We start from the raw sequence: 112327 nt of genomic DNA, 5'->3' as shown, positions 1-112327 counted from the left end.
TTTCTCCGTGCGTTGATCCGGTTACGCTGTGTGGCGAGTGTCCTGACGTACGACGTGCAGCCCGGGCACACGTCACGGCGTGAGAGGGAGAACGACTCCCATGGCCAAGATCAAGGCAAGGAACCCGGTCGTCGAGCTCGACGGCGACGAGATGGCGCGGATCATCTGGCGGTTCATCAGGGACGAGCTGGTCCTGCCGTACCTCGACATCGAGCTGATCCGCTTCGACCTCGGCATCGAGCACCGCGACGCCACCCATGACCGGGTGACCGCCGACGCCGCCGAGGCGGTCGGCAGACACGGCGTCGGCGTCAAGTGCGCCACCGTCACCCCCGACGAGGCGCGGGTCGCGGAGTTCGGACTCAGGGGGATGTACCGCTCCCCGAACGCCACGATCCGCGACCGCCTCGGCGGCGGGATCTTCCGCGAACCCATCGTCGTCCGGAACGTGCCGAGGGCGGTGCCCGGGGGGACCCGGCCCGTCGTGATCGCCCGGCACGCCTTCGGCGACCAGTACCGCGCCACCGAGCTGAGGATCCCCGGCGCGGGCACCCTCACCCTCGGCTTCACCCCGGCCGACGGCTCCGACCCGGTCGACCTGGAGGTGCACCACTTCCCGGGTGCCGGCGTGGCACTGGGCATGTTCAACCTGGACGACTCGATCAGGGAGTTCGCCCGCGCGGCCTTCCGCTACGGGCTGGCACGCGAGCTCCCGGTCTACCTGTCCACGAAGAACACGGTGCTCAGGAAGTACGACGGCCGCTTCAAGGACCTCTTCCAGGAGGTCTTCGACACCGAGTTCCGGCGCGAGTTCGTGGCGTCCGGACTGAGCTACGAGCACCGCCTCGTCGACGACATGGCGGCCTCCGCGCTGAAGGGCGCCGGCGGCTACGTCTGGGCGTGCAAGAACTACGACGGCGACATCCTGTCCGGTGTCCTCGCCCGCGGTGTCGGCTCGTCCGGCCTCATGACCTCGGTCCTCATGACCTCCGACGGCAGGACCGTGCTGTCCGAGGCGGGGCACGGCACCGTCACCCGCCACTACCGCAGGCACCAGGCCGGCCGGCCGACCTCGACCAACCCCATCGCCATGGTCTTCGCGTGGGCCCGCGGCCTCGCCCACCGGGCCCGGCTGGACGACACACCCGAGCTCGCCCGGTTCGCCGGGGTGCTGGAGAGCGCCTGCCTGGAGGTCGTCGAGGCCGGTCAGATGACCGAGGACCTGGCGGTGCTGGTCAGCCACGAGCAGCCGTGGCTGACGACCGAGCAGTTCCTGGCCGCCGTCGAGGAGAACCTGCGGAAGCGGATGGCCGGCTGAGGCGCACGTCCGCGGGCGTGCGGCGCGCACAACCCGGTGCCCCGTCCTCCCCCCGTCGGAGGGCGGGGCACCGTCGTGTCGGGGCGCCCCCCTCTGGCCCCCGGCGACGACGCTACGTCGGGCGGTGCCGGGAGGTCGTCCCGTCCCGGGTTGACCTTTGCGAAGGGGACGTACAACTTCCGCGGTACGGCGGGGGGCTGACGCACGCCCGTACGGCCGGGGCCTACGCTGCGCGCGTGCGGAACAAGGGGCTGGTCGACGTCCTGCTGGCGGTGGGCTTCACCGCCGCCAGCATGCTGCTGGGGCACGAGCGCCCGCCGCCGGACTGGGTGCGGCTGGATCTGTTCGGCTACGCGCTGACCGCTCTGGTCAACCTGCCGGTCGCGGTCCGGCGCTGGGCTCCGGTCGGCGTCTGCGTCTTCGTCTGCGCCGCCTGGGCGCTCTACGTCGCCGCCGGCTACTGGCCGGTGGTCAACTCCATGGCGCCGCTCCTCGCGCTCTACACCGTCGCGGCCATGCGCCCGGTGCGCACCGCGCTGGCCTGTGCGGGGCTGACCGGCGCGGTCTGGGTGTACGCCGGGCTGACCGCGGCGCAGAGCTCGATGGCCACCGTGGCCGCCCAGGCCGTGGTGTTCCCCCTGGTGATGTGCCGCTTCGGGCGCTCCGCCCGGGTGTCGGCCAAGCGCGAGGAGCGGCTGGCCCGGCTCACCGAGCGACTGCGGACCGAGCAGCAGGACCGGGCCCGGGAGGCGGTGGCCGAGGAGCAGGCCCGGATCGCCCGCGAACTGCACGACGTCGTCGCCCACCACATGTCGGTGATCTCGGTGCAGGCGGGTATGGCGGCGTACGTTTTCGGCACCGCCCCGCAGACCGCCCGCGGCGCGCTCGACACCATCTCGGACACCACCCGTGAGGCGCTCCAGGAGATGCGCCGCATGCTCAAGGTGCTCCGTGCGGGGCCCGGCGAGCCGGAGGACGGCTGGGCCTCCTACGATCCGATGCCGTCGGTGACCCGGCTGGGCGACATGATCGAGCGGGTGCGGGCCGCCGGGCTCGCGGTCGAACTGCGGATCGAGGGCGAGCCCCGTCCCGTGGCGCCAGGCGTCGGGCTGTGCGCGTTCCGCGTGGTGCAGGAGGCGCTGACCAACGTGCTCAAGCACGCACCCCTGGCGCGGGCCGTGGTCCGGGTCGCCTACGAGCCGCACCACCTGGCGGTGACCGTCACCGACGACGGCGCGGGCACCGGTCCGGCTCCGCCGCCCGGCCGATCCGATCCGGCCACAATCGGCCGGGGGACGGGTCACGGGTTGATCGGCATGCGGGAGCGCGCCAGGCTCTACGGCGGGACGGTGGACATCGGCCCGCTCGGCGAGGGATTCGAGGTACGGCTCGTGCTCCCCACGTCCGCGCGGGGGACAGAGCGGCGAGGGGACGCATCGGACGCATGACCAGGGTGCTCGTCGTCGACGACCAGTTCCTCATCCGGGCCGGTCTCGTGGCGCTGCTGCGCGCCGCGCCCGGCATCGAGGTGGTCGGGGAGGCGGGCGACGGCGAGGAGGCCGTGGAGCGGGCCGCGCGGACCGCGCCCGACGTGATCCTCATGGACATCCGGATGCCCGGCATCAGCGGGGTCGTGGCGACCGAGCGCATCCTGGCCGCCGCGGCCGATCCGCCGCCGCGGATCCTCATCCTCACCACCTTCGACCTCGACGAGTACGTCTACACCGCACTGCGCGCCGGGGCATCGGGCTTCCTCCTCAAGGACGCGGGGCCCGACCGGCTGCTGGCCGCCCTGCACGCCGTCGCCGGCGGGGACACGCTCTTCGCCCCGAGCGTCACCCGCCGGCTGATCGAGGCGTACGCGCCGCCGCGGCCGGGCACGGCACCCGCCGGTGCGGACCGCGGACCGCCCGCCGAACTGGCGGTGCTGACCGCGCGTGAGGTGGAGGTGCTGCGGTTGATCGCCCGCGGCCTGTCGAACCCGGAGATCGCCGATCTGCTCTTCATCAGCGAGGCGACCGTCAAGACCCACCTCAACCGCACGATGGCCAAGCTGAACCTCGGCAGCCGCGCCCAGGCCGTCGTCCTCGCCTACGAGACCGGACTCGTCACCCCGCGCGGAGCATGAGGATTCTGCGGATTCCATGCATCGAGCGTATGTGCGTCGCTACCGTGGGTTGACCGACGGAGCCGGGGGGTGCGTGGTGGCACGGTGGGAGCCATTGCCCGAGACACTGGACGGCGCCGCGCGCCGTCTCGCCGTCCATTTGCGCCGGATGAAGGACCGCAGCGGGCTGAGCGTGCCGGCCCTGGCCGCGCGCACGGCGCAGAGCACCGGGTCGTGGGAGCAGTACCTCAACGGCGTGAAGATCCCGCCGCGCGACGCGGTCGAGGTGCTGGGGCAGCTCAGCGGCGCCGACTACGACCGGCTCATCGCCCTGTGGGAGCTGGCCGACCGCGGGGTCGCGGACACCCTGAAGGGCTTCCCGTACGCCGATCCCCTCGACCCGCTGGCCCCGGTCGAGGGGATGCCGCGGCACGCCCTGCGGCGGCGGCGCAAGGCGCTGCTGGCGGCCGCGGGCGGCCTCGTGCTGGGCGGGGTCCTCGCGCTGCTGGTGGCGAGCGGGGTGGCCACGGACGGGACCGGGCGGGCCGAGGCCCCGCTGGCCGCCCGCCCCTCGGCCACGGCGCCCGCAGGCCCGGCGGCCTCCGCCACGCGCTCCGCGGGGCCCGCGGCCACCTCGTGGCCCGGTTCGGGGGCCTCGCCGGGCGCGACGGGCAGGGACGGCACCCGCTCCGCGGGCGCCATGTCCCCGGACGGCGGCACGCCCGCGGCGCAGGTGGCGGAGACCCGCAGCGCCTCCTCCGCCCCGGGCGGGGGTCCGCGCACGACACCGGGCACGGGCGGGACGACGGCGGCGCCGGGCGGCGGCGCCACGACCCAGGCACCGCCGCCCGCGACGACCGCGCCGGCGGCGCCCGCGCCGCCCTCCGCCTCCCCGAGCAGCAGCCCCGGCAAGGGAGGACTCTGCCTGGGCCTGATCATCCTGGGCATCTGCATCGGATGACGGACGGAACCGGACGGGCCACCCCAAGCATCCCCATCGGTAGCCTTCCGGGGCACAACGGCAACAGCAGGAGGGGGACGCGGAGATGGTCCGCTGGCGGCCACTGGCCGACGACCTGGACCCGCGGGTACGGGAGTTCACCGAACAACTGCGGCGCCAGGTCGACCGCGCCGGCCTGAGCGTCGCGGCGCTCGCCGAGACGACCGGGTACAGCAGGAGTTCATGGGAGCGGTATCTCAACGGGAGACTGCTGCCTCCCCGTTACGCCGTCGTCGCCCTCGCCGAGGCGACCGGGGCCGACCCCGCGCACTTCACCACGATGTGGGAGTTCGCGGAGCGGGTGTGGAGCCGCGCCGAGGGCCGCCACGACGTCACGATGGAGGCGGCCCGGATCGCCGAGGCCCGTGCCGCGCTGGGGGAGTTCGGCCCGGCTCCGGCCCCGGACGCGGCCCCGGACGCGGCGCCGGACGCGGGCCGGGGCGGGGGCGCCGGGTGGCGGGGGCGCCGCCGGACGGTGCTCTTCGCGGTGGGCGTCGTGGCCGTCGTGCTCGCGGTGGTCGGCACCACGGTCCTGACCGGTGGCGACGGCCGGGACGACCGCGCCCGGCCCGGCCCGTCCCGTTCGGCCCGGGCGGCCGCCCTTCCCGCCGGGGTGAAGTGCACCGGCCAGGAGTGCACCGGCAAGGACCCGGAGGGCATGGGCTGCGGCGGGGGCAACGCCCGTACGGCCGCGGCGGCCTGGGTCGGCGGCGCGTACGTCGAGATGCGCTACAGCCGCGTCTGCGCGGCGGTCTGGGCGCGCATCTCCGCCGGCGCCCCTGGTGACACGGTCAGCGTCACGGAGGCGGGCGGCGCCCGTCGTTCCCAGCGCAGCCGCATCGGCCGGGACCCCGCGGCGTACACCTCGATGCTCGCCGTCGGCGCTCCCGGCGCCGCCCGTGCCTGTGCCACCCTCACCACGGGCCCCCGCGGCTGCGCCAAGCCCACGGACGGATAGCGGCGGCCGGAGCGCACCGCTCCTGCGGCGGGGTCGCGCGGACGCCCTCCACCGGGTGGGCCGAGGCGGGGGCTTGGGGCCCGCCCGGCGCGGTTCGCCGTGCCCCGTGGGCGCGACGCGGGGCACGGAGGCGGTGACCGGGGCCACACTGATGGTGGCATCCGCCACGACGGCGCGGGTATAGCCTGGCGTGGGTCTCTTGACGCCGAGAGATCCCCGTTCCGGGGCAAGGGACGCTGCCGGGGCGGCAAGGGATCCAGCAGGAGAAGGCCAGGAGAAGGCAATGACTCGCACTCCCGTCAACGTCACCGTAACCGGAGCGGCCGGCCAGATCGGCTACGCGCTGCTGTTCCGCATCGCCTCCGGCCACCTGCTCGGCCCCGATGTCCCCGTGAAGCTGCGGCTCCTGGAGATCACCCCGGCGCTGAAGGCCGCCGAGGGCACCGCGATGGAGCTGGACGACTGCGCGTTCCCGCTGCTCCAGGGCATCGACATCAGCGACGACCCGAACGTCGCCTTCGACGGCGCCAACGTGGGCCTGCTCGTCGGCGCCCGCCCCCGCACCGCGGGCATGGAGCGCGGCGACCTGCTGGAGGCCAACGGCGGCATCTTCGGCCCGCAGGGCAAGGCCATCAACGACCACGCCGCGGACGACATCCGCGTCCTGGTCGTCGGCAACCCGGCCAACACCAACGCGCTCATCGCGCAGTCCTCGGCCCCGGACGTCCCGGCCGACCGCTTCACCGCGATGACCCGCCTGGACCACAACCGCGCCCTGTCGCAGCTGTCGAAGAAGACCGGTGTGCCGGTGAGCGAGATCCGCCGCCTCACCATCTGGGGCAACCACTCCGCCACCCAGTACCCGGACATCTTCCACGCCGAGGTCGCCGGCAAGAACGCCGCCGAGACCGTCAACGACGAGAAGTGGCTGGCCGAGGAGTTCATCCCGACCGTCGCCAAGCGCGGTGCCGCGATCATCGAGGCCCGGGGCGCGTCCTCCGCCGCGTCGGCCGCCAACGCCGCGATCGACCACGTCTTCACCTGGACCAACGGCACCGCCGAGGGCGACTGGACCTCCGCCGGTGTCGTCTCCGACGGCTCCTACGGCGTGCCGGAGGGCCTCATCTCCTCCTTCCCGGTGACCGCGAAGGACGGCAAGTTCGAGATCGTCCAGGGCCTGGACGTCAACGAGTTCTCCCGTGCGCGCATCGACGCCTCGGTCAAGGAGCTCGAGGAGGAGCGCGACGCGGTCCGCTCCCTCGGCCTCATCTGAGCCCGGACGCCGAGTCCGACGACGGCCCGCCGCCGCGCCCCGCAGGGGGCACGGCGGCGGGCCGTCGCCATGCGGTCGTGGGACTCACCGGGTCGGGGTCTGCTCGGTGAGCAGGGCGCAGAGCGCGTCCAGGGCCCCGGCGAAGGCGTGCTCGGGCGGGGTGCCGTAGCCGACCACGATCGCGTCGCCGTCCGTGCCGCCGAAGTGGGAGATGCTCTGCAGGGCCAGGCCGTACTCCCCGGCCCGCGCGACCAGGGCGTCGGCCGGGGTGCCGGGCGGTAGCCGCAGCACCGCGTGGAGGCCGGCGGCGATACCCGAGACGCGGACGGCGGGGGCGTGGGCGGCGAGCGCGGCGACGAGGCGGTCCCTGCGGCGGCGGTAGTGCTGCCGCATGCGGCGCACATGGCGGTCGTAGCCCCCGGAGGCGATCAGTTCGGCGAGGGTCAGCTGGTCGAGGACGGGGGAGTGGTGGTCGGCGAGGGTCTTCTCGGCGAGGACCGGCTCCACCAGTGCGGGCGGCAGGGCGAGCCAGGCCAGTCGCAGCCCGGGGGCGAGGCTCTTGCTCGCCGTTCCCGCGTAGACGACGTGCTCGGGCGCCAGGCCCTGCAGGGCGCCGACCGGCTGCCGGTCGTAGCGGAACTCCCCGTCGTAGTCGTCCTCGATGACCACGCCGCCGGTGTCGCAGGCCCAGGCGACGGTCGCCGTGCGCCGTTCGGGGCAGAGCGGGGTGCCGTACGGGAACTGGTGCGCGGGCGTGAGCAGCACGGCGTCGACACCGCGGTCGAGGGCGCCGACGCGGGCGCCGTCGTCGTCGATCGGCAGGGGGACGGTGGCGAGCCCCGCCTTCCGCAGGATGCGCAGGGTGTGCGAGTAGCCGAGCGCCTCGACGGCGATGCGGCGGGCCCCGCGGGCCCGCAGGGCACGGCCGAGCAGCCCGGCGGCCTGGACGAAGCCCGTGCAGACCACGAGGAGCTCCGCCGAGGTGTGGACGCCGCGTACCCGGCCCAGGTACGCCGCCAGCGCCTCGCGCAGTTCGGGACGGCCGCGCGGGTCGGTGTAGCCGAAGGCCTCGTTGGGCGCGGCCGCCAGGGCGCGGCGCGCGGCGGCGGCCCAGGCGGCGCGGGGGAACGAGCCGAGGTCGGGCGAGCCGGGCCGCAGATCGTAGGGGAGGCTGTCGCGGCGCCCGGGCGGCGCGGGCGGTCCGGCCGGGCCCCAGATGTCGGCGGTGTCCTCTGCGACGGCCGCGACCCCCGTGACCCCCGTGATTCCCATGGCCCCCGTGATTCCCGTGACCGCGGTGATCTCGGGGCGCGGACCGGCGGCGCGGGTGCGGCCGCCGTGCGCGGGGGCGGGGGGCGGCCCGGCCGGGCGCCAGCCGTGGCCGACGCGGGTGCCGGAGCCCTGGCGGGCGGTCAGCCAGCCCTCCGCGACCAGTTGCCCGTATGCGTCGGCGACGGTGTTGCGCGCGACCCCCAGGTCCTTGGCGAGCACTCGGGAGGACGGCAGCCGGGTGCCGGGGGCGAGCCTGCCGACCCGCACCGCCTCACGCAGCGCGTTCTCCAGCCCGATGCGCGCTCCGGCGCCCCCGGCGAGGTCCAGATGAAGATCGACTCCGGAAATGGCCCACTCGTTCACCCCTCAAGTGGACCACGGGCCGCGGACACCCCGTCAGTACGTTGGGTTTCATGACGACGATCACGACTTCCCACGACACCACCTCCGCCCCCGGCCCGCACGACCTGGTCCACGCGCACGCGCCGCGCATGGTGATGGGCAAGGCCGCCCCCGACTTCTACAAGGCGATGATCGCCCTGGACAAGGCCGCGAGCGAGGGTCTGGACCCGGTCATCGCGGAGCTGGTGAAGGCCCGCGCCTCGCAGCTCAACGGCTGCGCCTTCTGCGTCGACCAGCACATGGCCGACGCCCGCAAGGCCGGCGTGACCGATCAGAAGCTGCACGGGCTCACCGTCTGGTGGGAGACCCCGTTCTTCACCGTGCGCGAGCGGGCCGCCCTGGCGCTGGCCGAGGCCGTGACGCGGCTCGGCGAGCGCGGCGTCCCGGACGAGGTCTACGACGAGGCCGCCCGGGTCTTCGACGAGAACGAGCTGGCCCAGCTGATCGCCATGGCCATCACCATCAATGCCTGGAACCGCATCGGCGTGACGACGCGGATGTCCCCGACGGCGCGCCCCGACGGCATCTGACCGCCGGGACGCCCGCCCCTGGCCTCAGACCGAGAGCACGGCCCGCAGCTGGTCCAGCCCCCAGTCCAGGTCCTCCTTGGAGACGACCAGCGGAGGCGCGAGCCGGATCGTGGAGCCGTGGGTGTCCTTGACCAGGACGCCCCGCTCCAGGAGCCGTTCCGAGATCCGCCGGCCCGTGCCGTGCTCGGGGGCGATGTCCACGCCGGCCCACAGGCCGCGGCCGCGGACCTGGGTGACGGCGCCGCCGCCGGTCAGCAGCGCCAGCTCGTGGTGCAGGTGCTCGCCGAGTTCGGTGGCCCGCTGCTGGTACTCGCCGGTGCGCAGCATCGCGAGGACCTCCAGCGCCACCGCGCAGGCCAGCGGGTTGCCGCCGAAGGTCGAGCCGTGCTCCCCGGGCCGGTACACCCCGAGGACCTCGGCCGACGACACGACGGCCGATACGGGGACGACACCGCCGCCGAGTGCCTTCCCGAGCACGTACATGTCCGGGACGACGCCCTCGTGCTCGGAGGCGAAGGTCTTCCCCGTCCGGCCCAGCCCCGACTGGATCTCGTCGGCGATGAAGAGGATCCCGCGCTCCGCGGTGAGCCGGCGCACGCCCGCCCAGTAGCCGGCCGGCGGCACGAGGACCCCGGCCTCACCCTGGATGGGCTCCATGAGCACGGCCACCGTGCGGTCGTCGAGGGCCGCCTCCAGCGCGGCCAGGTCGCCGTAGGGGACGATCTCGAAGCCCGGGGTGTAGGGGCCGAAGTCCGCGCGGGCCTCGGGGTCCGTGGAGAAGCTGATGATCGTGGTCGTCCGCCCGTGGAAGTTGTCCGCGGCCACGACGATCTTGGCCTGGCCGTCGGGCACGCCCTTGACCTTGTAGCCCCACTTGCGCGCCGTCTTCACCGCCGTCTCCACGGCCTCCGCGCCGGTGTTCATCGGCAGCACCATCTCCATGCCGCACAGCTCGGCCAGTTCCGTGCAGAAGCGCGCGAAGCGGTCGTGGTGGAACGCCCGCGAGGTCAGCGTCACCCGGTCGAGCTGGGCCTTGGCGGCCTCGATGAGGCGGGCGTTGCGGTGGCCGAAGTTCAGCGCCGAGTAGCCGGCGAGCATGTCGAGATAGCGGCGGCCCTCGACGTCCGTCACCCAGGCGCCCTCGGCGGAGGCGACGACGATCGGCAGGGGGTGGTAGTTGTGGGCGCTGTGCGCCTCGGTGGCGGCGATGTGCTCGGCGGCGGTCGACACGTGAGTGCTCCGTTCGTGGTACGTCGGGAGTTGTGGCGCTGGGGCCCGGTGGGGCCCCTTTCTATCGTCGCTCGTCCGGGATGCGAAGAAACATTGCGGTGGGCGGTGCCCCGAGGGCCGTTGCTAGGCTGGCCACGGGTCGTGACTGGCGCGCTGGGATGGGATTGACCATCGGGGAGCGGCCCGTGAACTGTGTGCCGTGCGCCTGGGCCGTCCCGTATGCCGTGCCGTGCAGCAGGAGGTCTGACATGCCGAGCGGTTCCACCGAATCCACCGCCTTCCGCAGTGCCCTCGACGTCATCAGGGGCGTCGAGCCCCGTGTGGCCGATGCCATCGGCCAGGAGATCGAGGATCAGCGCGCCTCGCTCAAGCTCATCGCCAGCGAGAACTACGCCTCCCCGGCCGTGCTGCTTTCGATGGGCAACTGGTTCAGCGACAAGTACGCCGAGGGAACGGTCGGCCGCCGCTTCTACGCCGGCTGCCGCAACGTCGACACGGTCGAGGCCCTCGCGGCCGAGCACGCGCGCGAGGTCTTCGGCGCCCAGCACGCCTATGTGCAGCCGCACTCCGGCATCGACGCCAACCTCGTCGCCTTCTGGGCCGTGCTCGCCGCCCGGGTGGAGGCGCCCGCGCTGGAGCGGGCCGGGGCCCGCCAGGTCAACGACCTGACCGAGGAGGACTGGGCACGGCTGCGCCACGAGCTCGGCGACCAGCGCATGCTCGGCATGTCCCTCGACGCGGGCGGCCACCTCACCCACGGCTTCCGGCCCAACATCTCCGGCAAGATGTTCGACCAGCGCAGCTACGGCACCGACCCCGCCACGGGCCTGCTGGACTACGAGGCGCTGCGCAAGACCGCCCGCGAGTTCCGGCCGCTCATCATCGTGGCGGGCTATTCGGCCTACCCCCGGCTGGTGAACTTCCGCATCATGCGGGAGATCGCCGACGAGGTCGGCGCCACCCTCATGGTCGACATGGCGCACTTCGCGGGCCTGGTCGCCGGCAAGGTGCTCACCGGCGACTTCGATCCCGTGCCGCACGCGCAGATCGTCACCACCACCACCCACAAGTCGCTGCGCGGCCCGCGCGGCGGCATGGTGCTGTGCGACTCCTCGCTCGCCGAGCAGGTCGACCGCGGCTGCCCGATGGTGCTGGGCGGCCCGCTGCCGCACGTCATGGCCGCCAAGGCGGTGGCCCTCGCGGAGGCACGACGGCCCGACTTCCACGCCTACGCGCAGCGCATCGTCGACAACGCCAAGGCGCTGGCCGAGGGGCTGCTGCGGCGCGGCACCACGCTGGTGACCGGCGGCACGGACAACCACCTCGTACTCATCGACGTGGAGTCCTCCTACGGGCTCACCGGCCGTCAGGCCGAGTCCGCGCTGCTCGACTCGGGCATCGTCACCAACCGCAACTCCATCCCCCAGGACCCCAACGGCGCCTGGTACACCTCCGGTATCCGCATCGGCACCCCCGCGCTGACCACACGCGGCCTCGGCACGGGCGAGATGGACGAGATCGCCGGGCTGATCGACCGGGTCCTCACGGCCACGACCGCGGGCGTCACCTCGGCAGGCAAGCCGTCCAAGGCGCAGCACGTACTGGACGCGAAGGTCTCGGACGAGATCGCCCAGCGCGCCGCGGACCTGCTGGCCGGCTTCCCCCTCTACCCCGGGATCGACCTCGGTTAACGGATGGCGCGCGCGGGGTGCGTGCCGCCGCGGCACGCACCCCCGCCGGGTCAGGCGTCGATCAGCTCCTGACGGGGGCCCGGCTCGCCCGGTGTCCGGCGGGATATCAGGCGCAGGGCGAGAACCGTGCCCGCGCAGCCGACGGCCAGACCGGCGGCGAGCCCGGGCAGGGACAGCCACCAGCCGCCGGGGCCGCCGCCGTCACCCGCCGCCGCGGCCTGCGGGGCGGCCGACGCGGTCTCCCGGACGGCCGTGGCGTCGTCCAGGCCGAGGGCGTAGTCGGGGGCGCTGACACTGAGGTTGCCGTCCGGCTCCATGAGGCCCAACCGGTCGAGCAGCCCGCGGAGCGCCTTCGGATCGGCGGCCTTGCGCCACATGCCCTGCTCGGGCAGGCCCGATGCGGTCATGTCGCGGGTGTGGATCCACGGGCCGCCGGCGGCGTCCGGATAGACGTAGTCGACCCTCCAGACCGAGACGTCGTGGATCAGCCAGGTGACCGTGATCTGACGATGCTCACCGTCCATCACATCGGTCAGCGAGGGCGGAGCGGACTCGCCGGGCCCGGGCCCGATGGACTCGTGGAGCGTCTGGTAGTCGGGTGAAGTGGTGTAGATGGCGGCGGCCTTGCCGCTTCCGGGTGACACCAGCATCACGCTGGTCGGCCCGCCCGCGGTGGCGGGCGAGGCCCCGCCGAGCACGGCGGCCAGCGCCGTGACGGTGACTCCGGCCCAGGTGACGAACCTTCGGATCCGCATGCGGTCCCCCTCTCGCTCGTTCGTTCCCGCTCCTGTTACACCGCCCGAGCCCCCGAGGTTCCGTCCCGCCCGGGGGAAAACGCACGAGACCCGCGGCCGGCGGGACGAAAGCGCCGTACCGGATCGGCCGTACCGGATCGGCCGTACCGGATCCGGATCGGCCGGGCCGGGGCGGTGGCGCCTCCGCCGCGCATTCAGGTCAGGAGGACGGGGCGGCGGACTCGCGCGCGGACTCCGCGATGGCGAGCGCGCGGGCCCGGTCGGGCACCCCCTCCAGGCGCAGCGTGGTCTGACCGCGCTGCCAGACCAGGGTCGGCCCGGCGGTCCGCGGCGGCTCGCGGCGGCTACGCCCGTCGGGGCCGACCAGCTGGACGTAGTGGGGCTCGGCGAACCACATCCCGGTGTCGCCGCCCATGTCGATCCATTCGCCCGCGCTGCCGACCCTCTTGAGGAAGACCACGTCGATCGTGGCCCGGAACTGATCGAGCCGTACGGTGCGGCCCTCCACCCGCCAGCTCATCGACAGCACCCGGCCGCCGTCGGTGAACGCCACCCCGTCCGGCTCGCCCAGCTCCGCCGGCACATAGGCCCCGGCCGTCGGCTCGTCGCCCCGCACCGGCGGCGGGGCGCCCGCGCCCGGGGTGGCCGTGGGGTCGCGGTGCACGACGACACCGCCGAAGCCGAACCAGTCGGCCACCGCGGCCCGCACCGGCGGGGTCAGCACCAGCACCACGAGCAGCCCGCAGAGCACCGCCGTCAGGGCCCGCCACCGCGCCGCGGCCCACGCGCGCGCCCGGGCGGCGCGACCCGGCGCGACGGCGCCCGGCACCGCCTCGGCCAGCAGCCGGGCCAGCACCTGCTCGGCGACCGAGTCGGGCGACGGCGCCGGGATCTCCAGCCGCCGTCCCGCCTCGCGCAGCTCCTCCGGGAGCCGGTCGGTCATGGGCGCCGCCCCCCGTCGCCGCCTCGGGCGGCCAGCACGGGCTCGCCGAGCCCCGCCCGCAGCCGGGCCAGGGCCCGGTGCAGCCGGGACTTCACCGTGCCGCGCGGCCAGCCGAGCACCGTCGCCGTCTCCTCCTCGTCCAGCTCCAGCAGATAGCGGCAGGTGACCACCATCCGGTGCGGATCGCTCAGCCGCTGGACGGCGGCGAGCAGCTCCGCCCGCCGCTCCCGCGACACCGCCAGCGACTCCGGGTCGTCCTGTGCCGGGGGAAGGGCCTCCAGCACGGCGTTGCGCTCCACCGCCGACCGCAGGCGGCGTGCCGCCCGCCCGGCGTTGCGCGCCTCGTTGGCGACGATCCGCAGCAGCCAGGGCCGGAAGGCCGCGCCCTCCTGGAAGCCCGCGAGCGCGCGGTAGGCCTTGACGAAGGAGTTCTGCACCACGTCCTCCGCGTCGGCGCCCGCGCCCAGCAGCACGGCGGTCCGGTGCGCGACATCCGCGTGCAGGCGCACCAGCTCCGCGTACGCCTCCCGCTCGCCGGCGCGTACGCGCGCGATCACCGCCGCCTCCCCCTCCGTGGCGGACCCCCTTCCCCTGCCCGGCGCCGCCCCCGTGCGGCTCCCGTCACCCCTTCTACACCGCTGCCCCGCCCGGGGTTCCCGTCGCGGGCAAAGATCCCGCGCGGACCTGAGAGAATGAGTGCCATGGCTCTCGATCGACCCCGTGTGCTCTCCGGCATCCAGCCCACCGCAGGTTCGTTCCACCTGGGCAACTACCTGGGCGCGGTCCGCCAGTGGGTGGCGCTGCAGGAGTCCCACGACGCCTTCTACATGGTCGTCGACCTGCACGCGATCACCGTGCCGCAGGACCCGGCCGAGCTGCGCGCCAACACCCGGCTCGCCGCCGCCCAGCTGCTCGCCGCGGGCCTCGACCCGGAGCGCTGCACCCTGTTCGTCCAGAGCCACGTCCCCGAGCACGCGCAGCTCGGCTGGGTGTTCAACTGCCTCACCGGCTTCGGCGAGGCGTCCCGCATGACGCAGTTCAAGGACAAGTCCGCCAAGCAGGGCGCGGACCGGGCCACCGTCGGCCTGTTCACGTACCCGATCCTGCAGGTCGCGGACATCCTGCTGTACCAGGCGAACGCCGTCCCCGTCGGTGAGGACCAGCGCCAGCACATCGAACTCACCCGCGACCTCGCGGAGCGCTTCAACGGCCGCTTCGGCGACACCTTCACCATCCCCGACGCGTACATCGTCAAGGAGACGGCGAAGATCTACGACCTGCAGGAACCGCTGTCGAAGATGAGCAAGTCGGCGGCGTCCCCGAAGGGCCTGATCAACCTCCTGGACGAGCCCAAGGCCTCGGCGAAGAAGATCAAGAGCGCGGTGACCGACACCGACACCGTGATCCGCTACGACGAGCAGGAGAAGCCGGGCATCAGCAATCTGCTGACCATCTACTCCACCCTCACCGGCACCGGAATCCCGGAACTCGAGCAGAAGTACGAGGGCAAGGGCTACGGTGCGCTCAAGACCGACCTCGCGGAGGTCTTCGTGGAATGGGTCACCCCCTTCCGCGAGCGCACCCAGGAATACCTCGGTGACCCGGAGACGCTGGACTCGGTCCTCGCCAAGGGCGCCGAGAAGGCACGGGCGGTCGCCGCGGAGACCCTGGCGAAGGCCTACGAGAGGATCGGCTTCCTGCCCGCGAAGCACTGACGGCCGGTCTTTCCACACCCGGAAAGAGGGGCCCTAAGTCCCGCGCGGGTGTGACGGACGACGCTCGCGCCGAGGGCCGCGCGCGCGTCACACTGGCAGGTGACGCAGTGGTGTCGTACGGCGTGCGTACGATGCCTCGGACCGACCCGGGGAAGGGGTGAACACGTGGGAACCCGCATGATCGGCGTGTCGATCGCGGTCCCCGAGCCTTACGGCAGCCTGCTGCAGCGGCGCCGCGCCGGCTACGGAGACCCGCTGGCGCACTGCATCCCCACCCATGTCACGCTGCTCCCGCCCACCGAGGTGGACACGGCGCTGCTCCCGGCCTTCCGGGAGCATCTCACCGAGGTCGCCGCCACCGGCCGCGCCTTCCCGATGCGGCTGGAGGGGACGGCGACCTTCCGGCCGGTGACCCCGGTGGTCTACGTCGAGCTCGTCCAGGGCGGTCTCGACTGCGCCGAGCTCCAGGAACGCGTCCGCTCCGGTCCCGTCCGGCGTGAGCTGCAGTTCCCGTACCACCCGCACGTCACCATCGGCCACGGCATCCCCGACGAGGAGCTGGACCGCGCCCAGCTGGACCTGGCGGACTTCGCCGCCACCTGGACCGCCGGCTCCTTCGCCCTGTACGAGCAGGACGAGAAGGGCGTCTGGCGCAGCCTGTGGGACTACCCCCTCGGCAGCGGCGGCCCCGGGCCCCGGCTGGTGCCGCACCAGCCGAGTGCCTGCGAGCCGCTCAGTCCGGCTCCCGCAGGCGGCACACCGCACGTCTGAGCACGTCCGGGGCGGCCGTGAACGGCGGCCCCGGACGCGCGTGAGTGTCGCCCGGCCCGCGGAGATCCGCGGGCCTGGGCGCAACCACGGGTGACCGGTCCGGTTTCCCCCGAGTGGACCGCGATCCCGGTACGGCCTCCTGCCTACGCTGCGTCCATGCATCCCACACTCGCCGCGGACCGCGCGCACCTTCCCGAACTCCTGCAGTCGGTACGGGATCTGGCCGCCCGCGAACTGGCCGCCGTCGACGACCGCCCGGCCGCCCGCCCGGGGCCCGCGCCCCTGCCACTGCCGCCGCCCCTCACGGGGACCGGCGCCGAGGGCGCGCTCGCGCTCTTCGCCCAGCGGTGGGCACCCGGCTTCTCGGGCAGCGCCGGACCCCGCTACCTGGGCTTCGTCACCGGGGGAGCGACCCCCGCCGCCATCGCGGGGGACTGGCTCACCAGCACCTACGACCAGAACACCTCCGTGGGCGGCGACTCGTCCGCGTCCGCCCTGGAACGCGAGACGCTCGGCTGGCTGCGCGGGATGATCGGCCTCGGCGAGGCGCACAGCGGTGCCTTCGTCACGGGCGCGACCGTCTCCAACACCGTGGGCCTGGCCGTGGCGCGGGAGTGGCTCGGCGAACGGCTGGGGGTGTCCGTGTCCCGTGACGGGCTGGGCGCGCTCGGCCCGGTGACGGTGCTGTCGGGCACCCCGCACTCCAGCATCGACAAGTCCCTGTCCGTGCTCGGCCTCGGGCGGTCGTCCCTCACCCGCGTGCCCGTGCTGCCCGGAGGGCGCGAGGCGGTGGACGTCGACCGCCTCGCGGCGGCGCTGGAGGCGCTGGAGGGCCGTCCGGCCGTCGTGGTGGCCAACGCCGGCACCGTCAACACCGTCGACTTCGACGACCTGCGCGCGATCGCCGTCCTGAAGGAGCGTCACGACTTCTGGCTCCACGTCGACGCCGCGTTCGGCGGCTTCGCCGCGCTGTCGCCCTCGTACGCGCACCTGACCGACGGCATCGACGCCGCCGACTCCGTCTGCCTCGACCTCCACAAATGGCTGAACGTTCCCTATGACGCGGCCGTGCAGTTCACCCGCCGACAGGACCTGCAGGTGCGGGTCTTCCACAACGCCTCGCCCTACCTGGGCGTGCCCGCCCTCCCCGACCCGGACTTCCTCCACCTGACCCCGGAGAACTCCCGCCGTCTGCGCGCCCTCGCCGCCTGGTTCGCCCTCACCGCCTACGGCAGCGAGGGCCACCGCGAGGTCGTCGAACGCAACGCCGCCTGTGCGCGGCGCCTGGGCGAGCGCATCGAGGCCGACCCCCGCCTGCGACTCCTCGCGCCCGTCCGGCTCAACGTCGTCTGCTTCACCCTCGCCGGCGAGGCCTCGGCCGAGCGCGTCGACGCGTTCGTCCGCGCCGTCGCCGCCTCCGGGGAGGCGTTCCTCACCCCGACGGTCCTCCACGGTGTGCCCGCCGTGCGGGCCGCCTTCAGCAACTGGCGTACATCAGCGACCGACACGGACCGCGTCCTGGACGCGATCATCGCCGCGACGGCAACCGCCGCCTAGAGTGCACGTCGTGACGGAGGGTAGGCGCGCGGTATGGAATGGCTGACTCGGCTCCCAGTGATCGGACCGTGGATCGCGCGGGTCATGCGCACCCACGCCTGGCGTACCTACGAGCATCTGGAGAGCGTCCACTGGACACGGCTCGCCGCCGCCATCACCTTCGTCAGCTTCGTCGCGCTCTTCCCGCTGCTGACCGTCGGCGCCGCGGTCGGCGCGGCCCTGCTGTCCCCCGGCCGGCTCAAGGAGTTGGAGGACAAGCTGGCCGACCAGGTCCCCGGCATCGCCGACCAGCTCAACATCGGCGGGCTCGTCGACAACGCCGGCACGGTGGGCGCCATCGCCGCCGTCCTGCTGGTCCTCACCGGCGTCAGCTGGGTGGGTGCCCTGCGCGACTGCCTGCGCGCGGTCTGGCACAAGGACGACGAGCCCGCCAACCCGTTCGTCCGGAAGCTCAAGGACTTCGGCGTCCTGGTCGGCCTGGGGGCCGTCGCCCTGCTCTCCGTCGCCTGCTCGGCCCTCGCCGGCACCGCGGTCGGGCGCCTCGGCGACGCCATCGGCCTCGACCGGCACGGACCCGGGCGCGCCCTGCTGTCGGTGGCCGGATTCTGCATCGCCGTCCTCGTGGACCTGCTGATCCTCGCCTACCTGCTCACCCTGCTGCCCGGGGTCACCCCGAACCGGCGCGACGTCCTCGTCGCGAGCCTCATCGGTGCGATCGGCTTCGAGGTGCTGAAGCTGCTCATCAGCGGCTATCTGCAGAGCGTGGCCACCAAGAGCATGTACGGCGCCTTCGGCGTGCCCATCGCGCTGCTGCTGTGGATCAACTTCACGGCGAAGTTGCTGCTGTACTGCGCCGCGTGGACGGCGACCCCGCACAGCGCGGAGATCGCCGCCACCGCGGGGAAGGACGGGCCGGGAGAGCCGGACGGCGAGCGGCCCGGGCGGCCCGAGACGGCCTGACGCGGGAAGGCGCGGAAGGCGCGGAAGGCGCGGGAAGGCACGGGAAGGCGCCCGCCCACGGTCAGTTGACGGGCGACCCCGGCCAGGCGCCCCGGCGTACCAGGTCGACGACGAGGGCGGCCACGTTCCACGCGTCGTCCTCGCCGCGGTGGTGGCGGCCTTCGAGGGGCAGCCCGGCGAGATGGAGCGCGTCCGCCATGCCGGGGCGCTTGGCGAGTCCGTGGGCCTGGGTGAAGAGCGTCTTGACGTTGGTGTGCCGACCGCCGAACGGGTACGTCGTGCCGGTCGCGCGGCACTGGCGGTTGAACTGGTGGCGGTCGTAGTCGCCCCAACTGGCCCAGCCGCGTGCCCCCGCGCGGTGCTCGACTGCGAGCAGCTTGCAGGCGTCCGCGAAGTCCAGGCCGGAGTCCACATCGGCCTGCGTGAGGCCGGTCAGCTGCGTGCAGAAGGGACTCACGGCCGAGCGCGCCGGCCGCACGAGAACGCGGTGGCGGGCGACGCGCTCACCCGCGTGGAGGTCCACGACGGTCAGCCCGATCTCGATGATCTCGCTCACCGAGCCCTGCGGCGGCTCGCCGTCCCAGCACGTCGCCTCGACGTCGATGACGTTCAGGAGTCCCAGGTCACTGTCCATGGCGCGAACCCTACGTCGAGATCCGGCCACTGGTCACTACTGTTTACGCATTGTTTTGTCACTCTGAGTTCGAACCAGACCGCTTTGCCGATGCCATACGGCCGAGGTTGAACGTTCCACGCGTCGGCGAGCGTTTCCACGAGCGCCAGACCCCGCCCGGACTCATCGCTCGCCGACACCCGCCGCGGGACGGGAAGGCCGTCGCCCGCGTCGCACACCTCCACCCGCAGAACCCCCGAGGCCAGGGCGGCGCGCGCGGCGATCCGGCGGTCCGGCGGGACGCGCGCATGCCGGACGGCGTTGCTCATCAGCTCGCTGAGCAGCAGGACCGCGGTCTCCACCGCATCCGGGGGCAGGCCCCACACCTCGGCCTGCTCCCGCAGCCTGGCACGGGCCCGGCCGACGCTGCGCGGGTGGCGCGAAAACCACCACTCGACAGGGGGAGTTGTCTCGTTCATGGCTCAAAAGTGCAGGTCGGAGCGTACGCTCGGGAGTAGCGGCGCGAGTACGGAGGGTGGTTGTACCCGAGTGGCGAGTGACGTGTCCCCGCCCCCGATGGCGTGGCGGTACTGCGGAAACCAGGTCAAGCTCTGGCGCGAACACGCGGGCGTCACACGCGAGCGGCTGGCCGACGAGGCGGGGTACGGCTACGAGACCGTCAAGTCGATGGAGCAGGGGCGGCGCCGCCCGACGCAGCGGCTGCTTCAGGTCGCCGACGGGCTCTGCGGTGCGCAGGGCAAACTGACGGCGGCGGAGGCGTTCCTCGCCCCGGAGAGGTACCCGTCCTATGCGCGCGACTACATGCGGTACGAGGCCGAGGCGATCGCCGTCAACTGGTACGAGAGCCAGTACATCCCGGGGCTCCTGCAGAGCGAGGCGTACGTGCGCACGCTGCTCTCGTCGCATTGGCCGCCACTGGACGAGGAGACGCTCGAGGAACGGGTGGCGGCGCGGCTGGAACGCCAGTTGATGCTGGACAGCCGAACCCGATCGTTCAGCTTCGTGGTCGAGGAGTCGGCGCTGCGTTCCTTCGCGGACCGCGACGCGCACAGGGAGCAGCTGCGGACTCTGCTCGTGCGGGGGCGGGCCCGGAACATCACCATCCAGGTCATGCCTGCCGACCGAGGGCTCCATCCCGGTCTGCACGGTCCGTTCGTCTTGCTGGAAACGGCCGACCATCAGCGCTTGGTCTACGAGGAGGGGCAGACCACGGGAATCCTCTATGCGGACCCGGGAAGGGTCAGTATCGTCATGCGGCGTCACGACATGATCACCCGCCAGGCTCTCGGGCCAGAGGAGTCCGCGCGGTTCATCGAGGACCTGGCGGAGGAACCTTGAGTGTCGGGCTCGTGTGGTTCACGTCCAGCTACAGCAACTCCGAGGGCGGAGCGTGCGTCGAGGTCGCCTTCGGCCGCGGCGCGGTCCTGGTGCGGGACTCCAAGGACCGGGCCGGGGCTGGGCTGGCCTTCAGCCCGGAGGCGTGGGCCGACTTCGTGGCGTACGCGGTCACGCGCGGCGCAGCCGACGCCAGGCGATGATCCCCATGAGGGCGCCGATGACGAGGGGCGTGGCGGCGTTCTTCCCGTCGAAGTACCCGATCTGGAAGGCGAACGCGCCGACCATCAGGCCGATGAAGGCCACCGCGGCGATCCCGGCCAGGCGCGGGACGACGAGACCGATGGCGCCGGCGAGTTCGAGGGCGCCGATGAGGTACATGAACCAGCTGCCGTAGCCGATCGTGTCGAAGCTCTCGACGGCCGAGGAGTGCGCGATGAGCTTCGGCGTCGCGCTGGCGATCGCGAAGAACAGGGCGAGCAGGATCTGCAGCGCCCACACGGCGGAGTTCGCGCGGCTGCGGCTGCGGCTGCGGTCGAGGGACGGAGCGGTCGTGTCGGTGGCGGTCATCGTGGTCTCCTCCGGTATCGGGTGTACGCAGAGGTGGACCGGCGGGCCGCCCGGAACTCATCGCCTCAGCGCAGGAAATGCGCGACCGTGAACCACGCGGCGGCCAGCACCAGCACGGTGACGAGGATGTACCCCACCAGGTAGACCCCGGCGAGGACCGCCGCGGGGGCGGCGATCGTCCAGCCGGCGCGTCCGGCGGGGGTCTTGGCCCGGAAGGCCGAGCGGAGGCAGTAGGCGACCGCGACGAGGCTCAGGGCGAGCCCGATGACCGACAACATGCCCATGGCGTGCTCCTCTTCCGGTACCGGTTGCCTGATACCTGGGTACCGGCCGGTCCGCCCGCACGGCAGGGGGCGGTCGCAGCGGGGTGGGCGCACGAGCCGCACGTGCGCCGTCGAGCGCCCCCCGGCCGGGGGATCCGGTGCGCACGGCGCGAGACACGAATCAGGCCGGTGGCGGAAGCCACCGGCCTGATTCCGACCGCAGGACCGACGGGAACGATCTTTCGGTCGGCGCCGACCCTAACGCCGTGCCGCGGGCTCGCGGACCGGGACCCCACAGATCCGGCCATATCGCCTCAGCGGAATACGGCGTCCGGCACGGGAGGGTTGTGACGGGTGTGACGGGCGGTCAGGACGACCGGTCCGCCGAGGCGCCGGCCTGCTCCGCGGCCGTCTTCTCCGTCGCCTCTGCTTCCGCCGCCTTGCCCTCCTTGCCCTCCTTGCCCGTCTTCTCCGGCGCCTTCGCCGTATCGGCCGTCTCTGCCTTCTTCGCGTTCTCCGGGGCCGCCGACTTCTCCGGCTCCGCCGACTCCGCGGCCGCGGGCTTCGCCGGGGCGTCGTCGCCGGGCTTGGTGGGCGCGGGGATGGCGACCGTCGGCCGCTGCGGCAGCGGCCAGCGTCGCCGTACGAGGAAGGCCAGGGCGGCGACGACCAGGGCGGAGCCGCCGGTGATGGCGAGGGCCGTCCAGACCCCGCCGCGGCCCGACGAGGCGTCCGCGGCGGTCGCCCGGGCCGACGCCTTGGCGCTGGGCGTGGCGGAGGCCGACGGGGCGGCGGAGGGGATGGCGGACTTCGGGGGCACCAGGGTGCCCACGGGGGTGACCATGCCGTCGGCCTTGAAGCCCCAGTCGAGGAGCTTCGCGGCCTCCTTGTAGGCGACGTTGTGGCCCACTTCGGGGTGCATGACGGTCACGAGCAGCGTGCGGTCGCCGCGCTGCGCGACCCCGGTGAAGGTGTTGCCCGCATTGCTGGTGTAGCCGTTCTTCACGCCCGCGATGCCCTGGTACGACGCCAGGTCGCTGTCGCCGGTGAGCAGGCGGTTGGTGTTCTGTATCTCGAAGCTCTCGCGCTTCTTCGTGCTCTTCTTGCCGTTCTTGCCCTTCACCGTCTTCCACTTGCCGGGGAACTTGGCGCTCACGGTCGAGCAGTACTCGCGGAAGTCCGCGTTCTGCAGGCCGGAGCGGGCGAAGAGGGTGAGGTCGTACGCCGAGGAGACCTGGCCGGGCATGTCGTAGCCGTCCGGGGAGATCACGGTGGTGTCGTTCGCCTGCAGGTCCGCGGCCTTGCGCTGCATCTCCAGGACGGTCGCGTCGACGCCGCCGTTCATCGAGGCGAGCACGTGGACGGCGTCGTTGCCGGAGCGGAGGAAGACACCGAGCCACAGGTCGTGGACGGAGTAGGAGAGGTTCTCCTTTATGCCCACGAGGCTGCTGCCCGCGCCGACGCCGTCGAGGTCGGAGAGGAGCACCTTGTGCGTCTGCGACTTCTCGAACTTCGGCAGCAGCGTGTCCGCGAAGAGCATTTTCAGCGTGCTGGCGGGCGGCAGCTTCCAATGGGCGTTGTGGGAGGCCAGGACCTGCCCCGTCTCGGCGTCCGAGACGATCCACGACCGTGCCGTGAGCTTCTCGGGCAGCGCGGGAGCTCCGGTGAGCGGGCTGACCTGGGTGCCGGGGAGTCCCAGCCGCTCGCCGCCGACGCTCGACATCTGTGCGGGCGGCGTCGGTGAGGACGAGGGGGAGGGGGTCTTCGCGTGCGCGCCGGGCGCGGTGGTCAGGGCCGTGCCGCAGGCGAGTGCGAGGGCGGTCAGGGCCATGGCGGGGCGGCGCGCGGCGCGGAGGGAGGAGTTCGGCACGGTGAGAAGTTACAGGCCGTTTGTGACCGGCGGCAGGCATGGGGGGCGGATCGGGCCGTGACCGATCCCACGTCCCGGATGTGCAACCGGGCAGTGCCGGCGGGCGTCTTGGGGCGAGGTTCCGCGGCACGGCCCGCCCGGCCACCCTGGCGGAGGGGGCCGCGCGGTTGCCCGCATACTGGTCGCATGAAGCTCAGCCGCCCCGTGTCCTGGTTCCTGACCGCCTTCGGGGTGTGGAGCTGGATCGTATGGACGACATTCGTCAAGAACCTGTGGAAGGACGCCAGCGGGCTCGCCTTCGAGGGCGGTGACCACGGCTCGCCCACCGCGTACTTCTGGGTGCATCTCGCGCTGGCGATCACCTCGCTCGTGCTCGGCACCGCGATCGGCGTCATCGGTGTCCGCGGACTGAGAGCCCTGCGGGCGGGACGGTGATCCTCGTCGCGGTAGCCGTCGTCGCGCTCGTCCTGGCCCTCTTCGGCGGGGTGCACTACTACCTGTGGCGGCGGCTGGTCCGCGACGTGTCCGCGCCGGGCGGCCGGTGGCGGCGCGCCGGGACGGTCCTGGCGATCGTGCTGCCGCTGTTGAGCCTGGGCGCGCTGGTCGGCGGGCGGGCACTGCCGCTCGCGGCGGAGCGGTGGCTCGCCTGGCCGGGGTATGTGTGGCTGGCGGTGCTGCTCTACCTGACGCTCGCGGTGCTGGTGGGCGAGGCCGTACGGCCGCTGCTGCGCGGGGTGCTGGAGCGGAGGGACCGGGCCCGGAGCGTGACGGGGGCGGGGGAGGCCGCCCCGCGGGCGCAGGTACCGTCGCCGTCACCGGCGCCGCAGTCCGAGCCGCAGCCACAGTTCGAGTCGCATTCGGAGGCAGCGGTCGCGGTTGCGGTCGCCGCCCCTGCCGCCGGGCCGACACGTCGGCTCTTCGTCGCCCGTACCGTCGGAGCCGCGGCGGCCGTGGCCGCGGGGGCGACCGTCGGCCACGGCATGTACGGCGTGCTGCGCGGTCCCCGGCTGAAGTACGTCACCGTGCCGCTCGCCAAGCTCCCGGCGAGCGCGGACGGCTACCGGATCGCCGTGGTGAGCGACATCCACCTCGGCCCGATCCTCGGCAAGGCCCACACCCAGCGGATCGTGGACACGATCAACGGGGCCTGTCCGGATCTCGTCACCATCGTCGGCGACCTGGTCGACGGATCGGTGCAGGAACTGGGCGCCGCGGCGGAGCCGCTGGCCCGGCTCCGGGCACGGGACGGAAGCTATTTCGTCACCGGCAACCACGAGTACTTCTCCGGTGCCGCGCCCTGGATCGACTTCGTCCGTGACCTGGGCGTTCACCCGCTGGAGAACGCCCGCACCGAACTCGCCGGCTTCGACCTGGCCGGGGTCAACGACATCAGCGGCGCGAACCATCAGGCCGCCCCCGACTTCACCAAGGCGCTCGGCGACCGGGACACCTCGCGCGCGGTCGTGCTCCTCGCCCATCAGCCGGTGATGATCGAGGAGGCGGTCCGGCACCACGTCGACCTGCAGTTGTCCGGGCACACCCACGGCGGGCAGCTGTGGCCCGGCAACTACGTCGCGGAACTGGCCAATCCCACCGTGGCGGGACTGGAGGCGTACGGCGACACCCAGCTGTACGTGACGCGTGGCGCCGGTGCCTGGGGTCCGCCGGTCCGGGTGGGCGCGCCCTCGGACATCACGATCGTGACCCTCGCCTCCCCGAACGGCTGAATTTGGCCGGAAAGCGCTCACCGAGTGCGAACAATCTGACACGGAGCGCATTCCCCGCGTCGAAACTGGTAAGGGATGGCGCAACGGAAGGGGGGCGTTCGCTCATGGGGAGAGTGACCTGATGAGGCGCAGTGCGTTCCGGCTGCCACGGCACCCGACGTCGGTCGGGCTGGCACGGCACCGCGTACGTGATCACCTCGAGGGCTGGGAGCAGGAGGACGGGACCGTCGAGTCCGTCGTCCTGGTCGTGTCGGAACTGGCGACCAACGCGGTACGGCACAGTCCGCTCCTGGAGCGGGAGTTCGAGGTGGCGGTGACCGTGCTGGCCGACGGCTCGTGCGTCGTCGAGGTCTCCGACGGCGGCGCACAAGTCCGCCCCGTCCCCCGCGACGCGGGGGACGGCGACGAGTCGGGCCGCGGTCTGCGGCTGGTGCAGGCGCTGTCGGACACCTGGGGCGTCCGCGAGCGCGGCCGCTACGGCAAGACGGTCTGGGCGGTGCTGGCGGAGCCCGCCGTGAGCTGACCGGACGCGAGCCGGCGGCCGCGTGCGCCCCGTTCCCCGCCGCCGCGGGGGCCGCGCCGGGCCTCAGCGCTCGAAGAGGAACTCCGAGAGCAGCTCCCGGATCTCGCGCACGATCGGCCGCAGCAGCCGGTAGCGGGAGAGCCGCAGGACGCGAGCGCCGAGCGGGGCGGTGCGCGCGACCAGCCGGCGGGTGCGCTCGGTGTCGGGGGAGTGGTCGAAGACCCAGTAGACGACGATGCCCATCTGGTACATCCACATCAGTTCCGGCAGGACTTGGGCGAGTTCCGCGTCGACCTTCGTGTCCGAGCCGGAGAGCACCCGTTCGTGGATGGAGATGGCGGCGTCACGGGCCGGGTGCGACTCGGGGGAGAAGGGACTCAGCGGGCTCGACGGGTCGGCGGCGTTCTTGAAGAACTGTGCGGCGAACTGGTGGTAGGGGCGGGCCACGTCGATCCAGGCGGTCATCACGGTGAGCAGCCGTGCCGCCAGGTCCCGGTCCCCACCGCCGTCCAGGACGCCCTGGACCGCTGCCTCGTGCTCGGCGGCGAGGCGGTCGTAGAAGCCCTGGACGAGGTGTTCCTTGCCCTCGAAGTAGTAGTAGGCGTTGCCGACCGAGACCCCGGCCTCCTTGGCGATGGCGCGCATCGTGGTCTTGTCGTAGCCCCGTTCCTCGAACAGCCTCATGGCCGTCTCGAGGATCAGGGCGCGCGTCTGCTCGCTCTTGGCGGGCCGGGGTGCTCCGGGGACCGTGCCGGGGGGTGCTTCTTCCACGTCCGTGAGCCTAACCGGGCGGGGCGCAGCCGTCCGCGCAGGCGTCCGGGGCGGGGCCCGCGGAGGTGTGCGTCCAGCCCAGCGCCGGGTCGTACGACCAGCCGTCGGCGGCCGCGTAGCCCCGCCCGCCCCAGCCGGTCGCGGCGGCTCCGCGGCCCCACTGCGCCTCGCGGAAACGGGCGGCGGCGAGCACGGCGGCGCGGGCGACCGGGGCCCCGGCGCGTGTGCTGAGGCGGTGCGCCATGGGCCGGTATTCGGCCAGCGCCCACAGGCAGACCAGCCAGGCGGCGTCGTCCCGGTAGATCTGCCCCGAGTCCCCGATGACGGTGATCTCGCGCAGGGTCGTGGCGTGGTCCAGTTCAGGGAAGCGGCGCCGCGCCTCCTCTGAGCCGACCGGGACGAGGTCCAGCGGCACGATCTGCCGTTGGCGTGCCAGCCAGCCGCGGACGAAGGAGCAGAGCGAGCAGTCGGGGTCGTACAGGACGGTCAGCCGGCGGACCGGCACCGGGGCCGCGGGAGCGGCCCCGGTCGCAGGGGTGTGGTCCATCGCCGTCAGACCCCGGGCCGCACGGGGCCGGTCCAGCCCTGCGGGCGGACGGGCGGGACCTGCTCGCGGTCCATGACGCCCCGGCGGCGGATCTTGTTGAGGACGTACACATTGCCCAGGTGCAGTACGCCGAGGACGAGGAGGACGACGCCGAGCTTGACCGAGAGCGCCTCGAACAGATCGCGGGAGTTCTCGACGGGGTCGGCGTTCTTCAGGTAGAGCGCGACGAAGCCGAGGTTGACGAGGTAGAAGCCGACCACCAGGAGATGGTTGACGGCCTCGGCGAGCTTCTCGTTCCCGTGGAGGACGTCCTCGAGGAAGATCCTGCCCGCCTTGCTGAGCGTCCGGGCCACCCACACCGTCAGCGCGATGCTGATGAGCAGGTAGATGACGTACGCGACGACCGTGAGGTCCATGGGTCCCACCCTTTTCGAACGTGTTCAAAACCCGTTGGCGATGACTGTAGACCTGTTTTTGAACATGTTCAAGCGCGATTCCCCGGTGGGTTCCCGGCATGCGAAGGCCCCCGCTCCCGGTGTCAGGAGCGGGGGCTCGCGGGGGGCTTCGGGGGGGGCTTCGGGCGGACGTGCCGGCCGGGCCCGCCGCGCGGCCGGCTTCGCGCGGTTCGCGCCCGGTCGGCGACGGGCGTCGGGCGGCGGGGCGGACCCGCGCCGCCGGCGGGGAACCCGTTGCCGGCTGCTCGGCGCCCTCTGCGCCGACGAGCGCCGGCACCTGTTCGACCTGCTGCGACGCATCCCGGCGGTCGCGGAGGAGGTTCGAACACAGGATCGGGGAAGAACCGACATCCTGTGCGAAATTTGTGAGCGTTCCCCGCTGACACGCTGCCGAACCGCCAAGTAGCTTTACCTTCTCTTCGGCACGCATCCGCTCCGTCACTGCCGAAGGCTCGACCTGGGGGCAGCATGTTCAACGAGGACCGCTACCGGACCCTCCCGTACCCGCGGGGACCCTTCCCGGGCTTCCCCGTATCGGCGCGCGCCGGACTCGCCACCCCTTCCGGCGACATGCGCCGCCCCGAGACGGTCTGGCTCCTCGGGCCCGCCACCCTCGGCGTGTACTGGCTCGTCTGGTACTACCGGGCCAACAGGGAACTGCGCGAGTTCGACCCCTGCATCAAGGTGTGCCCCGCACTCGCCGTCCTCGCCGTCAGCCTGGGCGCGCTGCTGCTCGTGCCGGCCGTCGTCTCGCTCTACAACACCGGCTGCCGCATCGCCCGCGCCCAGCGCCTCGCGGGCCTCCAGGACACGGTCTCGGGGCTGAAGGGACTGATGCTGGTGCCCGCGTTCGGGCTGACGTCGTTCTACTACCAGGAGCAGCTCAACCAGGTCTGGGTCGCCCGCAACTGACGGCCCGGCCCTCGGGCCGGGAGCGGCGCCCCGGACGGGTTCGCCCGCGGCGGCCGACGGACGCGTCAGCAGTACGTACGACAGCGGTCGGAGCGCCGCATGTCCGGGTCACAGGCTTTCCATGACCATCCATGCGGCGATGCAGCAGAGGGCCGTGCCGCCCAGAACGGCGTACACGCCGCCCGGACTCTTCCAGAGCCGTCTCCGCAGGGCGAAGGCCGGCATCGCCGTGGCGGGGTCCGCCGGGTCGTAGATGATGGTCGCGGTCGACTCGCCGGTGAAGCCGGGCGGGAGTGCCGCGCTCGCAAAGGTGGCGCGAAAGGTCCTTCCCTCACGTGTCGTGCAGGTCAGGACGTAGTCGGGCTTTCCCGGTTGACTCCACGTGCGGTCCACGCATTCGCCCTCCGTGGTGACCCCGTTCCGCGACATGGCCCTCCGCTTGAGTGCCTCCATTGCCGTCAACCGGATGAGGATCAATCCGAGCATGAATATGCAGGCTGCCATGAGAGCGGTGAATACCGGCATTTCTCCTCCGGGGTGAGGCAGTCCGGCGCGACATCGTACTGGCCGGGGGCCCGCATCGTGCCGGTGCCGGTGGTCGTCGCCTAGCGGGCGCGGCCCGAGCCGTCGCGTACGCGCCTCCGGACGTCGTCCCGGGCCGCCGCCCGCTGGGGCAGCGGACGACGCCGGATCGCCAGGATGAACCCGGCGACCGCCGCAACCAGGACGGTCTCCGCGGCCGGGCCGATCCAGGAGGACGCCTTCGAGCCGCCCGCCTGCGCGGGCCGCGGTCCTGGGTCGTCGCCGGGCGGGCCCCCGGCCAGCGCGCGCTCCTGGCTCAGCGTCGGCACCAGTCGGCCGACCGGCTCCACGCGGCCCAGCGCGTCGAACCCCCAGTCCAGCAGATCCGCCGCCTCCCGGTAGACCTCGTCGTACCCCGGCTCCGGGTGCATCACGGTCACCAGCAACGTGCGCCCGTCGCGCTCCGCCGCGCCGGTGAAGGTGTTCCCGGCGTGGCTGGTGTAGCCGTTCTTCACCCCGATCATGCCGGCGTAGTCGCCGAGCAGCCGGTTGGTGTTCTGGATCTCGAAGGTCGCGCCCTCTTCCCCGGGGAAGTGTGCGACCTGCGTCCGGCAGTAGTGCCTGAAATCCGGGTTCCGCAGCCCGGCCCGCGCGATGAGCGTCAGGTCGTACGCCGAGGACAGCTGGCCGGGGGTGTCGTAGCCGTCCGGGCTCACCACGTACGTGTCGTTCGCCTGCAACTCCCGCGCCCGCTCGCGCATCTCCCGGACCGTCTTCTCCACGCCGCCGTTCATCGAGCACAGCACGTGCACCGCGTCGTTCCCCGACCGAAGGAACACCCCCAGCCACAACTCCTCGACGGTGTAGGTGATCCCCGCCTCGATGCCGACGAGGCTGCTCCCGGCTCCTATGGCGGCCAGGTCCGCGTGCGTCACCTCGTGCCGCGTCCGCCGGTCGAAGCGCGGCAGCAACGTGTCCGCGAACAGCATCTTCAGCGTGCTCGCCGGAGGCAGCGGCCAGTGCGCGTTGTACGACGCCAGCACCTCGCCGGTGTCGGCGTCCGCCACGATCCACGACCGCGAGTTGGTCTCCGGCAGCCGCGGCGCCCCGGCCGCCACCTGCACCCCGCGCCGCCCGAGCCGCTCGCCGCCGACCACGGATCTGCCGGCCGCCGCGGCCTTCCCGGCGGGCAGCAGCGCGGCGGCCACGCCGAGCCCGAGGACGGCACGTCGCGGCGGTGTGGGGGGTGTCGCGGCCATGGGGGGAAGGTACAAGCTGCGACCCCCCACGACCGAACCATGGGCACGGCTGCGGACCCCCGGTCGGCCCAGCGCATACTGGGTGCCTTGATGCGAATGGGGGAAGGGCGGGAACCCGTTGCGCCGGATGCTGGCCGTGCACTTCGCACCGAGCGCCCTGTTCGTGGCGTACGCCTGGGCGTTGGGCCGGGCGGGTGCCTTCTCGGGCCGCGCCCGGTGGCACGACGCCCTCCCCGGCAGCCTCGTCTCGGCGGTGGCCACGCTGCTCGCGATCTCCGCCTGCGCCGCCCTGCTGGGCCTGCTGCTTCACCCCTTCCAGGTGCGGGCCGTCCGGGTGCTGGAGGGTTACTGGGACCGGTGGGGGCCGACGTCGCGGCTGGCGGAAGTGCTGGCGGAGCATCAGCGGCGCAGGTGGGCGGTGCTGTTCGACGCGACCACGCGTGAGGCAAAGGACGCCGCCGATCCGTCCGGCAAGAGCCTCCGGGAGCAGATACGTGAGCAGGACGCCGTCAGCAGGCTCGAACGCGATCGCCATCTGGCCGTTCGGCGTCTGTCCGCCCTTCCCCCCGGGAACGTGTTGCTGCCCACCGCCCTGGGAAACGCCCTGCGCGCCGGTGAATTGAGGGCCGGGGAGCGCTACGGACTGGCGACGCTGGCATCCTGGCCGCGCATCCTCCCGCAGGTCTCCGGCCGCCTGGCCGCCGCGCTGAGCTCGGCCCGGGACTCGCTGGACACCGCGGTGAACCTCTGCCACGCCTTCCTGGGCTGTTTCCTGCTCGGGGTGGTGGCGCTGTACGACGAACCGGGTCGGTGGTGGCTTCTCGCGGTGTTCGCCGTGGCCGCGGCCCTGGCGTACAAGGGGGCGGTGACGGCGGCCCAGGCATATACGGGGCTCATGTACGTCGTCTACGACCTGCACCGCTTCGACCTGGCCAAGGCGCTGGGTCACAAACTCCCCGACGCCGAGGACGAGTGGGGTCTGTTCCGGCGGATATCGGACGGCCTGAGATGACGCCTACACCCGGACGAGGCTGACGGCGCCGCCCAGCCCGAGGAGATGCAGCCCCACACCACCGGAATCCCCGTCGATGGCGTCCCGTGGTCCCGAGTCGGTGACGCGCGTGAACACCATGCCCGTCGTGCGCACCGTGACCGGCCAGTTCCGGGGCACGGTCAGATGCACGTGGCCGGCTATCGCGGTGATGTGGACGGTCACGTCGCCGTCGAGTGCCGAGCCGGTGAGGTCGGCGCGGATCTCACCGGCGACGGCACGCAGTTCCAGGCGCGGATGCCGCGTGCGGTCGCCGATCGCTCCCGGCCCGTCCACGCGCCCGGTGGCCAGGAACCGGGTCCACCTCGCGTCCTCCGCGCCGCCGAAGGGGCGCAGCATGACGACGCCCACCAGGACGAGCGACACCGGCAGCACGATGTTCACCAGGACACGGCCGCTGACCGCGTGCCCCGAGGCGAGCCCCGCGAGGGCGATCGCGGCCAGGATGCCGGGCGCGATGAGGGAGTTGACGGCGACGAAGGACCGCACGAGGTTGAGCAGCGCCAGCACCAGCAGCAGCCAGGGCCACCACGTGACAGCCCATTCCGCCGCCGCGCGCACCCGGTGCATGGTGTCGCCTGCGGCGAAGCTTCCGAGTGCGAGCGCGCACAGACCCAGCCACGGGGAAGGGCGATGCCCCCGTTCCCTGTCCGTCCGAGCCACGCGCGTCATCGTAGTGGCGGGCGTGGCTCGGGTTGCCGGACGGGTGGCTAGTCCTTGCGGCGGGCCTCGTTCAGCTCGGCAAGGGCCCGTTCGAGATGGGGCTCCGGCCTGCGGCCTCCGACCCCTGCTGCGTGATGGATCGAAGGCGGAAGGTCCTCATATCGGCAGCCCTGTGTGTGGCTGACCTTGTAGTTTTCGATATACGCCGAGATTGCGGTCTTCCCCTGGCGGAGTGCTTCGGCCCATGCCGCCTCGGTGTCCCCGGCCGCCGCCCGGGTGGGGATCGGCCCGAAACATCCGTCACCGGAACATTCCTTGGTTCGGTGTCGCCGACTGGAGCCGACGAACCCTGGAAGAGTCATGGCGTGCATGTCCATTGTTCTATCCCTCGCTAGGCTCATCGGGGACGGAATTGAGTCCATTCAGGGCGGCATCGCGATTCGCGTATAGAGACCTTTTGCTGTACAGATATGCAATCCATGCCATGTCCACCACAGTGCAGATGAGCACCATGGAGAGGGCGGTCCAGCGCCAGGGCTCCTGCTTGTCGCCCGGTGTTGGGGCAAGTGCCAGAGATACGCCTACTCCCAGCAGCATGGCCCCCGTATTGAAGCACATCGCGGCTCGCCGTATGTAGCGCTCCCATATTTCGAAGTCTTGTCGCTGGCGGTGACACAATTCTTTGAATACTTCGGATCCGTGTCGGACGTCAAGCCCGTACCAGAAATCGATGTCCTGTACGGAATAGTAGAAATGGCGTGCATGGTAATGCAGTTGAATGCTGGCCACCAAGAACAGCGACGCTGCGACCAGGACGAGGAGCGTGGGCCCAGACCAGACGAAGGTTTTCGGGCCTGCTCCCGCCACTACGCCTGCCAAGGCCAGTGCGGCAGCCGTCAGCATCGGGGCGGCGATCGAATGGGCTTCCTGGGCCGCATGTCCGAGTCCGAGCGGTTGAGGCCGCCCTAGCTTTGCCATGTCCCCCCCACAGGAGCTCCCCGCATCCTGCTCGGAGCATGACAGATCATCAATAAACGCACCATAGGCTGAATCAGGCCATGCACAGGGGCAGAAGGGGCGTTGTCAGAGCGCGGTTCTACGCTCTGCGGGCATGGGGACTGTGACGGTCGTCGGGGAGACGACGGTGGGGGCGCGGTGCGAGGCGGGGGATCTCGCTGCCGCGGAAGGGACGTGTGGACGATGACGGGGCTGGCGGTGCACTACCCGAGCGCGATGGCACGGGCGCGGGAACTGATCTGGCGGGGGGATACGTGGGCCCTCGCGGCTCACGTCGGGTCGATCGGCGCGGCGAACGGCCACCGCTGGGACGACGCCGAGGCGCAGGCCGTGGTGGACCTGCTGCGCGCGATGCCGGTCGCGGAACGGAGCCGACTGGCCGCCGTCCTGACGCATGGCCGGCCGGAGGATCCGCTGCCCGGACTGATCACGAAGGAGCTAGGGAAGGCCGCCGAGATCGAGGCGCGGCGCGCGGAGCTGGCGCACTACGGCCGCCAGTACGTGGTCCACTGGCCGGAACCCCTGGTGGCGCTGGTGGAGTCCGAGCGGGCGGCCGCCCGAGAGGTGCCGGGCGCGGTCGTCGCCGCCATCCGGCGCACCGCGCTCGTCGGCTACTGGCACGGCCGGCCGATCGAGGCGCTCGGCGCCGTGCTCACCCACCCCGTGCTCAATCCCGGCGAGGCCTGGGCCGATGCCGCCTTGGCGCACGCGGCGGAGGCGGGAACCGCCTGGGAGGGCCTGCTGCGGCACGCGCTCACGGCGACCGCGGCCCGCCCGGCCGCCAAGTGGGACCGGGCGGCGCGGGCGCTGATCGACGGGATCGGGTCCGAGGAGGTGCGGAGCGCGGCCGTGGCGTGGCTCGGTCTCGTCGGGCGTCCCCGGACCCTGCCGTACGAGGACCGGGACGCCGTCCACAACGGCGGCTACGACCCGTACAACGCCACCGCGTTGCGCGGCCTGGTCTGGCTGCTGCCCCTGCTGCCGCCGCACCCCGGCACCGCACGCGTCCTGGGCGCGCTCGTCGAGACGTCGCTCCGCACGGTGCCCGGCACCGGCCCGCGCGGGCCCAAGATCGCGAACGCCGCCGTGCTCGCGCTGGCCCGGGGCGAGGACGATGCGTCGCTCGGCGAACTCGCCCGGCTCAGCACCCGCGTGACATACAGGTCGACGCTCAAGCAGATCGAGGCCGCGCTGGAGGAGCGGGCGAAGGCACGGGGGCTCGGCCGGGACGACGTCGAGGAGCTCGCCGTGCCGGCGTACGGGCTCGGGGAGCCGGGGGAGGGCGTCGCGCACCGGCTGGGCGGGGTCACCGGGGAGCTGGCGATCCGCGCCGGGCGGGCCACGCTGTCCTGGCGGAACGCGGCGGGCAAGGCCCTGAAGGGCGCCCCCGCCATCGTGCGCCGTGACCACGCGGAGGAGCTGACGCGGCTCCGCGCGACCGTCAAGGACATCGACAAGACGCTGTCCGCGCAGTCCGAGCGCCTGGACCGGCAGTTCCTGCAGCGGCGCGTCTGGTCGTACACCGCCTGGCGGGAGCGCTGCCTCGACCACCCGGTGGTGGGCACCCTCGCCCGGCGCCTGCTGTGGACGGTCGACGGGATCGCCTGCGGTCACGCCGAGGGCGCGCTGCGCACCCTCACCGGCGAGCCCGTCCCCGCGACCGGGGAGAGCACGGTCGAGCTGTGGCACCCCGTCGGGCGCGACCCCGCGGAGATCACCGCCTGGCGGGGATGGCTGGAGCGGCACGGCATCACCCAGCCCTTCAAGCAGGCCCACCGCGAGGTCTATCCGCTCACCGACGCCGAACGCGCCACGGGCACCTACTCCAACCGCTTCGCGGGTCACATCCTGAGGCAGCACCAGTTCCACTCCCTGGCGGCCGTCCGGGGCTGGCGGAACCGCCTGCGCCTGAGCGTCGACGACACCTTCCCGCCCGCCGTGCGCGAGCTGCCGCGCTGGGGGCTGCGGGCCGAGTTCCTGGTCGAGGGCGTCGAGGGCGACGAACTGAGCCACTCCGGCAGCTATCTGCACGTCGGCACCGACCGGGTGCGCTTCTATCCACTGGACGCCCCGGAGAACCGCGCCCAGGCCGGCACGGGTGACTACCGCATGGCGGGGCGGCGCGTCGACCCGCTCCCGCTCGAGGACATCCCACCGCTCGTCCTCAGCGAGGTCCTGCGCGACGTGGACCTCTTCGTGGGGGTCGCCAGCGTCGGCAACGACCCCACCTGGCAGGACGGGGGCCCCGGCGGCCGCCACCGGGAGTACTGGGCGTCCTACGGCTTCGGCGAGCTCACCCAAGGCGCCGAGACCCGCCGTGAGGTACTGGCCCGGCTCCTGCCGCGCCTGGCCATCGCCGACCGCTGCAGCATCGAGGGCCGCTTCCTCCACGTTCGCGGCGTCAAGCACACGTACAAGATCCACTTCGGGTCGGGCAACATCCTGATGACCCCCGACGACCGCTACCTCTGCATCGTCCCGGCCGCGGGCGGCGGCGCCCCGGACACGGGCCGTCTGCCCTTCGAGGGCGACCGCACGCTGACGGTGATCCTCAGCAAGGCGTTCCTCCTCGCCCACGACACGGAGATCACCGACCCGACGATCGTGAGCCAGCTGTGAGCGGGCCCCGGATCCCCGACTGCTCGCCCTGGGAGGATCAGGGCCGCATCGACCGGATAACCCGTCTCGCAGCCGACGGCGATCTCACCGAGCTCGCCGAGGCACTCCTGCATCCGACCGGTGGATGGGACGAGGGCCACGCAGCCGTGTCCCGGCTGCGGGCGATGCCTCGGGAGCGGCGTATGGCCCTGGTCGCTCTCCTCATCGAACACTGCAAGGCGCCGCACAGGGCGCCGGACAAGCCCGAAAGAGTCTGGCTCGCGCTTGCCGCGGTCTCCCGTGGCTTCGCCGAGGACTCCTGGTGCGAGCAGTGGAACCGGATGCTGGAGCACTGGGCGAAGCGCTTCTCCTGGACGCAGATCAGCGACGACGTGCCCACCGTCGCCGAGGCCCTGCTGGACGCCGGGCGGCCGCTGTCCGGTGAGGTGGTCGGTCTGCTCCGCAGATCCGCGTACATGGGTCTCGAATGGGCGGGACTGCTGCTGGACCGGCTCCCCGAGCCGCCGCTCAACCCCGGTGAACTCTGGTCCGACCGCATCCTGGCCGAGCTGCCGGAACTCGGGGACCCCTGGCGGCAGCTGATCCCGCATCTGCGTGCCGCCAAGCCGGCGCCCAGCGCGCGCTGGGACCGGGCGGCGGCCGCGATCCTCGACGGCGTCGACGCCGAGACGGTGCGCCGGACCGCCACACCCTGGCTCGCGCTGGCCACGCACGGCCCCCAGGACCCCTGGAACGTCACCGCCGTCCGGGGCCTGGCCTGGCTGTTGTCGTCCCCGTTCGTGCCTGCGCACCCGGAAACCGTCCGGACTCTGGGAGCCCTCGTGGAACGCCCGCCGGTCAAGACCGTCGTGGCCGGCGCCGGCATACGCGCCCTGGCCCGCCTGGACGGTGACGCGGGCTTGTACGAGCTGCTCAGGCTCGCGGAGTGCGTCGGCCACACGGTCACCCGCAAGCAGATCCACCGCGCACTGGCCCCGTGAACGCCCGAGGGCCCCGCAGCCGGCTGACAGGCTGCGGGGCCCTCGGGGAGCCTCGGTGGAGGGGATCAGAAGCGACGCGTGATGAGCGCGCGCTTCACCTCCTGGATGGCCTTGGTGACCTCGATGCCACGCGGGCACGCGTCGGTGCAGTTGAACGTGGTGCGGCAGCGCCACACGCCGTCCTTGTCGTTCAGCACCTCGAGCCGCTGCTCGCCCGCCTCGTCACGGGAGTCGAAGATGAAGCGGTGGGCGTTGACGATGGCCGCCGGGCCGAAGTACTGGCCGTCGTTCCAGAAGACCGGGCAGGACGACGTGCACGCGGCGCACAGGATGCACTTGGTGGTGTCGTCGAAGCGCGCGCGGTCCTCGGGGGACTGCAGGCGCTCGCGGGTCGGCTCGTTGCCCTTGGTGATCAGGAAGGGCATGACGTCCCGGTAGGCCTGGAAGAACGGGTCCATGTCGACGACCAGGTCCTTCAGCACCGTCAGGCCCTTGATGGGCTCGACGGTGATGGGCTTCTCGGGGTTGATGTCCTTGATCAGGGTCTTGCAGGCGAGGCGGTTGCGGCCGTTGATGCGCATGGCGTCGGAGCCGCAGATGCCGTGGGCGCAGGAGCGACGGAACGTCAGCGAGCCGTCCATGTCCCACTTGATCTTGTGGAGACCGTCGAGGACCCGCTCCTTGGGGTCGATCTCCAGCTGGAAGTCCTGCCAGGTGGCCTCGTCCGAGACCTCCGGGTTGAACCGCCGGATCCGGAAGGTGACCGTGATGTAAGGCGAGGTCTGGGCCTCGGCCTCGACCTTGTCGAGGGTCGCGGTGCTCATCAGTACTTACGCTCCATCGGCTGGTAGCGGGTCTGCACGACCGGCTTGTAGTCGAGACGGATCGCCTCGGTGCCGTCGGCACCCACCTCGCGGTACGCCATCGTGTGCCGCATGAAGTTGACGTCGTCGCGGTTCGGGTAGTCCTCGCGGTAGTGGCCGCCGCGGGACTCCTTGCGGGCCAGGGCGGAGACCGCCATGACCTCGGCGAGGTCGAGCAGGTTGCCGAGTTCGATGGCCTCGAGCAGGTCGGTGTTGAACCGCCGGCCCTTGTCCTGGACCGACACGTTCTTGTAGCGGGCGCGCAGCTCGCCGATCTTCTCGACGGCGGTCTTGATGGTCTGCTCGGTGCGGAACACCATGACGTTGGCGTCCATGGTCTCCTGCAGTTCCTTGCGCAGCTGCGCCACCCGCTCGTTGCCGGTGGAGGCGCGCAGCCCCTCGACCTGGTCGACCACGAGCTGCTCCGGGTTCTCGGGGAGCTCGACGTAGTCGTGGTCGGCGGAGTACTCGGCGGCGGCGATGCCGGCCCGGCGGCCGAAGACGTTGATGTCCAGCAGCGAGTTGGTGCCGAGGCGGTTGGCGCCGTGCACGGAGACGCAGGCGACCTCGCCGGCCGCGTACAGGCCCGGGACGACGGTGGTGTTGTCCGACAGGACCTCACCCTGGACGTTGGTCGGGATGCCGCCCATGGCGTAGTGCGCCGTGGGCTGGATCGGGATCGGGTCCGTGTAGGGCTCGATGCCGAGGTAGGTCCGCGCGAACTCGGTGATGTCCGGGAGCTTGGCGTCCAGCTGCTCCGGCGGCAGGTGGGTGAGGTCGAGGTAGACGTGGTCGCCCTCGGGACCGCAGCCGCGGCCCTCGCGGATCTCGGTGTAGATCGCGCGGGAGACGACGTCACGCGAGGCGAGGTCCTTCATGACCGGCGCGTACTTCTCCATGAAGCGCTCGCCGTCCTTGTTGCGGAGGATGCCGCCCTCACCGCGGGCGCCCTCCGTCAGCAGGATGCCCATGCGCCAGATGCCGGTCGGGTGGAACTGGAAGAACTCCATGTCCTCCAGCGGCAGACCGCGGCGGTAGACGGCGGCCTGGCCGTCACCGGTGAGGGTGTGCGCGTTGGAGGTGACCTTGAAGAACTTGCCGGTGCCGCCGGAGGCGTACACCACGGCCTTCGCCTGGAAGACGTGGATCTCGCCGGTGGCCAGCTCGTAGGCGACCACGCCGGCGGACTTCTTGACGCCGTCCTCCTCGACGATGATCTGGTCGAGGACGTAGAACTCGTTGAAGAACTCCACACCCTCCTTGACGCAGTTCTGGTACAGCGTCTGGAGGATCATGTGGCCCGTGCGGTCGGCCGCGTAGCAGGCACGGCGGACCGGGGCCTCGCCGTGGTTGCGGGAGTGGCCGCCGAAGCGGCGCTGGTCGATCCGGCCCTCGGGGGTGCGGTTGAAGGGCAGGCCCATCTTCTCGAGGTCGAGGACCGCGTCGATGGCCTCCTTCGCCAGGATCTCGGCGGCGTCCTGGTCGACCAGGTAGTCACCGCCCTTGATCGTGTCGAAGGTGTGCCACTCCCAGTTGTCCTCCTCGACGTTCGCGAGGGCCGCGGCCATGCCGCCCTGGGCGGCGCCGGTGTGGGAGCGGGTGGGGTAGAGCTTCGTCAGCACGGCGGTGCGGCTGCGCTTCGTCGCCTCGATGGCGGCGCGCATGCCGGCGCCGCCGGCGCCGACGATGACGGTGTCGTACTTGTGGATCTGCATGAGGGGTCGCTTCCCTGTCCAGCCCTGGCTAGCGGATGTTCGGGTCGAAGGTGAAGATCACCAGCGTGCCGAGGATGATGGTGAACGCGGTCGCGGTGTAGACCAGCATCTTCAGCCAGAACCGGGTGTTGTCCCGCTCCGCGTAGTCGTTGATCACGGTGCGCAGGCCGTTGCTGCCGTGCAGCATCGCCAGCCACAGCATGATCAGGTCCCAGGTCTGCCAGAACGGCGAGGCCCAGCGGCCGGCGACGAAGGCGAAGCCGACCTTGGTCACGCCGCCGTCGAGGACGAGCTGGATCAGCAGGTGACCGATGACCAGGACCACCAGGACGATGCCGGACAGGCGCATGAAGAGCCAGCCGTACATCTCGAAGTTGGTCCGGGTGCTGCGCGGGGTGCGCTTGGTCCGGGCGCGCGGCGGCTCGATGACCGGGGCCGGGTTGTCGGGGCCGAAGGCGGCGCTGGAGGAGCTGAACTCCACGTGGTCGGTTGCGGACATCTTCGATCAGCTCCCGAACAGCACTCGTGCGGCGTGACCGAGGACGGGGTAGATGGCCCCGATCATCAGCACGACCCAGATTCCGACGACCGTCCACAGCATCTGCTTCTGGTACTTCGGGCCCTTGGACCAGAAGTCGACGGCGATGACGCGCAGGCCGTTCAGAGCGTGGAAGAGAACAGCGGCGACCAGCCCGTACTCGAGCAGGCTGACGATGGGCTGCTTGTAGGTGTTGACGACCTTGTCATAGTCCTCGGGGGACACCCGCACCAGCGCGGTGTCGAGGACGTGGACGAACAGGAAGAAGAAGATGAGGACACCGGTGACTCGGTGAGCCACCCATGACCACATGCCTTCCCGGCCGCGGTACAACGTTCCAGCCGGCACGGAAAAAACCCTCCGGGAGCGGATGTGGGGCCTGCCGGCTTCGTTGGTCGGTCGGCCCGGCCGGGTACGGTCCACCGGCCCTGGCCATCGTAGCGACGGCTTGTCGGCTACGTCCTGCCGGGTCCTTCAGGTGTGATCGATCCCGCACGTGTGGGTGTATCGGCCGGGAACCCCGGCCCCGCCCACGACGTCCCCGGCGGCCAGTCCCGCCAAGCGGGACCGGGTCATCCGGCGCAGTTCCTCCGCGGCGGTGACGCGCTCCTCGTCCGGATCGTTGCCGAGGCGCTGACGGAGTGACGCCAGCATCCGGTCGAGGGATTCGCCGGGGTGCACCCCGGCGAGGGACAACACGAAGACATGGCCGAAGCGCGCCTCGTACGCCGCCTGCGCGGCGCGGAGCGCCGTGTGCGCGGCGAGGCTGCCGCGGGTGGGGGCGGCGTCGGGCGGGGCGCCCGCCGCCTCGGCGGCGAGGGCCTCCGCCAGGTCGGCGGGCGCGAGGTCGTAGGCGGCCTCGTCGGCAGCGGCCAACAGGGCGTCCAGATCGGGGTAGGGGCGGTGCGCGGCGACCCTGCGGGCCCAGCGCAGGCTGCCGCAGCAGGTCAGCAGGGCGGCCTCGGCCGCCCCGGGTGAGGCGTCGTTGAGCTGTCGCAGGCCGTGGGGGAGGCCTGGGCGTGCCGCGGCAGCCGGACGGGCCGCCCGGCCGCGGGACTGCGCCGGGAGGTGCGCCGGGGCCCTCGGCGGGACGGCGGGAGTGTCGCTGGACAGCGGTGGGCTCCTGGGAGGGAACGGGGAGTCGACTGTGGGGGGAACCGCGAGGCGACTGCGCGGCGTGAAGCATGGTGGGACGACCAGTGACGTCCACCGTATCGGCCTATGTTCGGCCCTGTACGACGGATGCGCGAATTTCACTCGTACGGGAACGAAAGTGCACGTCTGGTCCCGGTCCGCACGGCGAGATCCGCACAACGGGCATAACTTCGGATCATGTGGCAGATGCGGGCGAAACGTGCGTCGGCGTACGCGGCGACGGCCGTACTGACCGCTGTGCTCGGAGCCGGTCCGGCACTCGCCGCGCCCGCGACGGCCGGCCTTCCCGGCACCCCGCGACCGGATGCGGCGGGCGCGTCCGCCGAGTTCCCCGCGATCCCCGCCGTGCGCTCCTTCACCCCGGCCGCCGGCGGCGCCGCCTTCGTACCGGATCCCGGCTCGCGTGTGGTCGCCCCCGCCGGGGGCCCCCTGGAGGACGAGGCGCGGCTGCTCGCGGGGGAGCTCCGGCGGAGCTACGCCAGTGGGCCCGCCAGGGAGGGGGACATCGCACTTTCACTCGAACGGAGTAACGCGGGTCCCGAGTCGTACGAGTTGACAAGTTCGGCGGACGGGGTGACCGTACGCGCCGGCACCGACACCGGGGTCTTCTACGGCACGCGCACCCTCCTCCAGGCGGTCCGCGCCACCGGCGGCGTCCCGGCCGGCACCGTCGAGGACCGCCCCGACCGCCCGGAGCGCGGACTGATGATCGATGTCGCCCGCAAGTACTTCACCCGCGAATGGCTGGAGGCCCGGGTCCGCGAACTGGGCGACCTGAAGTACAACCAACTCCACCTCCACCTCAGCGACGACCAGGGCTTCGGCGTCCAGAGCGACACCCACCCCGAGGTCGTCTCCCCCCGGCACCTGTCCAAGTCCGACATCCGGGCCGTCGTCGAGCTGGCCGCGCAGCGGCACATCACCGTCGTCCCCGAGATCGACAGCCCGGGCCACATGGGCGCCGTGCTCGCCGCCCACCCCGACCTCCAGGTGCGCTCCGCGGACGGCACCGCCGTGCGCGGCGCGCTCGACGTGTCCCGGCCCGGCGCGGCGCGCCTCGTCGACGACCTGATCGAGGAGTACGCGCCGCTCTTCCCGGGCGCGAACTGGCATGTCGGCGGCGACGAGTACGGGCCGCTGGTGGCGGACGACCCGGAGGCGTCCTTCCCGCGGCTCGCCGCGTACGCGCGCGAGCGCCACGGCCCGGACGCCCGCGTGGCGGACGCCGTCACCGGCTGGCTCAACGACCGGGCCGCCACCCTGCGATCGCTCGGCAAACGGGTCGAGGCATGGAACGACGGCTTCTCCGACAGCGCCAGGGTCCCCGCCGACCCGGACCGGGTGGTCGCCTACTGGTCCAGCAACAAGCTGCGCGGGCGGCTGCCCGAGGACTTCCTGCGCGAGGGCAGACAGCTGCTCAACCTCAACTCCCGGTATCTCTACTACGTCCTCGGCGCGCCGGCGAACTTCCCCTATCCGAGCGGGCAACGCATCTACGAGGAGTGGACCCCGGCGGTGGTCTACCGCGACCGGGTCGTGCCCGAGGCGCTGGCGGGCCCCGACCGCATCCTCGGCGCGCGGCTGGCCGTGTGGTGCGACCAGGCAGCGGCCCAGACCGAGGCCGAGGTCGCGGCCGGCATCCGGATGCCGCTGCGCGCGCTCGCCCAGAAGCTGTGGGACCCCGGCGCGCCCGCACTCGCCTGGAAGGACTTCGCCGCCCTCGCCGACCAGGCCGGCTGAGCCGGCCGGATCCCGGCCGGAAGGGCTCAGGTGAAGCGGCCGAAGTCCGCCTCCCCCCACAGGAGCGTCTCCGGCCGCTTCTGTTAGTTAAAGCGCCAACGAGGCCGAAAATGTCACACCCATCGCCAGGCGGGGCCGACAGGTGTGACGATTCAGTGCGAATCAACGCTGTACTGGATGCGGGCGACTCGAGGGGACGGTGTGGCCGGCAACGGGGGGCGCCTCGGTCCGCGGACCGATCGCGACACGGAGCTCGGGGCCGCGGTGGCGCGCGCCCAGGACGGGGACGAAGAGGCCTTCGCGGTCGTCTACCGACTCGTCCAGCCGCTGCTGCTCGGCTACGTACGGGGTCTCGTGGGCGACGACGCGGAGGACGTCACCTCCGAGGCATGGCTCGAAATCGCCCGCGATCTGGGCCGGTTCCGCGGGGACGGGCCGGGCTTCCGCGGCTGGGCCGCGACCATCGCCCGGCACCGCGCGCTGGACCATCTGAGGCGCCAGGACACACGGCCGCGTGCCCGGCCCCTCGACGCCGAACTGCTGGAGCTCCCCGGGACGGAGGACACCGCCGACCGCGCGCTGGAGGCGCTCGCCACCGAGCGCGCGCTCACCTTGATCGCCTCGCTCCCGCCCGACCAGGCCGAGGCGGTGCTGCTGCGCGTCGTCGTCGGGCTCGACGGGGTGTCCGCGGCCAGGGTGCTGGGGAAGCGGGCGGGGGCGGTCCGCACGGCGGCGCACCGCGGCCTGAAGCGGCTCGCCCGGCTGCTGTCCTGACCCTTGGTGACCCGCGGGTAGCCGCCCCGGGGGCCCTTCGGGCGCAGAGCATGGGGCAGTATGGTGCGCGATTCCGAGGGGGAGGCTCGAACGTGGATTTGGCGACCGCGGTACGCGCGGCGCAAGAGGGGGACGAGGACGGTTTCCGGTTCGTGTACCGCGCGGTGCAGCCGCAATTGCTGCAGTACGTACGCTCGCTGGTCGGCGTGGGGGACGCCGAGGACGTGGCGTCCGAGGCGTGGCTGCAGATAGCCCGCGACCTGCCCGGCTTCCGCGGTGACGGGGACGCCGTGCGCGGATGGGCGGCGCGGGTCGCCCGCAACCGGGCGCTGGACCACCTGCGGGCGGCGGGCCGCCGTCCCCAGGCAGCGACCGGGGTCGAGGAACTGCTCGACCGGCCGGCGGGTTCGGACACCGCCGAGGAGGCGGTCGCAGCGGTCGCCACGGGGGCCGCGCTCGCGGCCATCGCGGCCCTTCCCCAGGACCAGGCCGAGGCGGTGCTGCTGCGCGTCGTGATGGGCCTGGACTCCCGGTCGGCGGCCGAGGTCGTCGGCAAACGGCCCGGCGCGATGCGCATGGCCACCAGCCGCGGCCTGCGACGTCTCGCTGAGCTGCTGGATTCCGACGGCGGGTCGTCAGGTGTGACGTTTTCGGCGTCTCGAACGCTTGAGGACATGAGATGAGCGATAACCGAGGACACGACTGGCTGGACGACGCCACCGCCGAACGGCTGCTGCGGGGTGCTCACGGTGGCGGCGCCGCGCGGGAGGTCTGGCGCGACGAGCGCGCCGCCGCCCTGGCCGGGCTGCTGGCCGCGGCCGCCACTCCCGCGCCCGTCGACCCGGCACGAGAGGAGGCGACCGTCGCCGCCTTCCGCGCCGCGCGCGACGCCGAGGCGCTGAGCGACGGTGCCGCGGGCGTCCGCGGGGCCGGGGCCGGCGAGCGGTCGTCCGGCGCGGGCCCGGGGACCCTCTTCCGTATCGGGGGGAGGCGGCCGGCCCGTCGCTCCGGATCGCTGACGGGCACGCTGATCGCGACCGCCGCGGTGGCCGGGGTGAGCGTGGCCGCCGGGGCGCTGCCGGTCCTGCTCGGCGACAGCGTCCCGAACCCCGCCCCCGTCCAGACCCAGGGCGCGGCGACGGCCGCGTCGGACACGGCTTCCGCGTCACCGGGCCCGCCCGCCCCCGTCACGTCCCGGCCAGGCCACGACCGCGACCGTCCGGTCGGTGGCGCCACCCCCCGCGGCGTCGTCGTCACCCCCGGCGGGCCGGCCGGGCCGCCGGCCTCGACGGCGGCCGTGGACCTCAAGGAGCTCTGCCGCGCCTACGCCGCGGCCGGCCGGCACCGCAAGAACATGGACGAGCACGCCTACAAGCAGCTGCGCGAGGCGGCGGGAGGCGGCCAGCGCCAGGTCCGCCGCCACTGCTCCGCCCTGCTCGACTGGAACGCCGGCCGCGGGGGCAAGGGCGGAAAGATCAAGAGGGACGAGGCAGGCGACGACGACTCCCGGGACCGCCGAGGCCGTTGGAACGATCGTTTCGGCGGACAGCACCGCCGTGGAGGGCACGGCTCCCGCGCCGACTCCGGGCCCGGGCCGGCCGCCCCGTCCGGCGGGCGCCAGCGTTCGGGACCGCACTCCGGCCACGGGGCCGGGTGACGCCTCTCCGCGAACGGGCCTCTCCGCGAACGGGCCTCCCCGCGAACGGGCCTCCCCGCGAACGGGCCTCCCCGCGAACGGGCGGCCGGCCATCGGCCGGGCATCCGGGTTCTCGCCGTGCCGACGACACCGGACCCGGGCACCGGACTCGGGCGCCGCGCCCGGGTCGTATCCCCTTCCCGCCCGTCCTCCCGGGCGCCGCGAAGCCGGGGGTGTGACACTTTCGGCCGCGCGGGCGCTTTAACCAGTAGACCGACTGGTCATCGGTCGAGGGGCTGCCCGGTCCCCCCGTATCGGGCCCCCAACGAGGGACGTGGGCGGAGCGCTTTCCCCCCGCTCCGCCCGCGTCCTCACGTGGCGCCGTAGAGTCGGCGTCGTGATCTTCCGGATCGAGCGGTTCTGTCCGCTCCCCGCCGCCGAGGCCTGGCGCCGGGTCACCGACTGGGAACGCCACGCCGCGCTGGTCCCCTTGACCACCGTCGTCGTCACGGGCGAGCGGTCCTTCACGGCGCGCACCGGCCTGGGACGGGCCGCCTTCGACGACCCCATGGAGATCGTGCGCTGGGAGCCGCCGGACACCGGCGGCGGAGCCGGGCGGTGCCGGCTGGAGAAGCGCGGCCGGGTCGTGCTCGGCTGGGCCGAGATCGAGGTGTGGCCGCGGGAGCGGGGCTCCCGCGTGGTGTGGCGCGAGGACCTGCGGGTGCGCCCGCTGCCCCGAGTGCTCGACCGGCCCACGGCGTGGGCCGGCCGGCTGCTGTTCGGACGGGCGCTGGACGGGCTCCTGGCCCGCGCTCACCAGTAGACGACGACCTTGTCGCCGACCCGGACCTGGTCGAAGAGGGCCGAGATCCTGCCGAGGTCCCGCACGTTGACGCAACCGTGCGAGGCCCCCGCGTAGCCGCGGGCCGCGAAGTCCGAGGAGTAGTGGACCGCCTGGCCGCCGCTGAAGAACATCGCGTACGGCATGGGCGTGTGATAGATCGTCGACACGTGGTGCCGGCTCTTGGCGAAGACGCTGAAGGTGCCCTCGCGGGTCGGCGTGTACTGGGAGCCGAAGCGGACGTCCATCGCCGAGAGGACCCTGCCGTCGACGACCCACGCGAGGGTGCGGCTGGTCTTGCTGATGCACAGCACACGGCCGGTCCGGCAGCGCGGGTCCAGTTTGGCCACCGGGTTGCCGGTCGGCGGGTACATGGCATCGCGCGTGGGCTCCCGGGTGAGCGAGCGCAGCTTCGCCCAGGTGGTGTCGGTGACGGTGCCCGAGGCGGGGAGCTTGTGCCGGGACTGGAAGGCGCGCACCGCGCTGGTGGTGACGCTGCCGTAGTAGCCGGTGGGGTTGCGGCCGAAGAAGCCGAGCTGCTTGAGCCGGGCCTGCAACTCGCGTACCCGGCCGCCGTTGCTGCCCTGGGCGATGACGACGATCGGGCGGGGGGCGCGGTCGGCCTTCGGCTTCTTCGTGGCGGACGGCGAGGCCGTCGGCGAGGGGGAGCCGGTGCCCGGGCTTGTGCCGGGCGTCGCGCTCGGGGCGGGGCCCGAGAGGGTCGGGCTCGGCCGTACCGAGGCCCTGGCGGTGGGCTCGGTCGCCTGGGCCGTGCAGCCGGCGAGGAGAGCCCCGGCGAGCAGCGCGGCGGCCGCGGCCGCCGCGCGTGATCTTGCGACGCGTATGAGTGCCACTTCGTCCCCCTGGAGAAAAGTCCGTACCTCATTTGACTGATTTCCCCGGCATGTAGTTGCACCGGCCCGGGCACCGATCGCCGCACACTGAGGGAAGGGGGATCGAGTCCCTGGAGGCATGACGCATGGCACGCGAGTCCGAATCCGGTCTGCCGATCGAGCCGGTCTACGGCCCCGCCGCCCTGGACGGCTGGGACCCGGGCGAGCGGCTCGGCGAGCCGGGCGGTTACCCCTACACCCGTGGCGTGTACCCGACGATGTACACCACCCGGCCGTGGACGATGCGCCAGTACGCGGGCTTCGGCACCGCCGCCGAGTCCAACGCCCGCTACCGCGGACTGATCGCCCACGGCACCACCGGCCTGTCCGTCGCCTTCGACCTGCCGACCCAGATGGGCCACGACAGCGACGCCCCGCTCGCCCACGGCGAGGTCGGCAAGGTCGGCGTGGCCGTCGACTCGGTGGAGGACATGCGGGTGCTGTTCGACGGCATCCCGCTGGACCGGGTCTCCACGTCGATGACGATCAACGCGCCCGCCGCCCTGCTGCTCCTGATGTACCAACTGGTCGGCGAGGAGCAGGGGGTGCCGGGCGACCTGCTCACCGGCACGGTCCAGAACGACGTGCTCAAGGAGTACATCGCCCGCGGGACGTACATCTTCCCGCCCAAGCCCTCGCTGCGGCTGGTCGCGGACCTCTTCCGCTACTGCCGCACCGAGGTCCCCCGGTGGAACACCATCTCCATCTCCGGCTACCACATGGCCGAGGCCGGCGCCTCGCCCGCGCAGGAGATCGCCTTCACCCTCGCCGACGGCATCGAGTACGTCCGCACCGCCGTCGCCGCCGGAATGGACGTCGACGACTTCGCGCCCCGGCTGTCCTTCTTCTTCGTCGCGCGCTCGACCCTGCTGGAGGAGGTCGCCAAGTTCCGTGCCGCGCGCCGCATCTGGGCCCGCGTCATGCGCGAGGAGTTCGGGGCGGCGAACCCCAGGTCGCACATGCTGCGCTTCCACACCCAGACCGCCGGAGTGCAGCTGACCGCGCAGCAGCCCGAGGTGAACCTGGTGCGGGTCGCGGTCCAGGGGCTGGCGGCCGTGCTGGGCGGCACGCAGTCGCTGCACACCAACTCCTTCGACGAGGCGATCGCGCTCCCCACCGAGAAGTCCGCCCGCCTCGCGCTGCGCACCCAGCAGGTCCTGGCGTACGAGACCGACGTGACGGCGACCGTGGACCCGTTCGCCGGGTCCTATGTCGTCGAGTCGATGACCGACGACCTCGAGGCGGCCGCGCTGGAGCTGATGGGCAGGGTGGAGGAGTTCGGCGGCGCGGTGGCCGCGATCGAGCACGGTTTCCAGAAGGCGGAGATCGAGCGCAACGCCTACCGCATCGCCCGGGAGACCGACTCCGGTGAGCGGGTGGTCGTCGGCGTCAACCGCTTCCGGCTGGAGGAGGAGGAGCCGTACGAGCCGCTGCGCGTCGACCCCGCGATCGAGGCCGCCCAGGCCGAGCGGCTGGCCGCGCTGCGTGCCGGACGCGACCGGCGGGCCGTGGACACGGCGCTGACCGCCCTGCGGAAGGCCGCCGAGGGCACGGAGGACGTCCTGTACCCGATGAAGGACGCGCTGCGCGCCCGGGCCACCGTGGGCGAGGTCTGCGACGCGCTCCGCGAGGTCTGGGGGACGTACGTCCCGTCGGACTCCTTCTGAGTCGCCCCGCCCGGCGAAGCTGCCGGCCCCGGCCGGTCGTCGTGCCCCGCGGGAGGGCATGCGGCGAGGAGCCCGGCGCGGGGCCCGGCGCGGGCATCCGCGCCGGGCCCCTCGCCGGCCCCGTCAGCCGCGGGCGGCGTGCCTGATCCGCCGGGCGACCCGGCGCACGGTCGGGTTGTCCGACAGGAACGCCAGCTGCGACGGCACCGCCCCCGGGAGGGCCAGCGCGGTCAGCCGGCGGCGCCTGAAGTAGCGCCAGGTGTCCGAGTCCAGACGGCTCGTCAGGTAGTGGACGGCCTCCTCGCGCAGATGCGCGTACGCCTTGTGCTGCATGCAGTAGCCGACGGCGCCGATCAGGGGCGTCAGGTCCGCCTCGACGCGCTCCGCCGTCGGCGGAACCCACGCCTCGAGCGTCTCCCGGTCCTCCAGGTCCGGCAGCAGGCGGTCGGCGATCGTGACCGGCACGCGATTGCCGTTCTGGTACGGCGCCAGCCGCTCCAGCACGAGTCCGGTGCCGGTGCGGGCGACCGGCAGGCCGAACAGGGCGGACGCGGTGAACAGCGCGGTGGAGAAGCAGCCGACGACCAGCCGCGGGCGGGCCCTGACGAAGAGCACCTCGGCGAGTTCCGCCGCGTCGGCCACGATCAGCTCCGCGCCCAGGGCGCCGGCCTCCCGCTCCAGCACCCGCGACCAGTGCGCCGGGGCCGTCGGATGCGGCTTGAACACCACCGTGCGGTGCCCGGCCGCGACGGCGCCGCGCACCATGCGGACGTGGAGCTCCTCCTCCTGGGCGGCGGTGAGGATGCCCAGCGCCGACAGGTACTGGCCCAGCAGCAGCGCGCCGCCCTCGGGCAGGGGCGCCGGGTCCGCGTCGTGTCCCGCCATCTCCGCCAGGACCCCGGTGAAGGCCGCGGCCGGGACGAGTTCGGCCGGGACGCCGTGCTCCGACAGCAGCAGCGGCCGCAGCCCCGGGACCAGGTCCAGGTGGAGCACCCGGTTCACCCGGGTGGTGACCAGCGGCTCCAGCTTGTCCCGGGTCGGGCCGTAGGCCATCAGGCCGTCGGCGTACACCTCGACCGGGGCGTTCGGGAAGACGTCCACCAGCGCCAGGGCCGGGGCCACGTGCAGCGACTCGACGACCAGCTCGATCTCGTCCCCGGCCAGGTCCCACAGCCGCCGCAGGTGCCGCTCCCACAGCGGGACGTCATCGGGACGCGGCGACCAGCCGGACGGGTGCAGCGGTGCGATCGTGTCGTTCCAGGAGATCACCCGGTCGAAGCGGCCGCGCAGCGCCCCGAAGCCCGGTGCCGTGTCCGGCGCGGGGGAGGTCTCGGGGACGGCGGCGTTGTTGCTGACCAGCAGCACCCGGCGGTCGGCCGGGGCGAACAGGCCGGCGTCCAGCGCGGCGGCCAGCGTGGCGGCGCCGAACAGCGTCGACGCCAGGAACACCTGTGTACGGGGCATCACGCGGCCACCGTTCCCGCGGTGCCGAAGCGCCGGCGCGTCCGGCGCAGGCGCAGGCCGCGTTCCATGTCCATCGAGTCCAGCACCTCGTTCAGGATGTCCTGCGGCATCTGCTTCAGCGCGGCCGCGCTCATCGCCTTGAGCTTGCGCGCGACCTGGGGTTCGTAGCGCCCCATCGAGCCCAGGTGGTGCGCGATCACCGCACAGTAGGTGCGCACGGCCTTGGGCAGCAGGCGGTCCGCGTCGGGGTCCGCGGCGGTCTCGGCGAGGACCTGGTCGAAGGAGCGGATGAAGTCCAGCTGGCGGATGTCGCCGATCTGTGTGAGCGAGGTGGCCACTCCGCGCCGGTAGAAGACGCCGAGCAGGCCGACGACCGCGAAGGACTTCGCCTCGCGGTGCAGCCGCCAGATCCACGGACGGTCCTCGGCCGTGCGCAGCCCGTCGGCGAAGTGCAGCAGCCCCGCGTCGGCGAGCCGCCGGTGGTAGACGCCGGCCCAGGCGTACGGGTAGTCCACCGAGGTCGTCCGGTCGGCCGGCAGGATCGCCCCGCGCGGGTCGAGCGCGACGCCGCGGCGGCCGTGCGGGACGCGGGCGATGGTGCGCTTGCGCCCGTGGGAGACGACGTGGTCGGTGCGCACGAAGTCGGTGCCGAGGGTCTCGATCGCCTCCAGCAGGCGGGGCAGGTAGCCCTCGGCCAGCCAGTCGTCACCGTCGAGGAAGGTCAGATACTCGCCGCGAGCGGCGTCGATGCCCGTGTTGCGGGCGGTGGCGAGTCCGCCGTTCCGTTCGTGGGAGATCAGTGTCGCCCCGGGGAGGTCGGGCAGCGCGCGCTCGAGGATTCTCGGTGTGTCATCCGTTGCGCAGTCGTTCACCAAAATGAACTCGAAATCCGCACGGGCATTGGCGCGGAGGCTCCGCAACATGTCAGGGGCGAAATCCTGCACGTTGTAGAACGGGACGATGACGGAGAGCTTAACCACGTCACGCACCCTATGGGGCGCCCCGTTCCCCGGCTCTGACGCCTCCCCTGCCGTCAGGTGAACGGGGAATGTCGGAACAATGAACCCGGCGTCCGGGGCGGCCGAATCCCCATTCGGCGGTGTGTTGTTAACCGTCCGTTGGCGTCGCGTTGGAGACCCGCTCGGAATGCATTCCTAGCGTCTCCGGCGTGCCAGCAAGTACCGCCGACCCGATCAAGGTCACCGTCCTCGCCGACTCGGACACCCGATGGAAATGGGGTGCGCTGACGGCGCGCCGCATCGCCCCGGGGGCGCGGCTCGACGCCCGCCTGCTCCGCGGCCGGGCGACCCCGACCGAGCGCCAGCTCGCCGAGGTCGGCATCCCCGCGGACTCGATGCGCGAGGTCACGGCGGCACAGTTCCTCGCCGCGACCAACCGTGAGACCGCGGACGTCGTCGTGCTCTCCTGCGTCGGCGGCACCGTCCAGGCCATGCTGCACGGGCTCGCCCGAGCCTGGGAGGGCGCCGCCCGCCGCCCGGTGGTCGTCACCGGTTACGTCGGGGTCGTCTACGAGAAGCTCGCCGACGGGCTGCTGCTGCGCGCCGGCGCCGACGCCGTGCTCGCCAACAGCGCCCACGACGCGGAGCGCTTCCGTGATGTCTACGAGGGCGTCGGAGCGGACGCGGCGACCGTGGTGGAGACCGCGCTGCCGTTCCTGGAGGGCACGCCCTACGAGCAGTCCGGCGACCGGCCGTTCACGGTGGTCTTCGCCGTGCAGCCGTCCGTCCCGGACACCCGCAGGGACCGTACGTACCTGCTGCGCCGCGCGGTGGACCACGCACGCTTCCACCCGGAGCGCGAGGTGCTGGTCAAGCTCCGCAGCAAGCCCGGTGAGCACACCACGCACATCGAGGAGCAGCCGTACCAGAAGCTGGTCGCCAGGCTGGACCCGCCGAAGAACCTCAAGCTCGTCTACGGGCACATGGGCGAGGTCCTGGACCGCACCGACCTGCTGGTCACGGCCAGTTCGACGGCGGCGCTGGAGTCGATGCACCGCGGCATCCCGACCGCCGTCCTCACCGACCTCGGGATCCGCGAGTCGCTCGGCAACCACCACTTCCTCGGTTCCGGGGTCTACGCGTCCTGGGACCAGATCGACGCCGGCGACGTGCCGCGGGTGCGCCCCGAGTGGGCCCGCGCCCAGGGCATCGACTCCGGTGGCGACCCCTTCCGCGCCGTGCGCGAGCGCGTCGCGGAGCTGGCCGCCGCGCCCGGACTCCCGCCGCTGGCGCCGTACTACACGACCACGACCGCGCCCGGGTACCTCCCCGGCGTGCTGGCCCGTCACGGCCTGGACCCGAAGGGCGAGCCCCTGCCCGGCGCCGCGGTCGAGCCCGCCGAGCCGAGCGCCATGCGCCGTGCCGTACGCGACATCGCGCGCAACTCCGCGCGGGCCGCGTACCGCCAGGGCGTCCAGCGCGTCGCACCCGTGATCCGCCGGTGGGGTCAGCTGTGAACCCGCCCCCCACGTCGCAAGGAGCCACCATGCCAACGGTGTTGGCCGTCATTCCCGCCCGCGGCGGTTCGAAGGGCGTACCCGGCAAGAACCTCGCCCCGGTCGGCGGTGTGCCGCTGGTCGCCCGTGCCGTGCGCGCCTGCCGCGAGGCCGGCCTCGTCACCGACGTCGTCGTCTCCACCGACGACCCCGCCATCGCCGGGGCGGCCCGTGCCGCCGGCGCCGAGGTCGTGCTGCGCCCGCCCGCCATCGCCGGGGACACCGCGACCAGCGAGGCCGCGGTGCTGCACGCGATGGACGCGCACGAGGCGATGACCGGGCGCGGCACGGACGTGGTGCTGCTCGTCCAGTGCACCAGCCCGTTCATCACCACCGAGGACGTCGACGGCGTGGCCGCCGCGGTCGTCGAGGACGGCGCGGACACGGCCGTGACCGTGGCCCCCTTCCACGGCTTCATCTGGCGCGACGCCGCCGACCAGATCGGCGCGGCCGCCGCCGCGGCCGGCGAGGCGGCGGAGGGCGCGGAGGGCGGACGGTCCCGTACGGCGCTGACCGCCGCGACCGGCGGCTACGGCGTCAACCACGACAAGGCCCACCGTCCGCGCCGCCAGGACCGCCCGCAGGATCTGCTGGAGACCGGCGCCGCCTACGCGATGCGCGCGGACGGCTTCCGCGAGGCGAAGCACCGCTTCTTCGGCCACACCGCGCTGGTGCGCACCGACCCCGCCAAGGTCCTGGAGATCGACGAGCCGGACGACCTGGCCCGTGCCCGCGCCCTGGCCCCGCTGCTCGACGACGCGACGGGCGGTACGGCCGGTGCCGCGACCGGCGCTCGTACCGGTACCGCCCCCGAGGCGCCGGCACACCCGACCCGCGACGACATCGACGCGGTCGTACTCGACTTCGACGGCACCCAGACCGACGACACGGTGCTGGTCGACTCCGACGGACGTGAGGCCGTCACCGTGCACCGCGGTGACGGACTCGGGATCGCGGCCCTGCGCGACAACGGCCTGCCCGTCCTGATCCTGTCCACGGAGACCAACCCGGTCGTCGCCGCACGGGCCCGCAAGCTCAAGGTCCCCGTGCTCCACGGCATCGACCGCAAGGACCTCGCACTCAAGCAGTGGTGCGAGGAGCAAGGAATCGCCCCCGAGCGGGTCCTGTACGTCGGCAACGACGTCAACGACCTCGGCTGTTTCGCGCTCGTCGGCTGGCCCACGGCCGTCGCCAACGCGCACGACATCGTCAAGGACGCCGCCCGCTCCGTCACCGCAACGCCCGGAGGACGTGGAGCGATCCGCGAGATCGCCTCGTGGATCCTCGGCCCCTCTCTTTCCCGAAGGGAACTCTCCCAGTGACCCCCACCAACGCCCGCCTTCGTCCGATCGGCGACCGCCTGGTCGGCCCCGGCCAGCCCGTCTACGTCACCGGCGAGATCGGCATCAACCACAACGGCTCCCTCGAGGACGCCTTCGCCCTGATCGACGCGGCCGTGGAGGCCGGCGCCGACGGTGTGAAGTTCCAGAAGCGCACCCCGGAGATCTGCACCCCGCGCGACCAGTGGGACGTCGAGCGTGACACCCCCTGGGGCCGCATGACCTACATCGACTACCGCCACAAGGTGGAGTTCGGCGAGGACGAGTACCGCGCGATCGACGCGTACTGCACCAAGAAGGGCATCGACTGGTTCGCCTCCCCGTGGGACGTCCCCTCGGTCGAGTTCCTGGAGAAGTTCGAGAACGTCCGCGTCCACAAGGTCGCCTCGGCCTCGCTGACCGACGACGAGCTGCTGCGCGCCCTGCGCGCCACCGGCAAGACGGTCATCCTCTCCACCGGTATGTCCACGCCGAAGCAGATCCGCCACGCGGTGGAGGTCCTCGGCAGCGAGAACATCATCCTGTGCCACGCCACCTCGACCTACCCGGCGAAGCACGAGGAGCTCAACCTGCGGATGATCAACACCCTGCAGAGCGAGTTCCCGAACGTGCCGGTCGGCTACTCCGGTCACGAGATCGGCCTGCAGACCACCCTCGCGGCCGTCGCCCTCGGCGCGGTCTTCGTGGAGCGTCACATCACCCTCGACCGCGCCAACTGGGGCTCGGACCAGGCCGCCTCCGTCGAGCCGCAGGGCCTGGACCGCCTGGTCCGCGACATCCGCATCATCGAGCAGGCGCTCGGCGACGGCGTCAAGAAGGTCTACGAGGGCGAGCTCGGCCCGATGAAGAAGCTGCGCCGCGTGCCCGGCATCATCGCCGAGCAGGAGGCGGCCCAGGCCGCCGCCGCTGCCGAGCCCGAGTCGGTGTCGGCCTGATCCATGAGCGACAGCGGCACTCTGGCACTCGTCGAGAGCCCCGTTCAGCTGCTCAACGTGCTGGAGTGGGCGCATGTTCACCCGCCCGCGGCGCCCACGCCGCGACCCGGGACGGCTTCGGCCGCCCCGGGTCCGGTGGCGCCCGGCCGGCCGCTCACCATCGTTGCCCTCGCTCCGCGCGACCCCATGACGCGCGGTCAGCTCCGACGCATGACGGAGCTGGCGATGGACGAGGGCATCAAGGTGCGCTGGAGTGAGGCCCGTTCCTCCCGGGCCTCGCTGCTGCGCACCGCCGCCGAACTGACCCCGGCCCTGCGGGCCGCGGGACGGGTCGTCCTCGGTGATCCCTTCTCCCGGCTGGTGCAGGTCCTGCTGCCGCTGAGCCGGGCGAAGGAGATCACCGTCGTGGACGACGGCACGGCGACCATGGAGTTCACCGAACTGCTCGCCAAGGGTGCCCGGCTGGTCCGCTGGCACCGCAGCGGCCGCCGGCTGTCGCCGGTGGACGCGGCCTTCGGCGGCTTCGCCTCGGCCGCCCGGCGCCGACTCACCCCGGGCGCCGGGCGACGGGTGGAACTGTTCAGCTCGATGCCCGCCACGCCTCCCCCCGGGATGGCGCTGCGGGCCAACCGCTTCGCCTGGACGCGGGCCACGTTCGGCCCGCCCACCATCAGCGCCGGCACCGACATCGTCGGCACCTCCCTGGTGGAGACCGGGGTGGTGGACCCGGAACGCTATCTGGCCGCCGTCGCCGCCCTGACCCGGGCCCACGGCGCGACCCGCTACTTCGCGCACCGGCGGGAGAGCGCCGACAAGCTGCACCGGCTCTCCGCGGAGACCGGGCTGCAGATCGTCCGTCCCGACCTGCCGCTGGAACTCATCGCCCGCCGCGGCCCGATCGGCCACACGGTGCTGAGCTTTCCTTCCACGGTCGTCCACACGCTGCCGCTCGCCCTGGAGGGCACCGGCGTCAAGATCACGGTGTGCGACGTCGATCCGGAGTGGCTGACCGACCATGCCTCGCCACGGGCCCAGAGCTTCCTCTCCGGGATCACGGGCAGCGCCCGCGACCTGCACGGCCTGGCCTCGGCCGCCTCGGGCGCGGCCCCGGTGTCCTGACCGCGCCGGCGCGCGCCGGCCCGCCGCGCCGGCCCGCGGCGGCGGGTCAGCGCGTGACGGACGCGAGGTCCATCTCCGTCGGCAGACTGCCGCTGCCCAACTGAGCGGCGAGCCGGGCGGCCGAGTCCCGGGTGTAGTTGCCCGTGATGACGGCGGTGCCGCCCGTGATCGGCGAACTCACCAGGGGCGCCGACAGCACCGTTCCGTCCAGCACCATCGCGAACTGGTTGGCCGGGCTCAGCTGTGCGGCGAGGCGCGCGGTCACCTCGGCGAACCTGCGCGCGCCGCTGCCGTCGAAGGTCAGCCGGATCTGCCACCCGCTGCCGTTCTGCGTGTCGAGCCCGGCCTCCGCGTCGCTGATATCGGTGCCGCTCAGCGCGACCGGTTCCAGCAGATACTTCGTCCACGCCCCGGCCTCGGCCCGCTCGGCGCAGGCCACGGCCCATCGTGCGCCGCCCTTCTGGTGGTCGACCCGCTGGGCGGGCTTCGAGCAGTCCAGAGCGGAGTACTCCGCTCTGGACCGCGCAAAGCCGCCGGACCCGCCGGACCCGCCGGAGCCCGAGCCGGTCCGCGGGGCGGGCGAGCCGGCCCCGGAGGGTTCCAGCAGCACGACCGGACGGAAGACCAGGACCGCCGGTTTCCCGAGTGAGGCGAGTTCCCGTGAGCTGCCGCCCCGCAGGGACACCGTGACCCGTCCGGCGTCCGCCTTCGCGGTGACGTCCTCGAAGCCGATGCCCTCGGCGCGTTGCCGCATGAGCTCGGCGACCTGCCGCAGCCTGGCCGCGTTCACCGGCTCGTGCGGGGTGAACACGGCTGTCGTACGGGGACCTTCGGGGGCCTTGTCCGCCCCCTTGCCGTCGCCGGGCAGCGAGCAGGCAACGGCCAGCGCCGTGCAGCCGAGGGCCATCGCCATCCGCAACCCGAGCCGCACGCGTTCAGCCACCGCTGATCGCCCGCACGCTCTCGTGGACCGCGGTGACGAGCCCGGTCAGCGCGGTGGCGTCGCCGACGAGCGACCGCAACCGGTTCAGCCGCTCGCCCACCCGGCCCCCGTCCACACCGTCCGCCGTGAGCTCCTCCGCCAGGGCGTCGGCCTCCTCCCGGGCCCGGGCCGCCTCGGTGCCCTCCAACGCATCCAGGCGCCGCCGCAGTTCGCCGATCGCGGCGAGCGCGGCGCGTGTCGCCCCCGCGTCCGTTCCGGGCGTGCCGTCCTTGCGGGCGGTCGCTCCGCGTCCGGCGGCGAGGGCCGAGTCGCTGACCTTGGCGTCGCCCCCGATCACGATGCCGTGGTTGATCTGCGGGGCCGGATCCGAGGCGGTCACTTCGCGCTCCCCTCGGTGCCCGTGCCGGCGGGCGGCTGCCGGCCGCCGGTGGAGATCGCCGCGGCACCGGAGCCCGCCGCGATGCTGCCGCTCATGGAACCGCCGGTCATCATGATCCCCTGGTTGAGGATGACGTTCCGGTGCTGTGTCAGATCTCCCCGGTCAAGGCCGTGTTCGGCGAGGAAGTCGGCGAGCGTGCCGAGGATCTGCAGCTCGATCTGCTTGCCGATGCGCGTGACGTCCACCTTCTGGAAGAAGTCCCGGTAGGCGTGCGAGGACGCCAGCTCCCGCAGGCTGATCCGGGCCCCGAAGTCGTAGCGCCGGTCGTCGGCGATGGCCGTCCGCTGCGCCTCCAGGGCGCGTTCGCGCCGGGCCGGCGAGCGCAGTTCCGCATACGCGTTGCCCAGCGCCGACATCAGCACCGAACGGCTGAGCAGCAGCGCGTCGGCGAGGCCCGGCGCGGCCTCCTCCGTCTCCTCGGGACGGGAGACGGAGTCGGCGACCCGGTAGTCCTCCCGGACCGGTGTCAGCACCAGGGTGTCGGTCTGCAGATACAGCGTCGCCCCGCTCACCGCGATCTGGACGAAGACCGACAGCACCAGGTCCGTCCCCCAGCTGCGCACCTGCGCGGTCAGGCAGTGCCGCACGGGGCCGTCGACGATGCCCCGGGCGGCCTCGATGCGTTCCGAGGAGAGCTGGTCGGCGGGCCTGCCCTCGGGCGGCCGGAGGCCCGCGGCACCCGGCCAGAAGACCGCCTCGCCGAACAGGGCGTTCTGCCGCAGCTCCGTGCCGTGGACGAAGACCTTCTCCGTGACCTCCAGACCGGGGATCCGGTCCATCGGCGAGGCCGCGGCCGCCCGCAGGGCGTCCAGATCGTCGGCCATCCGCCGCACCAGGGAGGCCGTGTCGAAGGGCACCGGCGGCGGCTCCCGCCCCGAACCCGGCTCGTGGCCCTCGGGGGTCAGCCGCATCGCGAAGGACCACGAGGTGACCTCGTCGCCCGCTCCGACGAAGGGGCGGTAGCCGCTGTAGACGATCAGGTTCGCGTCCCCGCCGACCGAGGACTGCGGCAACCCCGCAGCCTCCGGGTCGCGGGCCGGCTCGTCGCCCCGGGACCGGAAGGCCTCGCGGGTCAGCTGCTCGCGTATGGCCTTCCACGCCGCGTTGCGCTGCTCCCAGGTGAGCAGCCACGGACAGCCCACCAGCAGCACCAGTGTCAGCAGGAAGGTCGCGACCGGTCCGGCGCTCGGCCAGAACGGGACCATCGCGCCGAGCCAGGAGGCGGCCAGCAGGACGACGATCTGCACCGCCAGCGCCCGCAGCACCGCCATGACCGCCGGGTCGCGTTGGCCCTCCCCGGCGCGTCGGCGCCTCGGCACCACCGAGGCGGCCTGCGGGCCGCCACCGGGCAGGAAGGCGGTGGCGAACCAGTGGACGAGCGTCGTCACCGGGGCGATCAGCAGCGAGAGCAGGAAGACGGCGCCGACCGCCAGATCCCGTTTGCGCAGGTCGCGTAAGGTCTGCTCGGCGTGGACGCCGACCCGGTCGAGATCGACGCCGTAAGAGGGGGCGCAGGCCCGATACCGCTCGTGCCGCAGCTCGTGGACCACCCGGCGCGCGAAACCCTCGTCCAGCCGGGCGCCCGCGCACATGTAGCGCGTCGACGCGCTCCAGTCCTCCTCGCCCCCGTACCCCGCCGCGGACGCCCCCCGCGGCGTCCGCGGCGCCTGTGCCGGGCGGGGCGGCGGCACCGTGGCCGCACCCCCGTCCCCCGTGCCGTACGCCTCTGTGGTCCCGTCGCCCTCCGTGCTCCCGGCATCCGGGTATCGCGATGTCACACGCCCCACCCCCATTTCCCCTTGTCACACCAGTTTGGGTGCCGATGCCACGGTTCCGAAAGGTGCGGCAAGTGGGAAAACCGGGCGCGCCGGGGCGTGCGGAAGCGCGGGGGCGCGCGAGGGCGCACGGGTCGGCGGCCGGTGGCGTTCCGCTGTCCGCAAGATCCGCGTCACCGAGCGGTCACCCGAACCCGGTTGCCTTGCCCCATGGCAACGACAACGAGGTCCGCGCCGCGCGTCGTGGTCCTCGCGGACAGCGCGCTCGAGCGCGACTCCCGGGCGCACCGGGTGGCCGCCGCCGCCGCGGCGGCGGGGTACGAGGTCGTGCTGATCGGACGGGCCGCCGAGGGGCGGGGGCCCGGCCCGGGCCCTGACGCCGCGCCCGAGGGGGTGCGGCTGATCCGCGTCACCGTCGCCGAGACGCTCCACCGGCGGCGCCTGACGCGCCCCCGCCCCGGCCCGCGGCACGCCCTCGCCTACCGCAGCACGGAGTCGTACGCCTACCGCACCGCCCTGCTCGCCGCCCACGCCGCCCTGCTGGCCTCCCGCGGGGCCGAACTGGACGTGATCCACCGCCCTTTACCGGTGAAGGCCGCCGCCCGGGCCGTCCACGCGGGCGCCCGGTTCCGGCACGCCCTGCGCAGGGCGTGGACGGCGCTGCGCTCGGCGCAGTACCGCGCCGCCGTCCGCCGCCGCGCGGCCCCCGGCGGGTTCCTCGACGGCGCGACCGCCACCGCCGCCCGGCTGCTGCTCGGCAGGCGCTGCTGGCGCCGGCTCGATCCGCTCCTGCTCGACCTGGAGATCGCCTACGGTCCGGTCCTCGACGAACTGCGGCCGCACCTCGTGCACGCCCTGGGCCACCGCACGCTGGGCACCGCCGTCCGCGCCGCGCTGCGCGCCGAGGGCACCGGCCACCGGGTCGAGGTGGTCTGGGACACCACCGCCAAGGCCGAGCCGACGCGGCGTGCCACCGTCGCGCGCGACGCCCACGAGCGCACCTACGTGCCGCTCACCGACGGTGTGGTCACCGTCGCCGACACCTACGCCGACCGCCTCCGCGAGCGCCACGGACTCCCCGCCCGCCCCGCGGTGGCCCGCAACACTCCGCCGTACGAACCGCCGCACTCCCCGCCGCCGCCCGGCGTCCGTGCCCGGTGCCACCTGGCCGCGGACGTCCCGCTTCTGGTGCACAGCGGCTCCGCCGGTCCCGCCCGCGGTCTGCTGACGGTCGTCGACGCCCTCCCCAAGCTGTACGACCTGCACGCCGCCCTGGTCGTCCCCGACCCGGACGACCCCTGGATCCGCACCCTCGCCGACCGCGCCGCCTCGCTCGGCGTCGCCCGCCGGCTGCACGTACTGCCCTATGTGCCGCCCGCCGAGATCCCGCGCTTCCTGTCCTCCGCCGACATCGGCGTGCTCCCCGAGCACCGGCTCCCCGACCGGCAGGTTGCGCTCCCGACCCGCTACTTCGAGTACGCCCACGCACGGCTGCCCGTCGTCGTCAGCGACATCCGCGTGCTGGCCCGGCCCACCCTGGAGATCGGCAACGGCGAGGTCTTCCGTTCCGGCGACACCGCCGACTTCGTGCGCGCGGTCGGCGCGGTGCTGACCAATCCGCGCCGCTACCGCAAGGCCTACGAACGCGGGGACGTGCTGCGCGAGTGGTCCTGGCAGACCCAGTGCGAGCCGCTGCTGGACCTGTACGCGCGGCTGCTGGGCCCGCGCCGCCCCGCCCCCGACCCGGTCGGATCCGGAGCCATGGGGGCTCTCACCTGAGCGGACGCGGCTGCTCGCCGGGCGTTGCCTCGCGGCAGGGCGATCGTTGGGCCACTATGGAGTGGCGAGGGGTAAACCAGGTTGATACCCCTGTACGGAGCCGGATACGCGCCGAACGGGGGAGTTTTTCTTCCTCGCGCGGCATGAATTTACGGCGATGTAGCGATCAGGAGTACAGATGCGGTCTAGCCTGTCGGAGGTGAACGACTCACCCTCCGAACCCTCCGAGCCCTCCGAAAATCCCGTGCCAGTGGCGCCCACGGTTCCCGCCGCACCGGAAGGTGCGCTGCTGGGCGTACTGCCCGAGCGGCTCAGGGCCGAACTCGTGGCGTTCCGGCGGGACCTGCACATGAACCCCGAGCTGGGGCGGCAGGAGTTCCGTACCACCGCGGCGGTGAAGGCCCGCCTGGAGCAGGCCGGTCTCAAGCCCCGCGTGATGCCCGGCGGCACCGGGCTGCTCTGCGACATCGGCGCCACCGACCCGGAGCGCCCGCGGCTGGCGCTGCGCGCCGATCTGGACGCGCTGCCGATCCCGGACACCAAGCGCGTGGAGTACCGCTCGACCGTGCCCGGCCGGGCACACGCCTGCGGTCACGACGTGCACACCACGGTGGTGCTCGGCGCCGGACTGGTGCTGGCGGAGCTGGAGCGAGAGGGCAAGCTGAGGCGTCCGGTACGGCTGGTCTTCCAGCCGGCCGAGGAGGTCATGCCGGGTGGCGCGCTGGACGCCATCAAGGCGAACGCGCTGGACGGCGTGAGCCGGATCCTGGCCCTGCACTGCGACCCGAAGGTCGAGGTCGGGCGGATCGGGCTGCGGCAGGGACCGATCACCTCCGCCGTGGACCGGCTGGAGCTCGCCCTGGACGGCGCGGGCGGCCACACGGCCCGCCCCCATCTGACCACCGACCTGGTGATGGCCGCCGCCAAGATGGCCACCGAGCTGCCGGCCGTGCTGGCCCGCCGGATCGACCCCCGTGCCGGGATGAGCATCGTGTGGGGCCGTATCGAGGCCGGCCACGCGGCCAACGTCATCCCGCAGCACGCCGAGCTGGAGGGCACGGTCCGCTGCCTGGACCTGAACGCCTGGCACGAGGCCCCCGACCTGGTCCACGAGGTGATCGACCAGGTGGCCGCCATGTACCGGGCGAAGTGGGAGCTGACGTACCACCGCGGGGTGCCCCCGGTGGTCAACGAGGCGGATTCGACCGAGCTGCTGCGCGACGCCATGACAGCCCGCTACGGCGCGCACACCGTCGAGGACACCGAGCAGAGCCTGGGCGGCGAGGACTTCTCCTGGTATCTGGAGCAGGTTCCGGGCGCGCTGGCGAGGTTGGGCGTACGGCCCGTTGGGGACACGTCAAAGCGTGATCTGCATCAAGGTGACTTCGACGTCGACGAAGGCGCGATCAAGGTCGGCGTCGAACTTTTCACCTCCGCTGCGCTGCTGGCATGACGGTGGGTGACCCGGTCGACACGGCCGGGTCACCTGGCCGAAATGCGACGATCCGATAACGGGCCGCCAACCCCCCTTTACCTGACATCTACGCGCGTTAAGCTCCGGGTTAAGCCAGCGCCGGACGGGGCGCTTCTAGTTGAAGGGGTACCCTCTTGCGCCGGGTAACCAAGTTCGCCGCCGCGGGCATAGCCTCCGCGGCTCTCGCGCTCACCGCGACCGCCTGTGGCAGCAGCTCCAAGGACAGTGGCGGCGACGACAGCGGCAGCAGCAAGCTGAAGGTCGGTGTCGCCTACGACGTGGGTGGCCGTGGCGACCACTCGTTCAATGACTCCGCCGCCGCGGGCCTGGACAAGGCGAAGGAGGACTTCGGCGTCGAGATCAAGGAGCTCACCGCCAAGACCTCCGACACCGAGGCCGACCGCGAGCAGAAGCTCGAGGACCTGGCCGACGCGGGTTACAACCCGGTCATCGGCGTGGGCTTCGCGTACGCCGACTCGATCAAGGCCGCGGCCGCGAAGTACCCCAAGACCACCTTCGCCATCGTCGACTCCGTCGTCGAGGCCAAGAACGTCGACAGCATCGTCTTCACCGAGGAGCAGAGCTCCTACCTGGCCGGTGTCGCGGCCGCCCTGAAGACCAAGGACAACAAGGTCGGCTTCATCGGCGGCGTGGACATCCCGCTGATCAACAAGTTCGAGGCCGGCTTCCGCCAGGGCGTCACCGAGACCAACCCCAAGGTGAAGGTCACCACCCAGTACCTCACCAGCGGCTCCGACCTGTCCGGCTTCTCCGACCCCGCCAAGGGCAAGGCCGCCGCGCAGGGCATGCTGGACAACGGCATCGACGTGATCTACGCCGCCGCCGGCTCCTCCGGCAACGGCGCGATCGAGGCCGTCGCGGGCAAGAGCGGCACCTGGGCGATCGGCGTGGACTCCGACCAGCACGAGCAGCCGGGTCTGGCCAAGTACAAGGACTCGATCCTGACCTCCGCGCTGAAGAACGTGAACGTCGCGGTCTACGACCTGGTCGAGTCCGTCAAGAGCGGCACCCCGCTCTCCGGCACCAACGCGTACGACCTGGCCAAGGACGGCGTGGGCCTGTCCACCAGCGGCGGCTTCATCGACGACATCAAGTCGGAGCTGGACGACGCCAAGAAGAAGATCGTCAACGGCGAGATCAAGGTCAACACGACCGTCAAGTGACGCCCGGTCTCTCGTGAGCACCGGTCGCGAGGCTCGGTGGGGGACAGCTCAGGCTCTCCCCTCCCGGGCCTCGCGCCTGCGTTCCGCCCGGATCGCGACCACGTGGTTTCCTTTGTGACTCGCCCCCTTATGGATCTGGCAACGCTACGCGCGTAGAGCACTTTCCTCGCGATACGTTCGCCACACCCCGCCCGCCCCGCTCTTTTCCGCGAGGAGAGTGCGCCATCAACGCGTCCAGCCCCCCTAGCCCCCATGCCGTGGAGCTCCGCGGCATCACCAAGCGATTTCCAGGAGTCGTGGCCAACCACGACATCGACATCACGGTTCGCCGTGGCACGGTGCACGCCCTCGTCGGCGAGAACGGTGCCGGCAAGTCGACGCTGATGAAGATCCTCTACGGCATGCAGAAGCCGGACGAGGGCACCATCACCGTCGACGGCGAGCGGGTCACCTTCCACGACCCGGGCGACGCGATCGCCCGCGGCATCGGCATGGTGCACCAGCACTTCATGCTCGCCGACAACCTCACGGTCCTCGAGAACGTCGTGCTCGGCAGCGAAAAGCTCTACGGCATCGGCGGCAGGGCCCGGGCGAAGATCAAGGAGATCTCCGACGCCTACGGCCTCGGTGTGCGCCCGGACGTCCTGGTGGAGGACCTCGGGGTCGCCGACCGTCAGCGCGTCGAGATCCTCAAGGTCCTCTTCCGCGGCGCCCGTACGCTCATCCTCGACGAGCCGACCGCGGTCCTCGTGCCGCAGGAGGTCGACGCGCTCTTCGACAACCTGCGCGAGCTCAAGGCCGAGGGCCTGACCGTCATCTTCATCTCCCACAAGCTGGGCGAGGTGCTCTCCGTCGCCGACGAGATCACCGTCATCCGGCGCGGCACCACGGTCGGCTCCGCCGACCCGAGGACGACCACCCCCAAGCAGCTCGCGGAGCTGATGGTCGGCAGCGAGCTGCCGTCCCCCGAGACCCGCGAGTCCACGGTCACCGACGTCCCGATGCTGACCGTCGACGGTCTGCACCTGTCGGAGACCGACCTGGAGGGCATCGAGCGCATCGTCCTGGACCAGATCTCGTTCACCATCCACAAGGGCGAGGTCCTGGGCATCGCCGGTGTCGAGGGCAACGGCCAGGCCGAGCTGGTCGAGGCGATCATGGGCATCCTCCCGCCCGACACCGGCCGGATCACCCTCGGCTCCGCCGACATCACCAAGCTCCCGACGCGCAAGCGCCGCGAGGACGGCATCGGCTACATCCCCGAGGACCGCCACCGGCACGCGCTGCTGCTCGAGGCCCCGCTCTGGGAGAACCGCATCCTCGGCCACGTCACCGAGCGCCCCAACAGCAAGGGCGGCTTCCTCGACCCGGCCGCGGCCCGCCGCGACACGGAGCGGATCGTGCGGGAGTACGACGTCCGCACCCCCGGCATCGAGGTCACCGCCGCGTCGCTGTCCGGCGGCAACCAGCAGAAGCTGATCGTCGGCCGCGAGATGAGCCACCGGCCCAAGCTGCTGATCGCCGCCCACCCCACCCGGGGTGTGGACGTCGGCGCCCAGGCGCAGATCTGGGACCAGATCCGCGAGGCCCGCCGCGAGGGCCTGGCCGTGCTGCTGATCTCCGCCGACCTGGACGAGCTGATCGGCCTGTCCGACACCCTGCGCGTCATGTACCGCGGCCGTCTGGTCGCCGACGCCGATCCCGCCACCATCACCCCGGAGGAGCTGGGCTCCGCGATGACCGGCGCGGCCGCCGGCCACCTCGTGCACGAGGACGGCGACGCCGCTGACGGGGGAGAGGACCGATGAAGAAGATCGACAAGGAGCGGGTGCTCCTCGCCGTCGCCGCCCCGGTGCTGGCGCTCGTGGCCGCGTTCGTGATCACGGCGCTGGTCCTGCTCGCCACCGGCAAGGAGCCCTTCGGCGCCTTCGGCACGATGTTCGACTACGGCTTCAAGAGCGACAGCCAGGTCGAGATCATCAACAAGGCGACCACGTACTACATCGCGGGCATCGCGGTCGCCGTCGGCTTCCGCATGAACCTGTTCAACATCGGTGTCGAGGGCCAGTACCGACTCGGTGCCTTCTTCGCCGCGGCCGTCGGCGGCGCGGTGACGCTGCCGAGCGTCCTGCAGATCCCGCTGATCATCGTGGTCGCGATGCTCGTCGGCGGCTTCTGGGCCGGCATCGCGGGTCTGCTGAAGACCTCCCGCGGTGTCAGCGAGGTCATCGCGACGATCATGCTCAACGCGATCGCCACCTACATCGTCGGCTACCTGCTCAAGGACGGCCGGCTCGGCCACCTCGACAAGGCGCAGACCTCGGTGTCGACCACGCCGCTGCCCTCCTCGGGCCACCTGTTCAACTTCGACATGGGCGAGGAGATCGGCCAGATCTACGGCTTCGTCGTCCTCGCCGTGATCATCGGCGTCGGCTACTGGTTCGTACTCGGCCGCACCCGCTTCGGCTTCGACCTGCGCAGCGTCGGACTCTCCGAGAGCGCCGCCACCGCGAGCGGCGTCAGCGTCAAGCGCATGGTGATCACCAGCATGCTGATCTCCGGCGCCCTGGCGGGCCTCACCGGCATGCCGATCCTGCTGAACGACGCCCACGCCTACGGCTCCGACCTCTTCCCGGCCGGCATCGGCTTCACCGGTATCTCGGTGGCGCTGCTGGGCCGCAACAACCCGGTCGGCGTCGCGCTGGCCGCGCTGCTGTGGGGCTTCCTGGAGCGCGGCTCGGGCCGCCTGGAGTTCGACGGCTACGACAAGGAGATCGTCGGCGTGATGCAGGGCGTCATCGTCCTGAGCGTCGTCATCGCCTACGAGGTCGTCCGGCGCTACGGCCTCAAGCGCCAGCAGCAGAAGGTCGGCGAGGAACTTGCCGCCCAGGCCAAGACCAAGAAGGAGGTGACGGCGTGACCGCCACGATGACCCAGACCCCGCCGCCCGCGGCTCCCAAGGCCGCCGGGGCCAAGGGCCGCAAGGGCCGCCTCTCCTTCCCGGTGATCCTGCTGATCATCGCCGCCGCGCTCGCGCTGGTGTCGGTGGTGCGGATCATCACCGGCCAGGACCAGCTCACCGCCCAGGGCCAGATCACCGCGGCCCTCGGCCTCGCCGTGCCGATCGGCCTGGCCGGTCTGGCGGGTCTGTGGTCCGAGCGCTCCGGCGTGGTCAACATCGGCCTCGAGGGCATGATGATCCTCGGATCGTTCTTCGGGGCATGGGCCGGCTGGCAGACCAACCCGTGGGTGGGCGTCCTCGCAGGTGTCGTCGGCGGCGCGCTGGGCGGTCTGATCCACGCGATCGCCACCGTCACCTTCGGTGTCGACCACATCATCTCCGGTGTCGCCATCAACATCCTGGCGCTCGGTGCGACGCAGTACCTCGCCAAGCTCTGGTTCAGCGGCGGCGAGGCCCAGGTCAAGGGCGGCAATCCCAAGCAGTCCCCGCCGGTCGACTCCCTGCCGTCGTTCGACATCCCGGGGCTGTCGGACTGGCTGGGGAGCATCGAGAAGCACGGCTGGTTCTTCGTCTCGGACCTCGCCGGCATCCTCGGCGGCCTGGTCACCGACGTGTCCGCGCTGACGGTCGTCGCGGTGCTGCTCTTCGTCGGCAGCTTCTTCCTGCTGTGGCGCAGCTCGTTCGGCCTGCGTCTGCGGTCCTGCGGTGAGAACCCGATCGCGGCCGAGTCGCTGGGCGTCAACGTGTACCTGTACAAGTACATCGCCGTGATCGCCTCCGGCGGCCTCGCCGGCCTCGGCGGCGCCTTCCTGGCGATGGTGCCGACGCACATCTACCTCGAGGGACAGACCGGCGGGCGCGGCTACATCGGTCTCGCCGCGATGATCTTCGGCAACTGGCGTGTCGGCGGCCTCGCCACCGGCGCCGGCCTGTTCGGCTACTCCGACGCGCTCCAGCTGCGCAACGGCGGCCCGACGGTGCACGCGCTGCTGCTGCTCCTGGTGATCCTGCTGGTGCTGCTCGCGGCCTGGAAGCTGTGGAAGCGGAACTTCTGGCAGGGCGGCGTCAGCCTCTTCGTCGGTGCGGCGGTGCTCGTCTGGTACCTGGTCACCGACGAGGTCCCGGGCGAGTTCGTGGGCGCGACGCCGTACGTCGTCACCCTGCTGGTGCTCTCCCTGTCGGCACAACGTCTGCGGATGCCCAAGGCTGACGGCATGAGGTACCGAAAAGGCCAGGGCAAGTGAGTGACGCAGCCGACCCGGTCGGCGTCGAGGACGTCGACTGGGAAAGCCTGCGGGCGCAGGCCCGGGACGCCATGTCCCGGGCCTACGCCCCGTACTCCGGCTTCCCCGTCGGAGTGGCCGCGCTGGTGGACGACGGGCGGGTCATCTCGGCGTGCAACGTGGAGAACGCCAGCTACGGCCTCGGCCTGTGCGCCGAGTGCGGGCTGGTGTCGGCCCTGCACGCCACCGGGGGCGGCCGGCTCGTCGCCTTCACCTGCGTGGACCGCGGGGGCAACCAGCTGATGCCGTGCGGCCGCTGCCGCCAGCTGCTGTGGGAGCACGGCGGTCCCGAACTGCTGGTGGAGATGTCCGACGGCATCCGCACGATGCGCGAAGTGCTCCCCGACGCGTTCGGCCCGGACGACCTGATCAAACGCTAAGAAGGTACGTGAACCATGGACGCCATTTCCGTCATCCGCACCAAGCGCGACGGCGGCCGCCTCGGCGACGACCAGATCGACTGGGTCATCGACGCCTACACCAAGGGTGAGGTCGCCGACGAGCAGATGTCCGCGCTCGCGATGGCGATCCTGCTCAACGGCATGGACCGGGCCGAGATCGCCCGCTGGACGGCCGCGATGATCGCCAGCGGTGAGCGCATGGACTTCTCCTCGCTGCCCCGCCCGACCGCCGACAAGCACTCCACCGGCGGCGTCGGCGACAAGATCACCCTGCCGCTCGCGCCCGTGGTCGCGGCGTGCGGCGCTGCCGTGCCGCAGCTGTCCGGCCGCGGCCTCGGCCACACCGGCGGCACCCTGGACAAGCTGGAGTCGATCCCGGGCTGGCGGGCGCTGCTCTCGAACGAGGAGATGCTGCGGGTCCTGGGCGACACCGGCGCCGTCATCTGCGCCGCCGGCGACGGCCTCGCTCCGGCCGACAAGAAGCTGTACGCGCTGCGCGACGTCACCGGCACCGTCGAGGCGATCCCGCTGATCGCCTCGTCGATCATGTCCAAGAAGATCGCCGAGGGCACGGGCTCGCTCGTCCTCGACGTCAAGGTCGGCTCCGGCGCCTTCATGAAGAACCTGGAGCAGGCCCGGGAACTGGCCTCCACCATGGTGGGTCTGGGCACCGACCACGGGGTGAAGACCGTGGCCCTGCTCACCGGCATGTCCACCCCGCTGGGCCTGACCGCGGGCAACGCCCTCGAGGTCCGCGAGTCCGTCGAGGTCCTGGCGGGTGGCGGACCGGCCGACGTGGTGGAGCTGACCATCGCCCTGGCCCGCGAGATGCTGGACGCGGCGGGCCTGAGGGACGCCGACCCGGCCAAGGTGCTCGCCGACGGCTCCGCCATGGACGTGTGGCGCCGCATGATCGCGGCGCAGGGCGGCGATCCGGACGCTCCGCTGCCCGTGGCGCGCGAGCGGCACGTCGTCACGGCCGACCGGTCCGGTGTCCTCACCGGCCTCGACGCGTACGGCGTCGGTGTCGCCGCCTGGCGCCTGGGCGCCGGCCGCGCGCGCAAGGAGGACCCGGTGCAGGCCGGCGCGGGCATCGAGATCCACGCCAAGCCGGGCGCCGAGGTCACGCAGGGCCAGCCGCTGCTGACCCTGCACACCGACACCCCGGAGAAGTTCGACTACGCCCTGGCGGCCCTCGCCGGCGGCGTCGAGATCTCCCCGGCGGGCACGGCGTTCACGCCGGACCCGATCGTGTTGGACCGCATCGCCTGAGCACGGGTCGTGCCGCGGGTCGCCCCGCGGATCGGACGGCGGACGGGACCGGTGGACGCCCACCGGTCCCGTCCGCCGTTCGTCATGCCGGGCGTCCGGCGGGGACGGTGCGCCGGCGGGCCGTGGCCGCGCGCCGGGTGGCGTACACGGTGATCCCCGCGACGCCGAGGACCGCCCCCAGGCAGAGGGCGACGGTGCCGTCCCAGCCCGCGGCGTGGAAGGCGGAGGCGCCGAAGGTGCCGCCGAGGCTGTTGCCGATGTAATACGCGGTCAGGTAGAGCGCGGCGGCCTGGGCGCGCCCGGTGGTGGCGGTACGGCTCACCGCGCCGGAGGCGATGGCGTGCCCGGTGAAGAAGCCGGCGGTGATGAGGACCAGACCGGTCAGCACGGCCGCGAGGGAGTCGGCGAGGCTGAGCAGCAGCCCGCCCCCGGCCAGCACCACGGCGACGTACAGGGCTCCGCGACGCCCGAGGCGGGCGTGCAGGACGCCGGAGGCCGCGGAGGCGCCGGTGCCGACCAGGTAGACCAGGAAGATCAGGCCGATCGCGGTCTGCGAGAGACCGAACGGCTCGTCGGCGAGCCGGTAGCCCAGCACGTTGTAGACGGCGCCGAAGACCGCCATGAAGAGCAGCCCGATCAGGTAGAGCCGGCGCAGCAGCGGGGTGCCCAGGTGGCCGGTCACCGTGCGCCGGAGGGCGGCGGGATTGACCGGCCCGGGGCGGAAATTGCGGGCGGTGGGGATGAGCAGCCGGAAGGCGACCGCGCACAGCAGCGCCATGAGGCCCGCGGCGAGCAGTGCGGCGCGCCAGCCGAAGGCCTGCGCCACGGCCCCGGTCAGGACGCGGGAGCTCATGCCGCCGATGCTGTTGCCCGCCACGTACAGGCCGATCGCGGAGGCGACCGCCTTGGGGTGGATCTCCTCGCCGAGGTAGGCCATCGCCGTCGCCGGAAGCCCGGCCAGGGCCACACCCTGCACCGCGCGCAGCACGACCAGGGTCGTGAGGTCCGGAGCGAAGGGGATGACCAGGGCCAGCGCCGAGGCGCTGAAGACCGACGCCGTCATGACCGCCGTGCGGCCGTACCGTTCGCTCAGCGCGCTCACCGGCAGCAGGGCCAGCGCCAGCGCGGCGGTGGTGGCCGAGACGGTGAGGCTGGCCTGGGCCGGGCTCAGTGACAGGCCCGCCGAGAGCGCCGGCAGCAGGGCCTGCGTGGAGTAGAGGAGGGCGAAGGTGGCGAGACCGGCGGCGAACAGCGCCATGTTGGCGCGGCGGTATCCCGGTTCACCCGGGCGGAGCGTGGCGGCGGTGGAGGCGCCCGGCCGTGTCACGGTGGACGCCTCTGTATCGGCGGAAGGCATGTCCCCAACGTAGGCACGGGGCGTTTCATGCGTCCAATGCACGGACTCGCCATAATTGTTCCCATGGCGCATGAACCGAGGTCGGAGGCACCGGTGTCACCCTCCCGTGACGCAACAGACATACGCGCGGAGCTGGACAGCGCCTCCTGGGCGACGGTGCTGGCGCCCCGGCTCGCCCAATTCGCCGCCGTGGCACGGCACGAGCACGTCACGCGGGCGGCGCGCGAGCTGGGCGTTCCGCAGTCCACGCTCAGCCGGGCCATGGTGCGGCTCGAACTCGACCTGGGCGTCACGCTCTTCGCCCGGCAGGGGCGTACGGTCTCGCTCACCCCCGCGGGACGCGGCTTCCTGGCCTCGGTGGAGCGGGCGCTGGGCGAGGTCGAGCGCTCGGCCGAGTCCGTACGGGCCGACGCCGACCCGCAGTCGGGACGGGTCGCCTTCGGCTTCCTCCACACGCTCGGTCCGGAGACCGTACCGGCCCTGCTGCGGGCCTTCCGCGCCGACCATCCGCGGATCCGGTTCCAGCTCGCGCAGAACCACGGAGAGGCCATGCTCTCCGGGTTGCGCGCGGGTGAGCTGGACCTCTGCCTGACCTCACCGGTGCCGGACGCCCCCGACCTGGTGGGCCGCCGGCTCGACGAGCAGCGGCTGTGCCTGGTCGTCCCCGCCGACCACCGGCTCGCCTCCCGCCGCCGGGTGCGGCTCGCGGAGGCGTCCGGCGAGCTGTTCGTGAGCCTGGAGCCCGGCTACGGGCTGCGCCGCATCACCGACGCCCTGTGCGCCGAGGCGGGCTTCACCCCGCGGGTGGCCTTCGAGGGGGAGGAGGCGGAGACCCTGCGCGGCCTGGTCGCCGCCGGGCTCGGGGTGGCGTTGCTGCCGCCCCCGCTCGTTCCGCGCCCGGGGGTCGTGGAGCTGTCCGTGACCGCGCCGCGCGCGGTGCGCGAGATCGGCGTGGCATGGCTCGCCGGCCACCCCGACACCGCGCCCGTCGCCGCGTTCAAGAAGTTCCTGCTGGGCAGGCGCGGTCAGCTCATCCCGGACTGACGAGGTGGTCCGTCGGCCGGTGCGGTGTCACCACCCGGCCGTCGGGCAGTATCTCGCCGGTGTCCTCGAAGAGCAGGACGCCGTTGCACAGCAGGCTCCACCCCTGGTCGCCGTGGGATATCACCACGCGGGCGGCCTCACGGTCGGGAGCGTCCGCCGCCGGGCACGGCGGCTGGTGCACACACATGACTGACGCACCTCGGTTCCTCGCTGCTGGTCCGTGCCGTTCGACGGTCCGCTCCCGTCGCCCCGGCCTTCGCCCTTCTGCCCCTTCCGGTTGGCTGCCTCCATGCTGCGGCACACCACTGACACCCACCGTACGCCCGTACGGCACGGTGTCCCCGGGCCACGGCCCCGCGCTCAGCGCGGGTGGGCGCCGCGCCCGAAGCCCGAGGCCAGCGGCATGCGCAGGCCGAGCGGGGGAGGAGCGGCCAGCGCGTCGGCGACGGGGCGGGCGAAGGACCGTCCCAGGAGCGTCCCGAGGACGAAGTCCACGGTCAGGGCGGAGACTTCGGAGCGGTGGTCGTGGAGCAGGTGCCCGTCGGAGTGCACCTCGAAGCGGCACACGTCCCGGTTGACCTTCTTCACGCGCTCGGCCAGCCGGTAGGAGAGGTCGGGGTCGGTGGAGTCGTCGTTCGTCCCGTGCACGATCAGGACCTGGCGGCCTATCAGCTGCTTCACCGGATCGGGCTCCGGGGCGTCCGGTAGCCACGGGGCTATGGCGACCGCCGAGTTGACCGCCTGGTGGCCCGCGGCGTGCAGCGCGGCGCGGCCGCCCATGTCCATGCCGACGAGCGACACCGGCACGTCGCCGTAACGGCTGACGACCTCGTCGACCGCCCACTGCGCGTCCTCGGCCGGATGGGCGTGGCCGCCGTTCCAGCCCCGGAAGCGGTAGTGCACGACGTGCACGGCCAGGCCCTCGCCGCGTCCCGCCGCCCGCACCAGCCTGCGGGCGAGCGGCATCATCGCGGCGGCGGCCACGGGTGAGCGCCGCCGGGTGCTCAGCGCACTGCCCCCGGGCAGCAGCAGCACGGCGGCACGGACCGCCTCGTCGTCCGACTCCCGCCGTGCCGCCGGGTTCAGACCCGGTGTCACTCTCTTCCCCAACCGCGCACCACGCACCGGTAAAGCTTGCGAAGCCATGGCGTAACCATGGCAGACGAGGAGGTGTGCACGACCTGGCCGGGAGGTCAATATTCGGCATCGTCCAAGAGTTCTACGCGCGTAGGGGGTATGTTTCGGAAATGACGAGCTCAAGCACGCTCCCCTTCCCCGCGGGCGCGGCGGGGGCGACCCCCACGCCCGAGCAGATCCGCCGAGCGCCGAAGGTGCTGCTCCATGATCACCTCGACGGCGGCGTGCGCCCCGGAACCGTCGTCGACCTGGCCCGCGCGTCGGGGTACGACGGCCTGCCGGAGACCGACCCGGACAAGCTCGGCACCTGGTTCCGCGAGGCCGCCGACTCCGGTTCGCTGGAGCGCTATCTGGAGACGTTCTCGCACACGGTCGGCGTCATGCAGAGCCGCGACGCGCTCACCCGGGTCGCCGCCGAGTGCGCCGAGGACCTCGCGGCGGACGGCGTCGTCTACGCCGAGGTGCGCTACGCCCCCGAACTCCACGTCGAGGAGGGGCTCTCCCTGGACGAGGTCGTCGAGGCCGTCAACGAGGGCTTCCGCGAAGGCGAACGGCGGGCCCGCGAGGCGGGCGGCCGGATCCGGGTGGGCGCCCTGCTCACCGCGATGCGGCACGCCGCCCGCTCGCAGGAGATCGCCGAGCTGGCCAACCGCTACCGCGACCGCGGGGTCGTGGGCTTCGACATCGCGGGCGCCGAGGCGGGCTTCCCGCCCACCCGCCACCTGGACGCCTTCGAGTACCTGAAGCGGGAGAACTTCCACTTCACCATCCACGCCGGCGAGGCCTTCGGTCTGCCCTCCATCTGGCAGGCCCTGCAGTGGTGCGGCGCCGACCGGCTCGGCCACGGCGTGCGCATCATCGACGACATCGAGGTCGCGGACGACGGCACGGTCTCCCTCGGGCGGCTCGCCAACTATGTGCGCGACAAGCGCATCCCGCTGGAGATGTGCCCCACCTCCAACCTGCAGACCGGCGCGGCCGCCTCGTACGGCGAGCACCCCATCGGGCTGCTGCGCCGGCTGCACTTCCGGGTCACGGTCAACACCGACAACCGCCTGATGAGCGGCACGAGCATGAGCCGCGAGTTCGCCGAACTGGTGGCCGCCTTCGGCTACACGCTCGACGACATGCAGTGGTTCACGGTCAACGCGATGAAGTCCGCCTTCATCCCTTTCGGTGAACGTCTCGCGATGATCAATGACGTGATCAAGCCCGGATACTCGGAGCTGAAGGCCGAGTGGCTGTTCCGCCAGACGGCCGCCGGCACCACCGTGGCCAGCGATTCCTTGCCGGAAGAGGGCTGAGGCAGGGCCCGGCCCGCCGCCCCGGTGCGGGCCGGACCGGGTGCGGGGCGGCGGCGCGCGGCCGCTTGCACCGCCCCGCGTCCCGTCGATACGTTCCGAAATCCCGCGAACACGTTCCGTGTGTGCCGCGGCGGACGCACCATCCCCCATCACGAGGATCGCAACCATGAAGACCGGAACCGTCAAGACTCTCGGTGCCGCCGCGCTGGGCGTGGCCTTCGTCGGGGCCGCCGCCGGCGTCGCCTCCGCCGCTCCGACGGACACCAACCTGGGCCTGCCGAACGCCTCGACCCTGCCGGCGTCCGTCCCGGTCGCCAACGTGGCGAAGTCGGTCCCCGTCGACGCCGTCACCAGCGGCCTGCCGAAGTCCACCAACCTGGTCCCCGGGGTGCAGAACGCCCCCCAGGGCCTGAGCACCCTGCTCGGCGGCCTGCCGGTCGGCGGCCAGCTGCCGCTCGGTCAGCTCCCGCTGCAGGGCCTGCCGATCGGCGGCTGAGCGCCCCGCGCGCGAACGGCGGACGGGCCGCACCCTTTCGGGGTGCGGCCCGTCGGCATGGCGGCCCGTCGGCGTCGCCGGCTCGTGGCCTCCCGGGATCGCGGGGTCGCGCGACCCCGCGATCCCGGCCTCATATGGCGGAGGACTTGCGCCCCTCGTCCGGCAGCAGCAGCCACAGCGCGAGGTAGAGCAGGAACTGCGGTCCGGGCAGCAGGCAGGACAGCAGGAAGATCACGCGCATCGTGGTGGCGGAGGTGCCGTACCGGTCTGCGAGGCCGGCGCAGACTCCGGCGATCATCCGGCCGTGACGGGGGCGGACCAGTGCGGACATGGCGGTTGCTCCTTCGGGAGGTCCCGGCCGGTCTCTCCGGCCGATGACTTCACCGTACGGGCGCATACCGCCGCGAATCGTCGCTCTACGGAGCGATCCCGACCCTGGGAATCCTCGGGGTCCGCCCCTGAGGGCCGGTCGGCGCGCGGTTCTCCCGGCGGACGCTGCGCCGGCGTGCCCACGCGCGGGCGGCGGGCACCACCGCGAGGTGGGCCAGGGCGACGCCCGCCGTGTTGAGCAGCAGGGCGTCGACATCGAAGATCTGGCCCGGGACGCCGGTCTGCACGAACTCCAGGGCCAGCGAGATCATCAGCCCCGCGAAGACCGTGCGGGCGAAGGAGCCCGGGGCCGAGACCCGTACCCGGCCGCCGGCCATCGGCAGCAGCACGCCCAGCGGTGCCAGCAGCGCCAGCCCCGCGCCGATCCGGCGGGCCGCCACGGCGGGTCCGAGGGCGAGGTCGGCGCGAATGGAGGCGAGCGGGCGCAGGTTCGGGGCGTCCACCCACGGCACGTACTGCGGGCGCAGCATCAGCCACCCCACCAGAGCCAAATGGACCGCGGCGAGTATCAGGCCCACCGCGCGCAGTTTCGGGAGAGAGCCGTCGCGCCGCACGCCTGGAAGGACGCCTGTCATTTCACGGCGGTTCCAGCGGTTTCCGCGGCCTCGGGATCGGTGCGCAGGTCGCCGGTGCAGGTGAAGCGGCGTACCGGGGTGTCGTCCGAGCCGCCCAGGAGCACGCCGCCGCCCTCGGACACCGCGGCCGAACCCGCGTAGGTGCACACCAGTTGGGCGAGCGCGAACGGCGGCAGGTCGCCCAGCGGGGCGCTGAGCCGGAGCGACCCGCGGGGGTCGCCGCGGCGCGGCCCTTCCACGGCCAGATCGCCCTGCACGGCCGTGGTGAAACCGGCCGCGGACTCTCCGCCGCGCGGCTTGCGCTGCAGTTCGCGCAGGAGCAGCACGGCCATCGCCGACTGGTCCAGCCCCACGGCCCGCACCGTGCGGTTCACGCCGGCCACCTGGGCGCTGCACACCAGGTACACCCGGGCGGTCGAGCCCTGCGGCGATGCCGAGGCCGTGGCCGGGGCGGTCGCCTCCTCGTCCGGCACCGCGCAGGACACCCTGGAGGGCGCCGGTCCGGCGTCCACCGGCACCGAGGTGGTACGGATGCCGCAACCGGCCAGCAGGACGGTACCGAGCACGGTCAGGAGGGCGGCGCGCCGGCGACGGGCGGTACCCGCGGACGGGAGGCGCGGGGCGTCCGGGGCGGCGCCCCGGGACGGCTGCGTCACTTGCTCTCGTTCCCTTCCTCGGTGTCGGGTGCCTGGCCCGCCCCGGTGCGCATCGGCAGTCGCAGCGTGAACACCGCGCCACCGCCCGGGTTGTTGGCCGCGGTGATCTCGCCGCCGTGGATGTGCGCGTTCTCCAGGGCGATGGACAGGCCGAGACCGCTGCCCTCGGAACGCGCCCGGGAGGCGTCGGCCTTGAAGAACCGGTCGAACACGTGCGGCAGCACGTCCTCGGGGATGCCGGGGCCGTTGTCGGCGACCTCGACCACGAGCTCGTCGCCGTCCTGCCGCACCTTGACCCGCACCGGTGAGCCGCCGTGCTTGAGGGCGTTGCCGATCAGGTTGGCGAGGATCACGTCCATGCGCCGAGGGTCGAGCAGCGCGATGATGCCGCGGGGCGCGTCCAGCTCCACCGCGTCCAGCCACGCGCGGGTGTCGATGCAGGCGGTGACCAGGTCGGAGACGTCGACGTCGTCCAGGACCAGGCGCGCGGTGCCCGCGTCGAAGCGGGTGACCTCCATCAGGTTCTCCACCAGCTCGCCCAGCCGCCTGGTCTCGCTCACCACCAGCCGTACCGCCGGGGCGATCATCGGGTCGAGGGAGTCCGCCTCGTCCTCGAGCACCTCGGCCACCGCGGTGATGGCGGTCAGCGGGGTCCGCAGCTCGTGCGACATGTCGGCGACGAAGCGGCGGCTGGAGGCCTCGCGCTGGCTGAGCTCGTCGACGCGCCGTTCCAGCCGCTCCGCGGTGCGGTTGAACGTCCGTGACAGCTCGGCGAGTTCGTCGGTGCCGGTGACCCGGAGACGGGTGTCGAGCTTGCCGTCGCCGAGCCTCCTGGCGGCCTCGCCGAGCCGGGCCACGGGCCGCAGCACGGTGGAGGCCGCGGCCTGCGCCAGCAGTGCCGCCCCGATCAGGGCGAGGGCGGTGGCGATGCCGAGCGACCAGGCGAGCGAGTTGAGGTCCTTCCGCTCGGCCTCCAGCGACTTGAACATGTAGCCGGTCGGGCCGCCGCCGATGACCTTGGCCCCGCCCACCAGGTACGGCTGCCCGTTGAGGGTGACCCGCTGCCAGTACAGGTGGTACTGGGCCGGGTCGCCCGCCTTGGGGTTGCGCTTGCTGACGGCCTTGCGCAGGGCCGGGGGGACCGCGTCCAGCGAGAACCCGTCGCTCTGCGACTTGGTCGCGCAGCGCTCGCCGTCCGGCCCGGTGCCGATCAGCAGCACCTGGTAGCTCTGGGTGCTGGTGCCGATGCTGCGTGCGGCGTCGGCCAGTTTGTCGCAGGACGGATACCGCGGCAGCGAGCCCGCGTTGCGGGTCATCGAGGCCCGGAAGTCGTTGAGCGCGGCGTTCTGGGCACGGGTCAGCACGGCGTCGCGGTTGAGCCAGTACGCGATGCCGGAGGCGGAGACGGCGGCCGCCAGGGCGACCGCGGCGAACACGGCGACCAGCCGCAGGCGCAGGCTGGTCAGCCGCAGCAGCCGTGACCTCCAGCCGCCCAGCCGCTGATCCGTCTCGGTGTCACCGGCCGTGTCGTCGTGGTGCGGTGGGTTCACGCCGGCGCGTCCAGGCGGTACCCGACGCCTCGCACGGTACGGATCAGGGTCGGCGACGACGGCACGTCCTCGATCTTCGCGCGCAGCCGCTGCACACAGGCGTCCACCAGGCGCGAGTCGCCCAGGTAGTCGTGCTCCCACACCAGGCGCAGCAACTGCTGGCGCGACAGGGCCTGCCCGGGACGGCGGCTCAGCTCCAGCAGCAGCCGCAGCTCGGTCGGGGTGAGCTGCAGATCCTCGCCGTTCTTCGTGACGGTCATCGCCGAGCGGTCGATGACGATGCTGCCGAAGGCGGCCGAGTCGGAGCTGTCCCGCTCGCCCCGGCGCAGCACCGCGCGGATGCGGGCGTCCAGCACGCGCGGCTGGATGGGCTTGACCACGTAGTCGTCCGCCCCGGACTCCAGTCCCACCACGACGTCGATGTCGTCGCTGCGCGCGGTGAGCAGGATGATCGGCAGCTGGTCGGTGCGCCGGATGCGGCGGCACACCTCGAAGCCGTCGATGCCCGGGAGCATCACGTCCAGCACGATCAGGTCCGGCCGCTGCTCACGCAGCAGTTTCAGCCCGTCCTCGCCCGTCGCCGCGGCCACCACACGGTGGCCCTGGCGCGACAGGGCGAGTTCGAGGCTCGCTCGGATGGCGTCGTCGTCCTCGATCAGCAACAGGAAAGGCACGTCGGCATTCTCTCCCAAGAGGGGGTGCGGAAGGTACCGCCGTCGTCTGTGACGGGCCTGTGACACTTGGCGGACAGCGCCATGAAACTGGCACGGCAGGCTATTGGTCATCGACGGGGACGCCCACCGGGGCGGCCCCCGCCGGACGGGTACGAAGACCAGGCCGGCTCCACCCACGGGGGGCGCGAAATGAACGCACTGCACAGCACGACGACCACCGCAGTCCTTCAGCCGCGCCTGCACACCGCGGGCCGGGGTGTCGAGAAGTCCGGTGCCACGGGCGGGCGGGGGTGCGCTCGTGGCACCGGGCGTCAGGTGGTCCGCAACCGTCCGCCGTACATCACGGCGATCGAGGGCGGTCACGGGGGAGACGGGGGGCACGGGGGTGTCGCCTACGGAGAGGCCACGGGGGCCCGGGAGATCCCGGGGGAGCGGTGCTTCACGGCGGAGGCGGACTTCACCGCCTACGTCCAGGAGCGCCGGGCCTCTCTGTACGCGACCGCCTACCACCTGACCGGCGATCGCTACGAGGCCGAGGACCTGCTGCAGAGCGCGCTGTTCTCGACCTACCGGGCGTGGGACCGGATCAGTGACAAGGCCGCGGTCGGCGGCTACCTGCGCCGGACGATGACCAACCTGCACATCAGCGCCTGGCGGCGCCGCAAGCTCAACGAGTACCCGACCGAGGAGCTGCCGGAGACGGCGGGCGAGACGGACGCGATGCGCGGCACCGAACTGCGGGCCGTGCTGTGGCAGGCGCTCGCCAAGCTCCCGGAGCCGCAGCGCACGATGCTGGTGCTCCGTTACTACGAGGGCCGCACCGACCCGGAGATCGCCGAGATCCTCGGCATCAGCGTCGGCACGGTGAAGAGCAGCATCTGGCGCTCCCTGCGCCGGCTGCGCGAGGACGAGACGCTCAGCGCGGGCGTCGACGAGGAGGCGGCGTTCGGCGAGCTGGTGGCCTGACGCCGGGGGGGAACGGGGGAACCGGGGGATCGGGGAAACGGGGGGATCCGGGGGATCCGGGGGGATCCGGGGGATGCAAGAGGGAGCGGTCGCGCGCAGCGGGGGGTCCGCGCGCACCGCTCCCTCACGCATGTCCTTACGGACGCGCGCGCCGTTTCGTTCAGACCTGAACGGCGGAAGGCGCGAAATGGGCGCGACCGATCCGTTCCAGCGCCTCGTCGCGGTCGCACACATGCGCCCCGAGCGCCGCGTGCCGGGCGACGATGTCCCGCTCGGCCCGCATCAGGTGCCAGCCCCGGCGCAGCAGGAAGGACAGCGACTTCCGGCCCTCGCGCAGGTCCCGGACGAAGCGGCGGCGGGCGGTGGTGACCGCGCCGCGGCTCAGGCACAGCGCGTCGGCGAGCACGCCGAGTTCGGCGCAGCGCGCGACGATGTCGGCGGCGAAGATGCCCTCCGCGATGAAGAGCGGGGCTCCGCCCAGGCCGACCTCCGTGTGGCCGGTGACAGAGCTGGAGGAGATCTCGTACACCGGGACGGCGGTGCTGCCCTTGGCGCAGAGCTCGGCCACGGCGGCGACGGCCGCGTCGGCGTTCCAGGAGAGCGGTGAGTCCCAGTCGGCGCCGATGCCGCTCGGCAGCATCGGGAGGGTCGGGTCGTCGCCCTCCTTGTAGAAGTCGTCCAGACGCAGGACCGGCAGCCCGGCACGGGCGGCGAGCGAGGACTTGCCGGACCCGGAGGGGCCGGTCAGCAGGATCACGCGGGTGGCGGGAGGGTGGGAGCTCACGGGACACCAGTGTGCGGCATTACACCTTTGGAGTGACCCACCGGGACATGCTTTGGAAGCGTGATGTTCAACCGAATACGGTACGTGACGTCATTGTCGCGTACGGGAACGACTGCCGGGCAGCCCGGACGGGCCCCGTGCGCGGACCGGCGACCAGGCAGGTGGATCTTGATGCCGCAGTTCTCCCGCACGCTTCTCCGCGCCGCCGTCCTCACGGTGTCGTCCCTCGCGGCCGTCGCCTCGGCGGGGGCGGCGCACGCGGACGCCCAGAGCGAAGGATCGGCGACGGCCGCCAAGGCCGGTCGGGAGGCGACGTCGGCCCTGATCGGCACGGTGAACCATCTCCCGGTCAACCCGTTCGCGCAGACCAGCGTCAACCCCCTGGACAACGCGGTGGGTTCGCAGGTGGCCGACTTCAAGCCGGTCTCCACCGCCGACGTCACCAAGCCCGTCGCCGACAGCCGCACGGTCGCCGACCTGCCGCTGCTCGGGGACGCGGTCAGGACGCTCCAGGGTCGCTGACGGCTCCGGAACGCGTACGGCGGCGGGCCCCCGCGGGGACACATCTGTCGCGGGGGCCCGCCGCCGGGTCGTGCGGGCGATGCCGGTCCCCCGGCGGCGGGACGGGCCGCCGGGGAACCGGGTCAGTACGCGGAGCCCGAGGACGCGCCGGCACCCGCGGGGTGCCAGACCGTCTTGGTCTCCAGGAAGGCCGTCATGCGGTCCGTTCCGGGCTCGGCCACCCAGTCCACAGCCTGTGGACGCAGCACCCGCTTGAGGTTGTCCGCGGCGGCGATCTCCAGCTCCCTGGCCAGACCGGCGTCGTCCACCGTCCCCGCCAGGTCCAGGGCGTTGACGTCCATGTGCGCGGCCAGCGTCGGAGCGACCTCGGAGGTGCGGCCGGACAGGATGTTGACGACACCGCCCGGCAGGTCCGAGGTGGCCAGCACCTCGCCCAGCGACAGCGCGGGCAGCGGGGCCTTCTCACTGGTCACCACGACCGCGGTGTTGCCGGTGGCGATCACCGGGGCGACCACCGAGACCAGGCCCAGGAAGGACGACTCCTGCGGCGCGACGACCGCGACCACACCGGTCGGCTCCGGGCTCGACAGGTTGAAGTACGGCCCCGCGACCGGGTTGGCGCCGCCCACGATCTGGGCGATCTTGTCGGTCCAGCCCGCGTACCAGACCCAGCGGTCGATCGCGGCGTCCACCACGGCGGCCGCCTTGGACTTCGACAGCCCCTCGGCCTCGCCGACCTCGCGGACGAACTGCTCCCGGCGGCCCTCCAGCATCTCCGCGATGCGGTAGAGGATCTGCCCCCGGTTGTACGCGGTCGCGCCCGACCAGCCGGCGAAGGCCTTGCGGGCGGCGGACACCGCGTCACGGGCGTCCTTGCGGGAGGACTGCGGGGCGTTGGCGAGCCACCTGCCCTTGGAGTCGGTCACCTCGTACACCCGCCCGCTCTCGCTGCGGGGGAACTTGCCCCCGACGAACAGCTTGTAGGTCTTGAAGACGGAGAGCCTTGCGTCAGACATCGAGGTACGCCTCCAGACCGTGGCGGCCGCCCTCGCGACCGAAGCCCGACTCCTTGTAGCCGCCGAAGGGCGAGGTCGGGTCGAACTTGTTGAACGTGTTGGCCCACACCACGCCGGCGCGGAGCTGGTTCGCGACCGACAGGATGCGCGAACCCTTCTCCGTCCAGATACCGGCCGACAGGCCGTAGGGGGTGTTGTTGGCCTTCTCCACGGCCTCGGCCGGGGTGCGGAAGGTCAGCACCGACAACACCGGGCCGAAGATCTCCTCGCGGGCGATGCGGTGTGCCTGGGTGACCCCGGTGAAGAGCGTCGGCGCGAACCAGTAGCCCGCGGACGGCAGCTCGCAGGCGGGTGACCAGCGCTCGGCGCCCTCGGCCTCGCCGGCCTCGGCGAGCGCGGTGATCCGGGCCAGCTGCTCCGCGGAGTTGATGGCGCCGATGTCGGTGTTCTTGTCCAGCGGGTCACCGACGCGCAGCGTGGACAGCCGGCGCTTGAGCGCGTCCAGCACCTCGTCCGCGACCGACTCCTGGATCAGCAGGCGCGAACCGGCGCAGCAGACCTGGCCCTGGTTGAAGAAGATGCCGTTGACGATGCCCTCGACGGCCTGGTCGATCGGCGCGTCGTCGAAGACGATGTTCGCGCCCTTGCCGCCCAGCTCCAGGGTGACCTTCTTCTTCGTACCGGCGACGGTACGGGCGATCTGCTTGCCCACGGCGGTGGAGCCGGTGAAGGCGACCTTGGAGACGCCCTCGTGCGCGACCAGCGCGGCGCCGGCGTCCCCGTAGCCGGGCAGGATGTTGACGACGCCCTTGGGCAGGCCCGCCTGACGGCAGATGTCGGCGAAGAAGAGCGCGGACAGCGGGGTGGTCTCGGCCGGCTTGAGCACGACCGTGTTGCCGGTGGCCAGGGCCGGGGCGATCTTCCACGCCAGCATCAGCAGCGGGAAGTTCCAGGGGATGACCTGGCCGGCCACGCCCAGCGGGCGGGGGTTCGGACCGTAGCCGGCGTGCGACAGCTTGTCGGCCCAGCCGGCGTAGTAGAAGAAGTGCGCGGCGACCAGCGGGAGGTCCGCGTCGCGGGTCTCCTTGATCGGCTTGCCGTTGTCCAGCGTCTCCAGGACGGCCAGTTCGCGCGAGCGCTCCTGGATGATCCGGGCGATGCGGAACAGGTACTTGGCGCGCTCGGAGCCGGGCAGCGCCGACCAGGACTCGAACGCCTTGCGGGCGGCCCTGACGGCCCGGTCCACATCCGCCTCGCCGGCCTGGGCGACCTCGGCGAGGACTTCCTCGGTGGAGGGGCTGACGGTCTTGAAGACCCTGCCGTCGGCGGCGTCGGCGAACTCGCCGTCGATGAACAGGCCGTAGGAGGGGGCGATGTCGACGACGGAACGGGACTCCGGCGCCGGCGCGTACGCGAAGGCGGAGCCCGGCCTCTGCTGCTCGGCGGGCTGGGTCTGCTGGGTCTGCTTGGTCTTTGTCATCGGAGTTCTCAGTCCACCGTCACGTAGTCGGGACCGGAGTAGCGGCCGGTGCTCAGCTTCTGACGCTGCATGAGCAGATCGTTCAGCAGGCTGGACGCACCGAAACGGAACCACTCGTTGCTCAGCCACTCTTCGCCCACGGTCTCGTTGACGATGACCAGGAACTTGATGGCGTCCTTGGAGGTGCGGATGCCGCCGGCGGGCTTGACGCCGACCTGGACGCCCGTGGCGGTGCGGAAGTCGCGCACCGCCTCCAGCATCAGGAGGGTGTTGGCCGGGGTGGCGTTGACCGCGACCTTGCCCGTGGAGGTCTTGATGAAGTCGGCGCCGGCGAGCATGCCGAGCCAGGAGGCGCGGCGGATGTTGTCGTACGTCGCGAGCTCGCCGGTCTCGAAGATCACCTTGAGGCGGGCGGAGGTGCCGTCGGGGCGGCGGCAGGCCTCCTTGACGGCCTTGATCTCCTCGAAGACCTTCAGGTACCGGCCGGAGAGGAAGGCGCCGCGGTCGATGACCATGTCGACCTCGTCGGCTCCCGCGGCGACCGCGTCGGCGGTGTCGGCGAGCTTGACCGGCAGCGCGGCCCGGCCGGCCGGGAAGGCGGTGGCGACGGAGGCGACGCGCACGCCCGAGACGCCGAGCGCCTCCTTGGCGACGGCGGCCATGTCCGGGTAGACGCAGATCGCGGCGACCTGGGGGGTCGTGCGGTCGGTCGGGTCCGGATTGACGCCCTTGGCGCACAGCGCCCGGACCTTGCCCGGGGTGTCCGCGCCTTCGAGCGTGGTCAGGTCGATCATCGAGATCGCCAGGTCGATGGCGTACGCCTTCGCCGTGGTCTTGATCGAACGGGTGCCGAGGCTTGCGGCGCGGCCTTCGAGACCGACCGCGTCGACGCCGGGCAGCCCGTGCAGGAAGCGGCGCAGCGCGGCGTCGGAGGCCGTGACGTCGGACATGGACGCCAGCCGGGCCGCGGCGTCGGGGCCGTGAGCGGGAACAGTGGTGGGCATGGTCACCAGACCAGCATATCTACGCGCGTAGCGAATGTCACCGGTGGGGAGGGATCCGTCCGATCCCGTGCGCGGGGCCCGGCAACCGAATCCGCGAAAGCGGTGGTCTGGTGGGTTGAAGGGGGTCATCGATGAATCCAGACGACGAGGCGCAGTTCCAAGGCTACGTCCGCGCCAGATGGGCCCATCTGGTCCGGACCGCCTACTTGCTCACAGGTGACGGGCATCACGCGGAGGACCTGGCGCAGACCGCGCTGGCCAAGGCATACCGGTCATGGCGCCGGGTGCAGCGCAGCGACAATCCGGACGCCTATGTGCGGCGCATTCTGATCACGTGCAACAAGGACCGGTTCCGCAAGAAACGCGTGGCCGAACGGCTCACGGACGCGCCGCCGGACGGCCCCGGAGCCGATCCCACGGCGCGGGTGGCGCTGCGGGAGGAGCTGCTGGCGGCGCTCGGCGAGCTGCCCGCCCGGCAGCGTGCCGTGGTGGTGCTGCGGTACTGGGACGACCTGTCGGAGACCGAGGTGGCCCATGTCCTGGGCTGCTCGGCCGGGACGGTCAAGAGCCAGGCGGCCCGGGGCCTGGCGAAGCTGCGGGCGCGGCTGGGCACGACCGTTGCGGCCGCGCGGAAAGCGGGCGCCGGTACGGGGACGACATGGATCACGGCGGACAGCGGAAAGGTAGGAGGGGGAGTCCGATGAGGGACAAGGCAGACGCCCTGGGGCACGGCCCCGCGGAGCAGGACACGGAGTTCGAGGCGCAGCTGCGCGAACTCCTCGAACACGAGACGGACGGGTTCCGCGCGGGCGAGGCGCCCTACACCTCGATCGTGCGGCGGGGCAGAACGGGCCGCAGGCGCCGTCTGCTCGCCGTCGGGGCGGGGCTGGCGGCCCTGGTCGCGGTGCCCGGCACGGCGCTCGCGGTGCACTACCAGCCGGACGGCCAGAGCACGACCGCGCTGCCGGCACAGGACGCCCGGCCGTCCGCGGCGGCGAGCGGCGCGCAGTCGCGCCCCTCCGCGCCGGCCCGGGCGAGCGGGCCCGAGGGGCCGCTCACGCCGGGGCAGCTCGTGGACGGCATCACGCTGGAGCGGGCGGGCGAGGCGCTGGAGCGGTGCCTGGCCTTCGACAGGGCGCACCAGCGGACGGCAGTCGGACTGCGGGGCAGTGACCTCGGCAAGGTCGAGGACTACCGCGTGATCCTCGCCCTGAACGCCACAGGCGACAAGAACTCCCCCGGCGACGGCATCCGGGTCGTGGCCGTCGGCACCTCGGCCGACAAGCCGGTCCGCTTGATCTGCACCGACAAGGACGGTGAGACGCAGGGCCTCAACACCAGCATGGGCGCCGACACGTATGCGGGCGGCGGACCGGTCTTCCCGGACATCAACTCCTACAGCCTCTACAAGATGGGCACCGCCACCGGCCCGGGCCTGCCGTACCGCTTCCCCTTCCGCTGGGGCAGCGTCGGCACGGTCGAGCCGGGAGTCGCCAAGGTCACCGTCTCCTACGGCGGGGTCACCCAGCAGGCCGCGCTCGACCACGGCTACTTCGTCGCCACCGGTGTCCTCAGCCGGGCGGTGACCTCTCTGCCGCGCATCAAGGGCTACGACGGGGCGGGCAAGCTCGTCTACGACTCCACTCAGGACAAGGGGTACGAGTAGGCAGCCGCTGACGCCGATGCACTAACGCAACCTCCGCCCCGCGGGGCGCGAGGCCGGGGTCAGGCACAATCTGATCTCATGACGAGTTCCGAGAACCCCGCCCCCGAACCGCAGCCCGGGCCCGGGCAGCCGAAGTACGCCGAGCGCTCGTACCGCTCGGCGGCAGGCATCACCGGCGGCGTGCTCATGCTCGCCATCACGTTGTGGCTCGGGATCGACGCCATCGTCCGCGGCACCGGCCGCACGCCCTGGCTGGCCCTCGCGCTGATGCTGCTGATCGTGCCGCTGGTCGTCGCGTTCACCCTCCGCCCGGCCGTCTACGCCGGTGACGACCGCATCCGGGTGCGCAACCCGTTCCGTACCGTCGTCGCGCCGTGGAGCGCGGTGGAGGGGCTGCGGTCGGGGTACTCGACCGAGCTGTTCGCCGGGGGCGAGAAGTACCAGCTGTGGTCCATCCCCGTGTCGATGCGCGCCCGGAAGCGGGCCGCCCGGGCCAAGACGCGTGCCGCGGCCGCGGGCGACCCGAGCGCGACCGTGCACCCCCGTCCCGGCACCTCGGACCGTACGCGCGCGTGGTCGGACCAGGCGGTGGACGATCTGCGGGAGCTGGCGGAGAAGAACGCGGCCCGCGACACCGCGCAGGGCGAGGTCACGGTCCGCTGGGCGTACGAGGTGATCGCCCCCGCGGTGGCGGGAGCGATCGTGCTGATCGTCCTGCTGGCGATGGGCTGAGCCGGCCGCCGGCACGGCGCCGGAACAATGCCGCCGCCCCGGTCGTGCCCGTGCGGGCAGGACCGGGGCGGCGGCGTTGTTCCGGCGTCAGGCGTTCGCGGCCGCTTCGTCCCGGGGGAGCCCGGCGGCGGTCGCGAGGTCGGCCTTGACGGCCGCGAGGACCTCCGTCGCCTGGGCGCGCACGGCGGCCAGCCGGTCGGCGCCCGGCACGGGAAGGACGACCTCCAGGTAGCACTTCAGCTTGGGCTCGGTGCCGCTCGGCCGCACGATCACCCGGGCCGATTCCACACCGGCGCCCGGGGAACCGGCCAGCCGGTAGCGCAGGCCGTCGGTCGGCGGCAGCTCCTCGCTGCCCTTGCCGAGGTCCTCGGCGGTGACGACGGCGAGGCCGGCCAACGAGCTCGGCGGCCGCTCCCGCAGCCGGTTCATCGCGTCGTCGATGACCGAGAGGTCGGAGACCCGCACCGAGAGCTGGTCGGTGGCGTGCAGCCCGTACTCCAGGGCGATGTCGTCCAGCAGGTCGGAGAGCGTACGGCCCTTCGCCTTGAGTTCGGCGGTCAGTTCCGCGACGGCCAGCGCCGCGCTGATGCCGTCCTTGTCGCGCACGCCCTCCGGGTCCACGCAGTACCCCAGCGCCTCCTCGTAGCCGTAGCGCAGGCCGTCCACCCGGGAGATCCACTTGAAGCCGGTCAGGGTGTCGGCGTAGTCCAGGCCCGCGCGGGCCGCGATGCGGGAGAGCAGGGAGGAGGAGACGATGCTCGCCGCGAAGGTGCCGGTGGCCCGGCGGTGCACCAGGTGGGTGGCGAGCAGCGCGCCGACCTCGTCGCCGCGCAGCATCCGCCAGCCGCCCTCTGCGGCACGGTCCGGTACGGCGACGGCGCAGCGGTCGGCGTCGGGGTCGTTGGCGATGACGACGTCGGGGCCGAGGGCCCGGGCCGCGGCGAAGGACAGGTCCATCGCCCCCGGCTCCTCCGGGTTGGGGAAGGCGACGGTCGGGAAGTCCGGGTCGGGCTGGCCCTGTTCGGCGACCACGTGGGGGGTCGCGAACCCGGCCCGCTCGAAGGCCGCGGTCAGCACGTCGCGGCCGACACCGTGCAAGGGGGTGTAGACGACCGACAGATCGCGCGGGGAGTGCCGGTCCACGACGGAGGCGGCGCGGTCCAGATAGGCCTCGACGACCTCCTCGCCGAGGATCTGCCAGCCCTCGTCGGCCAGCGGTACGTCGGTCAGCGGGCCGACGGCGGCGATCTCGGCGGCGATCCCGGCGTCGGCGGGCGGCACGATCTGCGAGCCGTCGCCGAGGTAGACCTTGTAGCCGTTGTCACGCGGCGGGTTGTGGCTCGCCGTCACCGCGACGCCCGCGACGGCGCCCAGGTGGCGGATGGCGAAGGCCAGCACCGGTGTCGGCAGGGGCCGAGGCAGGATGGCGGCCCGCAGGCCCGCGCCGACCATGACGGCGGCGGTGTCCCGGGCGAAGTCCACCGACTTGTGGCGGGCGTCATGGCCGACGACGACCAGTCCGTCGCCCGCGCCCTGCGCCTTCAGGTACGCGGCGAGGCCCGCGGCCGCCCGGATGACCACGGAGCGGTTCATGCGCATCGGGCCGGCGCCGATCTCCCCGCGCAGCCCCGCCGTGCCGAACTGCAGGGTGCCGGCGAACCGGGCCGCGAGGTCGGCGGCCGCCGCCTCGTCACCGGCCTCGACGGCCGTGAGCAGGGTCTCCAGCTCAGCGCGGGTGTCCGGGTCCGGATCCTCGGCCAGCCAGGTGCGCGCCTGACGGATCGGCTCCGCGTTCTCGCTTGCGCTTGCCACGTGATGCTCCTGCGATGTCTCGGTCTTCGGTGCCGCCCGCGCCGCGCGGGTCGGCCTGGGGCCTCCCGGACCGGTGTCCGGCGACCGGCGCCGGAGTGGGAGGCCGCACGTCGGGCCCCGCCGGCGGGGCGGCGGCAGAGCGGGCTGCCGCGACGGGCGCCGCCCGGTCGCCTCCCCGTGGGGCGTCTTCCCCAACCAGCGTGCGGTCACCCCACGGATCGCGCGCGGCGTGCCGAGGGACGGAGGCCGTGCCGCCCACCGGGGCGACGGGGTCAGATCCGCTCGAGCACCCGGGCGAGGAGGCTGCCCATCCGGGAGGCGGAGTCGCGGCCGGCCTCCAGGACCTCCTCGTGGTTCAGGGGCTCGCCCGTCATGCCGGCGGCGAGGTTGGTCACCAGGGAGATGCCGAGCACCTCGGCGCCCGCCTCGCGGGCCGCGATGGCCTCCAGCGTGGTGGACATGCCGACCAGGTCGCCGCCGATGACCCGGACCATGTTGATCTCGGCGGGGGTCTCGTAGTGCGGGCCGGGGAGCTGGACGTAGACGCCCTCCTCCAGGGAGGGGTCGACCTCCTTGCACAGGGCGCGCAGCCGCGGCGAGTAGAGGTCGGTGAGGTCGACGAAGTTGGCGCCGACGATCGGCGAGGTGGCCGTCATGTTGATGTGGTCGCTGATCAGCACGGCCTGGCCGGGGCGGTAGGTGGGGCGCAGCCCGCCGCAGCCGTTGGTCAGGACGACGGTCTTGCAGCCGGCGGCGACGGCGGTGCGCACGCCGTGCACGACGGTGGCGACGCCGTGGCCCTCGTAGAAGTGGTTGCGACCGAGGAAGACCAGTGCCCGCTTGTCGCCGATGCGCACGGAGCGCACCTTGCCGGAGTGCCCGGCCACGGCGGGCGGCGGGAAGCCCGGGAGCTCGGTCACCGCGAACTCGTGCTCGGCCTCACCGAGGGCGTCGGCGGCCGGAACCCAGCCCGAGCCCATCACCAGGGCGACGTCGTGGGTCTCGTCGCCGGTGAGCTCGCGCAGACGAGCGGCGGCGGCCGTGGCGGCGGCGTACGGGTCGCCCAGCGGGGTGCGGGCGGCGTGGGGAGTTGCGGAAGAGTTCACGCGGATGAGAGTAGCCGGTTTACTCCTACGCGCGTAGACGTCCCAGGTCACGGTCTGCGAAATTTCGGAGGATCCGCCGATTGACGCGCTCCGCGGGGCTTTCGGGAGCCTCGGCGGCGCGGGTTCAGCAGGGACGCTTGCGCAGTTCCATGACGTAGTCGTACGGGGCGCCCGCGGACTCCGCCGCGTCGGCGATCTCCCCGAGGTAGCGCGCGGACGGCAGACCGCCCTCGTAGTCGTTGAGGACGTAGATCCACGCGGGGACGTCGCCGTCGAGCGTGTGCGCCCGCACCAGGTGGCGCCGGTAGATGCCCAGCGGGACGCCCTCCCACCGGTCCATCGACTCCTCGTCGACCGGCGCGATGTCGTACAGCCCGACGAAGACCTGGTGCAGCGGGTCCTCGACGAGGGTGGCGAGCGCGCCCTCCCAGCCCATCTGCTCGCCGCCGAAGGTGAGGCGCCAGCCGCTGAGCCATCCGGTGCCGCGCAGCGGTGAGTGCGGGGCGCGGCGGGTCATCAGCCGCGCGTCGAGGTTGCCGGCGTACGCGGCGTAGAGCGACATGGCATGAGAGTACGACAGCGGGGCACCGCCCCCGTAAGTGATCACTTGGCGCGTGCGGGACAATGGGGTACGTGACTCGGATCGTGATCATTGGTGGCGGACCCGGCGGATACGAAGCGGCCCTGGTGGCCAGCCAGCTGGGCGCGGAGGTGACCGTCGTCGACTGCGACGGTCTGGGCGGGGCTTCGGTACTCACCGACTGCGTGCCCTCGAAGACGCTGATCGCGACAGCCGAGGTGATGACCACCTTCGACTCCTCGTACGAGGAACTGGGCATCATCGTGGCGGACGACACACCGCACCTGGAGCAGGCCGCCCGCGTGGTCGGCGTCGACCTCGGCAAGGTCAACCGACGGGTGAAGCGCCTCGCGCTCGCCCAGTCCCACGACATCACCGCCTCCGTCACCCGCGCGGGCGCCCGGGTGATGCGCGGCCGCGGCCGGCTGGAGGGCATGCAGGCGATCGACGGCTCCCGCACCGTGATCGTCGAGGCCGCCGACGGCACTTCGGAGACCCTCACGGCCGACGCCGTGCTGATCGCCACCGGCGGCCGCCCCCGCGAACTGCCCGACGCCAGGCCGGACGGCGAGCGGATCCTCAACTGGACGCAGGTGTACGACCTGGACGAGCTCCCCGAGGAGCTCATCGTGGTCGGCTCCGGCGTGACCGGTGCCGAGTTCGCCGGCGCGTACCAGGCGCTCGGCTCCAGGGTGACGCTCGTCTCCTCCCGCGACCGCGTGCTGCCCGGCGAGGACCCGGACGCCGCCGCCGTCCTGGAGGACGTGTTCCGGCGGCGCGGCATGAACGTCATGGCCCGCTCCCGCGCCGAGTCCGTCAAGCGGGTCGGCGACCGCGTCGAGGTCACCCTCTCCGACGGCCGGGTCATCACCGGCAGCCACTGCCTCATGGCGGTCGGCGCGATACCGAACACCTCGGACATGGGCCTGGAGGGCGCGGGCGTCAAGGTCAAGGAGTCCGGCCACATCTGGACCGACAAGGTCTCCCGCACCTCCGCCCCCGGCGTGTACGCGGCCGGTGACGTCACGGGGGTGTTCGCCCTCGCCTCGGTCGCGGCGATGCAGGGCCGGATCGCGATGTACCACTTCCTGGGCGAGACGGTCGGCCCGCTCAACCTCAAGACGGTCTCCTCGAACGTCTTCACCGACCCCGAGATCGCGACCGTCGGCTACACCCAGGCCGACGTCGACGCGGGCATCATGGACGCACGGGTCGTCAAACTCCCGCTGCTGCGCAACCCGCGCGCCAAGATGCAGGGCATCCGGGACGGCTTCGTGAAGCTCTTCTGCCGCCCCGGCACCGGCATCGTGGTCGGCGGTGTGGTCGTGTCGCCGCGCGCGAGCGAACTCATCCACCCCATCTCGATCGCGGTCGACAACAATCTGACCGTCGAACAGATGGCGAACACCTACACGGTCTATCCGTCGCTGTCGGGTTCGATCGCCGAGGCCGCACGGCAGTTGGCGACCCGCAAGGCGGCCGGCGAGCTGTAGGGCGACCGGTCGACCGGGCGACGGCGTGACCGGGCGGCCCGGCGACCGGCCGGAATCCGCGCGGAGCCGGGGGCTCCGGGCGGTCACCCGTCCGGACGCCGTCGCTTCTATAGCACGCGGCGTCCGGCATCGCGAACAACTTCTGTTAATCGGTGCAAACTGCTGATAGCAGACGGTCATTGGCGTTACTGTCAGTTTCGTGTTCGCAGCAGAACGTCGCCAACTGATCCTCGAAATGGTGCGCGCCAACGGAGCGGTCTCGCTCCGTGAGCTCGCCCGTGTCGTCCAGACCTCGGAAGTGACCGTACGGCGTGACGTGCGGGCGCTGGAGGCAGAAGGACTGCTCGACCGCCGGCACGGCGGTGCGGTGCTGCCGGGGGGCTTCACCAGGGAGTCCGGCTTCCCGCAGAAATCCCATCTATCGACCGCGGAGAAGACGGCGATCGCCGATCTCGCGGCCGGTCTCGTCGAGGAGGGCGAGGCCATCGTCGTCGGCGCCGGCACGACCACCCAGGAGCTGGCACGCCGGCTCGCCCGGGTGCCGGGGCTGACCGTCGTCACCAACTCCCTGCTGGTGGCGCAGGCCCTGGCGCATGCGAACCGGGTCGAGGTCGTCATGACCGGTGGCACGCTCCGCGGCTCCAACTACGCGCTGGTCGGCAGCGGCGCCGAGCAGTCCCTGCAGGGGCTGCGGGTGTCACGGGCCTTCCTGTCCGGGGCGGGGCTGAGCGCGGAGCGCGGCCTGTCCACGTCCAACATGCTCTCCGCGAGCGTGGACCGCGCCCTGGTCCAGGCGGCGGCGGAGGTCGTGGTGCTGGCCGACCACACCAAGCTGGGCACGGACACCATGTTCCAGACCGTGCCCACCGATCTGATCACCCATCTGGTCACGGACGAGCCGCCCGCGGGCGACGACCGCGCCGCGACCGAGCTCCAGGCGCTCGCCGACCGGGGCGTCCAGGTCGCCGTCGCGTCGACGGACGGGGCGGACAACGGGGTGTCCCACGGGCGGCAGCGACGGGAGATGCCGCCCGTACCCGGACCCCGGCGCCATCAGCACCCGTCCGGCAACTACCCGGGTGGTACGGCTCCCGGCGAGCCGCGCGCCCGGGCCGCCGGCCAGTCGGTCGGCGGCGTGTCGGGCATGTCCCCGCTGCGCACCGCCCAACTGGCCGGGGAGCAGCAGGCCGCCCGGATCGCCGACCTGGCCCCGCGTCGCCGTTAGCCGGTCGCGGTCGTCCCGGGCGTCTCCGACTCCCGGGCGTCCCCGACGCGGACAAACGCCGCGGGCCCCGCCGAAGCATCGGCGGGGCCCGCGGCGTCGTGCTGCCGTCCTGAGCGGAGGTCAGTCCTTGATCTCGCAGATGAGGGCGCCGGAGGAGATGGAGGAGCCGACGTCGGCGGTGAGGCCCTTGATCGTGCCCGTGCGGTGGGCGTTGATGGGCTGCTCCATCTTCATGGCCTCCAGGACGACGACGAGGTCGCCTTCCTGGACCTGCTGGCCCTCCTCGACGGCGATCTTGACGATGGTGCCCTGCATCGGGGAGGCCAGGGTGTCGCCGGAGGCCGCGGTGCCGGCCTTCTTGGTGGCACGGCGCTTGGGACGGGCGCCGCCGGCGGCCGCGGTGCGGGCCAGGGTCATGCCCAGCGAGGCGGGCAGGGAGACCTCCAGGCGCTTGCCGCCGACCTCGACCACCACGGTCTCGCGGCCGGGCTCGGTGTCCTCCTCGGCGTCGGCCGGGGCGGCGAAGGGCTTGATGTCGTTGACGAACTCGGTCTCGATCCAGCGGGTGTGGACGGAGAACGGGCCGGGCTCGCCGTGGACCTCGGGGGCGAACGCCGGGTCGGCGACCACCGCGCGGTGGAACGGGATGGCGGTGGCCATGCCCTCGACCTGGAACTCGGCCAGGGCGCGCGCGGCACGCTGCAGGGCCTGCTGCCGGGTGGCGCCGGTGACGACCAGCTTGGCCAGCAGGGAGTCCCAGGCGGGGCCGATGACGCTGCCGGCCTCGACACCCGCGTCCAGACGGACACCGGGGCCGGTGGGCGCGTCGAAACGGGTGACGGTGCCGGGGGCGGGAAGGAAGTTCCGGCCCGGGTCCTCGCCGTTGATGCGGAACTCGAAGGAGTGGCCGCGCAGCGGCGGGTCGTCGTAGCCGAGGGCCTCTCCGTCGGCCACGCGGAACATCTCGCGGACCAGGTCGATGCCGGTGACCTCCTCGGTGACCGGGTGTTCGACCTGCAGACGGGTGTTCACCTCGAGGAAGGAGATGGTGCCGTCGGTGCCGACGAGGAACTCGCAGGTGCCGGCGCCGACGTAGCCGGCTTCCTTGAGGATGGCCTTGGACGCGGCGTAGAGCTGGGCGTTCTGCTCGGGCGTCAGGAACGGCGCCGGGGCCTCTTCGACCAGCTTCTGGTGGCGGCGCTGCAGCGAGCAGTCACGGGTGGAGACGACCACGACGTTGCCGTGCGTGTCGGCCAGGCACTGGGTCTCGACGTGCCGCGGCTTGTCGAGGTAGCGCTCGACGAAGCACTCGCCGCGGCCGAAGGCGGCGACCGCCTCGCGGACGGCCGACTCGTACAGCTCGGGGACCTCGTCGAGGGTGCGGGCGACCTTCAGGCCGCGGCCGCCGCCGCCGAAGGCGGCCTTGATCGCGATCGGCAGGCCGTGCTCGCGGGCGAAGGCCACGACCTCGTCGGCGCCCGAGACGGGGTCGGGGGTGCCGGCGACCAGGGGGGCGCCGGCGCGCTGGGCGATGTGCCGCGCGGCGACCTTGTCGCCGAGGTCGCGGATGGCCTGCGGCGGGGGGCCGATCCAGGTGAGCCCGGCGTCCAGGACGGCTTGGGCGAAGTCGGCGTTCTCCGACAGGAAGCCGTAGCCGGGATGGACGGCGTCGGCCCCGGACTCGGCCGCGGCCGCCAGCACCTTGGAGATGTCCAGGTAACTGGTGGCCGGGGTGTCACCGCCCAGCGCGTACGCCTCGTCGGCCACGCGCACATGCAGCGCGTCCCGGTCGGGCTCCGCGTAGACGGCCACGCTGGCGATCCCGGCATCCCGGCAGGCACGGGCGACGCGGACTGCGATTTCACCGCGGTTGGCGATGAGCACCTTGCGCACGATGGCTCCCTCCTTGAAACAAGCAGAGTTTAGGTACTGGCGACACTTCGTGCCGAGGCACCCCTGGGGGTGAGCTTGCCCACACGGAGGGTGATACGGGCCCACAAACGGGACCCTGATGCCTTGGCTTCCTACGGTAAAGGCCCATTTATCCCGGTGCTTGAGGCCCTGGGGTGTGGGCCGGGTCACCGCTTCCCACCGTGACCGACGGGGCGTCCTTTTTGTGGGAACTCCACGAAGGCCCGGGGAAATCTTTGCCGGATCGGCGCCCCATACGGGTGGCGCCGCCCAGACTCTTGCCGCAACTCCTACCCGTTAGTAGCGTGCGGCCCACGAAATACCGCCGGTAATGGGGTACTGGGACAGGGGGCGCACTGTGCGCAGAAGTGTCGCCGTGGCGGCGGCTGTTTTGCTGGTCCTGGAGGCGTTCGTCTTCGCCTTCGTCAACTGGATCATGGGCATCGCCGTGCGCCACCAGCAGATGTCCCTGGCCGGGCTCGATCCGGGCGCGATGGCGGTGGGCGCGTGGGCGGCCGGTGTCGTGATGGCGCTCTTCCTCATCGGGTGCGCGATCGTCCTCGTCCGCATGGCCCGGCGCGACCGGCCCGCGGGACGCTTCGGCCGGATCCTGCTGATCGGGTGCGCGGTGACGCACGGCGTCCTGGGCGCGGGTCTGGCGGCCCCGGTGGGCTGGGCCGCGTTCGTGGGGATGATGGTGGTCCTGGCGTTCGTGGTGCTCGCCCTGGTGCTCTACACGGGGGAGACGCGGGCCGCCGGCCCGGGCGACGAGCCCGGCGAGAGCACGCCCCCGCCGCCCGTGGCCCCCGCGGCGGTCTGACGGGTCCGGCCGGACCCGTCGGACCGGCCGGTCCGCCGGGCGGCCGGATCAGACCCAGAAGTCGGTGATCCGCAGGTCCAGCTCGGCGAGGAGGCCGCGCAGCAGCGGCAGCGAGATGCCGATGACATTGCCGTGGTCGCCCTCGATGCCCTCGACGAACGGCGCCGAGCGGCCGTCCAGGGTGAAGGCGCCCGCGACGTACAGCGGCTCGCCCGTGGCGACGTAGGCGGCGATCTCGGCGTCGTCCGGGGTGCCGAAGCGCACGGTGGTGGAGGCGGTCGCCGAGACGCGGCGGCCGGTGGCGAGGTCGATGACGCAGTGGCCGGTCCGCAGCACGCCGGAACGGCCGCGCATGGACTTCCAGCGGGCCGTGGCGTCCTCGGCGTCGTCCGGCTTGCCCAGCGCGACTCCGTCCAGGTCCAGGACGGAGTCGCAGCCGACGACCACCTCGCCGTCGGAGAGCCGCTCCGCGACCACCGACGCCTTGGCCTCGGCCAGCACCCGGGCCAGCTCGGCGGGGCTGTCCGCGCTGATCGCGTCCTCGTCGACCCCGCTGACGACGACCCGCGGGTCGAGCCCGGCCTGCTTCAGCAGTCCCAGGCGCGCGGGGGAGGCGGAGGCGAGGACGAGCGGGCGGGGGCTGCGGCTGCTGTCGGTCATGCCCGTCATCGTAGTCAGCAGCGCCAGGCCACCAGGGCCGTGATCAGGGGGACGGCGACGGCGATCACGAGCATCGCCCGGCGCAGCATCGCCTGGGCCTCGCGCATCTCCTCGGGGGGTTCCTCGGACGGGTCTGACCACAGCATGCCGTCCAGGTTGCGCCGCGGAGAACGCCCGCGCCTGAGTACGGATACTCAGGCGCGGGCGGGCATGCGGACCATTTCCGTCCGCTCCGTGCTCAGTGCGGCCAGTACGTGGCGCGCCAGGCCACCGGTGCCGGGCGGAGTATCCGGTCGGGGACGTTGCGCGCGGGGGAGGCCCACTCGTCGGCCGGTCGCGGGCCGTCGGCGGGCCCCGCCGCCGCCGCGGCCCGGGCCTGGACGAGGGCGACGACGGCCGCCAGCTCCTCGGGGGTCGGGTTGCCCCGTTCGACCTTGATCACCATGGCTGGGCACACTCCTTACAGGGGGATGTTGCCGTGCTTCTTGGGGGGCAGCGTCTCGCGCTTGTTGCGCAGCGTCCGCAGCGCCTTCACCAGGTGCGTGCGGGTCTCCGAGGGCAGGACGACCCCGTCGACGTAGCCGCGCTCCGCGGCGACGTACGGGTTGAGCAGCGTGTCCTCGTACTCCTGCATCAGCTGGGCGCGCAGTGCCTCCGCCTCCTCCGGGGAGCCGGCCTCGGCGATGGTGCGGCGGTGCAGGATGTTGACCGCCCCCTGGGCGCCCATGACGGCGATCTGGGCGGTGGGCCAGGCGAGGTTGAGGTCGGCGCCGAGGTGCTTGGAGCCCATGACGTCGTACGCGCCGCCGAACGCCTTGCGGGTGATGACGGTGATCAGCGGGACGGTGGCCTCGGCGTACGCGTAGATCAGCTTGGCGCCGCGCCGGATGATGCCGTTCCACTCCTGGTCGGTGCCGGGCAGGAAGCCGGGCACGTCGACGAAGGTGACGACGGGGACGTTGAAGCTGTCGCAGGTGCGGACGAAGCGCGCCGCCTTCTCGCTGGCGTTGATGTCCAGGCAGCCGGCGAACTGCATCGGCTGGTTGGCGACGACGCCGACCGGGTGGCCCTCGATCCGGCCGAAGCCGGTGACGATGTTGGGCGCGAACAGCGCCTGGGTCTCCAGGAACTCCCCGTCGTCCAGCACGTGCTCGATGACCTGGTGCATGTCGTAGGGCTGGTTCGCCGAGTCCGGGATGAGGGTGTCGAGCTCGAGGTCCTCGGCCGTGATCTCCGGCTCGGCCTCCTGCGGGTAGGCCGGGGCCTCCTGGAGGTTGTTGGACGGCAGGTAGGACAGCAGCGCCTTGACGTACTCGATGGCGTCCTTCTCGTCGCCGGCCATGTGGTGCGCGTTGCCGGAGACGGTGTTGTGCGAACGGGCGCCGCCCAGTTCCTCGAAGCCGACGTCCTCGCCGGTGACGGTCTTGATGACGTCCGGGCCGGTGATGAACATGTGCGAGGTCTGGTCGACCATCACCACGAAGTCGGTGATGGCGGGGGAGTAGACCGCGCCGCCCGCGCAGGGGCCCATGATGAGCGAGATCTGCGGGATGACGCCGGAGGCGTGGGTGTTGCGGCGGAAGATCTCGCCGTACAGGCCGAGCGAGGTCACGCCCTCCTGGATGCGCGCGCCGCCGGAGTCGTTGATGCCGATGACCGGGCAGCCGGTCTTCAGCGCCCAGTCCATGACCTTGACGATCTTCTCGCCGTAGACCTCGCCGAGCGCGCCGCCGAACACGGTGAAGTCCTGCGAGAACACCGCCACCGGGCGGCCGTCCACGGTGCCGTAGCCGGTGACGACGCCGTCGCCGTAGGGGCGGTTCTTCTCCAGGCCGAAGTTGGTCGAGCGGTGCCGGGCCAGCTCGTCCAGTTCGACGAAGGAGCCCTCGTCCAGCAGCAGTTCGACGCGCTCGCGCGCCGTCAGCTTGCCCTTGGCGTGCTGCTTCTCCACCGCGCGCGCCGAGCCGGCGTGGGTCGCCTCGTCGATACGGCGGCGCAGGTCCGCCAGCTTTCCCGCGGTGGTGTGGATGTCGATCTCCGGCTCGGCCATGGGAGGCGGCTCTCCTGCTCTCGTCGGGTCGTTCTGAGGGTGTGACGTGACTGGCGAGTAATGCTGTTTTCGTAGCGTAACCGCGTGGCTGCTGCCTGGTCAGTGCGGCGTTGGCCACACTCCGCTTCCAGGGTCCGCCTTCCCCGCCGCGACGGGGAAGCGGCGGTCCTCCGGGGGGCCGGGCGGCCCGACGCCGAGGCGATCGGCAGGGCAGACCCTAGGCTGGGACGTATGACATCGAACCGCTGGTCCGACCTCGACCGGCCGCCGCTCAACGCGGCCGCCCTGCGCCGCGCGATCGTCACTCCCGACAGCCTGTGGAACGACCTGGACGTGATCGATTCCACCGGGTCGACCAACAGCGACCTGGGCGCCCGGGCCCGGGAGGGTGCCCCCGAGGGCGCGGTCCTTGTCGCCGAGGAGCAGTCCGCGGGTCGCGGCCGCCTCGACCGGCAGTGGCGGGCCCCCGCCCGTTCCGGGCTCTTCTTCTCCGTACTGCTGCGGCCGACCGCCGTTCCGCCGCGCCGCTGGGGCTGGCTGCCGCTGCTGGCGGGGGTCGCGACGGCCACCGCCGTCGCGCGGACGGCGGGTGTGGACACCGGGCTGAAGTGGCCCAACGACGTGCTCGTCACCGTGGACGGCGAGGAGCGCAAGACGGGCGGCATCCTCGCGGAGCGCGTCGGCGACGACGCCGTGATCCTCGGCATCGGCCTCAACGTGACGCTTCGTGAGGAAGAGCTGCCGGTCCCCGCCGCGGGCTCGCTCGCGCTCGCGGGGGCCAAGGTCACCGACCGCGATCCGCTGCTGCGCGCGGTGCTGCGTTCCCTCGCCGAGTGGTACGGCGAGTGGCTGCGCGCCGACGGCGATCCGGCCGGCTCCCGCCTGCAGCAGGCGTACGCCGCCGGGTGCGTGACGCTCGGTCGCGCCGTGCGGGCCGAACTCCCCGGCGGGGGCGAGGTCAGCGGGCGGGCCGTCGCCGTCGACGACGACGGGCGGCTGGTCGTCGCGACCGACGAGGGCGAGCGGGCGGTCGCCGCGGGCGACGTCGTCCATCTGCGGCCGGCAGGAGAGTGAGCCAGGCCACACCTGCCGTATTGTTGAGCCGGCAGCCTCCGACGCCTTGATCGGAAGGGCCGGTGCGCAGGTACCCAGGAGGGGGCGGGCGGTGACCGTGGACGACGCGAGCGACCTCCCGCCGCACGAGGAGCCGGGCGGGCCTCGACGCGAGCAGGCGGAACACGAGGAGCCCGAAGAGCCCGAGGAGCACGAGGAACGCGGTGACCCCGCACGGTCGCACGGCATCGAAGAGGACCCCATCGCCCTGCGCCTGGAGCAGTTGATCCTCGGCGCCGGACGGCACTACACCGCCTTCCAGGCCGCCCGCAGCGCGGGCGTCTCCATGGACCTCGCCGCGCGGTTCTGGCGCGCGATGGGCTTCGCCGACATCGGCCAGGCACGTGCCCTGACCGAGGCCGACGTCCTGGCGCTGCGGCGCCTGGCCGGCCTGGTCGAGGCCGGGCTGATCTCCGAGAGCACGGCGATCCAGGTCGCCCGGTCCACGGGGCAGACCACGGCCCGGCTGGCGGAGTGGCAGACCGACTCCTTCCTGGAGGAGCTCACCGAGCCGCCCGAACCGGGCATGACCCGGGCCGAGGTGGCCTATCCGCTGGTCGAGTTGCTCCTGCCGGAGCTGGAGGAGTTCCTGACCTATGTGTGGCGGCGGCAGCTCGCGGCCTCCACCAGCCGGGTCGTCCGCTCCGACGACGAAGAGGCCGTCGACCGCAGGCTGGCGGTCGGCTTCGCGGACCTCGTCGGCTTCACCCGGCTCACCCGCCGGCTGGAGGAGGAGGAACTCGGCGAGCTGGTCGAGGCCTTCGAGACCACGGCCGCCGACCAGGTGGCCGCGCACGGCGGACGGCTCATCAAGACCCTCGGCGACGAAGTGCTGTTCGTCGCCGACGACGCCGGGACGGCCGCGGAGATCGGCATGCGGCTCATCGAGACGATGAACGGCGACGAGACGATGCCGGCGCTGCGCGTCGGCATGGCCTTCGGGACCGTCACGACCCGCATGGGCGACGTCTTCGGCACGACGGTGAACCTGGCGAGCAGGCTGACGTCGATAGCGCCCCGGGACGCGGTGCTCGTCGACGGCGAACTGGCGCAGGCCCTCGTCGCCGCGGGCGAGGCTCCGGAGTCGGAGGCGGAGATCGAGCCGGGGTCGGAGGAGAAGTACCGCTTCGGGCTGCAGCCCATGTGGCGGCGGCCGGTGCGCGGACTCGGCGTGGTCGAGCCCTGGCTGCTGAGCCGCCGGGGCGGCTGAGCGGGAGCGCCCACTACGCTGACGGTCGGTGGTTCACGATCGTTAACGGCGACCCGGAGGTGGCGGCGCGATGACCGAGCGGCGGTTTGGCGAGTGGGTGGCGGTACGCAGGCACGGTGACGCCGGCCGGGTGGCGGAACTGGTGCTCGACCGGCCCAAGGCGATGAACGCGATCTCGACGGAGATGGCCCGGGCGGTGACCGAGGCGTGCGCGGCGCTGGCCGGCGACGTGTCGGTGAGCTGCGTGGTGCTCACCTCGACCCATGAGCGGGCGTTCTGCGTGGGCGCCGACCTGAAGGAGCGCAACTCCTTCACCGACGCCGACCTGGCCCGGCAGCGCCCGTACACGCGGGCCGCCTACACGGCCGTGCTGGAGCTGCCGGTGCCGTCGCTGGCGTCGGTGCACGGCTTCGCCCTGGGCGGCGGCTACGAGCTGGCGCTGGCCTGCGACGTGATCGTCGCGGACCCGACGGCCGTCGTGGGGCTGCCGGAGGTCACGGTGGGGGTGATCCCGGGGGGCGGCGGCACGCAGTTGCTGCCGCGCCGGGTGGGCGCGGCGCGTGCGGCGCAACTGATCTTCACCGGGCGCCGGGTGCCCGCGGCCGAGGCACTGGCGCTGGGCCTGGTGGACGTGCTCGCCGAGGAGGGCCAGGACCGCGTCGAGGCGCTCGCGCTGGCCACGCGGATCGCCGCGAACTCGCCGGTGGGCCTGCGCGCGGCCAAGCGGGCGCTGCGGCTGGGCCAGGGCACGGACCTGCGGACCGGCCTCGATGTCGAGGACGCCGCCTGGCGCACGGTCGCGTTCTCCGGGGACCGCGCCGAGGGCGTCGCGGCCTTCAACGAGAAGCGCGACCCGGTGTGGCCGGGTGAGTGATTGAGGCGGAAAACGACCGCGCCGCCGGGCGCGTAACGTGCGGGGCCGTGCGAACGTCGCAAACTGGTAAAAAGTTCTGCGGGCGACAGGAGACGGGCGCATGAACGGCACCGGCGGGGACGCACGACTGCGCGCCGTCGCCGAACTCGCGCGGGCGGTGGCGGCCGCGAAGTCGCCGATGGAGGCGGCGGTCGCCGCCGCGTCCTCCGCGCGGATCGCCCTCGGCGGGACGATGGCGGCGCTCTCCCGCTGGGAGCGCGACCGGGGGCGGCTGCGGGTCCTGGTCAACGACGGGGACCTCGCGCCCGGCGAGGAGCCGCAGCCGGCCGAGGAGGTGTACTCGGTCGCGGACTTCCCGGAGATCGTGGAGTTCCTGCACGGCAAGTGGACCGAGGGCGGCGAGCCGCACGCCTGGATCGAGACCGCCGACGGTCCGGCGGAGGGCCGTACCGGTGCCTACTGCCACCAGCGGGTGGCCACCCTGCGGAGGCGCGGACGCACCTCCTGCGTGATCGCGCCGATCATGCTGCACGGGCTCGCCTGGGGCGAGCTGTACGTGGCCAGGGGCGCCGGGCGGCCGGTCTTCGACCGGGACGACGCCGAGTTCGCGACCGTCCTCGCGGCGCTGACCGCGGCCGGGATCGCCCAGACCGAGCGGCTGGCGGAGGTGCGCCGGCTGGCCTTCACCGATCCGCTGACCGGGCTGGCCAACCGGCGGGCCGTCGACCAGCGGCTGGAGGAGGCGGTGGAACGGCACCGGGCCGACGGGACCCCGGTGAGCCTGGTGGTCTGCGACCTCAACGGGCTCAAGCGGGTCAACGACCAGCTCGGGCACGCGGTCGGCGACCGGCTGCTGGTCGGCTTCGGGTCCGTTCTGTCGCTGTGCGGCGCCGCGCTGAAGGGCAGCCTGGTGGCGCGGCTGGGCGGCGACGAGTTCTGCCTGCTGTCGGTGGGGCACGGCGCGGAGGAGGTCGTACGGGTCGCCGAGGAGTTGTGCGTCCGCACCAAGTGGCTGGGACTGGGCGACGGGGTGGCGGTCGGCGTGGCCTCGACGGACGCCGAGATCGGGGTGGTGACCTCGGGGCGCCGGCTGTTCCGGCTGGCGGACGCGGCCCAGTACCGGGCGAAGGCGCTGCATTCGGTGGAGCCGGTGGTGGCCGGGCGCGGGGCGCCGGAGGATCCGGTGGTCCGGCTGGCGGACCAGCCCTCGGGCCACGACGTGGAGCGGCGCCGGTTCCGGGGGCGGGACTGAGGGACGTCCGGGGCCCGGGAAGCGGCACCACGGGACGGCCCGGCGGGTGCGGCGAGGGCCACGCGGAAGAGGCCCGTCCGACACGTGACAGGTAGCGATTCAGTCCGTAGGGTTCGTGAATATGAGTATGCATAACGTGGTGATCGGGGCCCACGGGGCCGCGGCGGAGGACGTGCTGGCGGTGGCCCGCGGCAATGCGCGGGTCGAGCTGTCTGCGGAGGCGCTGGCCGGGATCGCCGCGTCGCGCGAGGTCGTGGAGGCGCTGGCGGCGAAGCCGGAGCCGGTGTACGGCGTGTCGACGGGCTTCGGCGCGCTCGCGGTGCGGCACATCAGCCCCGAGCTGCGCGCGCAGCTCCAGCGCAGCCTGGTCCGCTCGCACGCCGCCGGCATGGGCCCGCGCGTGGAGCGCGAGGTGGTGCGCGCGCTGATGTTCCTGCGGCTGAAGACGCTGGCGTCCGGCCGTACCGGTGTCCGTCCCGTCGTCCCGGAGACGATGGCCGCGCTGCTCAACGCGGGCATCACCCCCGTCGTCCACGAGTACGGCTCCCTCGGTTGCTCCGGCGACCTGGCGCCGCTGTCGCACTGCGCGCTGGTCCTGATGGGCGAGGGCGAGGCGGAGGGTCCCGACGGCGTCGTGCGCCCCGCCGCGGAACTGCTGGCCGAGCACGGCATCGAGCCCGTCGAGCTGCGCGAGAAGGAGGGCCTGGCCCTCATCAACGGCACCGACGGAATGCTCGGCATGCTCGTCATGGCCATCGACGACCTGCGCCGGCTGTTCACCGCCGCCGACGTCACCGCCGCGCTGTCGATGGAGGCGCTGCTCGGCACCGACAAGGTGCTGGCCCCCGAGCTGCACGCGATCCGCCCGCACCCGGGCCAGGCGGCCAGCGCCGAGAACATGCGCCGGGTGCTCGCCGGCTCCGGGCTCACCGGCCACCACCAGGACGACGCCCCGCGCGTGCAGGACGCGTACTCGATCCGCTGCGCCCCGCAGGTGGCCGGCGCCGGCCGGGACACCGTGACGCACGCCATGACGGTGGCCGACCGCGAACTGGTCTCCGCCGTCGACAACCCGGTCGTCCTCCCCGACGGCCGGGTGGAGTCCAACGGCAACTTCCACGGCGCCCCCGTCGCCTACGTGCTGGACTTCCTGGCCATCGCCGCGGCCGACCTGGGCTCGATAGCGGAACGCCGGACCGACCGGCTGCTGGACAAGAGCCGTTCGCACGGCCTGCCCGCCTTCCTGGCCGACGACCCGGGCGTGGACTCCGGCCTGATGATCGCCCAGTACACGCAGGCCGCGCTGGTCAGCGAGAACAAACGGCTCGCGGTCCCGGCCTCGGTGGACTCCATCCCGTCCTCGGCGATGCAGGAGGACCACGTCTCGATGGGCTGGTCGGCCGCGCGCAAACTGCGGCAGGCGGTGGACAACCTGGCCCGGATCGTGGCGATCGAGCTGATGGCCGCGTCCCGCGCCGTGGAGCTGCGCGTGCAGGGCAGCGAGGTGCTGGTGGCGGCCCCGGCGACGCAGGCGGTGCTGAGGGCGGCACGCGAGGCGGGAGTGGGCGGCCCCGGGCCGGACCGCTTCCTCTCTCCGGACCTGGCGGCGGCGTACGAGTTCGTGCGCGACGGCGGTCTGGTGGCGGCGGCCGAGTCGGTGACCGGCCCGCTGGCCTGAGCCCTGTCGCCCTGTTGCCCTGTCGTCCTGTCGTCCTGTTGCCCGGCCGCACGGCCGGGCAACAGGGCTTGGTACGGCCGGACCTAGTACACGTCGCGGGTGCGGCGGCTCGCGTTGATCACGAGCGCGGCGCCCAGGCCGAGGAACGCGGTCCCGCCGACCAGATAGGGCGTGGTGTCGACGCTTCCGGTGTCCGCCAGGTGCTGCCCCTGGTCGGACCCGGTGACGGCCGCGGTGGACGTGGAGGACTGCGCGCTCGCGTTCGCCGGTTGCTCGGCACTGGCGGACGCGTTGGGCACGAAGTACAGGGCGCCGAGGACGGCGGCCGCCGTGATGGCGACGAAGGCGGGCGGACGGTGCGAGGTCAACGGATCCCCCAGCGGTTGCGGCGACTTGACCGTGGAGCCCGATGGTAGTGAGGCAACCGCCGCGGAGGGAAGTTGGGTCCCGGAACCGGAGCTTCCGCGGGTTCCCGGACGTCCGCCGCGGGTATCCTTCCGCCCCGGACGCGGACTGCCTGCGCAACCCCGGCGGTTCCCCCGCATACGCTCCGTCACATGAGCACTACTGACATCCCCACCGGGGAGAGCGGGCCGCGCTATGTGCGGCTCCAGGTGGAGCTGGTCCTGGAGATCACCGGGTCCGGCGAGCTGACGGACGCCGCGCTCGACCAGATCGGCGGCGACGAGTACATGCCGGACGACGAGCGGCAGCACGCCGAGGCGTCGGTGCGGCAGGACGAATCGGAGGCGCTGGCGTATCTGGTCGATCCCTTCGACCTGGTCACCAGCGTGCCGGGCATCGAGTTGGTGCAGGCGTCCTGGTCCTGCGCTCACACCGAGTACGACCCCGACTCCGACGAGTGGGACCTCTACGACGACGAGGCCGACGACGAGGTGGACGACGAGGTGGACGACGAAGCCGACATCGACGAGGAGGAACCGCAGGGACGCTGAACGCGTCTTCGGCAGTGCGTGACCCACAGACCCCGGGCCCCTCACAGGTCCGGGGTTTTCGCACGGGACGCGGGACCGCGCCCATGTCACCTGCGTCACGCACGTGTTCTTCCCCACACTCTCCGGCGTGGGGGAACGGACCAAAGACCCTGGCAGTTCCTGGACGTACGAGTGAGGCTCGATCGAGGGCCGTGGCCCGCGACGCAAGCGGGCCGGGGGAAACGCGTACCGGAAGACATTGGAGATCTGTGTGAAGCGCGCCGAAACCGGCACAGCCACCGACCCGCGACCTTCTCGCAAGCGGCGAGCAGGGCTGGCAGCGATCGCGCTGCTCGCCGTCGGGGCGATCACTCTGACCGCCTGCGGGGGAGACAAGGCGGGCGATGCCGGTTCCGACAACAGCGTCAAGTCGCAGGCCTCGGTCGACGAGCAGGCCGCCAAGGACGCGTCGGACGCCCGAATATCGATCACCCCGAAGACCGGTGCCGACAATGTGAGCATCAACACCGGCGCCAAGGTCGCGGTGACCGACGGTGAGCTCACCAGCGTGGTCATGACCTCCGTGGCGGACGACAAGCAGGTCGAGGGCGCGATCTCCGCCGACGGCAAGAGCTGGGCGCCCAGCGGGCCGCTCGAGCGCGCCACCCAGTACAAGATCGCCGCGAAGGCGGAGGACGGCAAGGGCCGCAAGGCCGCCGAGAACTCCACCTTCACCACGGTCAGCCCCGAGCACAGCTTCATCGGCTACTACTCGCCCGAGAACGGCCAGACGGTCGGCGTGGGCATGCCGGTGTCGATCAACTTCACCAAGGCGATCGAGAACAAGAAGGCCGTCCAGTCGGCGATCACGGTGAGCTCCAGCAGCGGCCAGGAGGTCGTCGGCCACTGGTTCAACTCCACCCGCCTGGACTTCCGCCCCGAGGCCTACTGGCAGGCCGGCTCCACGGTCACCCTGAAGCTGGACCTGGACGGCGTCGAAGGCGCCGGCGGCGTCTACGGCGTCCAGGAGAAGACCGTCACCTTCAAGATCGGCCGCAGCCAGGTCTCGACGGTCGACGCCGCCACCCACCGCATGAAGGTCGTCCGCGACGGCAAGGTCGTCCGCAACATCCCGATCTCGGCCGGCTCCGACGAGAACACCACCTACAACGGTCAGATGGTGATCTCCGAGAAGTTCACCGAGACCCGGATGAACGGCGCCACCGTCGGCTTCACCGACGACGACGGCAAGGGCGAGTACGACATCAAGGACGTGCCGCACGCCATGCGCCTGACCACGTCCGGCACCTTCATCCACGGCAACTACTGGGGTGCCGACTCGGTGTTCGGCAATGTCAACACCAGCCACGGCTGCGTGGGCCTGAACGACACCAAGGGCGGCAAGGACACCGCCTCCGACGGCTACTGGTTCTACACGAACTCGATCATCGGCGACGTCGTGACCGTGAAGAACTCCAAGGACAAGACCGTCGACCCGGCGAACGGCCTCAACGGCTGGAACATGAGCTGGAGCGCCTGGAAGGCGGGCAGCGCGGTCTGAGACCGCTGCCCCCCGGACGGCGACAGGGGCCCGGAACCGAGAGGTTCCGGGCCCCTGTGGCGTTCCCGGCGCCCTTCGCGGGCGTATCCGGGGCCTCAGTCCTTCGTGCCGTCCACGATGACCGGGGAGCCGTTCGAGCCGGTCCCGCAGGGCACCGCGTACACGGGGTGGGACTTCGCGGCCTCCCGGTAGGCGTCCAGGCACTGGTTGTAGAGCACCTTGTCGCTCAGCGACCGGGCGATGATCCGGTTGGCGCTCGCGATGCCCTCCGCCTCGATCCGCTTGCGCTCCGCCTCCGCCTTGGCCGTACGGGCGGCCTCGACGGCCCGCTCGGTGGCCTGCTGCTGCTGGATCTTCTTGTCGATCTGGTCCTGCAGCTGCTCGGAGGGCCGGACGTTGCGCAGGTTCACGGCGGCGACGTCGATGCCGCGCGGGGCGAGGCGCTGCTTGATCAGGGCGTCGATCTCCGAGCCGATCCGCTCGCGCGCGGAGGCGTACCCCTCTTCGCTGGTGTGCTCGGCGAAGACGTTGCGGATGATCTCGCGGCTGTCCGGCATCACCAGCCGCGACTGGATGGCCTCCTCGTTGCCCGCCAGCCGGTAGAGCTCGACGGCCTTGGCGGGCACCACGGCCCACTTGATGGTGACGTCGGCGTAGAGCACCCCGCCCTGCGAGGAGCGGACCTCGACCACGTCCTTGTCGTGCAGGTCGAGGTCGACCGGGCGCGTCGAGAACGACGTGACGTCGGTGAACGGCGACCGGAAGTGGATGCCGGAGGTCAGCGGCGAGCCGACCTTGCCGAAGGTCACCGGGACGCCGACCTCGTAGGCGCTCACGACGTGGACGCAGGCGAAGACGCCGGCCAGCACACCTGCCAGGGCGCTGAGCGCGGCTCCCAGCTTCCAGCCGCCGGAGCCCTGGCCGCGGGCGACGAAGAACAGTACGACCGCCGCCACGAGCAGCAGAACGGACAGCACGAACACGCGAATCCCCCCTCGGGAACGCCGGCCGGCGCCCCCCTTGGGCCCGCCGCGCAGCGCATCGTAACGACGTCCGGCGACTGCTCCGCATGGTGTCGGACGGGCTGTTGCGAGGCTGTTGCGCAGGTGTCGCCCGGCTGTCCGGGGGGTTACCGCGTCCGCAGCGCCTGCGGGTCGTCCAGGACGGAGCGGACCACGCTGTACGCCGCCCCGAGCAGCACGCCCTCGCGGCCCAGCCGGGACACCCGTACGGCGTCCGCCCGCCACTGACGGTCCGTCACGCGGCGGCCCAGCTCCCGTTCGACCGCGGAGCGGAGCCACGGCGCGAGCGAGGCCAGCGTGCCGCCCAGTACGACGGCCTGCGGGTCCAGCAGGTTCACCGCGCCGCTCAGCGCGATCCCGAAGGCCTGCCCGGCGGTCGCGAGTGCCTTCAGCGCCGCCGGGTCCTGCTCCGCGGCGGCGGTCTGAAGGGCCTTCAGCGCCTCCGGACGCTCCGGGGAGATGCCGGCGGCGCGCAGCACGGCCTCCTCGCCCGCGTACTGCTCCAGGCAGCCGCGGGCCCCGCAGGAGCAGCGCGGGCCCGTCGGGTGCACGGGCACGTGGCCCAGTTCCCCGGCGAAGCCGCGCGCCCCGCGGAACAGGCGGCCGTCGACGATCAGCGCCGCGCCGATGCCGATCTCCGCCGAGACGTGCACGAAGTCGGTGACGCCCTCGTGGCCGCCCAGCCACAGCTCGGCGAGGGCGCCGAGGTTGGCCTCGTTCTCGACGGCGACGGGCATGCGGGCGGAGGCGGGCAGGCCGTCCGGGCCGTAGAGCCGGCCGACGGCGTCCACGTCCTCCCAGCCGAGGTTCGGCGCCCGCATGACGACCTGCCGGTCCCGGCCCACCAGGCCCGGAACGGCCAGCGTCAGCCCGGCCGGGGTGAGGCCGGCGGCCCGGGACTCCCGGGACACCTCCATGACGAGCGCGGCCAGTTCGCGCAGTACCTCCGGCGCGGGGCGGCCGCGGTTGTCCGCCTCCACGCGGGCCCGGGCACGGACGGTGCCCCGCAGGTCCACCGCGATGGCGGCGAGGTGATCCACTCCGACCTCGGCGCCGAGGCCCGCGGGGCCGGTGTCGTTCAGCGCGAGGGCGGTGCCGGGACGGCCGACCGTGCCGGGGCGCTGGGTGCCGAGCTCCACGAGCAGGCCCGCGGCGAGCAGTTCGTCGACGAGGGTCGACACGGTGGCCCGCGTCAGGCCGACCTCGGCGGCCACGGCGGCGCGCGAGACCTCGCCGTGGGCCGCCACGGCTCGCATCACCAGCGCCAGATTCCGCCGTCGCAGTCCCGCCTGAGACCCCGGCCGTTCCGCCACGCTCCGGTCCCCTTTCGCTCTCGTCCGTCGTCCGTGCAGCTCACACGGTGACCTGCCCCCACCCTCGCACGCCCCGCCCGGTGGCCGGGCCACCGGGCGGGGCGCTCCGGCTCACCGCACGTCGAACGCGTCCGCCAGCGCCGTGGCGAGGCGGTCGAGCGCGGCGTCGTCCCGGGCGACCGGGTCGTAGGAGGGACCGGCCGTCGTGTTCCAGCGGCGGGCGACCGCCTGCGGGTCCTCGCCGGTGAGCAGCCCCGCGGCCTGTGCGGCCGCGCCCAGCGCGACGAGTTCGTCCGCGACGGGGATCTGCACGGCCCGCCCCGACAGGCGCCGGACGGTCTCCCGCCACGCGGTGCCGCGGGCGCCGCCGCCGATGAGCAGCAGGGGCGCGTCCGAGGCGGTGCCGTCGACCGCGAGCACCTGGTCGAGGGCGGTGAGCAGGGCGTACGCCGCGCCGTCGTAGGCGGCCTGGAGGATCTGGCCGGGGGTGGTGTCGTGCCGCAGGCCGGTCAGCAGCCCGGAGGCGTACGGCAGGTTGGGGGTGCGCTCGCCGTCGAGGAAGGGCAGCAGGACCGTGCCGCCGCCCGGCTCGACCGCCTCGCGGTCCAGGGAGAGCAGGCCCGCGATCTTGTCGACGGCGAGCGTGCAGTTGAGCGTGCAGGCGAGCGGCAGCCAGCCGCCGTGGCCGCCCGCGAAGCCGGCGACGATGCCGGTCGGGTCGGTGGGCCGGGTGGCGGCGGGGGTGTAGACCGTGCCGGAGGTCCCGAGGCTGAGCGCGGGCTGGCCGGGGGCGAGCCCGAGGCCGAGGGCGGCGGCGGCGTTGTCGCCGGTGCCCGCGGCGACCAGGACGCCCTCGCGCAGCGGCAGCCCGGGGAGGGTGACCCCGGCGGCCTCGCCGGGGCCGAGGACGCGCGGCAGCAGGGCGGGGTCGAGGCCGATCTCGGCGAGCAGCGCCTCGTCGTAGGTCTCGGTGTCGGTGGCCCACCAGCCCGTGCCGGAGGCGTCGCCCCGGTCGGTGACGCCGGCGCCGCTGAGCCGCTCGGTGAGGAAGTCGTGCGGCAGCCGCACGGCCGCGGCGGCCTTGGCCGTGTCGGGCTCGTGCTCGGCCAGCCAGGCCCACTTGGTCGCGGTGAAGCTCGTGCCCGGCGCACTGCCGAAGCGGTCCGCCCACCACGCGGCGCCGTGCCGCTCCACCAGCGCGGCGGCCTGGGGCGCGGACCGCACGTCGTTCCACAGCAGCGCGGGCCGCAGGGGCCTGCCCACCGCGTCGAGGACGACCAGGCCGTGCTGCTGGCCCCCGACGGAGATGGCGTCGGCGCGCTCCGCGTACGGCCCGATCTGGGCGAGAGCCGCGCCGAGCGCCCGCCACCACACCTCGGGGTCGGTCTCGCGGCCCGCACCCTCGCTGACCGTGTGCCGGGCCTGTCCTCTGGCCAGCACCTCTCCCGTCTCGACGTCGACGGCGAGCACCTTCGTCGACTGGGTGGAGCTGTCCACACCCAGCGCGATCGGTCCGTTACCCATCCTGCGGCTCCCTTCACAAAGCGGCGATGGCATATTAATTTGTTCAGTGGTCTTACGAATAGGAGCCGCCGCGATGAGTTTCACCCCCACCCCCGAGGACAAGTTCACCTTCGGTCTCTGGACCGTCGGCTGGCAGGGCCGCGACCCCTTCGGCGACGCCACCCGGCCCGCCCTCGACCCCGTCGAGAGCGTGAACCGGCTGGCCGAGCTCGGGGCGTACGGCGTCACCTTCCACGATGACGACCTGATCCCCTTCGGATCGGACGACACGGCCCGCGAGGGTCACATCAAGCGGTTCCGCCAGGCCCTGGACGCCACCGGCCTGAAGGTGCCGATGGCCACCACCAACCTCTTCACGCACCCGGTCTTCAAGGACGGCGGCTTCACCGCCAACGACCGCGAGGTCCGGCGCTTCGCGCTCCGCAAGACCATCCGCAACATCGACCTCGCCGCCGAGCTCGGCGCCAAGGTCTACGTCGCCTGGGGCGGCCGCGAGGGCGCCGAGTCCGGTGCCGCCAAGGACGTGCGGGTCGCCCTCGACCGCTTCAAGGAGGCGTTCGACCTCCTCGGCGAGTACGTCATCGAGCAGGGCTACGACATCCGCTTCGCCATCGAGCCCAAGCCGAACGAGCCGCGCGGCGACATCCTGCTGCCGACCATCGGCCACGCGCTGGCGTTCATCAACGAGCTGGCCCACCCCGAGCTCGTCGGCCTCAACCCCGAGGTCGGGCACGAGCAGATGGCCGGGCTGAACTTCCCGCACGGCATCGCCCAGGCGCTGTGGCACGGCAAGCTCTTCCACATCGACCTCAACGGCCAGACCGGCATCAAGTACGACCAGGACCTGCGTTTCGGCGCCGGCGACCTGCGCTCGGCGTTCTGGCTGGTCGACCTGCTGGAGTCGGCCGGCTACGAGGGCCCGCGCCACTTCGACTTCAAGCCCCCGCGGACCGAGGACATGGACGGCGTGTGGGCGTCCGCCGCCGGCGGCATGCGCAACTACCTCATCCTCAAGGAGCGCGCCGCCGCGTTCCGCGCCGACCCGGCCGTGCAGGAGGCCCTGAAGGCCTCCCGCCTGGACCAGCTGGCGCAGCCGACCCTCGGTGAGGGCGAGTCCCTGGCCGACCTGCTCGCCGATCGCGGCGCCTACGAGGAGTTCGACGCCGACGCCGTCGCGACCCGCGGGTCCGCCTTCGAGCAGCTCGACCAGCTCGCGATGGACCACCTGCTCGGCACCCGCTGAGTCCGCGGAGTCCGCGAGCCCCGCGGGTAACGCGGGTAACGCGGGTAACGCGGGTAACGCGGGTAACGCGGGTAACGCGGAAACAGGGTTGCCGCCGGGCCCGGCCCGGCGGCACCCTGCGGGGGTGATCGAACTGCGCGTGCTCACCCCCGACGACTGGCAGCTGTGGCGGGAGCTGCGGCTGCGCGCCCTCGCCGACGCGCCGCGGGCTTTCGGCTCCCGGCTCGCGGACTGGCAGGGCGACGGCGACCGGGAGGCGCGCTGGCGCGACCGGCTCGCTGTGCCCGGCTCGTACAACCTGGTCGCCCTTGTGGACGGCAGGCCCGGCGGCATGGCCAGCGGCGTCCCCGGCGAGCTGCCGGACAGCGCCGAGCTGATCTCCATGTGGGTGGCGGGCGAGGCCCGCGGCCGCGGCGTCGCCGACCTGCTGATCCGGGCCGTCGAGGAGTGGGCCGTGGGCACCGCGGGCGTCGCACTGCTCCACCTCGCCGTCGCGGAGGGCAACGCGGCCGCGACGGCGCTCTACGTGCGCAACGGCTTCGCCGACGACGGGGGCCCCGGCGGCGTCATGCCGGACGGGCGGCCGGAGCGCATCATGACGAAGCGGCTCGCGGCGGCACCGGCCTGACCGGGGCCGCGCCGGGTGGACCAGGCCCGAGGGGCCCGGTCCGGCTCCTCGCCCGGC

General features: G+C 72.6%; 111 protein-coding genes, 1 pseudogene and 1 riboswitch (1 of these 113 cut by a window edge). Of the genes and pseudogenes, 60 read left to right on the top strand and 52 right to left on the bottom strand.

Features of this window, described 5'->3' with window-relative positions; translation table 11 throughout:
* From AB0F62_RS10450 to AB0F62_RS10420, 7 genes and pseudogenes are all read left to right on the top strand, one after another.
* A pseudogene (locus AB0F62_RS10450) lies at positions 1–16 on the top strand (DUF3017 domain-containing protein); its annotated part reaches 362 nt to the left of the window's first position; the annotation flags it as partial.
* 84 nt (positions 17–100) lie between these two features.
* Entirely contained in the window at positions 101–1318 is a 1218-nt protein-coding gene (locus AB0F62_RS10445; protein WP_361794935.1) for an NADP-dependent isocitrate dehydrogenase, read from the top strand.
* A 236-nt stretch (positions 1319–1554) separates the two neighbouring features.
* A complete protein-coding gene (locus AB0F62_RS10440) occupies positions 1555–2766 on the top strand; it encodes a sensor histidine kinase (protein ID WP_361794932.1) in 1212 nt (403 codons plus the stop codon).
* Positions 2763–3446, top strand: coding sequence for a response regulator transcription factor (locus AB0F62_RS10435; protein ID WP_361794929.1), 684 nt, complete (start codon positions 2763–2765; stop codon positions 3444–3446). Before AB0F62_RS10440 ends, AB0F62_RS10435 begins: the two co-directional genes overlap by 4 nt.
* Positions 3447–3540: 94 nt before the next feature.
* The gene (locus tag AB0F62_RS10430) at positions 3541–4386 is read left to right on the top strand and encodes a helix-turn-helix transcriptional regulator (protein WP_361794926.1); all 846 of its coding nucleotides are present in this window, start codon (positions 3541–3543) and stop codon (positions 4384–4386) included.
* Between the two features lie 85 nt (positions 4387–4471).
* The gene (locus tag AB0F62_RS10425) at positions 4472–5383 is read left to right on the top strand and encodes a DUF2690 domain-containing protein (RefSeq protein ID WP_361794923.1); all 912 of its coding nucleotides are present in this window, start codon (positions 4472–4474) and stop codon (positions 5381–5383) included.
* A gap of 283 nt (positions 5384–5666) precedes the next feature.
* Positions 5667–6656 (top strand): malate dehydrogenase, encoded by a 990-nt coding sequence (locus AB0F62_RS10420; protein WP_361794920.1) that lies wholly within the window; start codon positions 5667–5669, stop codon positions 6654–6656.
* 84 nt (positions 6657–6740) lie between these two features.
* Here the strand turns inward: AB0F62_RS10420 and AB0F62_RS10415 are convergent, their stop codons facing one another.
* Positions 6741–8291 carry a PLP-dependent aminotransferase family protein gene (locus AB0F62_RS10415; protein ID WP_361794917.1) on the bottom strand — a complete coding sequence of 517 codons (1551 nt, stop codon included), beginning with the start codon at positions 8289–8291 and terminating at the stop codon, positions 6741–6743.
* A 50-nt stretch (positions 8292–8341) separates the two neighbouring features.
* Between AB0F62_RS10415 and AB0F62_RS10410 the strand changes: the two genes are divergently transcribed.
* Entirely contained in the window at positions 8342–8860 is a 519-nt protein-coding gene (locus tag AB0F62_RS10410) for a carboxymuconolactone decarboxylase family protein (protein WP_361794914.1), read from the top strand.
* A 24-nt stretch (positions 8861–8884) separates the two neighbouring features.
* Here AB0F62_RS10410 and rocD read toward each other — a convergent pair whose 3' ends face one another.
* A complete protein-coding gene (rocD, locus tag AB0F62_RS10405) occupies positions 8885–10090 on the bottom strand; it encodes an ornithine--oxo-acid transaminase (protein WP_361794911.1) in 1206 nt (401 codons plus the stop codon).
* Positions 10091–10221: 131 nt separating this feature from the next.
* Positions 10222–10308, top strand: a riboswitch (ZMP/ZTP riboswitch).
* A 30-nt stretch (positions 10309–10338) separates the two neighbouring features.
* Here rocD and AB0F62_RS10400 point away from each other — a divergent pair.
* On the top strand, positions 10339–11781 hold the full coding sequence (locus AB0F62_RS10400) for a glycine hydroxymethyltransferase (protein WP_361794908.1): 1443 nt from the start codon (positions 10339–10341) through the stop codon (positions 11779–11781).
* 50 nt (positions 11782–11831) lie between these two features.
* On the opposite strand, the gene AB0F62_RS10395 is transcribed toward AB0F62_RS10400, so the two are convergent.
* From AB0F62_RS10395 to AB0F62_RS10385, 3 genes are all read right to left on the bottom strand, one after another.
* Positions 11832–12536, bottom strand: a complete 705-nt coding sequence (locus AB0F62_RS10395) for a hypothetical protein (RefSeq protein ID WP_361794905.1) — start codon at positions 12534–12536, stop codon at positions 11832–11834.
* A gap of 199 nt (positions 12537–12735) precedes the next feature.
* A complete protein-coding gene (locus AB0F62_RS10390) occupies positions 12736–13479 on the bottom strand; it encodes a hypothetical protein (protein WP_361794902.1) in 744 nt (247 codons plus the stop codon).
* A complete protein-coding gene (locus AB0F62_RS10385) occupies positions 13476–14036 on the bottom strand; it encodes a sigma-70 family RNA polymerase sigma factor (RefSeq protein ID WP_361794899.1) in 561 nt (186 codons plus the stop codon). The genes AB0F62_RS10390 and AB0F62_RS10385 overlap by 4 nt, the downstream gene beginning before the upstream one ends.
* A gap of 144 nt (positions 14037–14180) precedes the next feature.
* On the opposite strand from AB0F62_RS10385, the gene trpS reads away from it, so the two are divergent.
* The 4 genes from trpS to AB0F62_RS10365 all read left to right on the top strand — a co-directional run bounded on the left by trpS (position 14181) and on the right by AB0F62_RS10365 (position 18482).
* Positions 14181–15194, top strand: a complete 1014-nt coding sequence (gene trpS, locus AB0F62_RS10380) for a tryptophan--tRNA ligase (protein WP_361794896.1) — start codon at positions 14181–14183, stop codon at positions 15192–15194.
* Positions 15195–15359: 165 nt separating this feature from the next.
* A complete protein-coding gene (locus AB0F62_RS10375; protein WP_361794893.1) occupies positions 15360–15965 on the top strand; it encodes a 2'-5' RNA ligase family protein in 606 nt (201 codons plus the stop codon).
* A 156-nt stretch (positions 15966–16121) separates the two neighbouring features.
* The gene (locus AB0F62_RS10370) at positions 16122–17522 is read left to right on the top strand and encodes a pyridoxal-dependent decarboxylase (protein WP_361794890.1); all 1401 of its coding nucleotides are present in this window, start codon (positions 16122–16124) and stop codon (positions 17520–17522) included.
* A gap of 33 nt (positions 17523–17555) precedes the next feature.
* Positions 17556–18482 carry a YihY/virulence factor BrkB family protein gene (locus AB0F62_RS10365; protein WP_361794887.1) on the top strand — a complete coding sequence of 309 codons (927 nt, stop codon included), beginning with the start codon at positions 17556–17558 and terminating at the stop codon, positions 18480–18482.
* A 61-nt stretch (positions 18483–18543) separates the two neighbouring features.
* Here the strand turns inward: AB0F62_RS10365 and AB0F62_RS10360 are convergent, their stop codons facing one another.
* Positions 18544–19116: a 3'-5' exonuclease gene (locus AB0F62_RS10360; protein ID WP_361794884.1), complete on the bottom strand. Its 573-nt coding sequence runs from the start codon at positions 19114–19116 to the stop codon at positions 18544–18546.
* The gene (locus AB0F62_RS10355; protein ID WP_361794881.1) at positions 19092–19574 is read right to left on the bottom strand and encodes an ATP-binding protein; all 483 of its coding nucleotides are present in this window, start codon (positions 19572–19574) and stop codon (positions 19092–19094) included. Before AB0F62_RS10355 ends, AB0F62_RS10360 begins: the two co-directional genes overlap by 25 nt.
* 97 nt (positions 19575–19671) lie before the next feature.
* On the opposite strand from AB0F62_RS10355, the gene AB0F62_RS10350 reads away from it, so the two are divergent.
* Together AB0F62_RS10350 and AB0F62_RS10345 are read left to right on the top strand one after the other, a co-directional pair.
* The gene (locus tag AB0F62_RS10350) at positions 19672–20454 is read left to right on the top strand and encodes a helix-turn-helix transcriptional regulator (protein WP_361794999.1); all 783 of its coding nucleotides are present in this window, start codon (positions 19672–19674) and stop codon (positions 20452–20454) included.
* Positions 20451–20654: a DUF397 domain-containing protein gene (locus tag AB0F62_RS10345; protein WP_361794878.1), complete on the top strand. Its 204-nt coding sequence runs from the start codon at positions 20451–20453 to the stop codon at positions 20652–20654. The genes AB0F62_RS10350 and AB0F62_RS10345 overlap by 4 nt, the downstream gene beginning before the upstream one ends.
* Here the strand turns inward: AB0F62_RS10345 and AB0F62_RS10340 are convergent.
* The 3 genes from AB0F62_RS10340 to AB0F62_RS10330 form a co-directional block, all read right to left on the bottom strand.
* Positions 20623–21021: a DoxX family protein gene (locus AB0F62_RS10340; protein ID WP_361794875.1), complete on the bottom strand. Its 399-nt coding sequence runs from the start codon at positions 21019–21021 to the stop codon at positions 20623–20625. The two genes, AB0F62_RS10345 and AB0F62_RS10340, sit on opposite strands and share 32 nt — an antisense overlap.
* Positions 21022–21086: 65 nt before the next feature.
* Positions 21087–21305: a hypothetical protein gene (locus AB0F62_RS10335; protein ID WP_361794872.1), complete on the bottom strand. Its 219-nt coding sequence runs from the start codon at positions 21303–21305 to the stop codon at positions 21087–21089.
* A gap of 346 nt (positions 21306–21651) precedes the next feature.
* Positions 21652–23115 carry a D-alanyl-D-alanine carboxypeptidase gene (locus AB0F62_RS10330; RefSeq protein ID WP_361794996.1) on the bottom strand — a complete coding sequence of 488 codons (1464 nt, stop codon included), beginning with the start codon at positions 23113–23115 and terminating at the stop codon, positions 21652–21654.
* 225 nt (positions 23116–23340) lie between these two features.
* Between AB0F62_RS10330 and AB0F62_RS10325 the strand changes: the two genes are divergently transcribed.
* The 3 genes from AB0F62_RS10325 (at position 23341) to AB0F62_RS10315 (ending at position 25404) form a co-directional block, all read left to right on the top strand.
* Positions 23341–23589 carry a hypothetical protein gene (locus tag AB0F62_RS10325; protein ID WP_361794869.1) on the top strand — a complete coding sequence of 83 codons (249 nt, stop codon included), beginning with the start codon at positions 23341–23343 and terminating at the stop codon, positions 23587–23589.
* Entirely contained in the window at positions 23586–24881 is a 1296-nt protein-coding gene (locus AB0F62_RS10320; protein ID WP_361794866.1) for a metallophosphoesterase, read from the top strand. The genes AB0F62_RS10325 and AB0F62_RS10320 overlap by 4 nt, the downstream gene beginning before the upstream one ends.
* 118 nt (positions 24882–24999) lie before the next feature.
* Positions 25000–25404: an ATP-binding protein gene (locus tag AB0F62_RS10315; RefSeq protein ID WP_361794993.1), complete on the top strand. Its 405-nt coding sequence runs from the start codon at positions 25000–25002 to the stop codon at positions 25402–25404.
* Positions 25405–25467: 63 nt separating this feature from the next.
* Here the strand turns inward: AB0F62_RS10315 and AB0F62_RS10310 are convergent, their stop codons facing one another.
* The 3 genes from AB0F62_RS10310 to AB0F62_RS10300 form a co-directional block, all read right to left on the bottom strand.
* On the bottom strand, positions 25468–26088 hold the full coding sequence (locus AB0F62_RS10310; protein WP_361794990.1) for a TetR family transcriptional regulator: 621 nt from the start codon (positions 26086–26088) through the stop codon (positions 25468–25470).
* Positions 26089–26185: 97 nt separating this feature from the next.
* Entirely contained in the window at positions 26186–26722 is a 537-nt protein-coding gene (locus tag AB0F62_RS10305; RefSeq protein WP_361794863.1) for a DCC1-like thiol-disulfide oxidoreductase family protein, read from the bottom strand.
* A 5-nt stretch (positions 26723–26727) separates the two neighbouring features.
* Complete coding sequence (locus tag AB0F62_RS10300) at positions 26728–27138, bottom strand: hypothetical protein (RefSeq protein ID WP_361794860.1); 411 nt, start codon at positions 27136–27138, stop codon at positions 26728–26730.
* A 507-nt stretch (positions 27139–27645) separates the two neighbouring features.
* Between AB0F62_RS10300 and AB0F62_RS10295 the strand changes: the two genes are divergently transcribed.
* A complete protein-coding gene (locus AB0F62_RS10295) occupies positions 27646–28089 on the top strand; it encodes a DUF4234 domain-containing protein (RefSeq protein WP_361794857.1) in 444 nt (147 codons plus the stop codon).
* Positions 28090–28197: 108 nt separating this feature from the next.
* On the opposite strand, the gene AB0F62_RS10290 is transcribed toward AB0F62_RS10295, so the two are convergent.
* Positions 28198–28614, bottom strand: coding sequence for a DUF3592 domain-containing protein (locus tag AB0F62_RS10290; RefSeq protein WP_361794854.1), 417 nt, complete (start codon positions 28612–28614; stop codon positions 28198–28200).
* A gap of 80 nt (positions 28615–28694) precedes the next feature.
* The gene (locus tag AB0F62_RS10285) at positions 28695–29870 is read right to left on the bottom strand and encodes a D-alanyl-D-alanine carboxypeptidase (RefSeq protein ID WP_361794851.1); all 1176 of its coding nucleotides are present in this window, start codon (positions 29868–29870) and stop codon (positions 28695–28697) included.
* 127 nt (positions 29871–29997) lie between these two features.
* Here AB0F62_RS10285 and AB0F62_RS10280 point away from each other — a divergent pair, with 127 nt between their 5' ends.
* Positions 29998–30882 (top strand): hypothetical protein, encoded by an 885-nt coding sequence (locus tag AB0F62_RS10280; protein ID WP_361794848.1) that lies wholly within the window; start codon positions 29998–30000, stop codon positions 30880–30882.
* 3 nt (positions 30883–30885) lie between these two features.
* On the opposite strand, the gene AB0F62_RS10275 is transcribed toward AB0F62_RS10280, so the two are convergent.
* Together AB0F62_RS10275 and AB0F62_RS10270 are read right to left on the bottom strand one after the other, a co-directional pair.
* Positions 30886–31584, bottom strand: coding sequence for a hypothetical protein (locus AB0F62_RS10275; protein WP_361794845.1), 699 nt, complete (start codon positions 31582–31584; stop codon positions 30886–30888).
* A 381-nt stretch (positions 31585–31965) separates the two neighbouring features.
* Positions 31966–32562, bottom strand: a complete 597-nt coding sequence (locus tag AB0F62_RS10270) for a hypothetical protein (protein ID WP_361794842.1) — start codon at positions 32560–32562, stop codon at positions 31966–31968.
* A gap of 222 nt (positions 32563–32784) precedes the next feature.
* Here AB0F62_RS10270 and AB0F62_RS10265 point away from each other — a divergent pair, with 222 nt between their 5' ends.
* Positions 32785–35220 carry a DUF4132 domain-containing protein gene (locus tag AB0F62_RS10265; RefSeq protein WP_361794839.1) on the top strand — a complete coding sequence of 812 codons (2436 nt, stop codon included), beginning with the start codon at positions 32785–32787 and terminating at the stop codon, positions 35218–35220.
* Positions 35217–36200, top strand: a complete 984-nt coding sequence (locus tag AB0F62_RS10260; RefSeq protein ID WP_361794836.1) for a hypothetical protein — start codon at positions 35217–35219, stop codon at positions 36198–36200. Before AB0F62_RS10265 ends, AB0F62_RS10260 begins: the two co-directional genes overlap by 4 nt.
* A 65-nt stretch (positions 36201–36265) precedes the next feature.
* Here the strand turns inward: AB0F62_RS10260 and AB0F62_RS10255 are convergent, their stop codons facing one another.
* The 5 genes from AB0F62_RS10255 to AB0F62_RS10235 all read right to left on the bottom strand — a co-directional run bounded on the left by AB0F62_RS10255 (position 36266) and on the right by AB0F62_RS10235 (position 40315).
* A complete protein-coding gene (locus AB0F62_RS10255) occupies positions 36266–37024 on the bottom strand; it encodes a succinate dehydrogenase iron-sulfur subunit (protein ID WP_361794833.1) in 759 nt (252 codons plus the stop codon).
* Entirely contained in the window at positions 37024–38778 is a 1755-nt protein-coding gene (gene sdhA / locus AB0F62_RS10250) for a succinate dehydrogenase flavoprotein subunit (protein ID WP_361794830.1), read from the bottom strand. The genes AB0F62_RS10255 and sdhA overlap by 1 nt, the downstream gene beginning before the upstream one ends.
* Positions 38779–38806: 28 nt before the next feature.
* Positions 38807–39277 (bottom strand): succinate dehydrogenase hydrophobic membrane anchor subunit, encoded by a 471-nt coding sequence (locus tag AB0F62_RS10245; RefSeq protein ID WP_361794827.1) that lies wholly within the window; start codon positions 39275–39277, stop codon positions 38807–38809.
* 6 nt (positions 39278–39283) lie between these two features.
* A complete protein-coding gene (gene sdhC, locus AB0F62_RS10240) occupies positions 39284–39664 on the bottom strand; it encodes a succinate dehydrogenase, cytochrome b556 subunit (RefSeq protein WP_078620037.1) in 381 nt (126 codons plus the stop codon).
* A gap of 126 nt (positions 39665–39790) precedes the next feature.
* Positions 39791–40315, bottom strand: a complete 525-nt coding sequence (locus AB0F62_RS10235; protein WP_361794987.1) for a 2-oxo-4-hydroxy-4-carboxy-5-ureidoimidazoline decarboxylase — start codon at positions 40313–40315, stop codon at positions 39791–39793.
* Between the two features lie 342 nt (positions 40316–40657).
* On the opposite strand from AB0F62_RS10235, the gene AB0F62_RS10230 reads away from it, so the two are divergent.
* The 5 genes from AB0F62_RS10230 to AB0F62_RS10210 all read left to right on the top strand — a co-directional run bounded on the left by AB0F62_RS10230 (position 40658) and on the right by AB0F62_RS10210 (position 45444).
* Entirely contained in the window at positions 40658–42211 is a 1554-nt protein-coding gene (locus AB0F62_RS10230; RefSeq protein ID WP_361794824.1) for a family 20 glycosylhydrolase, read from the top strand.
* 201 nt (positions 42212–42412) lie between these two features.
* On the top strand, positions 42413–42985 hold the full coding sequence (locus AB0F62_RS10225; RefSeq protein WP_361794821.1) for an RNA polymerase sigma factor: 573 nt from the start codon (positions 42413–42415) through the stop codon (positions 42983–42985).
* A gap of 92 nt (positions 42986–43077) precedes the next feature.
* Positions 43078–43668: an RNA polymerase sigma factor gene (locus AB0F62_RS10220; protein ID WP_361794818.1), complete on the top strand. Its 591-nt coding sequence runs from the start codon at positions 43078–43080 to the stop codon at positions 43666–43668.
* Positions 43665–44642 (top strand): hypothetical protein, encoded by a 978-nt coding sequence (locus AB0F62_RS10215; protein WP_361794815.1) that lies wholly within the window; start codon positions 43665–43667, stop codon positions 44640–44642. The genes AB0F62_RS10220 and AB0F62_RS10215 overlap by 4 nt, the downstream gene beginning before the upstream one ends.
* 376 nt (positions 44643–45018) lie before the next feature.
* Positions 45019–45444, top strand: a complete 426-nt coding sequence (locus AB0F62_RS10210) for an SRPBCC family protein (protein ID WP_361794812.1) — start codon at positions 45019–45021, stop codon at positions 45442–45444.
* On the opposite strand, the gene AB0F62_RS10205 is transcribed toward AB0F62_RS10210, so the two are convergent.
* The gene (locus AB0F62_RS10205; protein WP_361794809.1) at positions 45435–46316 is read right to left on the bottom strand and encodes a peptidoglycan-binding protein; all 882 of its coding nucleotides are present in this window, start codon (positions 46314–46316) and stop codon (positions 45435–45437) included. The genes AB0F62_RS10210 and AB0F62_RS10205 overlap by 10 nt on opposite strands.
* A gap of 125 nt (positions 46317–46441) precedes the next feature.
* On the opposite strand from AB0F62_RS10205, the gene AB0F62_RS10200 reads away from it, so the two are divergent.
* Positions 46442–48022 (top strand): methylmalonyl-CoA mutase family protein, encoded by a 1581-nt coding sequence (locus tag AB0F62_RS10200; protein WP_361794806.1) that lies wholly within the window; start codon positions 46442–46444, stop codon positions 48020–48022.
* Between the two features lie 123 nt (positions 48023–48145).
* On the opposite strand, the gene AB0F62_RS10195 is transcribed toward AB0F62_RS10200, so the two are convergent.
* Together AB0F62_RS10195 and AB0F62_RS10190 are read right to left on the bottom strand one after the other, a co-directional pair.
* Positions 48146–49486: a polysialyltransferase family glycosyltransferase gene (locus tag AB0F62_RS10195; protein ID WP_361794984.1), complete on the bottom strand. Its 1341-nt coding sequence runs from the start codon at positions 49484–49486 to the stop codon at positions 48146–48148.
* Positions 49486–50466, bottom strand: coding sequence for a glycosyltransferase family 2 protein (locus AB0F62_RS10190; RefSeq protein ID WP_361794803.1), 981 nt, complete (start codon positions 50464–50466; stop codon positions 49486–49488). Before AB0F62_RS10190 ends, AB0F62_RS10195 begins: the two co-directional genes overlap by 1 nt.
* A gap of 188 nt (positions 50467–50654) precedes the next feature.
* Between AB0F62_RS10190 and AB0F62_RS10185 the strand changes: the two genes are divergently transcribed.
* The 4 genes from AB0F62_RS10185 to AB0F62_RS10170 are packed head-to-tail and all read left to right on the top strand — an operon-like array spanning position 50655 to position 55395.
* A complete protein-coding gene (locus AB0F62_RS10185) occupies positions 50655–51962 on the top strand; it encodes a DUF6716 putative glycosyltransferase (protein ID WP_361794800.1) in 1308 nt (435 codons plus the stop codon).
* Positions 51963–51991: 29 nt separating this feature from the next.
* On the top strand, positions 51992–53323 hold the full coding sequence (locus tag AB0F62_RS10180; protein WP_361794797.1) for an acylneuraminate cytidylyltransferase: 1332 nt from the start codon (positions 51992–51994) through the stop codon (positions 53321–53323).
* On the top strand, positions 53320–54276 hold the full coding sequence (locus AB0F62_RS10175; protein WP_361794794.1) for an N-acetylneuraminate synthase family protein: 957 nt from the start codon (positions 53320–53322) through the stop codon (positions 54274–54276). The genes AB0F62_RS10180 and AB0F62_RS10175 overlap by 4 nt, the downstream gene beginning before the upstream one ends.
* A gap of 3 nt (positions 54277–54279) precedes the next feature.
* Entirely contained in the window at positions 54280–55395 is a 1116-nt protein-coding gene (locus tag AB0F62_RS10170) for a hypothetical protein (RefSeq protein WP_361794791.1), read from the top strand.
* A gap of 46 nt (positions 55396–55441) precedes the next feature.
* Here AB0F62_RS10170 and AB0F62_RS10165 read toward each other — a convergent pair whose 3' ends face one another.
* From AB0F62_RS10165 to AB0F62_RS10155, 3 genes are read right to left on the bottom strand one after another with little or no spacing between them, the layout of a single operon-like run.
* Entirely contained in the window at positions 55442–56338 is an 897-nt protein-coding gene (locus AB0F62_RS10165; protein ID WP_361794788.1) for a hypothetical protein, read from the bottom strand.
* Positions 56331–56717, bottom strand: a complete 387-nt coding sequence (locus AB0F62_RS10160) for a hypothetical protein (protein ID WP_361794785.1) — start codon at positions 56715–56717, stop codon at positions 56331–56333. The genes AB0F62_RS10165 and AB0F62_RS10160 overlap by 8 nt, the downstream gene beginning before the upstream one ends.
* Positions 56714–58555 carry a hypothetical protein gene (locus tag AB0F62_RS10155; RefSeq protein WP_361794782.1) on the bottom strand — a complete coding sequence of 614 codons (1842 nt, stop codon included), beginning with the start codon at positions 58553–58555 and terminating at the stop codon, positions 56714–56716. The genes AB0F62_RS10160 and AB0F62_RS10155 overlap by 4 nt, the downstream gene beginning before the upstream one ends.
* 207 nt (positions 58556–58762) lie before the next feature.
* On the opposite strand from AB0F62_RS10155, the gene AB0F62_RS10150 reads away from it, so the two are divergent.
* The 8 genes from AB0F62_RS10150 (at position 58763) to AB0F62_RS10115 (ending at position 68907) form a co-directional block, all read left to right on the top strand.
* Positions 58763–60331, top strand: a complete 1569-nt coding sequence (locus AB0F62_RS10150; RefSeq protein WP_361794779.1) for a glycosyltransferase — start codon at positions 58763–58765, stop codon at positions 60329–60331.
* 250 nt (positions 60332–60581) lie between these two features.
* Entirely contained in the window at positions 60582–61784 is a 1203-nt protein-coding gene (locus AB0F62_RS10145) for a M20 family metallopeptidase (RefSeq protein ID WP_361794981.1), read from the top strand.
* 155 nt (positions 61785–61939) lie between these two features.
* The gene (locus AB0F62_RS10140; protein WP_361794777.1) at positions 61940–62989 is read left to right on the top strand and encodes a BMP family ABC transporter substrate-binding protein; all 1050 of its coding nucleotides are present in this window, start codon (positions 61940–61942) and stop codon (positions 62987–62989) included.
* 257 nt (positions 62990–63246) lie between these two features.
* A complete protein-coding gene (locus tag AB0F62_RS10135; protein ID WP_361794774.1) occupies positions 63247–64797 on the top strand; it encodes an ABC transporter ATP-binding protein in 1551 nt (516 codons plus the stop codon).
* The gene (locus AB0F62_RS10130) at positions 64794–65909 is read left to right on the top strand and encodes an ABC transporter permease (protein WP_361794771.1); all 1116 of its coding nucleotides are present in this window, start codon (positions 64794–64796) and stop codon (positions 65907–65909) included. Before AB0F62_RS10135 ends, AB0F62_RS10130 begins: the two co-directional genes overlap by 4 nt.
* Entirely contained in the window at positions 65906–67195 is a 1290-nt protein-coding gene (locus AB0F62_RS10125) for an ABC transporter permease (protein ID WP_361794768.1), read from the top strand. The genes AB0F62_RS10130 and AB0F62_RS10125 overlap by 4 nt, the downstream gene beginning before the upstream one ends.
* A complete protein-coding gene (locus tag AB0F62_RS10120) occupies positions 67192–67614 on the top strand; it encodes a cytidine deaminase (protein WP_361794765.1) in 423 nt (140 codons plus the stop codon). Before AB0F62_RS10125 ends, AB0F62_RS10120 begins: the two co-directional genes overlap by 4 nt.
* Before the next feature lie 15 nt (positions 67615–67629).
* Complete coding sequence (locus tag AB0F62_RS10115) at positions 67630–68907, top strand: thymidine phosphorylase (protein WP_361794762.1); 1278 nt, start codon at positions 67630–67632, stop codon at positions 68905–68907.
* Between the two features lie 82 nt (positions 68908–68989).
* Here the strand turns inward: AB0F62_RS10115 and AB0F62_RS10110 are convergent, their stop codons facing one another.
* A complete protein-coding gene (locus AB0F62_RS10110) occupies positions 68990–70264 on the bottom strand; it encodes an MFS transporter (protein WP_361794759.1) in 1275 nt (424 codons plus the stop codon).
* Positions 70265–70327: 63 nt separating this feature from the next.
* Between AB0F62_RS10110 and AB0F62_RS10105 the strand changes: the two genes are divergently transcribed.
* Complete coding sequence (locus AB0F62_RS10105; protein WP_361794756.1) at positions 70328–71308, top strand: LysR family transcriptional regulator; 981 nt, start codon at positions 70328–70330, stop codon at positions 71306–71308.
* Here the strand turns inward: AB0F62_RS10105 and AB0F62_RS10100 are convergent.
* Together AB0F62_RS10100 and AB0F62_RS10095 are read right to left on the bottom strand one after the other, a co-directional pair.
* Positions 71295–71495, bottom strand: coding sequence for a DUF5999 family protein (locus tag AB0F62_RS10100; RefSeq protein WP_361794753.1), 201 nt, complete (start codon positions 71493–71495; stop codon positions 71295–71297). The two genes, AB0F62_RS10105 and AB0F62_RS10100, sit on opposite strands and share 14 nt — an antisense overlap.
* Before the next feature lie 173 nt (positions 71496–71668).
* Entirely contained in the window at positions 71669–72454 is a 786-nt protein-coding gene (locus AB0F62_RS10095; protein ID WP_361794750.1) for a dienelactone hydrolase family protein, read from the bottom strand.
* A gap of 101 nt (positions 72455–72555) precedes the next feature.
* Here AB0F62_RS10095 and AB0F62_RS10090 point away from each other — a divergent pair, with 101 nt between their 5' ends.
* The gene (locus AB0F62_RS10090; protein WP_361794747.1) at positions 72556–73749 is read left to right on the top strand and encodes an adenosine deaminase; all 1194 of its coding nucleotides are present in this window, start codon (positions 72556–72558) and stop codon (positions 73747–73749) included.
* Positions 73750–73915: 166 nt separating this feature from the next.
* Positions 73916–74245, top strand: coding sequence for a hypothetical protein (locus AB0F62_RS10085; protein WP_361794745.1), 330 nt, complete (start codon positions 73916–73918; stop codon positions 74243–74245).
* A gap of 130 nt (positions 74246–74375) precedes the next feature.
* Here the strand turns inward: AB0F62_RS10085 and AB0F62_RS10080 are convergent, their stop codons facing one another.
* From AB0F62_RS10080 to AB0F62_RS10060, 5 genes are all read right to left on the bottom strand, one after another.
* Positions 74376–74576 carry a PspC domain-containing protein gene (locus AB0F62_RS10080; protein WP_361794742.1) on the bottom strand — a complete coding sequence of 67 codons (201 nt, stop codon included), beginning with the start codon at positions 74574–74576 and terminating at the stop codon, positions 74376–74378.
* 85 nt (positions 74577–74661) lie between these two features.
* Positions 74662–75210 carry a VanZ family protein gene (locus AB0F62_RS10075; RefSeq protein ID WP_361794739.1) on the bottom strand — a complete coding sequence of 183 codons (549 nt, stop codon included), beginning with the start codon at positions 75208–75210 and terminating at the stop codon, positions 74662–74664.
* Complete coding sequence (locus AB0F62_RS10070; protein WP_361794736.1) at positions 75207–75866, bottom strand: hypothetical protein; 660 nt, start codon at positions 75864–75866, stop codon at positions 75207–75209. Before AB0F62_RS10070 ends, AB0F62_RS10075 begins: the two co-directional genes overlap by 4 nt.
* On the bottom strand, positions 75863–77338 hold the full coding sequence (locus tag AB0F62_RS10065) for a HAMP domain-containing sensor histidine kinase (protein ID WP_361794978.1): 1476 nt from the start codon (positions 77336–77338) through the stop codon (positions 75863–75865). The genes AB0F62_RS10070 and AB0F62_RS10065 overlap by 4 nt, the downstream gene beginning before the upstream one ends.
* Positions 77339–77412: 74 nt before the next feature.
* A complete protein-coding gene (locus tag AB0F62_RS10060) occupies positions 77413–78090 on the bottom strand; it encodes a response regulator transcription factor (RefSeq protein WP_361794733.1) in 678 nt (225 codons plus the stop codon).
* Between the two features lie 189 nt (positions 78091–78279).
* Between AB0F62_RS10060 and AB0F62_RS10055 the strand changes: the two genes are divergently transcribed.
* Entirely contained in the window at positions 78280–79056 is a 777-nt protein-coding gene (locus AB0F62_RS10055) for a SigE family RNA polymerase sigma factor (RefSeq protein WP_361794730.1), read from the top strand.
* Positions 79057–79216: 160 nt separating this feature from the next.
* On the opposite strand, the gene AB0F62_RS10050 is transcribed toward AB0F62_RS10055, so the two are convergent.
* A complete protein-coding gene (locus tag AB0F62_RS10050; protein WP_361794727.1) occupies positions 79217–79840 on the bottom strand; it encodes an ATP-binding protein in 624 nt (207 codons plus the stop codon).
* 171 nt (positions 79841–80011) lie between these two features.
* On the opposite strand from AB0F62_RS10050, the gene AB0F62_RS10045 reads away from it, so the two are divergent.
* Positions 80012–80362, top strand: coding sequence for a hypothetical protein (locus AB0F62_RS10045; RefSeq protein WP_361794724.1), 351 nt, complete (start codon positions 80012–80014; stop codon positions 80360–80362).
* A gap of 122 nt (positions 80363–80484) precedes the next feature.
* Here the strand turns inward: AB0F62_RS10045 and AB0F62_RS10040 are convergent, their stop codons facing one another.
* The 3 genes from AB0F62_RS10040 to deoC are packed head-to-tail and all read right to left on the bottom strand — an operon-like array spanning position 80485 to position 83862.
* Positions 80485–81378, bottom strand: coding sequence for an aldehyde dehydrogenase family protein (locus tag AB0F62_RS10040; RefSeq protein WP_361794721.1), 894 nt, complete (start codon positions 81376–81378; stop codon positions 80485–80487).
* Entirely contained in the window at positions 81371–82858 is a 1488-nt protein-coding gene (locus tag AB0F62_RS10035) for an aldehyde dehydrogenase family protein (RefSeq protein ID WP_361794718.1), read from the bottom strand. The genes AB0F62_RS10040 and AB0F62_RS10035 overlap by 8 nt, the downstream gene beginning before the upstream one ends.
* A gap of 8 nt (positions 82859–82866) precedes the next feature.
* Entirely contained in the window at positions 82867–83862 is a 996-nt protein-coding gene (gene deoC / locus AB0F62_RS10030) for a deoxyribose-phosphate aldolase (RefSeq protein ID WP_361794975.1), read from the bottom strand.
* Between the two features lie 131 nt (positions 83863–83993).
* On the opposite strand from deoC, the gene AB0F62_RS10025 reads away from it, so the two are divergent.
* The 3 genes from AB0F62_RS10025 (at position 83994) to AB0F62_RS10015 (ending at position 86260) form a co-directional block, all read left to right on the top strand.
* Positions 83994–84566, top strand: a complete 573-nt coding sequence (locus AB0F62_RS10025; protein WP_361794715.1) for a SigE family RNA polymerase sigma factor — start codon at positions 83994–83996, stop codon at positions 84564–84566.
* Entirely contained in the window at positions 84563–85528 is a 966-nt protein-coding gene (locus AB0F62_RS10020) for a hypothetical protein (protein WP_361794712.1), read from the top strand. Before AB0F62_RS10025 ends, AB0F62_RS10020 begins: the two co-directional genes overlap by 4 nt.
* A gap of 78 nt (positions 85529–85606) precedes the next feature.
* Positions 85607–86260: a PH domain-containing protein gene (locus AB0F62_RS10015; protein ID WP_361794709.1), complete on the top strand. Its 654-nt coding sequence runs from the start codon at positions 85607–85609 to the stop codon at positions 86258–86260.
* A gap of 87 nt (positions 86261–86347) precedes the next feature.
* On the opposite strand, the gene AB0F62_RS10010 is transcribed toward AB0F62_RS10015, so the two are convergent.
* From AB0F62_RS10010 to AB0F62_RS10000, 3 genes are all read right to left on the bottom strand, one after another.
* Entirely contained in the window at positions 86348–88072 is a 1725-nt protein-coding gene (locus AB0F62_RS10010; protein WP_361794706.1) for a phospho-sugar mutase, read from the bottom strand.
* A gap of 272 nt (positions 88073–88344) precedes the next feature.
* Entirely contained in the window at positions 88345–89178 is an 834-nt protein-coding gene (locus AB0F62_RS10005) for a purine-nucleoside phosphorylase (protein WP_361794703.1), read from the bottom strand.
* A 124-nt stretch (positions 89179–89302) separates the two neighbouring features.
* The gene (locus tag AB0F62_RS10000; protein WP_361794700.1) at positions 89303–89740 is read right to left on the bottom strand and encodes a gamma-glutamylcyclotransferase; all 438 of its coding nucleotides are present in this window, start codon (positions 89738–89740) and stop codon (positions 89303–89305) included.
* A 62-nt stretch (positions 89741–89802) separates the two neighbouring features.
* Here AB0F62_RS10000 and AB0F62_RS09995 point away from each other — a divergent pair, with 62 nt between their 5' ends.
* Together AB0F62_RS09995 and AB0F62_RS09990 are read left to right on the top strand one after the other, a co-directional pair.
* Positions 89803–91251, top strand: a complete 1449-nt coding sequence (locus AB0F62_RS09995; RefSeq protein WP_361794697.1) for an NAD(P)H-quinone dehydrogenase — start codon at positions 89803–89805, stop codon at positions 91249–91251.
* Between the two features lie 199 nt (positions 91252–91450).
* Positions 91451–92476 (top strand): DeoR/GlpR family DNA-binding transcription regulator, encoded by a 1026-nt coding sequence (locus AB0F62_RS09990; protein WP_361794694.1) that lies wholly within the window; start codon positions 91451–91453, stop codon positions 92474–92476.
* A 120-nt stretch (positions 92477–92596) separates the two neighbouring features.
* Here AB0F62_RS09990 and AB0F62_RS09985 read toward each other — a convergent pair whose 3' ends face one another.
* Positions 92597–94369 (bottom strand): biotin carboxylase N-terminal domain-containing protein, encoded by a 1773-nt coding sequence (locus AB0F62_RS09985; protein ID WP_361794691.1) that lies wholly within the window; start codon positions 94367–94369, stop codon positions 92597–92599.
* Between the two features lie 394 nt (positions 94370–94763).
* On the opposite strand from AB0F62_RS09985, the gene AB0F62_RS09980 reads away from it, so the two are divergent.
* Positions 94764–95207, top strand: coding sequence for a hypothetical protein (locus AB0F62_RS09980; protein WP_361794688.1), 444 nt, complete (start codon positions 94764–94766; stop codon positions 95205–95207).
* Between the two features lie 48 nt (positions 95208–95255).
* Here AB0F62_RS09980 and AB0F62_RS09975 read toward each other — a convergent pair whose 3' ends face one another.
* From AB0F62_RS09975 to AB0F62_RS09960, 4 genes are all read right to left on the bottom strand, one after another.
* Positions 95256–95876 (bottom strand): Maf family protein, encoded by a 621-nt coding sequence (locus AB0F62_RS09975; RefSeq protein WP_361794685.1) that lies wholly within the window; start codon positions 95874–95876, stop codon positions 95256–95258.
* A gap of 5 nt (positions 95877–95881) precedes the next feature.
* Positions 95882–96013, bottom strand: a complete 132-nt coding sequence (locus AB0F62_RS09970; RefSeq protein ID WP_361794683.1) for a hypothetical protein — start codon at positions 96011–96013, stop codon at positions 95882–95884.
* A gap of 92 nt (positions 96014–96105) precedes the next feature.
* Positions 96106–96312, bottom strand: a complete 207-nt coding sequence (locus tag AB0F62_RS09965) for an acyl-CoA carboxylase subunit epsilon (RefSeq protein WP_361794680.1) — start codon at positions 96310–96312, stop codon at positions 96106–96108.
* 15 nt (positions 96313–96327) lie between these two features.
* The gene (locus tag AB0F62_RS09960) at positions 96328–97917 is read right to left on the bottom strand and encodes an acyl-CoA carboxylase subunit beta (RefSeq protein ID WP_361794677.1); all 1590 of its coding nucleotides are present in this window, start codon (positions 97915–97917) and stop codon (positions 96328–96330) included.
* A 231-nt stretch (positions 97918–98148) separates the two neighbouring features.
* Here AB0F62_RS09960 and AB0F62_RS09955 point away from each other — a divergent pair, with 231 nt between their 5' ends.
* From AB0F62_RS09955 to hutH, 5 genes are all read left to right on the top strand, one after another.
* Complete coding sequence (locus AB0F62_RS09955) at positions 98149–98991, top strand: biotin--[acetyl-CoA-carboxylase] ligase (protein WP_361794674.1); 843 nt, start codon at positions 98149–98151, stop codon at positions 98989–98991.
* A 226-nt stretch (positions 98992–99217) separates the two neighbouring features.
* Positions 99218–100240: an adenylate/guanylate cyclase domain-containing protein gene (locus AB0F62_RS09950; protein WP_361794972.1), complete on the top strand. Its 1023-nt coding sequence runs from the start codon at positions 99218–99220 to the stop codon at positions 100238–100240.
* A gap of 70 nt (positions 100241–100310) precedes the next feature.
* Complete coding sequence (locus AB0F62_RS09945) at positions 100311–101114, top strand: enoyl-CoA hydratase-related protein (protein ID WP_361794671.1); 804 nt, start codon at positions 100311–100313, stop codon at positions 101112–101114.
* A gap of 100 nt (positions 101115–101214) precedes the next feature.
* Positions 101215–102366, top strand: coding sequence for a GGDEF domain-containing protein (locus AB0F62_RS09940; protein WP_361794668.1), 1152 nt, complete (start codon positions 101215–101217; stop codon positions 102364–102366).
* A gap of 127 nt (positions 102367–102493) precedes the next feature.
* Entirely contained in the window at positions 102494–104044 is a 1551-nt protein-coding gene (hutH, locus tag AB0F62_RS09935) for a histidine ammonia-lyase (protein WP_361794969.1), read from the top strand.
* 83 nt (positions 104045–104127) lie between these two features.
* On the opposite strand, the gene AB0F62_RS09930 is transcribed toward hutH, so the two are convergent.
* The gene (locus AB0F62_RS09930; protein ID WP_361794665.1) at positions 104128–104412 is read right to left on the bottom strand and encodes a hypothetical protein; all 285 of its coding nucleotides are present in this window, start codon (positions 104410–104412) and stop codon (positions 104128–104130) included.
* A gap of 189 nt (positions 104413–104601) precedes the next feature.
* Between AB0F62_RS09930 and AB0F62_RS09925 the strand changes: the two genes are divergently transcribed.
* Positions 104602–105000 (top strand): hypothetical protein, encoded by a 399-nt coding sequence (locus tag AB0F62_RS09925; protein ID WP_361794662.1) that lies wholly within the window; start codon positions 104602–104604, stop codon positions 104998–105000.
* Positions 105001–105250: 250 nt separating this feature from the next.
* Positions 105251–106540, top strand: a complete 1290-nt coding sequence (locus AB0F62_RS09920) for an Ig-like domain-containing protein (RefSeq protein WP_361794659.1) — start codon at positions 105251–105253, stop codon at positions 106538–106540.
* Between the two features lie 95 nt (positions 106541–106635).
* On the opposite strand, the gene AB0F62_RS09915 is transcribed toward AB0F62_RS09920, so the two are convergent.
* The 3 genes from AB0F62_RS09915 to xylB all read right to left on the bottom strand — a co-directional run bounded on the left by AB0F62_RS09915 (position 106636) and on the right by xylB (position 110399).
* Positions 106636–107523 carry a prohibitin family protein gene (locus tag AB0F62_RS09915; protein ID WP_361794656.1) on the bottom strand — a complete coding sequence of 296 codons (888 nt, stop codon included), beginning with the start codon at positions 107521–107523 and terminating at the stop codon, positions 106636–106638.
* Between the two features lie 146 nt (positions 107524–107669).
* A complete protein-coding gene (locus AB0F62_RS09910) occupies positions 107670–108818 on the bottom strand; it encodes an ROK family transcriptional regulator (protein ID WP_361794966.1) in 1149 nt (382 codons plus the stop codon).
* A 168-nt stretch (positions 108819–108986) separates the two neighbouring features.
* Complete coding sequence (gene xylB, locus AB0F62_RS09905) at positions 108987–110399, bottom strand: xylulokinase (RefSeq protein ID WP_361794653.1); 1413 nt, start codon at positions 110397–110399, stop codon at positions 108987–108989.
* 73 nt (positions 110400–110472) lie between these two features.
* On the opposite strand from xylB, the gene xylA reads away from it, so the two are divergent.
* Positions 110473–111642, top strand: a complete 1170-nt coding sequence (xylA, locus tag AB0F62_RS09900) for a xylose isomerase (protein WP_361794650.1) — start codon at positions 110473–110475, stop codon at positions 111640–111642.
* Between the two features lie 124 nt (positions 111643–111766).
* Entirely contained in the window at positions 111767–112270 is a 504-nt protein-coding gene (locus AB0F62_RS09895) for a GNAT family N-acetyltransferase (RefSeq protein WP_361794647.1), read from the top strand.
* The last annotated feature ends 57 nt before the right edge of the window (positions 112271–112327 follow it).

The organism is Streptomyces sp. NPDC026673 (assembly GCF_040638135.1).
Taxonomy (GTDB): domain Bacteria; phylum Actinomycetota; class Actinomycetes; order Streptomycetales; family Streptomycetaceae; genus Actinacidiphila.
This window is presented reverse-complemented; position numbering and strand designations above follow the sequence as displayed.

Coding starts and splice junctions, on each gene's coding strand:
- AB0F62_RS10370 (WP_361794890.1), top strand. CDS start 16,122: ATGCATCCCACACTCGCCGCGGACCGCGCGCACCTTCCCGAACTCCTG.
- AB0F62_RS10420 (WP_361794920.1), top strand. CDS start 5,667: ATGACTCGCACTCCCGTCAACGTCACCGTAACCGGAGCGGCCGGCCAG.
- AB0F62_RS10285 (WP_361794851.1), bottom strand. CDS start 29,870: ATGGCCGCGACACCCCCCACACCGCCGCGACGTGCCGTCCTCGGGCTC.
- AB0F62_RS10445 (WP_361794935.1), top strand. CDS start 101: ATGGCCAAGATCAAGGCAAGGAACCCGGTCGTCGAGCTCGACGGCGAC.
- AB0F62_RS09960 (WP_361794677.1), bottom strand. CDS start 97,917: ATGGCCGAGCCGGAGATCGACATCCACACCACCGCGGGAAAGCTGGCG.
- AB0F62_RS10435 (WP_361794929.1), top strand. CDS start 2,763: ATGACCAGGGTGCTCGTCGTCGACGACCAGTTCCTCATCCGGGCCGGT.
- AB0F62_RS10355 (WP_361794881.1), bottom strand. CDS start 19,574: ATGAACGAGACAACTCCCCCTGTCGAGTGGTGGTTTTCGCGCCACCCG.
- AB0F62_RS10095 (WP_361794750.1), bottom strand. CDS start 72,454: ATGGCTTCGCAAGCTTTACCGGTGCGTGGTGCGCGGTTGGGGAAGAGA.
- AB0F62_RS10150 (WP_361794779.1), top strand. CDS start 58,763: ATGGCAACGACAACGAGGTCCGCGCCGCGCGTCGTGGTCCTCGCGGAC.
- AB0F62_RS10265 (WP_361794839.1), top strand. CDS start 32,785: ATGACGGGGCTGGCGGTGCACTACCCGAGCGCGATGGCACGGGCGCGG.
- AB0F62_RS10295 (WP_361794857.1), top strand. CDS start 27,646: ATGTTCAACGAGGACCGCTACCGGACCCTCCCGTACCCGCGGGGACCC.
- AB0F62_RS10045 (WP_361794724.1), top strand. CDS start 80,012: ATGCCGCAGTTCTCCCGCACGCTTCTCCGCGCCGCCGTCCTCACGGTG.
- AB0F62_RS09945 (WP_361794671.1), top strand. CDS start 100,311: ATGACCGAGCGGCGGTTTGGCGAGTGGGTGGCGGTACGCAGGCACGGT.
- AB0F62_RS09910 (WP_361794966.1), bottom strand. CDS start 108,818: ATGCGAGCCGTGGCGGCCCACGGCGAGGTCTCGCGCGCCGCCGTGGCC.
- AB0F62_RS10055 (WP_361794730.1), top strand. CDS start 78,280: ATGAACGCACTGCACAGCACGACGACCACCGCAGTCCTTCAGCCGCGC.
- AB0F62_RS10410 (WP_361794914.1), top strand. CDS start 8,342: ATGACGACGATCACGACTTCCCACGACACCACCTCCGCCCCCGGCCCG.
- AB0F62_RS10035 (WP_361794718.1), bottom strand. CDS start 82,858: ATGACAAAGACCAAGCAGACCCAGCAGACCCAGCCCGCCGAGCAGCAG.
- AB0F62_RS10330 (WP_361794996.1), bottom strand. CDS start 23,115: ATGGCCCTGACCGCCCTCGCACTCGCCTGCGGCACGGCCCTGACCACC.
- AB0F62_RS10020 (WP_361794712.1), top strand. CDS start 84,563: ATGAGGGACAAGGCAGACGCCCTGGGGCACGGCCCCGCGGAGCAGGAC.
- AB0F62_RS10090 (WP_361794747.1), top strand. CDS start 72,556: ATGACGAGCTCAAGCACGCTCCCCTTCCCCGCGGGCGCGGCGGGGGCG.
- AB0F62_RS10105 (WP_361794756.1), top strand. CDS start 70,328: ATGGCGCATGAACCGAGGTCGGAGGCACCGGTGTCACCCTCCCGTGAC.
- AB0F62_RS10360 (WP_361794884.1), bottom strand. CDS start 19,116: ATGGACAGTGACCTGGGACTCCTGAACGTCATCGACGTCGAGGCGACG.
- AB0F62_RS10170 (WP_361794791.1), top strand. CDS start 54,280: ATGAGCGACAGCGGCACTCTGGCACTCGTCGAGAGCCCCGTTCAGCTG.
- AB0F62_RS10390 (WP_361794902.1), bottom strand. CDS start 13,479: ATGACCGACCGGCTCCCGGAGGAGCTGCGCGAGGCGGGACGGCGGCTG.
- AB0F62_RS10280 (WP_361794848.1), top strand. CDS start 29,998: ATGCTGGCCGTGCACTTCGCACCGAGCGCCCTGTTCGTGGCGTACGCC.
- AB0F62_RS09995 (WP_361794697.1), top strand. CDS start 89,803: ATGGGGTACGTGACTCGGATCGTGATCATTGGTGGCGGACCCGGCGGA.
- AB0F62_RS09975 (WP_361794685.1), bottom strand. CDS start 95,876: ATGACGGGCATGACCGACAGCAGCCGCAGCCCCCGCCCGCTCGTCCTC.
- AB0F62_RS09940 (WP_361794668.1), top strand. CDS start 101,215: ATGAACGGCACCGGCGGGGACGCACGACTGCGCGCCGTCGCCGAACTC.
- AB0F62_RS10130 (WP_361794771.1), top strand. CDS start 64,794: ATGAAGAAGATCGACAAGGAGCGGGTGCTCCTCGCCGTCGCCGCCCCG.
- xylA (WP_361794650.1), top strand. CDS start 110,473: ATGAGTTTCACCCCCACCCCCGAGGACAAGTTCACCTTCGGTCTCTGG.
- AB0F62_RS10270 (WP_361794842.1), bottom strand. CDS start 32,562: ATGGCAAAGCTAGGGCGGCCTCAACCGCTCGGACTCGGACATGCGGCC.
- AB0F62_RS09955 (WP_361794674.1), top strand. CDS start 98,149: ATGACATCGAACCGCTGGTCCGACCTCGACCGGCCGCCGCTCAACGCG.
- AB0F62_RS10075 (WP_361794739.1), bottom strand. CDS start 75,210: ATGACAGGCGTCCTTCCAGGCGTGCGGCGCGACGGCTCTCTCCCGAAA.
- AB0F62_RS10015 (WP_361794709.1), top strand. CDS start 85,607: ATGACGAGTTCCGAGAACCCCGCCCCCGAACCGCAGCCCGGGCCCGGG.
- AB0F62_RS09965 (WP_361794680.1), bottom strand. CDS start 96,312: ATGGTGATCAAGGTCGAACGGGGCAACCCGACCCCCGAGGAGCTGGCG.
- AB0F62_RS09925 (WP_361794662.1), top strand. CDS start 104,602: ATGAGCACTACTGACATCCCCACCGGGGAGAGCGGGCCGCGCTATGTG.
- AB0F62_RS10200 (WP_361794806.1), top strand. CDS start 46,442: ATGGCACGCGAGTCCGAATCCGGTCTGCCGATCGAGCCGGTCTACGGC.
- AB0F62_RS10085 (WP_361794745.1), top strand. CDS start 73,916: ATGAAGACCGGAACCGTCAAGACTCTCGGTGCCGCCGCGCTGGGCGTG.
- AB0F62_RS10025 (WP_361794715.1), top strand. CDS start 83,994: ATGAATCCAGACGACGAGGCGCAGTTCCAAGGCTACGTCCGCGCCAGA.
- AB0F62_RS10395 (WP_361794905.1), bottom strand. CDS start 12,536: ATGCGGATCCGAAGGTTCGTCACCTGGGCCGGAGTCACCGTCACGGCG.
- AB0F62_RS10100 (WP_361794753.1), bottom strand. CDS start 71,495: ATGTGTGTGCACCAGCCGCCGTGCCCGGCGGCGGACGCTCCCGACCGT.
- AB0F62_RS10245 (WP_361794827.1), bottom strand. CDS start 39,277: ATGTCCGCAACCGACCACGTGGAGTTCAGCTCCTCCAGCGCCGCCTTC.
- AB0F62_RS10110 (WP_361794759.1), bottom strand. CDS start 70,264: ATGCCTTCCGCCGATACAGAGGCGTCCACCGTGACACGGCCGGGCGCC.
- AB0F62_RS10000 (WP_361794700.1), bottom strand. CDS start 89,740: ATGTCGCTCTACGCCGCGTACGCCGGCAACCTCGACGCGCGGCTGATG.
- AB0F62_RS10305 (WP_361794863.1), bottom strand. CDS start 26,722: ATGGACCACACCCCTGCGACCGGGGCCGCTCCCGCGGCCCCGGTGCCG.
- AB0F62_RS10310 (WP_361794990.1), bottom strand. CDS start 26,088: ATGAGGCTGTTCGAGGAACGGGGCTACGACAAGACCACGATGCGCGCC.
- AB0F62_RS10230 (WP_361794824.1), top strand. CDS start 40,658: ATGCGGGCGAAACGTGCGTCGGCGTACGCGGCGACGGCCGTACTGACC.
- deoC (WP_361794975.1), bottom strand. CDS start 83,862: ATGCCCACCACTGTTCCCGCTCACGGCCCCGACGCCGCGGCCCGGCTG.
- AB0F62_RS10365 (WP_361794887.1), top strand. CDS start 17,556: ATGGAATGGCTGACTCGGCTCCCAGTGATCGGACCGTGGATCGCGCGG.
- AB0F62_RS10425 (WP_361794923.1), top strand. CDS start 4,472: ATGGTCCGCTGGCGGCCACTGGCCGACGACCTGGACCCGCGGGTACGG.
- AB0F62_RS10335 (WP_361794872.1), bottom strand. CDS start 21,305: ATGGGCATGTTGTCGGTCATCGGGCTCGCCCTGAGCCTCGTCGCGGTC.
- AB0F62_RS10115 (WP_361794762.1), top strand. CDS start 67,630: ATGGACGCCATTTCCGTCATCCGCACCAAGCGCGACGGCGGCCGCCTC.
- AB0F62_RS10350 (WP_361794999.1), top strand. CDS start 19,672: ATGGCGTGGCGGTACTGCGGAAACCAGGTCAAGCTCTGGCGCGAACAC.
- AB0F62_RS10080 (WP_361794742.1), bottom strand. CDS start 74,576: ATGTCCGCACTGGTCCGCCCCCGTCACGGCCGGATGATCGCCGGAGTC.
- AB0F62_RS10300 (WP_361794860.1), bottom strand. CDS start 27,138: ATGGACCTCACGGTCGTCGCGTACGTCATCTACCTGCTCATCAGCATC.
- sdhA (WP_361794830.1), bottom strand. CDS start 38,778: ATGCAGATCCACAAGTACGACACCGTCATCGTCGGCGCCGGCGGCGCC.
- AB0F62_RS10180 (WP_361794797.1), top strand. CDS start 51,992: ATGCCAACGGTGTTGGCCGTCATTCCCGCCCGCGGCGGTTCGAAGGGC.
- AB0F62_RS10400 (WP_361794908.1), top strand. CDS start 10,339: ATGCCGAGCGGTTCCACCGAATCCACCGCCTTCCGCAGTGCCCTCGAC.
- hutH (WP_361794969.1), top strand. CDS start 102,494: ATGCATAACGTGGTGATCGGGGCCCACGGGGCCGCGGCGGAGGACGTG.
- AB0F62_RS10290 (WP_361794854.1), bottom strand. CDS start 28,614: ATGCCGGTATTCACCGCTCTCATGGCAGCCTGCATATTCATGCTCGGA.
- AB0F62_RS10255 (WP_361794833.1), bottom strand. CDS start 37,024: ATGAGCACCGCGACCCTCGACAAGGTCGAGGCCGAGGCCCAGACCTCG.
- AB0F62_RS09970 (WP_361794683.1), bottom strand. CDS start 96,013: ATGCTGTGGTCAGACCCGTCCGAGGAACCCCCCGAGGAGATGCGCGAG.
- AB0F62_RS10040 (WP_361794721.1), bottom strand. CDS start 81,378: ATGTCTGACGCAAGGCTCTCCGTCTTCAAGACCTACAAGCTGTTCGTC.
- AB0F62_RS10340 (WP_361794875.1), bottom strand. CDS start 21,021: ATGACCGCCACCGACACGACCGCTCCGTCCCTCGACCGCAGCCGCAGC.
- AB0F62_RS10195 (WP_361794984.1), bottom strand. CDS start 49,486: ATGCCCCGTACACAGGTGTTCCTGGCGTCGACGCTGTTCGGCGCCGCC.
- AB0F62_RS10325 (WP_361794869.1), top strand. CDS start 23,341: ATGAAGCTCAGCCGCCCCGTGTCCTGGTTCCTGACCGCCTTCGGGGTG.
- trpS (WP_361794896.1), top strand. CDS start 14,181: ATGGCTCTCGATCGACCCCGTGTGCTCTCCGGCATCCAGCCCACCGCA.
- xylB (WP_361794653.1), bottom strand. CDS start 110,399: ATGGGTAACGGACCGATCGCGCTGGGTGTGGACAGCTCCACCCAGTCG.
- AB0F62_RS10215 (WP_361794815.1), top strand. CDS start 43,665: ATGAGCGATAACCGAGGACACGACTGGCTGGACGACGCCACCGCCGAA.